Raw genomic sequence first — 115,343 nt, 5'->3', positions numbered from 1 at the left:
CCCGCTCCAGCATTCGGCTGCCGGTCAAGTCTGCCCCTGTGAAATCAGCCTCTTCGAGCTCCGCCTCTGTAAAATCCCCCGCAATTTTCGCATCCCGAAAGCTGGCACGAGTCAGGTTGGCCCGTTGAAACTGTACGCCGTTCAGGCCAAACACAAGGCCATGCGCCTCTATAACCATATCCCGATCGCCCAGTACACGGTCGAACTTCGCATAGGTCAGGTCACAATCGCGAAAATCCGCATCAACTAGAAGACTCTCGGTGAAATCAGCCTGATCGCATACGCAGCGCTCGAAGCGGGTACCCAGCATTCGGCTGCCCGCGAAATGACTTCCTGTCAGCGTCACCTCTTCGAACCTGGCATAATTCAGGTCAATACCTTCGTAATGACCATGAGACAAATCAACTCTGGCAATATGTTCATAGATGTATTCCTGATCTAACCGGTTTTCCAGCCATCCTTTGCACGTAATGGAGGTTCGTTGTCTCTCATTGACGCGATACACCGATTCACTGACCTCATGATCCCGATATTCGCCGACGCGCACTTCAAAATGACTGTCTTTCTCTATGCTTTGGAATGAAACAAGCTGCCGGATCGTATCCATCGCATAACGGACAGCGTGTACCATATAGACGTGAAACGGATACAGCTGCTCTGTCTTCCAGGCTTCGAACGAATGGCGCTGAATGCGGCTCATATAACGCTTGCGTTTCTCCTCGCACGCTTGATCCCAAGCGTCTGCGAATCCATAAATCCATCCCGCGTCATATCGGAAAGGCGTCAGCTGCACGCTGCTGTCCGTGTCCCTGCCGCTGGCCTCCAGCATATAGACGGGCCTTCCTTCGTTCAGGCTCGTCCGCAGCAGGGAAATATGAATGCAGGTACATTTCTGTACATGCCCTTCTTGCTGCAGGAGCTGTACATTCTGGCAGAACCGGTCGAACAGCGGGACGAGCTGGTCTACAATCTGCTTTTTATGCCGGACATAATAGTTATGTAAAGATTTAATCTGCTGATTTCGCTGCGGCATGACATCTTCTTCAATAAAAAGGTTCCATATCTCCATGTCGTGCATCCCCGCGCTCCTCTCTCCGGTGCGTTTTATTGATTCATCAGCACTTCGATGCCTTTAATCACGACCTGCCCCTGATCCATCGTAAGGCCGCCTTTTGCGTCCTTCGTAGACATTTCAATCTGGTTGGCAACCATCATAATGGATTCCGACACCATTTCGATTTGCTTGCTTGCCTGCAGCATAATTTTATTTTCACAATTCAGAATAATCGTGCCGGCGCTCGTTAAAGTAATGGTTGCGCCCCCGACCGCACCGGTAATGGTGATTTTATCTTCCTCGAAAGTGATTTTCTGGCCGGTCGGCGTCAGCAGAAACTTCGTGTTCGGATTGGCCATTAAATCTTCCTTTAAATCCTTGTCGTAATTAATGATGGGCTGCAGCTGTTCTTGCTGAACAACGGTCGTCGTCACATTTTGGCTGTGTCCCCCTGCAGCGCCGGATGTACTGCCCGGACTGGATGCGGGAGCCATCGCTTCTTCCGGCAGCTTCTTCCGCACGGAGCTGAGCGCAATGCCCTCCGCTTCCTTCGCATTTGGAAAATAAATCCGGACACTATCTCCTTTCTCCGGCATGCAGTACCAGCCTGTCTGATCATCCGACGCATACATGGTGGAATACGGGAATGGAATTGCGGTCCCAAGACTCCAGTCCTGATCGTAATCGAGCCGCACCTTGACCTCATCCCGGACCACTTCCATGACTTTGCCTGAAATAGAAGCGCCAACCAGCTTGGAATTGGTTCTCGTTCGCCTGTAAGCTGCCCGTTTCAAACCGAGGGTGTAATGATGAGTAAGCAGACCCTGCTTCATTTCGGTCCGCACCTCGAACACATGAAGCTGCTGGCCTTTGAAGGTAACCTTGTCTCCAAGTTCAAGCACCTGATCGTGCAGCATCACTTCGTAACAAATATAATCCTGTTCGCTAAGCCCGCTCTTTCCGGCAGCCGCCTCTTTCTTGTAGGCCAACATATCCTTATACATCCGGTAGTGTGTAGCTTCGAGCTCGCCTGCGTCCCGGTGATCCGGAATGCCCAAATACACGCGTACGCTATCTTCCGTTGATACAGGAACTAGCACCGCATGATAACGGGAAGCCAACCTCTTTAGAAACTGCCAGTCCGTCTCCTGATATTGCAGCGTATAAGCACCCAGCTGACTATCTTCCTCAAACGTATTAAAGGTTTGCCCTTTCGGGTAGTAACCGCTGATCTTCTGCATTAAGTCGTGGATGAGCATCGATTTATTCTGGAAAGACCGTGTTTCCGGCTTGAGGTCCATCGCATGCGTATGGGATATGGCCTCCGCTTCCAGCCAGTATACGTTGTGCTCCACCTTGACATGGAGCTTGAGAATTGTACCGTGGAACAACCGCTTGCTCTGTCCATTTTCATCGGCATACAGAAGCTCCACAGGCGTATCCTCATCTGCCATTCGTACATAATGATCTTCCTGTTCTTCCGAAATAATGCCCGTGAACGTCAATTTCGCGTGATCATTGATTTTCTTGACCAACATCACATGATGCAATGTCATTTCAAAAGGAAGGATTTGCAAATGTTCATAGCTAACCGCCGATATTGCCATTCAGTCATCTCCTTGTAAATTCATTAATTTACTATATATCGACTTTTTTCAATAATTTTTTAATATAACTCCTTAAATTCAAAATAAAGGAATATGGTCTAATAGAAAAAGCTCATCCCGACTTATCATTCAAGTTGGAATAAGCTTTTAAAAGTTTATCAAGCCGTATATGGCTTCTTTTCACTCAGAACCATTGGTCAGCTCCGCTTATCGAGGCTAGTGTAATGCCTTCGTCCAATTTTCGCTTAAGCCCGGTTTCGGCATTCTGAATCTCAATGGCTTCGAGGCCATACTTCATGGCGTCATTCGGATCGATGACGAACACTCCATCGCCATCGGCTGCAATTAAGTCACCCGGACGCACGGCGACTCCGCATACACTGATCGACGTATTGATCTCTCCCTCAAGCCCCAAAATCCGTGTCGTCAGGGGACTTACGCCAATCGAGAATACGGGGAGCCCCAATTCGAGAATCTCCTGAGCATCATTAACGCAGCCTGCTACGATCACACCGGCGAGCTGCTTGGCCTTGGCGATATAGGAGCAAATCCCTCCCCAACAGGAACGTTCCGTGTCGCCGGACATGTCAATCACCAGCACATCGCCCGGCATGACGATATCCAGCGCTTTATGTACGGCGGAAGAATCCATGTGGGGAATACGAACGGTTACCGCATTGCCTACGAAACGTATGGGCCGAAACAGCGGCTCCAGACCTTTCATAAAACCGAAATCGGTCATATGGCCGATGGTCGAAGGCATCACTTGCTCATAAACGGATAACAGATCAGGGGTGACCCCCTGGACTCTCGGATTTAATCGAAACATGGATTCCGCTCCTTTCAGCCAATGTCATGTACGTTTCCGATCTCGTTGCTTTACGAAGCATTCAGTTGAACCTCGGCCTGCTGTTTTTTCCGCCGTCTTTTTTTATACTGCCAGATATAAATACCGGTAAACATCAGTATGGAAGGCATCAAACCGACGATGGAATACAAGACTTTGGTGATAATTCCTCCATAAGCGCCGACGTGCAGAGGAAATACCCACGTTTGGTAAAACACGTTATTGGTTTTGGGGTCCCATTTTTCCAGCACCTGTCCGTTGTACGGGTCCATCCACACCTTCACATTTCCGGTATGTCCGGCGCCGGGATCATAGGAACGGGTTAGACGGATATCGATGTTCTTTTCCGGCTTGGTAGGCAGAATAATCAAGGTTGCTTTGCTGCTTGGCGTGGTCTGTTCGGCAAGCCGGACCAGCTCGTCCACAGGCAGCCTGCCTTCCGGCTTCACCTGAACGGCAAGCTTTTGAGCCGGCGGGGTCCAGCCTGTGCCGAACCAGCCTAATATCTTCTCGCTAAACGGATAAACGGCTCCGGTAAATGCGATGATCAAGAGCACAGGGATGGAATAAATCCCGATTAGCCGGTGAAGGTCATTCTTTTTAATATACGGATTCGAGGCCTTTCTTCGTTTGAAGCCCTGCGCCATACTTTTGATTCCCGGCCACCACAAGTAAAGACCCGATATGAGAATGAACGTGAACATGAAACCGACGATCCCGACAATCTCAAACCCGTGATACTTTTCCAGCAGTAAATTGCGATGAAACACGCTTAGCTTATTGGGAAAGGCGCTCTCATCCAGCGTTCCGAGTATGTTCCCGGTGGCAGGGTCCACATACACATACTCTCTCTTCCCGTCATTATTGATCCAGAACTGGAATGCGCCGCCTGTAACCGGCTCATCGGGGGTATAAATTCTCAGAAACTGCGCTTCGGGATATTGGGACAAAATGGACTTTTGAGCATCTTGGTAAGAAATCCGCTCCCCTTGGGTCACTTTAAACAGCTCCGGATACATGGCCTGGGTGAGCTCGTTTTTAAAAACGAGAACGCTGCCTGTCAAGGAGAGAACGACAATGAATAGCCCGGCCAATAAGCTTAGAGTCAGATGAATGTTGAGGATTACTTTTCTAAACTGCATATAATCCCTTCCTTCTTCATTTGAGATAGTTGTCATTCGCATTCAATGTGTCCGCCAGAAAATCTTTCACAGGAGACAACAGCTTGATGCCTTCATGGGCGGCACCCGGAACTTCATCATACCGGACGCGAATCCCGCTTGATGTCCAATTATCCCTCAGCGACCGGATTCGTTCCAGCCGCGTATTCCCGGCAATCTCCACGCCCGGAAGCCAAAAGGGATTCTCCTTGCCGCTTGGGAGTATGCTGTTATCTTCGCTTCCAATCACCAATTGGGCTGGAACACGGCGCAGCTCCTCCATCCGGAGCTCCGTGCCGAATTGTTCCTTAAAGTCGCGGGTTCCCGTAAACCAATCCATAGATGGATCAAGCAGCGTGACGTTACCCGGGGCGGCAACCGATACTCCCAGCAGCCGGTCAGGATGAAGGTAAAAGAAACGGTGAACAAATTGTCCGCCGCCGGAAAAGCCAAACAGCAGGAATTGCCGCTCCGAAATTCCATATCGGGCCGTAAACTCTTCAATGATCGCCAGCAATACGCGGTCGAAACGAATATCACGGTATTTAATCATCTTGTATGAGTTCAGTTCTCCCGGTTCTCCGATGCCTGCCGGAAAGAGCGGCGCCAGGACAACGGCGCCGGTGCTGTCGGCAAAATCCTGAAACTCGTCCCTGTACCGCTGAGCGGAACGGTCCGTCCCGTGAATCACGACGAGCAGCGGGCGCCGCTGCGGACCGGTTTCGGTAACTGGGTTTGGAATATAGGCACAGTAAGAAAACCTTTGATCGTATTGGCATGCATATAACGAAGTCGCGCCGGTTACCGGCGTTAACGGTGATCTTCCGTTCACTCTCATGCCCTGTTCTCCTCCGCTTACGTTGATATCGTCCGGTACACTCCGGGCCCGGCTTGTCCGCCTCATTCGACACTTAATTGTACAAATGGCAGGCGACGTAACGCCCATCCACTTGCCTCAGCGCCGGCCTGTCCGTCTTGCAAATCGCCATGCATTCGCTGCATCTCGGGTGGAACGCACAGCCCGCAGGCGGATTGGCCGGACTTGGCACATCCCCTTGCAGCACAATCCGCTCCTTCTTGATTAGCGGGCTCGGGGTCGGGACGGCTGATAATAAGGCCCGGGTATACGGATGCTTCGGGGAATCGAACAGATCCCGCTTATCCGCCAGCTCTACCATTCGTCCCAAATACATCACGCCAATCCGGCTGCTGATATGCTTCACCACACTTAAATCATGGGCGATAAATAAATACGTCAAATGAAATTGCTCCTGCAGATCCTGCATCAGATTGATGACCTGGGACTGGATGGATACGTCCAGGGCGGATACCGGCTCGTCGGCGACAATCAGCATGGGGTTTAGCGCGAGCGCCCGGGCAATCCCGATCCGCTGCCGCTGTCCGCCGCTGAACTCATGCACATACCGCTTGGCATGGTAGCTGCTTAAGCCGACAGTATTCAGCAGTTCCTCGACTCGCCGTATTTTTTCCTTACCTTGGGCAACGTTGTGGATCTCCAGCGGTTCGGCGATAATATCGAAGACCGTGAGGCGTGGATCGAGGGAAGCATACGGGTCCTGGAAGACCATCTGCATATCCTTTCGGACCTTCCTGAGCTCGGCTGGAGGCAGTCCCACGAGATTCTTTCCCTTATAATAGACCTGGCCCTCCGTCGGATGGAGCAGTTGGAGAAGCGTTCTTCCCGTTGTCGATTTTCCGCAGCCGCTTTCCCCTACTAATCCAAGCGTTTCTCCCTTATAAATCGTAAAATCCAGTCCGTCAACCGCTCTGACATGGCCGGCAGTCCGGCCAAAGATTCCTTTTTTTATCGGGAAATACTTTTTTAAATTTCTGATCTCAACCAAAGGCTGCTTCATTGTGATTGCTCCCCTTCCTCGGATGCATGGAGCCAGCATCTTGTGAAATGTCCAGGTCCGATTTCCGTAAGCTGCGGCGCTTGTCTGCGGCAGACATCCATCGCGAATTCACAGCGGGGCGCAAAATAACACCCTTCCCGCAAGCTGCCGGGAACCGGTACGCTTCCCTTGATGGAATATAGCCGCTTCTCTTCCGAGTCCAGCGTCGGCATCGACTTCATCAGCCCTTGCGTATACGGATGCTTCGGTTCGGTAAAGAGCGTAATTACGTCGCTTTCTTCCACAACCTTGCCTCCGTACATGACCACCACGCGGTCGCACATTTCCGCTACAACGCCAAGATCATGCGTAATGAGCAGGATTGCCGTACCATGCGCCGATTTCAGTTCTTTCATTAAATCCAGAATCTGCGCCTGAATCGTTACATCCAGTGCAGTTGTCGGCTCATCGGCAATCAGCAGCTTGGGATTACACGCCATGGCCATCGCAATCATCACCCTCTGCCTCATCCCTCCCGATAAACGATGGGGATACTCGTCGACAATCTGTTCCGGTCTAGGGATGCCGACAAGCTTCAGCATCTCGATGGAACGGGCTCTAGCCTGCTTCTTGCTGTACTTTAAATGAATCCGAACCGCTTCTCCAATCTGCTGCCCGACCGTAAATACCGGATTTAGCGAAGTCATTGGCTCCTGAAAGATCATCGCCATTTCATTGCCCCGGACATCCTGCATTTGCTGCTCGGACAGAGCCAAGAGATCTTTGCCGTCAAATAAAATGGAACCTTCCATCACTTTACCCGGGGTCAATCGCATCGCCGTTAAGGAGGTGACGCTTTTTCCGGAGCCGGACTCTCCGACAACTCCTACGGTCTGCCCTTCCCGGATGGTGATGTCCACACCGTCAACGGCCGGGACAACCCCTTCATCCGTATAAAAATAAGTCTTGAGCCCTTTTATCGCCAGCAGTTCGCGTTCCAAAGCTTACCCTCCCCCTTGTGTACGGCATTTACAGCTTCATTTTCGGATCAAGCGCGTCCCGAATACCGTCACCCAGCATATTAAAGGCTAGGACCATGAACATAATGGCCAAGCCGGGTATCGTGCTGACATGAGGATCGGATCTTAAATAATCCCTTCCCGAGCTCAGCATCGCCCCCAGCTCCGGCGTCGGCGGCTGGGCGCCCATTCCGAGAAAGCTTAGTCCGGAGGCTGTAAGAATGGCAGTCGCTATGCGCATCGTGGATAAGACGATAATCGGCGCAATGCTGTTCGGAATCACATGCTTGAATATGATGCGCACATGGCCGGAGCCCATCGATTTCGCCGCCTCGATATATTCCTTGTTGTTTACGGACATGACGGAGCTGCGGGAAATCCTCGCAAAAGCGGGAATCGAGAAGATGCCGATCGCGATCATCACGTTCACCATGCCCGGGCCGAGTACGCTGACAATAGCGAGCGCAAGCAGGAAGCTTGGAAACGCCATAAACACATCCATAATCCGCATAATCAAGATGTCGGCTTTTCCGCCGAAGTAACCCGAAATTGTGCCGAGAGCCACACCGAATACGATGGAAATCAGCACCCCGACAACTCCAACCATCAAGGAGATTTGCGCTCCGTAAATGACCCGCGATAAAATGTCCCGGCCGTATTCATCCGTACCGAACGGATGGCTTAACGAAGGCGGGTTCAAGATGATCTGCATATTTTGCGCAATCGGATCATACGGCGCTAACCATCTCGCGAAAATCGCGATACATACAAAGATGATAACCATCCATAATCCTACGATGGCGCGTTTATTTTTTTTGAACCTCTGAATCATCAATGTCCACGGCGAGCGCCGATGATATACCGGGTCCTCTGTTTCTCGGCTCATCAGAAGGATTGAGGTCTTACTCATTGCGTACGCTCCCTTCTACTCATACCTGATTCTGGGGTCTACTGCGCTGTAACACAGGTCAACTAAGAGATTAACAACGACGAAGATCGTGGCTACGAACAAAATACAGCCCTGAACAGCCGGATAATCCCGAAACTCGATGGATTGGATAATGAACCGGCCAAGTCCGTTCATTGAGAATACGGTCTCCGTCAGAACGGCGCCGCCGAGCAAAGTGCCGAACTCCAGGCCGATAATCGTAATGATCGGTATGAGCGCATTTTTCAATGTGTGCTTGTAGATAACGAGCCTTTCCTTGACCCCTTTGGCCCGCGCGGTACGGATAAAATCTTGATGAATAACCTCCAGAATGCTGGAGCGGGTTAACCTTGCCAGCACGCCGGAGGACGACAAGCCCAAGACGACGGACGGAAGAATGAAATGCTGGAACCCGCTGCTTCCTCCGGAAGGAAGCAGGGGCAAATAGTAGGAGAATAACAGAATGAGCATCGTTCCGAACCAGAACACCGGCATCGATATGCCGAACAGGGAGAACATCATCGTCACATTATCCCTGATGCTGTTCGGCTTCGTCGCGGAGAGGATGCCCGCAAACAGACCGACGATCACCATAATAACAACGGAGAACACCGTCAGCAGGATCGTTTTAGGGAACCTCGTCATAATTTCCTGCAGAACAGGTCTCTCGGATTGCAGCGACTCGCCCAGATTACCCTGAAGCAAATTGGTCACGTAGCTGAAATACTGCTCGTATAACGGTCGGTCCAGGCCCAGACGTTCCTTGACGCTCTGCACCTGCTCCTCCGTCGCATCGACTCCCGCAATTAAATGCGCCGGGTCCCCCGGAACCGAATGGATGATGATGAAACAGAGGAGAGATACGCCGAACAAGGTCGGAATCATTTGCAGCACACGCTTTACGACATAGCTTAACAAAAGGATTCCTCCTTACGATTGATTTTCGTTCAATTCTTGACCGCCTTGCGCAAATCATAGATATAAGTAGGGAGGAAGGTGATTCCTTCGACCTTCTTGGATATTCCGTAGCGTGCCATATCCTCATGGAGGAAAATCCATGGCGCATCTTCCTTGACCAGCTCCAGCACCTTCGCGTAGCTCTCCAGACGCTGCTTCGGTTCAAATTGCGCTTGCCCAGCGAGTATCAATTTGTCGACCTCCGGATTGTTGTAATGGGCATAATTCGTGGCGCTGGTCGATAATAGGGCATCCCGGAACAGCGGGTCGGCATCGCCGGTGGTCGCAAGCGCGCCTCTGACGAACAAATCGTATTTGCCGGGGGCTTTAAGCGTCTCCAAGTAGGTGCCAAGCTCTAGCGTTTGCAGCTCAATGTTGAATCCCAACTGCTGCAGGCTGTTCTGAACAAATTCGGCGGCCGGTTTGTCCTGAACGACGTTGGCGGCCAGAATTAATCTGAACTTGTAATTTCCCGGCACGACTCCCGCGTCTTTCAGCATTTGCTTCGCTTTGTCCATATCAAAAGGATAAGAGCCTACATTGCTGTACCCGATCGTTCTCGACGCGATGGCGGAGGTGGCCACGGTAACCCGGCCGTCATACAGCTTGTTCACCAGCGTTTCTTTATCAATCGCATAGTTCAGCGCCTGACGCACCGCCGGTTGGTCAAAAGGCTTGACCGTCGTATTGAACCCGATGTACGCGATCCGGTTGGCCTTGATCGGATTGATAACCAACTCACTATTCTGACTCAGCCGTTCGATTTCCGTAATCGGAACGCCTTCCATCAGGTCGGATTCCCCATTTTCAAGCATAATTACGCGGGAGGCGGTTTCGGGAACATTTTTGAAGGTCACACTGCTGATCTTTGGCGCCCCGGCCCAATAATCCTTATTGGCTTCAAGCACGACCGCATCTCCGGTCACAAACTCTTTTAATTTGAACGGGCCGGTTCCAACCGGGTTTTTGGCAATTCCCTCTTCGTTCTCTTTAATGGACTTGGGACTGAGAATACTGCTGGCAACGGAAGCCAGGTTACCCAGGAAGGCTCCCTGCGGGGCTTTCAAATGGAAGACAACCTCGTTCTCGCCGTTCGTGGTTATGTTATCGATAAAGGAGCCTACCAGCGAATGCTGACTCAAGTTTTCCCCTTCGTCGGCAACCCGTTCGAAGCTCGTCTTTACCGCTTCCGCATTAAACGGAGTGCCATCGGTAAAGGTGATCCCCGTGTTAAGCTCGAAGGTCCAGGTTTTGCCATCCTCTGAGGTTGTCCAGCTTTTGGCCAATTGAGGAACAACCTCCATCTTCTCGTTGAAGGTAACCAGCCTGTCGTAGATTTGATAATTGATCAGGCTGGAAATGGTATCGGTCGTATTTTGAGGGTCGAAGCCGACAGGGTCTCCTTTCAAGGTGATCACCATGCCCTTGCCTTCCGTCACTTCGGCCGCTCCCTGATTCGAACCGCATGCGGACAAAATCATAGCCAACACAATCAACATCAATCCTACTGCCTTCCCCGCCTGATTCCATCGCATACTTCATTTCCTCCTTAAGTTTGGTCATATGAACGACAAGACGTCTTTTGAGCCTACATCATGGATAACCTTTCATTGTGCTTCACGCCGCTTAGATGGGCGGTCATTGCCCGGCTGAAGAGGAGCGTATCAATAGGAGGAACTGTGAAAAAATTGGCTCCCCATTTGGAATACTTGTCCACCTCCTCTGCCGTAAAAGCCGGAATGCCGACGCCAAGCCCGACCTCGCTCGCCGTTCTGATAATCTCTTCGATGGCCTTCATGACGATGGGATGATCGAATTGCTCTTGGTATCCAAGCGAGGAAGCCAAATCTGCGGGACCGATAAAGAGCAAATCCAGTCCGGGGACACTGACAATATCGTCCAGATTGGTTAAAGCCGATTCATCTTCAATCATGCCGATCACGGTGACCCGTTCATTTTGCCGCTCTATATGCTGCTGGAAAGGAGTCGTGCCATACTGCGCGGCTCTTGAGGAGCCGTCGAGTCCCCGGGAGCCGATCGGACGGTATTTGGCGGTGCCGACGATTCGCTCGGCTTGTTCCCGCGTGGTGAGATGAGGAACCATGATGGCGTCGGCTCCCGCTTCGAGCACACGCAGCATGGCGCCATAGTCATTCTGGGGGGTACGGACCACTGAGGACACCTGCACGCATTCCGCTGCCCGGATCATATGCTCCACCAGCCCGAAGTCCATCGTCGTATGCTCCATATCAATAATGGCAAAATCATACCCGGCATGTCCCAGCATCTCCACGACGGCAGGGTCCTTCAGCGTTACGATCATCCCGTAAGCGGACTGTTGATTATGCAGCAGATTGCTCAATTTGTTCATTAGAATCAGCTCCTTCCGGGATCAAATCAGGGATGTATACAGCTCAGGTCTTCGCTGTTCATACGATGGCAGCTTGGAACGTACGCTTCCGATTCGGGACAGGTCGATTTCGCAAGGCATCAGCGCCTCCGTCTCCGGACCGGCGGCCATCAGGACGCCCATCGGATCGGCGACAAGGCTTTGTCCGCTGTAGAAATCGCTCACCTGGTTGCAGGCAACCATGAACACCGTATTTTCCAATGCCCGAACCGTGATCAAATGGCTCCAATGCTGCTCCTTCATCGGCCCGCGAACCCAGCCGGAAGGGACAATAATGATTTCCGCCCCCCGGGCCGCCTGATAGCGGGCGATCTCGGGAAAGCGCAGCTCGTAACAGACGAACAATCCGAGCTTGCCGAAAGGGGTCTGAATCGGCTCGAAGAGACGGTCGCCGGGCATAATCGTGTCGGATTCCTTCAGCCCGAACGCGTCATACAGATGGGTCTTTCGGTATGATCCGGCGATCGAGCCGCCGCTATCAACAATGACTACCGTGTTGTACACCCGGTCCGCCTCGCGCTCATCCACCAATTCCTTCATTCCGAATATCAGCCATGTGCCGTACTCAGCCGCCAGCTTCCTCATGCCGGTGACGAAAGGACCATCCAATGTCTCGGCGTCATCCACGATGACAGGCTTTGGAGTATGTGCGGGGAAGAAGCTCATAAAGATTTCGGGGAAAACAACCATCTGGGCCGAGTAGTCACGAACGGCGTCCCGGACTGCCGATACCGCTTTTTCATAGTTCACGTGCTTATCCGAAGTCGATTCCAACTGCGCCATGACTACACGAAATTTCATCGCAATGCCGCCTCCTGTCGTTTCAAGCGTTACAGCTTTCCTTTTTCCAAATGCTCCACCAAATGTTGAACCGCAGCGGGGATATCCTTTTGGATAATCGCGTTCAATATGGTTCTGTGTTCTTCAATAAAGGTCTGCAGCACATCCGGCTGATTTTTGAGCCATTTTCCGGCCCGTACCGTGAACTGCCGTTCCCTCGCCTGGCGGTACATCTTGATGAATTGCGAGTTCCCGACGATTTCCAGCAAGTAATGATGGAACAACGCGTCTTTCTCAACCAGGTCGGCAAAATCTCCGGCGCGGTAAGCTTCTTCCTGCATGCCGATGATGCGGGTAAGCTCCTTAATGTCGTTGTCAGTAATACGATCAGCGGCTTGCTTCAGCGAATACGTCTCAATGGCGATCCTCATATCGATCAGCTCGTTGCGTTCCTCGGCGGACAATTCCGTGAAGACGATGCCCCGATTGGGCAATATTTTCAGGAACCCTTCGTATTGAAGACGGTTTAATGCTTCGCGGATCGGGGTTCGGCTCATGCTTAACTCCTGAACCAGATTATTTTCCGAGGTATATTCCTCATCCCCCCGGATCATTTTTTCTTTGATCTTGTCGTATGCGGTATCTTTTAAAAGAACTTTTTCACTTTTCTCTATCAACTGAACTCACCCTTTGCGGCATGCGCTCTTGCATGCGTTACTTGTATACTAAGTTGTATACAGGTTTAATATAAAATAAATGCCCCTCCTTTTCAATGGGGTATTTAAAATTTTATTTATTCGGCCAATCCGGGCATTCCTTCCAGCTTGGGCATGCGTACACGAACGACCGTCTCTACCGGACAAGGCTTGCAGCATTGGCTCATTTGCACGTCGCCTACCGCGCCCATTAGCAAGTAAGCATCCGTCGGCGTCAGCTCCCAGCGCTGGACGATCATGTTCTGCATGTCTTCGCTCGCTTGCCGGATCGCAGCCAGGACATCGTGATCGCTTGCGATCGAATGCCAGGAATCCTTCGTTTCGACTACAGGAGCGGCAAGCTGCGCGCCCTTCAGGACAGTTAAGCGAACCTCGACTTCTCCGGCGATTTCCACTCCGGTTCCGCATATTTCCCCGTCGCCCATGGAGGCGTGGAGATCGCCAAGCCCGAACAACGCGCCGGGAACGAATACGGGCAGATACACACTCGATCCTTCAGCGATGCAGCTCGAGTCCAGATTCCCGCCATGCCGGCCGGGATGCCCGCAAGCGACCTCGCCTTCCGAAGGAGCCACGCCTATGACACCAACCATCGGGGCGCACTCGAACTCAATCCTGCCTGAGAACTGCACGCGCCTTCCTTCTCTGATCTGCACCAATTTCGACCGGATTTCCGAATGGTGAATTAACGTCCCGATGTCCGGAAGCGTCGTGATAACGCCTTGACCGTCAAGCGAAATGCGGATAATCTCCGCCTTCAATACGTCTCCCGGCAGCGCACCTTCCACGAAGATCGGGCCGGTCGCCGGATTGATTTTTCCATAGTCAATGGAAGTCACAAGATCCTGATCCCCCCGGATTTGTCCCGAGAAGCAGTCGTTCGTCCGTAAAACAACGCGGTCTCCGCTCTGCACGGTCAATACCGGCGCGTGATTGCCTGAGAAACTGAATACGAATTGGTCACGCTCCACCACATGCATGCGACTTCCCCTCCCTTTTTAGAAAAAATTCGTGCCGCTCGTCTGACGCTCCAGCATCCCTTTAAGCATCGTGCCGATATGCGCTGCCGCCTCCAAAGGAGGCGTCCCGCCCCTGTGAATGTTCGAGATGACATTCCGGTCCGATTCGATCGTGCCTTTGCGGGGCTTGTAACACATATAAGCGCTCATGGATTGGGCGGTTACGAGGCCGGGCCGTTCGCCGATCAGGAGCACCAGCGCATCCGGCTGCAGCACCTCCCCAATGTGGTCCATGCAGGCAACTCTCCCCCCTTTCACATAAAATGAGGTTCCCGGGGTCAGATCATTGGCTCTCAAGGAATCGAGCAGGGCCGGATACACATCGAGGATGTTCGCGGTGATCGCATCGGCGCTTAAACCGTCTGACACGACAATCTGGATTTGCGGCTGCTTGACGCATCTTTCGCGAATAACCGCCATGCCCTCGTCTGTAATGATGCGTCCGAGATCCGGGCGTTTCAAATAGGTTACCTTGTTCCCGTAGCAGGTCTCCACTGTAAACAATCCGAGCTGCTGCAGGATCGATTCATCCACTTCCCCGTACACGGCATCCACGGCGGCGGCGTGATCCTTCCGAAGTTGCAGCATCGTATGGGTCAGCGGCCTGGCTCCCGCGCGCCCTACCCCGATGCGTGCCGGAGTACTCTTTTTTAGCTCCTCCAATTTCTCGTGATCTTTCATGCTGCACCTCCGCAAGTGTAATTTATCCCATGAAAAGGGTCGGATCACCGGCCGCATCCGTCAGCTTGCCATCGGCCATAATCCCCATCTTGACCAGCCATTCCTCAAACGCCGGTGCCGGCCGCAAACCAAAGGTTTCCCGCAGCGCGGCGAGATCGTGAAAGCTGAGGGACTGGTAATTGAGCATACAATCGTCCGCCATCGCCACGCCGATGAGAAAGTTAACACCCGCCGATGTCAGCAGCACGCCAAGGTTCTCCATATCGTTCTGCTCCGCCATCATGTGGTTCGTATAGCATACATCCACGCCCATCGGAAGCCCATGCATTTTGCCCATAAAATGGTCTTCCAATCCGGCACGAATGACCTGCTTGCTGTCGTACAGGTATTCCGGTCCGATAAAGCCGACGACCGTGTTGACGAGAAACGGCTTGTATTTTCGGGCCAGCCCGTAGCATCTCGCTTCGAGCGTCACTTGGTCAATCCCGAAATGAGCGTAGGAGGACAGCTCCGAGCCCTGCCCAGTTTCAAAATACCAGTAATTCGGCCCCTGCGAAGCGCCCTTCAACCGCATCAGCCCATCCGCTTCGTCCAGCAGCCGGATATCCACGCCGAAGCCTTTATTGCCCTGCTCCGTTCCGGCCAAGCTTTGGAACAGCAAATCCATCGGAGCCCCTTGCTCGATCGCTCTCATTTGGGTCGTTACATGCGCAAGGACACAATTCTGGGTCGGGATGCTCCACCTGTCCATCACTTCTTTGGTTGCCGACAAAATCGCCCGGACGCTCTCCGCCGAATCAATCACCGGGTTGATCCCGATGACCGCGTCTCCGACGCCGTAGCTGAGCGCTTCGTACGTAGCCGCCAAAATACCGGGAATGCTGTCCGAGGGATGATTCGGCTGCGCCCTTGTGGCCAGCACGCCCCGCTGCCCGATTTCGGTGTTGCACCGGGTAACCGTGCGGATTTTGAAAGCTGCTGTAATCAAATCGAGATTGGACATCACTTTGGCGACGGCGGCAATCATTTCACTGGTCATGCCGGAACCGATTCGCTTCAGATCATCCGGCCCGGCCTTATGGGACAAGATATACTCGCGAAGCTCGGCGATGCTCCAGTTCCGAATCCCGTTATACACCGTCTCGTCGATCGTTTCTTCAATCACCCGCGATACTTCATCTTCTTCGGGCGGCAGCAGCGGATCACTTCTGATTTCACTCAGCGTCAGGTCGGCCAGCACAAACTTGGCGGCGATCCGTTCGCGGGCATCCGCTGCTCCAATTCCGGCCAACTGGTCGCCTGACTTCTCCTCATTCGCTTTGGCCAGAATTTCTTTGAGACTGTTAAAATGGTAGGTCTGCCCGAGCATGTTCATGCTCTTGATCATCCATTCGCCTCCTTTCCGCATCGGTTATGGATTATGAGTTATGAAAAGGCCAGTGTCTTGATCACAACAGGAACGAGAAAGCCGGGCAGCGGTTCCCCGATATCGATGTAGTCGCCGCGCTCCACCCGAATTTGATCGATACTGACGATGTTCAGGCGCTTCCCGCAGCGGATCGATAAAGCCTGACCCAGCGCCTTGGCCATGTCATGCTCGCAGACAACCGTCATTATTTTCGCATCGGGAAAATGTCTGGTGAATGTATCAAGCAGCGCCCCGGCCACCGTCTGCAGTGTAGAGTACGAATGGATAACGGCTCCGCTTAAAGCGATGGCGCAAGGAGCTTCGGCTTCCGGCAGAGCATACCTTGCGGCCTCAAGCATCGCATCATCGGCCTCCCGGGTCCAGTCCTCGGGCCTTCCCCCCGTGTACTCCAGATGGAGGACCGGGAGATTTCGGAGCGGCAGCACCGCCGGATCGATATGTACGGTGGAGCCGCTGATTTCGACGCTTTGCATACCTGCGCCGATGACGGTCGCCCGTACGGTTTGAGCGGAGGTGACGATCCGGAACGGCCACCGGTCTTCTTGCTGCCGCAGCGAGCTGGCCAGAAGCGGGCCAATGTCTCCGTACCTGGCAATGGCGGCCATGGATTCCGGGACTTCCCGATTCTCCATTAAGGTGCTGATCCCGCCGGAAATCATGAGCTCGTCAATCTCCGGCAAAGGTCCGGCGGGCGGCGACCCGGCGATCAGATGCCGAAAAGAAGGATCAACCGCTTCCTTGGCCAAATAAGCCAACATTCCGCTGCACATCGCAGAAGCAATCGCTCTGAGCTGCTCTGGAGTCGTCTTCCTGCCTGCCGCAAGCGGAATCCGGCGTTCTTGCAGCCATTTCAGCATATGCGGAGAAACCGAATGAACATTACCCTGCTCATCCAGTCTGATCAACCGCCCCCCGACATGGAAGGTGATAGTGCCGATCGCTCTCCCCTGCCGAAAATAAGCGACATTCGCTGTACCGCCCCCAATATCGATATTCGCCACAACTCCCGGAAAGTCCCTGGACCGTTGTTCGGCGCCGGAACCTTTACCGGCGAGCAGGCCTTCCAGATCCGCTCCGGCGGCAGCTACGACGAAATCCCCGGAACGCTCCGCCAGGTAATGCACGACCCGCCGGGCATTCGTCTTGGTTGCCGTTTCCCCGGTGATAATGACGGCCCCCGATTTGACCTCGGACAGGCTCAAACCGATATGATCGTATTCATTCCGCAAAATCCGGGCAACTTCATCCATATCGATTTCATCCTGGGACAGCAGCGGCGTGGAGTAAATCGGGCTGGCATACTGCAGTTCCCGTTCTACAATTTCATAGCGGGGCAAATGGAAGGCCCCCGACACCCGCCCGAGCCGAAGCCTGCTGACAATCAGTTTCGTCGTGCTGGTTCCAATGTCGATGCCGACACTTGTAAACGACAGCTCATCCATCCATTGCCCCGTCCCTCCCTATAACTTACAGCAAAATTGAGCATGCGGATCTCGAATCCCAACCTGTATACAAGTTCTATGACGTCATTATAAAGCAGGGATTGCTATTATTCAATCAAATTTTAATTAATTTTCAGAAAAAATTTCAGCCCCTATGATCAGATTTTTATGAGCGTGAAGCTTATAAATAGCCTTATATTTTAAACAAAGTATGGTAATCTTAAACTGTGAAATACTTTTATTCCTGGGGGGTCCATAACAATGAAACCATTTGCTTTTCTCTCCGACTTTGACGGCACGCTTTCGCAGCGCGATTTTTACCACTTGATGATTGACCGTTTTTTCCCGGAATGGGGACATCAATTTTACCAGGACTGGAAGAAAACAAAGAAGATTGATGTGGAGTTCCTTAACCATATTTTCGGCAAGCTTAATCTTACGGAAGAGCAGCTGCTCGACGAGATCCGCAAAATCCCGCTCACTCCGGGGGCGATTGATTTTGTTCATGAGGTTCAGGCGCGCGGTGGAGACTTTTATATCGTAAGTGCGGGTACGTCATGGTATATCGAACGGCTTATGCAGGCGCTGGAAATCCCGAATGTAACGGTCATTTCTATGCCGGCCGTACACGAGAACGGCGCGCTGCGGATTGTTCCAGACACCGCAAACCCTTTTTTCTCGAAGGTTTTCGGGCTGGATAAACGTAAGGTGCTTGAGGATATCCGGGGACGCTACCGGACGGTTCTATTTGCCGGGGACAGCGAGCCGGACCTGGAAGCGGCCAAAGCGGCCGACATCGCCTTCGCCCGTGGCGAACTCCGCGATCTGCTGACGCGGGACGGAGTCAGTTGTGTGCCGGTTGAAGATTATCATGCCATTTCCGGCTATCTGAATGAGAACGGGTGGCCGACATGAAGCGGCAGGCCCACGAAGTAGCAATCCCTGCGCTTCTGGAGGTTGGCGACCAGGTACTTTCCCATTTTGGGGAACTGCTTGGCAAGGCCGGGTTCTCGCGCATTGTGCTCTGCTTTGGCGAAGGCATTCGCCCTTTATGCGAGCCGCAAATTGTGCAATCGTTGATCGAGCAACCGCAGATTGAAGTTCTGGACAACCGGGATGTTCTGGACAACAGCCTCGAATCTATTGCCAGTATTGCCTTTACGCTTCCTGCCCGTACAGAAGCCATTGTCGGTATCGGGGGAGGAAAGGGGCTGGATATTGCGAAATATATCGCGTTTTTAAACGGTCTGCCGTTTATCAGCGTACCGACTTCGGTCGCCCACGACGGCTTTGCCAGCTCCGGCTGTTCCCTTTATGTGGGGGGCCGCCGCACGTCGGTTCCCGCCCGGATGCCTTACGGCATTTTGGTCGATCTTGGACTTGTCCGGAATTCGCCGGTTCAGTTCCTTTACAGCGGACTGGGCGATATCCTCTCTAAAATCCCGGCGATTTTCGACTGGCGGTTTGAGGAATCGCTTGGCGCTACCCGTGTGAACGACTTCGCGGTGATGATGGCCAAAAAATCGGTGAACAGCATTGTGCGCATGCCCTATACCGATATTCGCGAGTTCTTTTTTATTAAAGAGATTGTGGATTCCCTTACGCTTTCCGGGATTGCCATGGAGATTGCCGGCAGCAGCGCCCCCGCAAGCGGCAGCGAGCACCTGATTTCTCATGCCCTGGACCAGATTGTAGAGCGGCCGCAGCTTCACGGGATTCAGGTCGGAGTGGCCTCTTACCTGATGTGTCTCGTGCAGGAGCATCGGGTGGAGCGGGTTCGTAAATTCCTCGGTGAAACCGGATTCTTCGATTTCGTCGCGACGCTCGGGATGAAGCGCGAGGATTTTGCACGGGCGATCGACCTGGCCCCATCCATTAAGCCGTCCCGCCGGACGTATCTGCATCTGCCGGAGATGCGCGAGAAGGCGCTGCAAATGCTTCGCAGTGATGAGACGCTGGGGCGGATTTTGAGTTGATTGGGCAATCCGACGCAGCAGTCGTTCCTTTTTGAACGGATCTGATGCAAAAAGACGCTGGGCTAAACGGCTCCGAGCGTCTTCTTTTTTTGAATTATCACTATTTACCTGCGTCTAAGCCAAACTCGACCGCATCTTCATAGCTGTTAACTTTCTTCACCGTAAAATACTTCATGAATTCTTTCGTCCACATATCCATTTCTTCTTCTATTTCGTTTACTTCATTCATGATGAATACAACATTTTTACAATCTGTATTTGCCATAGCTGGAAGCAAGACAGAAAATCCCCATTCTATATCTTCTGGTTCATCTTCAAATCCGTTTCTCGCATCTACAACAAAATTACTGTTTGGGTATTTCTTAAGCAGTTCCAGAGCAAATGTTGTTGGGGTTCTATAGTCATCATTACAGCAGAACTTTTTCCATGTAAGAAATACTATATTGTCTTCCGACATATATTTCACATGACTAAATTCTGAATCAAACTCATTTTTCTCTATAGCCATACTCATAAATCTCCCCCTGCTGATTGGATTAATTCCTATCATACCTAACCAGCGTCATCATGTATATGAATGTTAACGGAGCCCGGCTTAAAGTATCCTCTATCATCAAAGCCTCCAGTTCACGCCCCATTGAAATTTGTACTGTGACATTATCAAGGACATACTTCAACATAATTGTGAAATACTTCACAAACAATTAGAGTTAATGCTATACTTAATGTGATGAACTAAAGAGGATAACGATGGAGACCGGGGACGTAACCGCGAAAACAGATTTGAAGTTCCGAGAGTAAGGCCACACTCGTACTCCTTCACTTCCAATTTCGTCTGTTACTCTCTTCTTTTTTTGTTTGGTTCTTTCTTTCATCTTAATTAAAGAGATTTAAAACTGGGGGGTTACACAATGAAAAAGAAAGTATTACCGGCTCTTACTCTCGTTCTCTCGCTCCTGCTCGTTATCGCGGGATGCGGCGGCGGGAATGCGGGCAACAACACGGGGAACAAAGAAGCGGCTGGAGCAACTGCGGGACCGACAGCGGGAGCAACTGCGGAAGCCACTTCGGGAGCGTCTACAGTTGAGTACACGCCGATCGATCAACTGAAAGATAAATACGATATCATCATTGTCGGCGCAGGCGGTGCCGGTATGTCTGCCGCACTTGAGGCCAAAGCAAATGGCAAAAACCCGGTAATTTTTGAAAAAATGCCGGTTGCCGGCGGGAATACAACCAAATCCTCTTCGGGGATGAACGCTTCGCAGACGAAATTCCAAAAAGAGCAAGGCATTCAAGACAGCAATGATTTATTTTATGAAGAGACATTAAAAGGCGGCCATGGCACCAACGACAAAGAGATGCTTCGTTTCTTCGTTGACAATTCCGCAAGTGCGATCGATTGGCTGGACTCCATCGGCATCAGATTGAACAATCTCACGATTACCGGCGGAATGAACGAAAAGCGCACACACCGTCCTGAAGACGGCTCCGCGATCGGAGGTTACCTGGTCAAAGGATTGGTGAAGAATGTAAGAGAACAAGGCATTCCGCTTTTTGTTAACGCCGACGTGAAGGAGCTTACGCAAGCAAACGGCAAAGTTAACGGCGTGAAGGTCCTCTTCAACCAAGCCGACGAAAAAACCATTACTGCCGATGCTGTCATTGTGACGACAGGCGGATTCGGGGCCAACAAGGAAATGATTGAAGAAGTTAGACCGGATCTCAAAGGTTATGTGACCACGAACCAAGTAGGCAGCACCGGCGACGGCATTAAGATGATTCTTAACGTTGGCGGCACAACCGTGGATATGGATCAAATCCAGGTTCACCCGACCGTGCAGCAGGAAAAATCCTATCTCATCGGGGAAGCGGTTCGCGGCGAAGGGTCCATCCTCGTTGCCCAAGACGGCAAACGTTTCGTTAACGAGCTGGACACCCGTGACAATGTTACGGCAGCCATCAATGCCCTTACCGAAAAATCCGCTTATCTGGTATTTGATTCCGGCGTGAAATCCCGCGCTAAAGCGATTCAGCAGTATGAAAAAATGGGCTTTGTGAAAACAGCCGATACCATCGAGGCTCTGGCCAAAGAAATCGGCGTTCCGGCGGATCAACTGAAAGCGACACTGGATACATGGAACAGCAGTGTGAAAAATAAAAAGGATGCCGAATTCGGCAGAACTACAGGAATGGACAACGATCTGTCCGCAGCGCCATACTACGCGATTAAGATCGGCCCTGGCGTTCACTACACCATGGGCGGCGTGAAGATCAACACGAACACCGAAGTGCTCAATAAAGAAGGCAAACCGATTCCGGGCCTTTTTGCAGCAGGCGAAGTCACCGGCGGCCTGCACGGCCAAAACCGGATCGGCGGTAACTCCGTAGCCGAAATCATTATTTTCGGCCGCCAAGCGGGGATTAAAGCGGCTGAGTTCGTAAAAGGGAAATAAGATATTCGCTTTCTCTATTTTACTGAGAAAACAACAAACGCTTGGGCCATCATGGTCCAAGCGTTTTGTTTTGTTATTTGGTTCGGAGACTCCGGGTAGAGTGAGCTCCCGCCTTATATTGCTTGATGCTTGCGGGACCGCTCATGATCATACTCTCGGCGATATTAAACTTAGAGCACAGCAGGCCGCTGCTTTGAATCAGCGGCCTGCTGCTTTAAAGTCCATCCGTAATAATTTCACAACAGTTTCCACGTACCTTGAGCAGCTATCACGGATGGGGATTCTATTAAATCCTGATAGATTTATCGTATGGTAACCCGATACATGTTCTATTATTTCTACAACGACTGGTCCATACCTGGATGAGACTCCGGCGCAGACCTCTTCAATTCCGGAAAGAAATAATCAACCAGCGCCTCGTAGCGATCTTGTGCGGACAGACAGGTATCCATTAAGTACCCTTTTTCTAAACAGAATTCCTTAAGGCCGCGATAATAAAGTTCCATATGTCGCTCGATTTCCATAATGGTTCTTGCCCTGCCCTTCTAGTAAGTACCGATTCAATGTTCGTGTTCAACGTCTGGACAAATACTTCTTTATTCTCATACATCCGATTGAATACTCGGACAAACGAATACTACAAACCTACTCATTTTCTTTCCGGATCGGGTCGTTCAGCATTTACGTTAAACATTTTTTCTCCCCTCGGGATGAAGTCTTTTTAAGTGAGTTTGCACAAAACTATTGACAGACCCATTTTTATAGCAGTCATCGTTTTGTTGCCTTCTTGAATTGGAGCTCAATAGCACTTATCTCTCTAGAGCCTTGGATATGTTGTTATTGCTCTACATCCTTGGGAGTACTCATCTTCATATGGTTTATTCCCCATAGGTTCATAGAGTCCAAAACGGGTTTTAGCGTTTCTCCAAGCTCCGTAAGGGAATATTCGACTTTAGGCGGAACCTCGGGATACACTTTTCGAATAATTAATCCATCAATCTCCATTTGGCGAAGCTGTTGTGTTAGCATCTTCTGACTTATGCCTCGGATTTCTTTACTAAGGTCGCCAAATCGTTGCGTTCCCATGTTGTGTAAATTCCTCAGAATAAGCACCTTCCATTTATGACCTATTAGATTAACTGTATGTTCAATAGGACATGAATCTCCACATGGCATTGTACTCTCTCCCGTCTATATTCAATTCTTACCATTCGGTTCGTATCTTACAAAATAGTGCTTACTTGCGGAAAACTTGTAATGGTTTTATGGTAATGGAAATCAATTTGATTAGCAATTCAAGCTGAAGGGAGAGTCTGTAATTGATTAAAAAGTCTACGAATATATTGTTTGGCTTAATGATGGGTGGGTTTACCTCGTTTGTAGTGTCATTCGTCTTGACAATGGTAAATAATGGTTTGACTGATTTTATATCTCACTGGATTAAGAGCTGGATGATTGCTTTTTGTTTAGCAGTGCCCATTGTTATTTTCATAGCGCCATTGATAAAAAACGCAGCCGTTAAATTAACAGAAATCACAATAAACACCGAGTGATCCAATAGTATTAAAATCAGGCACTTTAAACAGATAGGGAGAAGGTATAAGCGAATGCGAACCATGATAAGCAAAGAGAAGCAGCTTACTCACGAGGAAGCAATTGAAATATTGGCTGGCTCACAAATGGGGCTGCTAGCAACTGCCGATAAAGATGGGCAGCCTTACGGAACGCCTATAAATTATATATACAGCGATAATTCCATTTATTTTCACTGCGCATTGGAAGGACATAAGCTGAATAATATTGCCGAGAATACTCGCGTTTGTTTTACGGTGATCGGCAAATCTGAAGTAGTGGCTAAATCTTTTACATCGCATTATGAAAGTGTAATCGTCTTCGGTAAAGCCGTTGTAGTTGTTGGGCTGAAAAAACTACATGTTATGAGGAAATTTGTGGAAAAATACAGCCCGGACTACCTCGCTCAGGGGGACAAGGTAATAGAGATGTTTATAGACAAGTGTCATGTCGTGCAAATTGTCATATCACATGTAGCAGGAAAAAAGAACGGTTAAGCAACTCCGTATATTGTTCCAAAATGGACTTGAGTCGAAAGAGCAGAAAAAAACGACACCCCTCCCTTTCAATACTGAAAGGAAATGCGTCATTTTTATCCATTCGATTTCATCTCATAACAACTCCATAACCCTCAGCAGCTCTTCTTCCGTCAAATGAACGTTCAGGGTTTGGATATTGTGCTCAATCTGTTCCGGGCGCTTGGCTTCGGGGACGATAACGTCAACCATGATGGTATCGTCTTCGTATATTTACCTGTAAACAAGCCGACTCTTAGTCAGGCGCAAATTGTTCCTTTTCTATTTATCCCATTCCAAATAAATCGTAAATAGGGGTACGTTATATTCCGCATGTACGCGATAGCCCATTTGCTGCATCAATCCCTTCACAACCGCCAACCCCAATCCGGTGTTGTGCTCCGTCCGCGCCCGGTCCGCAGTGAAGCTTCGTTCAAACAAATTCGGGAGATCCTCTTCCTGCAAGGATGACGTTTCATTGGAAAGGATCGTTACACATTTGCCCTCTTTCACTCCTTGAAACAGGTGCAAGGAACGATGGCCGTGCTTCAGAACATTTTGCAGCAAGTTCATATAAATTCGCATCACGATCTCTTCATCCGCTATCACGGAGCAATTCCCTTCCGAAAGGTCAAGGGTGACTTGAAAACCCGCAGCAGTAATTTCCGGGTAAAAATCGAACAAAGCCCGTTTCAGCAAAACTTGCAGATTGACTTTATGCAAAAGGACAGGATAGTCGCCTGCTTCAATTCGGGATAAATCATAAAAACCGCCGATTAGCGACCGCAAGGCCTTGGCGCGGTTCTCCACAACAGTTAAATATTCCTGAGCCTCTTCGGCAGAAATGTTATCCTCCTGCAACAGCTCGATATATCCGAGCATCGAAGTTAGCGGGGTGCGCAAGTCATGAGTTATGTTGGCAATCTGCTTGCGAATTTGCCGTTCCTTTCTTTCATGGAGGATCCGCTCGGCCTGCCTGGCGGAAAGAAGACGGTTAACTTCAACCAACAGCGCTTCCAGTTGCTTGTCCGGCGAACGAAAGTGGATAAGCCGGTTCGTACGTAGATCGAACTGAATGTGTCGGATTTGCTCTGCCGCCAGTTTAACGGATCTGCGGAGCAATAAATAGAGCGCGGCAAAAAGGATAGCCGCACCTGCGAACACGACGGACCCCATCTCTGTTACGCTCCTTCGGTTTATTTGAATTCTTTCGTCTCCACCCGTATGGAGCTGACCATGAACGCAACGAGTACATACGCCATTCCGATTGTCCAGCAGAGGATCAATCCGTTCGGCTTCAGCCAGGCGAAGTCATGGGCTGCGGCATAGGGGAACAGCGGCACGGTGTTCACAACCTCTCTTAATGCGGATACTCCATTGGCAAACATGTAATACATCTCGGGCAGGACAATGATAATGACGGCATAAGACACCAGGTGGGTCAAAAGCTTACCGGTCAGAAAACAAAGACAATGGGAAACAGCCAAAGCGGCCAGAGTCAACGGCAGCACACCAGCGATGGAAGATGTAAATCCAATAAAGCTGGACGTTCCGTTGTTGGGCAAAAGCAGAAACACACCTAACGCAAGTACAATATAGGTCACTGCCCAGGCGATTGCCCAAAACAGAAGCTCCATGATCCATTTTCCGTAAAAAACAGTGCTTCGGGTAATGCCGTAAGTCACCGTGTTTTTTAGCGTTCCATCCGTAAAATCATCCGCTACGATCAAGCTGACCATAAGCGGAACAATAAAAAACAACAAGCCCCACATATTCGAAGCGGACTTGAACACAAACTCCGTGTTGGCATAGCGTTCCGTTCCCGTAGCCGCCGTAAGCAACGTCATGAAGAGAGGCACAAGTACGCAGGCTGCCAAAAAAACATACAGCGCCTTTTTGTGAGCCAGCCGGTACAACTCGCTTTTCAAATAATTAGTCATCTGTTTCCCTCCCCACTAAAGAAACAAAGTAATCCTCCAAATTCATTCCTCTCGGTTCCAGTGAGAAGAGCCGGATGTCGTTTCCCAGCAATACCCGGGCCACTTCATCCGCCTTGCCATGCAAATTATAAATGTGGATCGACTTGTCCGGCTGTACGCTGTAACGAATGTCCTGGAAATGTTTTTCGAGAAGGGCAGCCGCTCTAGTTTCGCTATCGACCACCAGCCTAAGAAATTGATTGCAATTTTCTTTGAGCTGCTGCGCCGTCATCGTTTTTACGATTTTACCGCGGTCAATAAAAGCATAAGCCGTTGCCAGATTTTGCATTTCCGCCAGCATATGACAGGAAATGAGCATCGTAATCTGTTTTTCCCGGTTCAATTTCAACAGCATTTCGCGGATCTCTACAATACCCAGCGGATCAAGACCGTTGATCGGTTCATCCAGCACAAGAAAATCGGGATGATTCATAAGCGCAAGGGCAAGTCCCAGCCGCTGCTTCATCCCCAGCGAGAAATCTTTGAATTTCTTGCAGCCGGTATCTGTCAAACCCACTTCATGCAGAGCGGCCTCCACCGTCCCCTTGCCGGGAATTCCTCTCTGAATCCGATAATACTCCAGATTTTGCCGGGCCGTCATGTCACGGTAAAAGGCGGGCGTCTCCACGATGGCCCCCATCCGTTGCCTCGCCTGCCGCAGCCCTTCCGGGGTGGCCGCCGAAAACAGCTCCAGTTCCCCGCCCGTGGGCAGAGACTGTCCCGTGATTAATTTTAACAGGGTTGTCTTGCCGGCTCCGTTTTTGCCAACCAACCCCAGAATTTCTCCCTTAGTTATAGACAGGGTAGTGGGAAAGAGGGCGGTTAAGGACCCGTACGTTTTAGACAATGATTTTGCAGCCATAATTTTGTTCTTTGGCATTGTTAGATCACCTCGTACCTTCACTTTACCGGATCGGCAAGCAGCAAGTCCTTAACAAAGCGTAAAGAAACGTAAAGAAAGTATAAAGTCAGGCCATTTTAAAACCGATGCCCCACACCGTTTCAATGTAGGTCTGGCCCGGGGCGTTTTTGGAAAGCTTGCTGCGCAGGTTGCTAATATGCACGTTAATGGTGTTATCTTCTACGGCATGCCTTTCATGCCACACCGCTTGGTACAAATCTTCCCGGGTGAACACTTTGCCGGGAGACCGTACCAGAATAACCAGCAGCTCAAATTCTTTGGATGTAAGCGTCATTGGCTTATCCGCTACTTTAGCGGTTCTTGAAGCTATGTCCAGAACAAGGTCTTGATAAACCAACGGCTTTACTATCTGCTCCGCTGCACTGAAATCTTTATAACGCCGCAGCTGCGCTTCAATCCGGGCCAGAACCTCTTCCTTGTCAAAAGGCTTCGTTATATAGTCATCCGCACCGTTTTTGAGTGTTTCGATTTTCCCTTTCGTTGCCGTCTTGGCCGAGATGACGATGACCGGCACAAAGGAGTGGCTGCGGATATCTTTAATTAATTCTTCCCCGGACATTCCAGGAAGCATCAAATCCAGCACGACCAAATCATACCCCTGCATGGATAAAAGCAGCTTCGCCTCACTACCGGAAAACGCCGACTCCGTCCGGTATCCCTGTTTGTTCAATAGAGTGCATAGCAAACGGTTAATATCCGCATCATCTTCAACCACCAATATGCTGAATCGCATGGATTCCCTTCCCTCCGGTTTTATTCACAAGGCACACCTCCATTTAGTATGACCCTGAATATGTTAAGCAAGGACAATTTTAACACAAGCCTTTGGGTCTTCTTATCCAAGAGACAACAAAAAGCCGCTGCTCCGGAAGAGCCTGCGGCCTGCCACTTTAAAAACTACATCTGTGTTAACCACGCAACGCTCTCTACATGAACCGTATACGACAGCATATTGGAGTTGTTTGGAATCTGTGTTAGTTGGTTAAAACCCTTGATTTATAAGGGTTTTAACCATGACATATTGTTCTATTTGGTTAAGTTTGATTGTTTGTTGACGCTTAATGATGGTCTGTTTAAATCTAATTTATTTCGGGTTAAGTACCCTTTATCATGTTTATCAAACACACAAGGTTATCCCAATTATATGTTAAATCCGGGCGTTTGCTTTTCGGTAATATGTGTTCGATATCACCATGGCTTGGTTCGCACCGCTTTATTTCCGCAGGCGATATCGTATCCAACGCCGGAAGGGGAGATTTGCCTGTCATAAACAACAACCCCTCCGATCGGCTGACTGTATCCTTTATGATGATCCGCCATCAGCAGAGTTTGGACCACATTCCCTGTTTCTGCGCACATTTTCGCTTGAGTAAGAGCCCCCGCGTCGGGGGTGCCCCAGACAAGCACGCCGTTTATATTCTGATAAGCCATTACATTAGTTCACTCCTGTTATAGAGACTGTCTTTCGAATCGTACTCACCTTTTTCCCCAAACTTCTTTCAACGCCGATCTGAACAAACCGTCAAGCCGCTGATCCTGGTTACCATCGCCGGGCCGTAACCCCGGTGCCGTCCGCTCGTAATACGCTATTTTTTCTTCCAAATAATCATTGATCGGGTTGATCCTCGGTTCGTAATCCATTTCGTCGCCTGCTTTTTTACGGGCCAGCAAATCGAGAATCACCGCCTTATCGCTTCCCTTTGGCACAACATAATCGACCAGCCGATCAAATTCAATAGGCGGCATAGTGTTGTGCTTCTCGATCCATTCACAGGCCAAGATCGGGCGGAGGACATAGAAATACTTTTTGATTTCGACCTGTTCCCCCTGGAGGTAGTCGCGGTAGTTTCCCTTGGCCATATGCAGATAGTGATAGATACATGATCTTGGAGAAAAGGTTAAGGGCGAGATCCGGCGAATTTGGTCTGCAATCGTATGATTCTCCCTATATACAATCGGAGATTGGAGCCACTCCAGCAGAGGCGGGTTCGACTTGCGGAACAGGTTCAAGGCCTTTCTCAGATCCCACCCGTTGATATCCAGCATATCGCTGATGGGCCGTTCAATCACATCCCGCTTCTCAAAAATCGATAAATACCAATCTACCGGTCTTATATAAATAAATCTTACGTCGTAGTCGCTATCCTTTGAAGGGAACCCCCCTGCACGGCTGCCCGATTCGCAAGCGTACAGGATCTGAACATTTTCTTCGCGCTCGATGCGCTCAAGCACAGTCAAGATTTGTTGATGGTAACTGCTCATATGAAACCCTCCTCGTATAGGGCACGGTTCGTTATTTGCCTGCTGCCTTTTTCTCACCAATAAGAGAGCTCAACCGTTCCAACAGATCTCCGCCGCCCGTTAAAGAGATGGACCCGATTTTCTCGCAAATTTTCTCAAGGAATTCCAGCTCTTTAAGACGGAATAACGTCTGATTCTCGTCCATCAGCTTCGCGGTATTAAGCAAACTTCGGGTCGATGCCGTTTCTTCCCGACGAGTGATTAGATTCGCCTGTGCCTTCTTCTCCGCCAGCAGGACGGTGTTTAGGATATCTTTCATTTCACCCGGTAAAATAACATCCTTAACCCCTGCACTAAGGAATTGTACTCCGAACTCTTCACCCTTCTCACGTAAACGGGACAGGATGAATGACGCAACGTCCTCTTTCCGTTTCAAAAGATCGTCTAATTTAAGAGTTCCGACATATTCCCGAAGCATGAGCTGAAGCTGGATATGAATTTGCTCGTCGAACGATTTCATTTCCAACGCACGTAATGGATTTACGATCTTGTATTGGCAGACGAAGTTCAACCGCAGCGTAACTTTGTCTTCCGTCATGATTTCTTGGCCGATGAGGTCCATTTGTTGTTGTCTTAGATCAATCGTCTTTACCATAACCGAAACGGGACCTCTCCAGAAGTAGTACTTGCCAGGAGAAAGCTCTCGTTGTAAGACGTGATCATAAAACAAAAATCCGGATTCATAACTCGCGATCTCATAGGACTGCACATTGGCTGTGAGCTTCGGTAAGATCGACCGGTCTACCTCGGCAGGCAATTCAGGTTTTCTGATATCCATATGTAAAAAAGTATGTTTCTTGAGTATGCTCCAATAGGCGTAGACACCAGGCTTAAGCAGCTGTACGAATTGCCCGTCCTCGTAATGCAGAACGTATTCGTGGTCTTGCACTCGTACGATATCGAGCTCTCGCAAGAGGTCTTCATCCTGAAGGAACAACTGCAAATCTTTACCCTCTACAACGAACGGTTTCGCGATATTCAACACCACAACTGTGGGTTGTGACCATAATAAATAGTGATAGGTCCCCGGAATCAGCTTTTTTACATAACTTCCTTTATGAAAGAGCAAACCACGCTGGTCAGCTTGAATCGTTACTTTTTTAAACATATTCGTTACCCCCTTAATGGTTCGACCATTGGATTTAGAATCCCACTGCGGTTCCGGCGGAATCTCGTTTTAGATAAGCGATCTGCCAGTGATTTTTTAGGACATTTAATTCAGGAGAGTGACCCTGCTTCAGCCAACCTTCTTCCTCTTCCATCCTAAAAAGCCTCCCGGAGTTTCGCACTATCGGTATCCACGGATTGCAAAGCCTTACTGCAGTGCGCTCAAACTAGCCGCCAGGGATTCTATCCTTTGGTCTTAGTACAAGTTCTCGCTCGATTGAAAGTCGAGTATTCTGCCAGAATCGCGTCACAGGCGATTGGGGAATCGAACCCCAAATAGTGGTTTCCTACCGATCCGATCGTCCAGGATACCGAAGCATACCATGCACGGCACTGCGGGATAACCTGATATCCCCGCCTCGTTACGATCGTCCGAATAAGAACCGATGTATGATGAATACAGGTTCTATAATCGCTCATTTCAACCAGAACGAACATGGTAAAAGTATTACGACCGAACATAAACTTTTCCATTTGACCCAAATCCCACCCCTGTTACAATGAATGAAGAGGTCTCATTTGAACGGGGGATTATTTTGGCTAAAGAGAGCTTTGATAAAGAGATCCAATTCCTGCGTATGCTTGTGCTGACAAGCGGCGCATTTAGCAGACAGCAATTCGCAGAACGACTGGGCATTTCCGTACATACCTTTGATAAAACGATCCGGCGGCTCAAGGACGTGATAAGTTCCATGCACCAGCATTTGCCGCAGGAACAGAGCGCCGAATTATCCGAGACGATTCGCTTCAGCTATTACGACTCCACCGATCCACTGCTGCTGTTTCTGTTTCGGGCCAAATCGGTCAAAGAATCCGAAAGCCAGAGAATTTCGCTGCTGTTAGGCGCGATGAATGAACAGGCGAGATCCGCCATGGAGCTGCTGGATATGTGCTGCGACAGTCTGTCACCTGGCCTTCCGCTGCCTGACGAGAAGACCATTCGGTCGGACCTGAAATACCTGGAAGAGGTTGGCGTCATCCTTAAAGAGCCGGGCCCCCGCCCCTACCGGTATCGCATACAAGATGACCTGGTCCGGAGCTTGTCGAATGACGAGCTTATTGATTTGTATGATTTTGTGGATGTGATGGCGAACACGCAGGTGCCTTCCGTTCAAGGCTATCTGCTGCGGGACGGACTGAAGAAACACCTTCTGCGGGGTCAATTCGAGCAGCACGCGATCGAGCCATTTTTATATAAGTATCACTATTACTCCCGGATTTTGGATGAAGCGCATCTATTCACGCTCCTTCATGCCATCCGTCACCGCCGCAGAGTCCGGTTTCTCTATTTCTCGCCTAAGTCCGAAAAAAGCTACGCCTCCAAAAACACCAATCCCTTATTTGAACGGGATACGGCGGGTAAAGCTCATAAGACGCTTCCGCTGAAGATTGTGTATGATCATCAATACGGAAGATGGTATCTGCTTTCCCATAGCAGAGAGGGAATCCGGAAATACCGGATGGAAGGGATCACTCAAATTGAAGAGGATGAATCTGTGGACGAGGTTTGGCATGAGGAGAAGAAGAACGAGCTGCAAGAAAAGCTGCGGTACAGTTGGCTGATCGATACGGGCAAGCCGGTGACGGTGCGGGTGAGATTTTACAATCCCGGAGATTCCGAGCCCAATTTCGTAAAAGAACGTGTCCTGCTGCAGGGACAGTGGGGCCAGATTGTATCTGAGGACGAGTATTCTTTTATTTATGAAATTACGATAAACGGGACGACCGAGATCAAGCCGTGGCTGCGAAGTTTCGGGTCCAGCTGCGAGGTCCTTGAGCCCATTCGATTCCGCCGGGAAATGATAGCCGAATGGAAGGAGATCCAGTCTTACTATGAATCTGTTTGAGAAAATCTTTAATCACCAGATCATCTCCCGCCTGGAAGATTCCGGCACCTTCATGGTCACCTCGCACGAGCGGGCCTGGCTGAAGACCATGCTGGAGCATCCGGCCGCAGCCGAGGCTTTCACCCCGGACACCTTGAACAAGCTGCATACGATCTTAGGGCCCGACCCGCTGATGGACATCTCTAGCCATTTGATTGAAAAAGCCCGCAGTATGGAGAAGCAGGTCTATCACCCGCTCCTGCGAACGCTGCGCCGGCACATTTTAAATAAGACCGGGGTTCGTTTAACCTACGTAATTAAGAGCGGGCGCGTGAACAGCGATCAATCGGGCGTTCCTTACAAACTGGAATATTCCATGGTTAAAAGAGAATGGTACCTGCTCTGGTATCATCTCCGGCATCGCGCCGTCATGACCACCAGACTGAAGAACATCCACTCCGTCACGGCGGAGCCTATTGAACCTTCGATGGCCGACAGCATTTTTCGAAAGATTGGAAGGATGCTGGATTCCCGCAAATCCGAAGCGGTTATCGAAATTGTCCGCGATTATAATGAAGAGCTGTCCCGCATCCTGTATGCCTTCTCCAGCTTCGAAAAAGATGTGGAGTATGATTCGGAGAAGGATACTTACAAAGTCAGAGTCTACTTGCTGGGAGATGATTTCGAGTATCTGCTCTCCAAAATCCGTTTCCTAGGCAAACGGGTACGGGTAGTCGAGGGCGATTATTTAAAAAGACGCATGCTGGAAGCCTCGACGAAGGCTTTGGAGCGATATGGGGTTATTTCGGAGGGTGAGGAGTTATCCTCATAATCCGGGTTGACCGGCATTACCGTCACCGCCGCAATTCAGATTCACGAGGCAGCGGTGACTTTTTTTCAAATTGGAGTGTGCCGCCGCCACAGCTGGCGTTACTCGCCGACCCGCAGACGATACAGCCGCAGCGAGACATCATCCAGGCGGTCTTTGATCAAAATAGCCTTCGAATAGGCCGAGGGAATCGCCTGATAACCGGAATAAATACCCGCAAGGCCTCCGGCAATCGCTCCTATGGTGTCGGAATCTCCGCCTAAATTGGCGGCTTGCTGCACAACCTCGCTAAAATCCGCAGCATGAAGCAGCAGGTACAGTACCCACCTGAAGGTATGTACGACATAACCGCTCGGTTCGCAATCCGGCTTCTCCCGGATATAACCTTCATATTCCGTCCCCGAGACTTCAGTTCGGACAGCGCTTCGGATTTCCTCACCGCGAAGAAGCCGGTCAGCGATTCGATTATAAATTACGCATGCTTCACTGCATCTCTCGTCGTAGTGAGTCATGTCAGACTGCATTCGGGTTACCCGCTCTATCTCGGACAAATTGGAGTAAGCTAACGCAGCGGGAAGACATCTCATTAAAGACCCGTTCCCTCCGCTCCGGCCCAAATCTCGATCGGTTCGAAGAGCCGCTTCAAACCAGTCCTCCTTGTAATACTCAAATACGTGGCGAATAATGTTGCCGATGTCTTTGGGCTTAGTCTCATACCATTCCATAAACTTCCGTCCGATCGGCTCCATCGGAGCTGCCGGGTTCTCCAGAATGCCTTCCGCTACACCAAGGGTCATCATCGTATCATCCGTTACTTCCCCAGGCTCCAGCTGCCATACTCCGCCGCCAATGATTTCTTTCAAATAGCCGTATTTTACCCGGATTTCCGTCGGAGTCATAAATTCCGTCGTTCCTCCCAAAGCATCTCCTACAGCAACCCCGTACAATCCGCCTTTGATTCGATCATATAATCGGTCATCTTTCATTTGAATTCCTCTTCTCTTCTCCATTGATTCGAGCGTTCCTGTTGCTTAGACTCCATCACCGAGCAGCTCTCAGCCGGCACACGATCAGCCAACCACACTTCGTTACCCGCATAGTAAAAGCTAACCCCCGACTGCTTGGCACGCAGCGTATCGATCTTCAAAATCACCAGTTCTCCCCTGCGGCTCCCCGCCATCGTTGCGAAATGGATGCCTTCTGACAAATGAACATACTGCCGGCTCATCGGACTTAGCCCTTCCTTCAGGATCGATTGGAGGGCTTTCTTGTTCGTGCCATGGTAGAGGATGGCCGGGGGCTCGCCCAGAGCATACCCGACTTTATCATGACTGTGACCGTATCTTGCTCTAATGCAGCCGTCCCCGATTTCAAAACGCTGCTTATCCGAGTTGCGAACCACCTGCTCGATATCTTCCTGCTTCACCCACGACCACTTGGATTGGGCCTGGATGGCTTCCAATAGAACACTTACCGGACATGAACCGTCCCCAGGGTCCAGGACAACCCCAAACTCCTCGGGTGTGTGCCGGAGAAGCTTGGTCATCATTTTGCTTAAGCTTTTTTCCGCCGCTTGATTTAACATTACTTTCACTTCCTAATCCTGATCTTGATCTTCCATTCATTGCCTATAACCCATTATCCTCGAAAAAAGGTGCCCGAATCCACAGTAAGATTCAGACACCTGATCTAATGGCTACAGCCGCGGATCGATTTCCCGCTCTTTCGCTACCTCAAACAACAGATTGGCCGCAATCTCTTTATAAGCGTCGTGCTCCGCCGTAATTTCATCAAACGGAACCGCCAGCATCCGCATCCCAAGCTGATATTCGCTCAGCGAGGTGCGAAGCTTCGGACCCACGTTCTTTTGCTTGAGCAGCTTCCGGTATTTGTGCGGGAACTTGTAATCATAGCCGTAGATGATGGACAAATAATCCGGATTGCGCACCTTCATATAAGGCACAGTTGTTCCGTTCCAGACTTCCGGCTTGATCACGATCCCTTCCATACCGTTCTCCAGCGTCAGCTTGGAAAAATACTGCTCGGCCTTCTCCAGGCAGTCCGGCTCGGACAGATCCAGCGCAAGCGCCTCGTCCTCCGACAGGAAAGCATACATTTCAGAGGTCTTCCAGTCCGGGATTTCCTCATGTCCGTCCTCATATACGATCTTCAGCACGGCGAACGGCTTATACTCCATGAGCTCATCTTCTGCGTATAGCTCCAGTTGTCTTTTGTACGTTTGATAAGCAGCCAGGTGATCGAATAAAGGCATATAGGCTTCCCGCACGTCGTGAAGATGCTTGTAGTTCTGGTACAGACTTGAACCATACTTGTCGCTTAGTACCGATTTGGACAGATGATACTGGTCCTGTTCAAACCCGCTCGCCTCATAATCAGCAATGAGTTTCCTAAAGGCATCTTCAAAGCCATTGTCCTTCAGGAATGACAGTTCCGTCTCCAGCGCTTTCTCAATGGGCTTGAACTGTTTGTCGATCAGCCCCTCACCCAGCACCTTCCAAGGGAGGAGTTCTCCATCCAGGATCAGCAGTGTAATCTCCCGATCCGCCATATACCCGCCAAACTTGGCCAAGAGCTTCCCGTAAATTTCCGATAAATCCACATGGTTGATCTTGTAGCCGTTACGGCTGACCGCAAAGCACTGCTCGGGGTCCTGGTGCAGATAAACATTGCATCTCGATCCCATATATTTGGGCTGAAGGACAACCTGCAAGACGCCCTGTTCCTTGAAATAACCGAGACCGCGCTTCAAAGATTCCAGCTCCTGAGTCTCTTCATTCTTGTCAGCCGGAGACATGGTGCCTGAGATAAAATTGATTTTATGCCGGGAACAATAATGAAGCCTGCGCACCTCATCTTCTCCAAGATCCCGAACCGATACTTTCCGCTCTTGTTTGAACAGGGTCGGCAGCTCCTCGGCAATCATCGCCCGGCTTGACTTGTGCGCTTTGAAGTACGGTCTGTTCAAAATACTAACCGAAGTTAGCGCATTGCCGCCCACGCAGCCGGTATCGATATGGATTTTGTTGCCGATTCGAAACGCCTGACTGGCCGCAACGTGTCCGAACACATGGTACGGGTGATTGTTGACCGCTTCCTCCTTCAGAAAAGCCAACTGTTTCTCCACGGGAGCTTCCCGGTCTATCCTGAAAATACGCTGGTGCCGGGCCGAATTCTTATCCAGCTTGCCAATGTACTTATTCCGGCATGGCGCATGTGTGACATAGAACGACGGACCTGTCATCCCCATGCAGCGGTAAAAAGGCTTCGACTTTGACACGAGAGCTTGAAACTTCTCCAGCAGCTCCGAGTCATTCTTCAACACTTGCGTGGAGTCGAAATAGGAATGCAGGAGTTCCGGATCGACGCCGTCCACTTCGCCCTTCATGTACTTGTCGACGAAGTTCTCATGATTGCCCAGCACGAAGTAGAAATGCTCCTGATTGGCGTACAGAAATTCGATGATTTCCTTCGTCCGTCTGCCCTTATCAATCCAGTCCCCCGCCAGCACCAGCTTCGTCTGCTTGAGCTTATCCCCCGCAACCAGCCTGCCTGCTTCGATCTTATAACCATAGTCCATCAGTAGGCCTTTCAGATCGTCAACACATTCATGAACGTCGCCAATCATGAGATACCGTTGGTCCTGCGGAAGGATGGTCGCCAAGTAAGCATCCAAGTCCTCTATGACGATGTGATATTCGGGGTTGGCTGTTCCTTCTTCGGGCAGATAGAAGTCTTTGGCCCGCACCTTATGGACCTTGGCATATCCTTCGCGGGATAGCGAGCCGAGCACCTCTTTTTTTAACCGGTTAATATGGTTCGAGATCAGCTTCTTGGAGCGTTCCGATGCATAATAATCCTCCCTCTTCCGGTAATCGAAGACAATAACCTCGAGGTTATAGTTATTCTGAAACGCAGTCTCCTTCACCTCGGCCCGGAAATCTTCGGATAACCCGGTTGTATCCACGACCACAAACTCCGCATTGATTGGAAAAGAGGTCGCCATCTTCAAACGTTCAAACAGCAGGTGAAAGGCCTGCTCGCTGGCTTCCAGCATTACCCGGTCATACTTGTCGTACTCATAGCCCAGCACTTCCTGGCGGATCTGGTCGGAAGACAGATATTGAATATTGGCCCTTATATTCTGTTCAGGCGCTTCAAAACGCAGCCCGGGAATGAGCACTTCCTTCGCAAAAGTCGTCTTGCCGCATTCCGTAGACCCGATCAGCATAAAAATGGTGTGTATTTTGGTTTGGATATCCATGGATCAGGCCCCCTTTTTTCCAAGAATGACGCCTTGTGTGGTTTGGATGTGATTGACGCCGTCCCCGACGGCTATAAATTCGGCATGCAGATTGGCTTCCTTGATCACATCATGCATCCACTGCCGGAAAGAGGCTTCGCCCATCTCCCACTTGTGGTCGTCATGGCGAAACTCGTTCAGCTCGTAGTAGCGGTTAAAATCGGCGTTCGGCGTTGTAATAATGAATTTGTCAAAATCGACGCGCTCGCAGATTTGGCGGATCAGCTGCTTGGCCTCATCCTCGGGCATGTGTTCAATGACCTCGGTTAAAATGACATCGACCCGTTCCCCGTTGTAGCTCTCCAAGAACTGATCGATTGAGCCCAAAGCAACGATGTTGTCGAGCTCTTTGGCCTCCGCTTTTCGTCTTACCTTTTCCAGCAGTTCCTCATTGATATCGACCGCATAGTAGCTGCCCTCGATTTTGCCGGCAAAAGGAATCGCATAAAATCCCTCGCCGCAGCCCACATCCAGGATCGACTTGTCAAAAGCCAGCGCGCTCCCGATATGGTTTCTCCGCTGGAGTGCCGTACCGCCGTAGGCGAATTGAATGTCATAGCGATCTGTTTTTTCAAGCTCCGCCTTGTACTTCCGAAACCGGTCCCTGGATGATAAAAAGTTCCGCACAAACAAGCTGCGAATATAGAACGGCGCGTCGATCACATTCATGCTCTTGATGTACTTATCCAGCACATTGTCCGAAATATCGATATACTCGTTGCCGAACATGGAGAGGAATAAACATAATACGCTCACGGTGTGGAGAAGGTGGTACAGACTCTTCCTCGTCTTGATGGAAAGCGAATAGCTCTTATGAGTCTGATGCACCGTTTCAAAGGAGAAATCCTTCAAATGCTTCTCGAAAACCTCGATGTACCGAACCAGCTCGATATGAATCATGTTGATAAAAAAGGTATGCTCGCAGCCTTCCAAGTCCCGCTCATCCTGTACTTTAAGGGGAGCGGAGAAGAATTCGTTAATCGCATTCAGCGGAAACAAAGGCGTGTTGTACCTCGATACATTCAAATACTCGAAATTCTCCTGCTCATGCTGCTTATAGGAGATTTCATTGTCCGCATCCTTAAAATACACGTTATAGGTCTGTTCACCCGTATACCAGCCGTAGGCCATGCCCTTGCGAATCGAGCGAAGCATCATGCCGGAATTCGGATTTTTCTTGATCAAAAAAGAGAACTGCGGATTGGTGGAACTCACCTGGACAATCGCCATATCCATCTACTCCTAAACTCTAAATTGCAAATCATCATTTCTGTCTGTATTATCGGTAAAGTTAGGACTTCCGAACAGGGCGAAAGTATTACGAGTCCCGAAAATAATCCAAATGCCTCACACATCTATGGTATTATTTCTTTAACGTTAATTTATGGAAGGAATCGATGCATGAATTTATCTGCTTCTGTTACGTCTAAGCAATTGATGGATGTGCTGCTCAACATCGCGGTGGTACGTCCGGTTTTTATTTGGGGCCCTCCGGGAATCGGAAAATCGTCGCTCGTGCAGCAGTTCGCCGATCTGGTGGGATTACCCTGCGTCTCCCTGCTGGGCAGCCAGCTGGCTCCGGAAGACCTCATCGGGGTCCCGCAGATTATTGATGGAACAAGCCGGTTCTGTCCTCCCAGCATGATTGCCCGCAATGAACCCTACTGTCTGTTCCTGGATGAACTGAATGCTTGTACGCATGAGGTGCAGAAGGCCTTCTACAGCCTGATCCTCGAAAAACGCATAGGGGAATACGTCCTGCCCGAAGGCTCTGTCGTTATCGGCGCAGGGAACCGGGCGCAGGACAGCGCCATTGTGAAGCCCATGTCATCCGCACTGATTAACCGCATGTTCCATGTCCAGTTGAGGGTATCCCACCGGGAGTGGCTGGAGTGGGCTTACGAGAATGATATCCACCCCTTAGTCATCTCCTACATCGAAACCCGCCCGGACCATCTCTGGGTGCAGCCTCCGAAGCATGAGGAGTCTTTCTCTACTCCCCGCTCTTGGCACATGCTAAGCGATGCCTTAAAGGAATACGGCGACCGGCTTCAGCCCGAAACGCTGGATGTTCTGGCGACAGGGTGTCTGTCTCCCCATCATGCCGGGCAGCTCAAAGCCTTTTATAAACAAACCAGCAACAAATATAAGCTAAAAGCCATTCTGGAGGGTGAAACGGGATGGCCTCATGAGCCGGAGGACCGGGATGTGCTGTACTTTATGGCGCAGTCCTTCCGCGCGCAGCTGATAAAAGAACTGCCGGAAACCAAAGACAATCTGACGGAGCATCATAAAAGGCTGGCCCACCGCGCCAAGGCGCTGATCAAAAGCTTAAGCACCATCAGTCTTGAAATCGCCCAGCTCTCCGTTGCGAAGAGCGAGACCGGCGAAAGTCTTCCCGACTGGTTCCTCGTGGAGATTGTCCGTGATCTGCCGAGACTAGTACAGAAGAAGGAAGCCTGATTATGGCCAAACCTAAATCGAGAGAACTTGATCCAGCCACCAAAGCCTATTCAGAAGGTCTTCAATACATCTGTAAACATCCGATGTTTGCTCCCCTCGCCTATCATGCGCGGTTTGTAAGGCAAGAGGGGAATCTGTGTCCGGAGAAAGGCTGGGCCGTCACCACAAGCCATGGACATATTCATGTTCACCCCAAACGAAGAGGACTGCCGGAGGAATGGATCTATATTTTGGCTCATGGTCTGCTTCATCTCGGATTCGGCCATTTCCGGGCAGTGGAGCGGCAGGATCTGTGGAATGCGGCATGCGACTCTTTTATTGCCAAATTTCTGTATGATATGAAGCTTGGACAGCCTCCTGCGGAAATGGATGGCCGCGTGGAGATTGCCGCCAAAAGCGAAGAGGAACTATACCGGAGCTTTATGGAGAGAGGGCTCCCGGCTTCGTTTCATAACCTGGGCACAGCCGGACACGGCTTTCAGGATATGATCTTGAACCCCCGGTCATCGGGCCCTTCCTACTGGAACAACACCGATGTGAATTGGCAGGACTGCCTGGGCAAGGGGCTGACCTTGGCTGTAACCAGCGCAGTGAATGTTACAGCGGGCTATGAAGAGTACCTGGGGGCTAACCCGGACGTCCTGACGCCGGCAATGAAAGCCCGCAACTGGTTTATCAGCAGCTATCCTCTTATGGGGGCGATGGCAGCCGACTTCAAAATCATCGAGGACCCTGCGCTGTGCAACCGGCTCTCGATTTCGGTAGCCGCCGTCGACGCGGAGGCCAAAGAGATCTACATGAATCCGGCAGCCGGCCTCGACGAGCAGGAATGCCGATTCGTGCTCGCTCACGAATTTCTGCATGTGGGCTTAAGGCATCATGCCCGCGCCGAGGGACGTGACCCTTACCTTTGGAATGTCGCTTGCGATTATGTCATCAATCAGTGGTTAATGGAAATGGGACTGGGGGCTTTCCCGAGAATAGGAGGGCTCCACGATCCCGACATGAAGGGGTTGTCGGCGGAATCGATCTATGACCGTATCGTCACCGATATGCGGCTGTATCGTAAGGTTGCCACATTCCGGGGAGTCGGGCTGGGAGATATTCTGCCCCCGCGCGTTCCCGATTGGTGGGACCGGAATGACGGCCTGACACTCGATGAATTTTACCGGAACTGCTTAAGTCAGGGACTGGATTACCACTACGAGCAAAATCGCGGCCTGCTTCCCGCAGGCCTGGTTGAAGAAATCCGTGCTCTGTCCCAGCCGCCGATTCTCTGGGATGTGGAGCTGGCGAAATGGTTCGATCACTACTTCTCGCCTGTGGAGAAGGTCCGCACCTATTCCAGAATCAGCCGCAGACAATCTTCTACCCCCGATATCCCGAGACCCCGATGGGTGCCAGATTCCGGCGACGAAGACGGGCGAACCTTCGGCGTCGTATTGGACACTTCCGGTTCCATGGATACCAAGCTGTTGGGCAAAGCGCTTGGGGCCATTGCAAGCTACAGCATGTCCAGAGATGTCCCGCTTGTACGCGTGATCTTCTGCGATGCGGCCATTTACGATCAAGGCTACCTCGCACCGGAAGTCATCGCGGACCGCGTGTCCGTCAAAGGCCGAGGCGGCACCATCCTCCAGCCGGCCATCGATCTGCTGGAGCATGCCGAGGATTTCCCGAAGAGCGGACCGTTATTGATTATAACGGACGGCGACTGCGACCGGTTAAGAATCCACCGGGAGCACGCGTTCCTGATCCCCAAGGGCCAGCACCTGCCGTTTGTGCCTAAGGGGAAGGTGTTTAGGATGGATTAAGAGCGGGTTTGAGGAAACCCGCTCTTATCTCATTTACATACCCGCCTTCAACTGCGCCAGAATGTGGGGGTCTTTGATTTTGGTATCCTACGCCAGCATTACGATTTTGGCACCCTGACTTGTGCAGATATCTATAGGCTCACTCACCTTGAGTATATTGAACCTCCACCACCTTGCCTAAATCCACAAACTGCGCATGATCTAATTTCACTTTCACTTTGCCTCTTCTGCGCTTTTCACGCCATTCGCGAAGGTTTTCCTCCGTTTCTAGGCGAAGCTCAGCGATTTCAAGTGCTCGATCTAGAATATATTTACTCGTAAACAAGACCGTGTATACCCTTTGTCCTCCTAGCGCAATGGGGGTCTCTCTCCTCATCCATTTCTCAACCGTAAATCTCACATAAAGTTTATCTTCCTTATCGGGCTTAGATGGGATTTCCCTTATCTCTTTACGCCGCAGCACCTTCCAATCCGCTATTTTACCTACCCAGTGAATTCCCGTTTTTGCAGGATCATTAAACTTTTTTCTGGATTGGCACATGGCTACATATTCAATTTGGGTTAGTATCTTTTCGTCAGAAAGATTCTCTAATGGTACATGATAGAAGGAGTGCTCCAAAGCAGTCTTCACTTGCTCGGGTCCTCGGACAGAACCAACTAAAACATTTTTACCTGTGAGCTTGTTAGCATAGTACTCTTTAGTTCCGCGCGGCCGGGTTGAGCGTTCAAAGGCTTTTTCCGGACTATCTTGGATAATTTCATCTAAGAATTGCTCAACCAAGTTTGTAGAATTAGGCAAAAATGGCAAAGCTCCAATATTCAAAAGTTCGATGCTTTTATATAATCGGTGGCTCTTAAACCGCTCTTCGTCAGGATAAGGAAATAACACGTAGGCCCCAAACATGCTTCGTTCATATTCCCCTGAGCCTTTCTCCTGATAGACAATGGCGTCTCGGTACCTGTGCATCGTATTAATATCGTCTTCTTCAGGTCCAGGCTGACCGTAAACTTTGTGGTATGGGGTTCCCTCATACGCTGGATTCAGTCGGTATTTCGCATCGAACACATACTTGTATTCTTTGACTTTGCCAGCATCCTTCTTCTTCAGAGTAAGGACATTATCCGGGCGCTGACTCAGAGTCGGGGTCTGTTCCGAGCTAGGAATCGCGTTATAGTACAAAATAAACTGTTCTCCGTTCGCAGGATTCTCATAGACCATCTGAGCACTCCGCGAGCGATCCAAAGTCACGAAAATTCCATTGCGATTCACCTTGATGATGTCCTGCTTTACCAGCTTATACTTCTGTCCTAACAATTGATTCAGCTTCAAAAAGCACCAATACTCATAGAGCTGAGCCACATCCTTCATGGATAAGCGGAATAAATCACTTTGGATAGATAAGCCCTTTAAGAGCATCAAATAACACCGATACACTTCCCGATATCCCGGTGCCATTTGGAGAACAAGCGTGACGGACATCTGTTTGAGTGCCCCAACTTCTTGCAAAAAATCCACTTTCATTAACCGCTCCAACTGGGCGATCATCGTGTCTATCCTCTTCATCAGCAGTGGGTCTTGAGTGCGGCTTTTCTCCTTCCAGCGGGCCCTCAGTTCCTTCAGCTTCCCATGAATTCGTTCCAGCATCCAGCGGATGAACCGGTTCTCATTCGTATCATAGGAGAGACGTCTACGCGTCTCCATTAAATGAGTAGCTGTGTATTTTCGATCCCCAATAGACAGGAATCCATAAGTCATGTCTTCTCTTAAGCGTTCAGGATGCCTCGCTAATTCTCGGACATTCTCTCTTCCTGCTTTCTTCACCCGATTGGCATCAACTAGACGGCGATCCTGAAGAAGCGCATGATTGGGATTGTTTTTAATTCGCTCAACTGCATCTAAGAGCTGCCTAAATACATGCTGCAAAATGGTAAAAAACTCCGTCAAACTCTGATGCTGCGTCTCCCGAAGCCCTGTCATTTGGTAGGTTTTACGCAAAAAATCAAACGCTAAATTGTATATCTGCTCATTCACTTCATTCAAAATATTCTGATAATCCTGCTTATAATCCATCTTCGAGGGGAAAATTTCCATTTCAACCCGTAGCAAAGTCTGCCCCTCGCTTCTTATTTCCCATTCTGTTAGGCCGACCTCATTCCCAAAATTCAGGACACCCGCAAGAATAGATTCGCCTAAAGGCTTGATGGCTTGCCGAAGCAATACATTTTCATGATAAAAAGAAAGATTGCCAGGCGCCTTCTTCTGAATAACCAACTCATACGATTGGGTCTCATAAAAACATGGAAAGGTAGACTCTCCCGGCTGCCAATCCACCATCCCTCCTACGTTAGGCGAAAAGACTTTAATCTGAGCTTCGCCAACTTTTTCGGAACTAAAGAGACCAAGCTGAGCGTTCACCCACTCCTGATCAGAAGAACGATGCAGCTGTAGCGTCTCCACTGTAGGATGATAAGGGCGACCTTGAAGGTATAGTGTGAAAAGCTCCGTGTCTACACGGAGCAATTCAACGGCCTGATTAAGAGAGCCAGTATGAGGTGAATCCATCTTCCTCCAGCCTCCTAAGCATAAAAGCCAATTTACGTGCACTTTGCGGATGCTTAGCCATGGGTGGTGTTTGACCTGCGTTCCATCTCGAGTAAAGTGGGGAGGCGTCCTCCATCAACTCTTGAATATTTACCGTAACGCCACTTCCATTGCCTAGCGCTCCTTTAATCAAGTTCAACAAAACTCGACGAACCGAGGAGTGGCTCCCTTGGATTCGCGGCAAAATCTTTTGAAGCAGTTGCCAATCAAAGGCCTCTTCTTCACTCATAAGCTTGTACCGTTCGTTATAGATCATATAGAAGCAAATCGCATCGCGTACCCGAAAGCCCACATGAGCGTGGATATCCTCAAGTAATGCGTTGATCTTAACCAATCTTTCCGTTGTCCGGATAATCAGCTTTTTATTAGCATCGTAAGCGTCAATCAACTGCAAATAATCCGATCGTAGAAAAAGGTGGTTCAGTTCAGAGAGATCGTTGCTTTCACTCAGATTCTCCGGCTCATTGAACTCCGGATACTGTTGTAAATTAATATAGTTGAACTCTAATGTATTGGCTCGATCCAGTACTTTTTTGCTAAAAGGATGCGTCGTTTCATCCATGTTAACCGTTCCAATCAAGAAGACATTCTCCGGTATAGAAAGGTTCCCGTACTTGGCTTGATCCTCAAGAGTATCGAGCATTGTAGGAGATAAGAGGCCTTGCGTTCGAATCTTTCCCTCCTGCCAATCTTGCGTTTCCAACACGCTTAACAAGTCGCTAAAATAATGCTCCACTCGAGCCAAGTTCATTTCATCTAGACAGATAAAATAAGGCCTATGCTGATTCTCTGGCTTCCGTGCCTCCACTAACACCTCGGTAAGAGGGCCGGGTTTGAACCTGCCCGAAAGGTCTTTGTACCCGAGCAGATCAGAAGGGTCGCTCCAATCGGGCCGGACCGGAATTAAAGTAAACTGACCATTGTCCCCTGTTGCCCCAAGGGCCTCAGCAAAAAGCTTAACCAGACGAGTCTTCCCCGTACCCGAAATCCCTGCCAAGATTACAAAGGGCTTGGTTTTGAGGGAGAGGTAAAAGTTCTCAATGAGGTGTTCAGGGAAGAAGAAGCCTTTTTGGATGATGTAGGATTGGATTTGGTGAAGGAATGTTGAAATACTAGAATCTGGCGGCGGTAGAATAGGAATCACCTCATATGAGCTCTCCGAAGAGGAAGTAGACTCATCTTGATCTAGGATTGTGAAATCAGGCCAATTAACGTCTGGTGTGAGGGCCTGAAGAACTTGAAGACCTTGTCTTGAAAAACGAAACAAATATCCTTGATTAACCCCGCCTCCAGAATGAAGTGGACCTTGGATAATATTTAGTCGCATAATTTGCTGATTAAACTGCTGAAGCATAATAGGGGGAACAAGCTCCTCGTACTTGGTCCGAACTAATCGGCCTTCTTCTTGCCAGTTCGTATTTGCCATGGACCCTGGCTTCGGTGCGTCTATCGCGGCATCCGTTACCTGACTTATGTAGCGGATGGCTTTATTCGAATAATGAAGAATGATATCTCCTTGCTTGACTTCCTTCATGGTTTCCCAATGATACAGCTTTCGGCCTTGTGAATTTACTAAAGGCGCCCATAAGATTCCCTCTTCCTTCTCTGCCTGAATGGTTGACCCTTGGTTGACCCACCAGACATTAGGCTTCGCTTGATAGGTTAAGAATTCTAAACGGTATTCGTAAGGTACCTCAGTCGCAAAGAAATCTATGTACTCCGCTTGATCCTCCGGTACGACAACCTGTGGCTTTTTCGCATCCCCTGCTTGTTGATTCGTTCTTTCTTGCATTATGTAGGAATAGGAACGAGAGAATGTTTGAGCTAAAAAATCCTTCAACGTTTGATTTCCATTATAGCGAAGCTGAAGAGCCTCCCTCCCTGCAGATACTTGATCTATCTTGACTAAGGTAGCTTCAAAGCTATGATCTTTATAGATCAACTTAACCTTCCGACTTTCACCTAAGTTCGGTAATTGCCCTTGATTTGCATCCAAAAAATCCGAGTGGAACTCTACTGGGATATGGGTACCATCACGAAAGACAGAAAAGTCAACTTTCTTCCGACCGATTAGATCTGGTATCTCTGTGTCCTTCCACCAACTTCTAAGTTGTTTGATCATTTCAGATAACTCCTTTAGTGCAAATAATATTAATTATTTCGTCGCTGTTTTCCCTTTGTTTGCTGTGATCTTCTCTACATGAAGTTTGCGAATCTCTGGATCGGTGATATTAGCCTGAAGCAGTTGGTCATAGATTCCTTGGACCTGTTCCTGAGTAAATAGGGGCTCGGGATTTTCTGTCTTCAATCGTAGCAGCTTTCTGGAAATGAACTCGCTTAGTTCCACATCATAGACGATAAGCTCGTCCGAATGAATTTTGCGAAGTTCTGGATCTATACTAAATCGGCATCTCATCGTGAACGAAATCATCGAAATGAACCTCACTGTAGGGACATCCTTCAGCAAATTCTCAATCGCCTTAATATGACCGTAGTTTTGCTTGAGTGGATTATACATTTTATAACGGTTGCTCACCGTCCATTGTTTATCGGAACGCCCACCTTTGATTTCACCGTTGTAGTTTTTGGTTTCGATGACAAACAGGCAATATGGAGAGATAACGAGATGATCGATTTGGGAGTAGCCGGTACGAGACTTGGGGTTCAGGACCAATAGATCGCTTAAAGATTTGCATTCCTTGGGTAGTTGGTCGAGTTGGATATTGATCTTATGCTCTCCTAATTCCCCAATACGAGCGGGCTCTACCTTTGGGCGAGTCTTGGATGGTTGAGGCTTACTCACCTTTTGGAGCGGATTTGAGGTAGCGTTTTTCTTGAGAAATGAAAATAAGTTCTTAATCATGTCGGGACTCCATTCTGATCATTTTGACAATTAATAAGTTAATTCGACAGAGTGGAAAAAGCTTCCTCCCCTTATACAAAAAAGCGACCAAACTCCGGTGGGAGCCGGGGAACAAGCCCGTCAAAAACTACAAAATTATTTGTTTTGGGTAAGTTTGCATAAGAAAAAGTAGAAACACAGGATCAGAAGAGGGGGAAGAGCGGCAAAAATGCAATTAAGAGGAGGAGAAAAAAGCTGAGGGAAACAAGAGGACACTCTTGATTCTCGCTCAGCTTTTGGTGAATTTTAGCTTTTTAGCTCTGATATTACTTTAATTGCTTTTTTACTACTAAGACCTCACCAACAAAGCCACGCACTCCACATGTGTCGAGACGGTGAAAAGGATATATGCCTCCTCCTCCCTTGTCGATTCCGCAAATTATACTCACCTTCCAAAAATACACATTGAAAATCCCTCAATTAGTGGGTCATTTTGTAAACTGAAGCTCTGTTTTAACCGATATATGCATATACTGGATTTTCCAAACCGGTAGTACAGATAAACCTTTAAATAAGGAGACAGATCCCCATGAAAGACACCATAACTTACGGTCATATCGAAATCATGCCCTATGAATTTACTCATCTTCAGGAGCTTAAAATTGTGAAAACCGTAAACGACCACGCCCGCATGATCTGTACGGGAATTATTTCCGATGAAAGACGCGAGAGCTACATACGAGCTTCGGATGAAGAGACTCAGGTCAAAGCCTTTGTCACGGACAACTCCGGCAACCGCCATCCCCTCTTTCGGGGCATTGTCTTGGATGTGGAGGAGAACGTGGTTCACGGCGTCCATTACCTGACCTTTGAAGCAATATCTCATACATACGAGCTTGACATCAAGCGGCATAAGCGGTCTTTTCAAAATCCCAAGCTTACCTATAACGGCCTTATTGAGAGCCTTTTGTCTGCTTACCCCAAAGCGGAAGCGCTGGATGTCGTAACCCACAATACACCCATAGGCACGTTTATTATGCAATACGATGAAACTGACTGGCAATTTCTAAAACGGATGGCTTCCCACTTCTATTCTCCGCTCATTCCTGCGGTGGGTTATGGAGTGCCCAAGTTTTATGTTGGCCTGCCCATGGGTCTGAGCAAAGGAGAAATCACAGCGGCCCAATATAAGATGTCCAAACGGATTGCGGATTTCCAGACCGCCTCGGACAATCATATTCCCGGCGTGCGGGATGAGGATTTTATCCAGTATGAGGTGAAGACGGAAGCTTTGCTGGAACCCGGCTATGAAGTTACCTTTAAGGGTCATCACCTGCTGGTGGCCGAAGTGTTGATGGAAATGAAGGACAGTGTATTGACGCATACGTGCAAGCTGTCCCCGCGAAGCGGAATACGTCCCATTAAAGAGTATAACCGCTCGATCATCGGGGCTTCCATTCAAGGCAAGGTACTCAGCGTTCACCGGGATAAAATCCGCGCCAAGCTGGACATGGACGATCAGCAGGACCCGAACACCGACTATTGGTTCCCCTACTCTACTATCTATGCGTCTGCAGATAACACGGGCTGGTACTGCATGCCAGAGGAAAACGACAGTATCCGCATCTATTTCCCCAGCTACAAGGAGGAAGAAGGCTACGCCATCAGCTCAGTCAAAAGGGAACCGCAGCATTCGTCAGGAGAATCGGCTCCGACTTCTGGACATCGAACAACAATCTCAGCGCATCCGACTGCATCTGCTTCGACTGACGGATCAAACTCTTCTTCATCTCTGCCGGCAGCAGCTCCTGCGCCAGATCGAATGGCTGACCCTGCCATTAAGACGCTGCGGACCAAATATGGTAAGGAAATTATGCTGGCTCCGGATAAAATCGTGATTTCCGCTAGTGATATGTCCATTACGATCAGCGACCAAAGTGGAATTGATATTGTAAGTGGAAAAAATATCAATATCAGCGCAACCTCCCAGCTCTCGATGTCATCAGGCACTCTTCAGCTGTCTGCCGGGAAAATCGAGCTTTCCGGCAATGGCAACAGCATTACGCTGGATAAAACGACAACCTTCTCCGGGACTGAAATCAAAATGAACTAATTGGAGGAGGGATCAGCCATATGGATAAACAACAAGCGCTTCAGCATTTTTACGAGCATCATTACATGCCCTTGCTGGAAATACAAATGGAGACATTGGAGGCAGAGTTTCACCATGGCAAGGCTCAATTTATTTCGAATTTTACGGCATCCTTTCAGAAGCTATGCTCTCATATTCTGAGGATGCAGCAGCAAGGGGAAACAGAACCCATTGCCTATATACACTATTCTTTTTTGCGAACTCAGATCCTGGAGCAATCCTGCTTGTACATGGTTGAGGCTTATTCTGGCAAATGGTATGAAGATCAAGCCGACTGTCGGTTATCCTATGACGCCTCCTGGGTCTATACCCATTTTACGACCATGCTGGAAGCCCTTGAACAAGATCGGAAGAAATACATGGGTGTACTCCATGCGGCCGATATCGAACGACTGATGCTGAAAGCCACACCCTTTTTCCACCAATTTGTGAGTTCCATCATTCACTTGGCGATTACAGAAGCCGTGCAGCTCCCAGAGTACAAGGCCATTCATAAGGCGAAACGTTTGTTCATTCGTACTGGCGAATATAAGGATATCAGCGAATGTGTATATGTTGAGGATCAAGAAATGCCCAATACGGACGAAGTAAGAGAACTACTGATGCAGACGAATGAAGAGCCATATATCTATGAAAATTTAAGAAATCTTTTTCTTCCTCATCTGCGCGTCGTTGAAAAAGACCTGAGATATAACGATTTCAGCCAAAGTGATTTGCGGGGAAGCCAATTTCTTTCCTGCGTATTGATGGGAAGCCAGTGGCAAGAAGCACATATCGAAGGGGGCAGCTTTCGCGGCTCTCTGCTCAGCGATGCCGATTTTAGGTACAGTCATTTGCAGGGAGCCGATTTCAGAGAAGCCAGCGGACAAGCTTATCGGGAACAAGGTCACCGTGTACCCGGCCTGTGTGGCATACGCTTTGACTTCGCCAATCTGGACGAGGCGGATTTCACGGATGTGCATGGTTTTGAGTACGTCTCCTTTGAGGGAGCCTCAATGTACGGAACCAAAGTCCCGCGAAAATACCAACAGCTATGGAATCTCAGTGATGAACAGCGTAAGTCCATCGTGTGGACGGAGTAAGGAGGAATGTGCATGCGCCATTATTATGTGCTGCTCGATGACAGCCGTATTTCCCGTAACATTGCACCTGTGAATACCGACCTTTTAAAAACACCATTTGTTCGCATGGTCCCGGCTCAGGTTTTGGATGTTCATGCGAAGGCAGAGGCCGAGTATACGGATTGGCTGCCTTTTTCAGCCTCACAACTACTGCTTTCCGATCCCATGAAACGGATTTTAGAGCTCTACAATACACAAGCACGTTTTAAACAGTTGTATATCGTGAACCGGGAACAAAGCCGTCAGGAGCTATATTGGATTCCGCATGTCCCTGATATAGACGTAATTTCGGGGCATACCGAGTTTTATCCGCACGATCAAACCCTGAAACACCTTGTGCTGGATAGTCAAAAGGTCAGAGGACACCATTTTTTTCGGCTATCCAACGTAAGGGAACCTTATTACATTGTTAGCCTGGATGCTGCCGAAAGCTTGCTTCGCCGTGGTTTGAGCGGCTTCCGGTTGCAAAAGGTAGAACTTTCCTAAGGAGGCTGGGCATTGACAGAGTATTGGGATGAATTTTTTTTGAAGCTGCATAATCAACAAGCCTTGAAAGAGCAGCTAGACGCGGCTGAGAGTGATGAGGACTGGATGATGATATCCATTGAAGAAGCGATAGAGAAAATTCCTACAGGCTGTTTGACACTGCCAGATGAAAAGGAAATACAATTCCAAACCCTTCATCTCTACGACCATCAGCTTACGATGTCCCTGCCGAGTTCTTGGATTCCAGAACCTCGGGCTGAGCAGACGAAAGATCAACGGGGAAGCTACGTCGTTCAGGACAAGCCTAACGGAATCCTGTTTGGTCTTCACCAAAGCAAGCACGAACTGGAGCCTGCGCAAGTGGAAATCTATCAACAACAGATGATAGAGCAAATGAGTCGTGTTCAACCGAGTATGAAGCTGGTAGATGAAAAAGCTCTTTCCATTCAGGACGCTATCATCGGCTGTTATGAATCTATTTTTCTAGTCTCCCCCTCTCCCTATTACCAGATTGCCTTTGTGCGTTCCTGGCGTGGCAAGGCTTTGATCGGGAGTTGTCAATTTAAATTGGAGGATGCTCCCCTATGGGTTCCCTTAACCTATGCCATGCTGTACACCGCGACATGGTCGGAGCATTCTTGATTGTATACCTTTATCTAAGGAGGAAATCACATGCTGCTGCCCATACTGCTCCGCGCGTTGGTACTTGGTGTACTTGGCGAAGAATATTCCTATGTGGTGAGAGGAGCCACTTTACAATGCAGTCAAGGTACAGACCCAGGGGTGCTGAATGCCATGTACAGCCATGGAATTTACATCAAGGATAAACCGGTCCTAAACGTTGCCGATGCCATACCCGGAGCGCATATCAGTAAGGAATACGCCTTTGGCTTATGTGAGCGGAAGTATGGTCTTCCCTGTAAACCCGAAATTGCTTTTGGGACCAAATGGACTCAGGGCAAAGAAAATGTGCTGATCGAGGGGGAACACGCCTTACTCAGCAAGTCCACTTTAATATGTTCTTGTCCAGGAGGCGGCGGCATCATCTCGATTCTGGATGACGGACAAGATAGTTAGTTTACGAAGCGAGGAGTCCAAGGTATGAACGTATCACCAACAGCTCTCTTAACCTATCAGCATCTGAACTTTGTCTGGCCCTACGGCGACGTGCGCTTAAATCAGATTGAAATGACCCACGAGCTTGGAGAACACGCCAAATTGTGGATTACAGGCCGCATTCAGCCCGATCAGGAAGAGGCAATAATCTCCAGGGCGAGCAGTACAGATGAAATTGAACTCTGGTATACAGACACCCGCGGTCAGCATCCCTTATTCCTGGGGCAGTTGTACAGTGTAGAAATCGAGCATCTTCATCAGGAAATACAAGTCACGATCCAGGTCATCTCCCATAGCTTCAAGCTGGATACCGAACTCAAGAACAGGTCCTTTCAGCAAGTGAACCAACAATACGTTGATATCATTGATGCGATGCTGGCCGATTATTCCGGCTCGGATAAGTTGGATGAAGCGTTTGGAAACCAAACGACGAACCAATTCATCATGCAGTATCAGGAGACGGACTGGAGCTTTCTACAACGTCTGGCTTCCCATGCCGGAGCTATGCTTCTGCCCAATATCACCGCTCACCGGATTCAAATCTGGATCGGGATTCCGGAAGCACGGCGCCAGATCGCTTTAGAGGATGCGCCGTTTCGGATGTGGCGGCGGATTTCATCCTATTTCAACCATGCGGCTAACGGAAGGACCCCTACCTCGGCCAGCGACTATACAGGGTATACCTTCGAATGGCCTGAAATCTTGCAGCCGGGCGATGAAATCAAGCGCTCTAACCTCACCTACGTCATTACTAAACGGACCGGCACGATGACAAGCGGCGTCATGACCTGGTTGTATGAATGCGCCTTGCCTCAAGGCGTGACCGTTGCCAAAACCTATAATCAGACCCTCATTGGAGCGGCGATTGAAGGCAAAATACTGGAAGTGAGCCGCAATCAGGTTCGGCTGCATTTGGATATGGATGACCAGCAGGACCCTACAGATGCCCAGTGGTTCCCCTACTCCGCCGAAGGCAATCAGGTGTGGTATCTTATGCCGGAAAAAGGCGCGCAGGTGAAGCTGTATTTTCCCACCGCGGACGAAGACGATGCCATGGTTATTCAATCGGTACGCACAACACCGTCACATGCTGCTGCTCTCCCTTCCCCTCCTTCCCACACGATCCAAGGAGCAGCGACGGAAACGCCTGCCAAACGGCACAACCGTAAAATGGCCGATCCCGGAGTCAAATCCTTTGCGAATCCGCAGGGTAAAGAAGTGTCCTTAGGGAACTCGGAGCTGAACATAAGCGCTCAGGAAGGTTCGCTGTACATATCTATGAATACCGGTCACGGCGTGACTCTTCAGAGCACACAGAATATGTTGATTCAAGCGACAGGCAGCCTGAGTCTCTCCGCCGGAAGCATCTTGCTCAAGGGGACCGACAGCTTGCATCTAAATACAACAACCGACGCGCTGGACCTTGAAGAAGGCGTGAACAACCTTAGCTCGGAAATTTTGCTTAAGGCCTCGATGCATCAGTACTATCCGGAGCCGCTCTTATCTGATTTTGAGAAGCAGGTGGCTGAAAAGGGAATCCAAGCGGTTATGGCAAGTATTGTTGTTGGTAATGTAGGTCAAACGCTGAAGGGAGAATGGGATGCATCTGTCGATTTTGTGAAAGGAGTCTGGAACTCGGCTGTCGATGCAGCAGACATCGGGGTCATGGTCATGACTCCCTTGGTTATGCCTGGTAACGTCACAGGCAAAGGTTTTCTGGAACGTAACGAGACAGTAGAAGGGATTAAGCAGGGGATTGAGAAAGGCGTTGAGAAAGGTGCTCGGTATGTCGAAATCATTAAGAACGCACCTGACGTAAAACAAGGATTTATCAACGTTGGAAATGAAGCTAAAAATGACGCTAATTATGTATGGGATAGCGTGACAGAGCCTTTCGCAAAAAAATGGGATAACTTCATCCCCAACCCGTTGACCGATACCAAACAGGAAAGTTACGATGCGGGATATGACAGTGTAAAAGCTGTAGAACGTGCAGTAGATATATTTACGGTTGCTAAGGGAGGAGCTAAACTCGCTAGGAATCTAGGAAAGCTGGGCAAAGAAGAAGCCTCTCTGTCTAAAGGACACAAGGATGTGGAGGAACAAAGCGGCGGAAAAAGCGGCCCCGCTGCATTACTCGGGGACACAGCGAAAGCAGACTCCGCTCTAGCCAAGGCCGGAGATGGAAAATTGAAAACCCATGCCATCAGCATCCCGAACAGTCCCGCATCCTTGGAACGCTTTCTACAAAGCATAGCCCAAAAGATGAACCTGGGGTTTGGCTCCTTTACTCCTGCAACAGCCGGTGGACATTGGTCTTTCCACGGTCAGGGTCCTGACCCTCATCCGACCTCCAAGGGTTCGGGTGATCTCTCACCGGAAAGACAAAAGCAAAAAAATGCGCTAGAATCAGGGGAGTATACGGGTAGAAGTTCTGGGGGAGCGGGTAATACTTACACACCTGTCGAATACCAAGGTAAAACAAAGGTCGATGGACAGACGAAAGATATAAGTAGGCGTGTTTATCAGAGGAGCGATATTGATTGGAATCAAGTTGACCCAGAAACTGGGCTAACTAACCTTGAATTAATGAAAAAAGGCAGACCGCCGTATTGGAAAGATGGTACTAAAGTAGAACTTCACCATACCATCCAATTAGAACCAGGACCAATGGTAGAATTACCTGCTAGTTTACACGATGAATATAGTAAAATATTACATGGGTTAGTTGAAAATGGTGGTAGTTTCAGGAATAATCCTGCATTAGAAAAACAGTACAACAATTTCAGATCAAAGTACTGGAGATGGAGAGCCAAGCAACTTGAAGGGAAAGAGTAAGATAATTTCTTTTTCAGGAGGGATAAAAATTGGAACTTGACGAACTGATAGCTTTTATTCATGAACACTCTGACGATACTGATTTTACTGGTGGAATCCCCGATGCGGACATCGAAAAAATCGAACGGGAACTAAAGGTTGAGTTTCCGCAAAGCTATAAATGGTTCTTGAACAACTATGGCTCGGGTGGCTTGTTCGGTGTAGATATACTAGGTTATGGGAAATCTTCAATTCCTTCTGTAGTTTCAAATACTGAAAGGCTTCGTAATCTCGGACTACCACCTGAATACATTGTCATTGAAAACTGTGAAGAATTCTTTTATTGCATTGATGCAGGGACTTTATTGGATGGTGATTGTCCAATTATATCATGGGATAGAGTGGCAGGATTCAGTGGGAAACGAGCAGATAACTTTTATGATTTCTTATCCAATAGACTCAGTGAAGCTAAAGAGAACTGGGATGAAGACTTTTAAGGGTGAATAGGTGGACTGCCCAGTGCCGAATGAACTCTACCTCATCATTACCAATGCAACCTTTATTCTACCTGTAAGAAGTTTTCGCGAATTATGATGTACGTACAAAAGCTACAAAAATGTACCCTATTTAACGTATAACGTTACATTGAACAGGTCGATTATGGTCAGATACCACCATAATCGACCTGTTTTTTGTTATCCTTATTACTTAAATAGGATATTTTTCAATTTTTATATTTACATATAAACCCAATTTTCTTAATGAATAATATTTTTTTAAGATAATTTAACAGCTCACTACACAAAAACAATAACTTGCCATCCCTCCCCATCAGAGTTAACATGCACACATTCCAACCACGGGAGGGGGAGTACAATATGTCAAATTGGCCGAATTGGTTTCTGGAAGCGTTACGCCAGCGATTAAAATTGACCTTAGATTATGTTCATTATAATTTTCCTTCAAAAAGATAGCATTATATAATGGGCGGAATATAATGCTACATAGAATCTAGACAGCAAAAAAGGAGATTCTTAGTTGTGCCAACATCAAGACGAACATTCACGCCGGAAGAAAAAGCACGAATTGTACTGGAGATTCTAAGAGAAGAAAAGTCCATTTCGCAGCTGGCTTCGGAAGAAGGAATCCATCCCAATGTGTTAAATCGCTGGAAGAATGAAGCGACTCAAAATCTGGCTCAGCTCTTTGTAGACGACCGGAAAGGGATCACGAAGATGAAAAAAGAATACGAGCAGCAGATCGAAGACCTCTACGCCGAAGTGGGTAAACTGACCACCCAATTGTCGTGGCTCAAAAAAAAATCTGGCCGATAATCTCAGCCGTGCCGAACGGTTGCTCCTCGTCGAGTATGGGAACGCTGAACTTTCCATTCAAACGCAGGCGGACTTGCTCAGCCTGAATCGTTCCAGCCTGTATTACAAGCCGGTCCCTCCCTCCCCGGAGGAAATTCGCCTCAAGCACCGGATTGACGAGCTTTACACCCGCCATTCGTTTATGGGTTACCGGACGATTGCGGCCATCATGAACCGGGAAGGGGATGCTATTCATCCCAACACCGTACGGCGGTATATGCGGGAAATGGGGATCATGGCGATCTTCCCCGGTCCTAACCTGAGTAAGCGAGACCTACAGCACCGGATCTACCCGTACCTGCTGCGTAAGCTGCCGATTACAGCGCCGGATCAGGTCTGGAGTGTCGATATTACCTATATCCGCATGAAACAGGGCTGGATGTATCTGTATGCCGTCATGGACTGGTATTCGCGCTTCATTGTGGACTGGCAACTGGATCAAAGTCTGGAAATTGACTTTGTCCTGGAAACCATGAAACGCGCCTTGGCCCGTCGTGTTCCGTCCATCGTGAACAGCGACCAGGGCAGCCACTTCACCAGTCCCAAGTACATTGATCTGCTCAAGGAAAAGGAGATTCGGATCAGCATGGACGGGAAGGGCCGAGCGACAGACAATATTGTCATTGAGCGCTTTTGGCGCAGCCTAAAGTACAACGAAATTTACATCAACGAGTATGGCAGTCCAAGAGAGACCCGGCAGGGTGTAGGAGGATATATCCATTTGCATAATCACTACCTGCCTCATCAGTCCCTGCAAAACCATACGCCGGCTGCTGTGTATAACCAGGAGGTCATGCTTTCATCCACATAGGAATAAGGTGAAGGGAACTTTGTTCCCCTCCCGCGCCTTCGCTTGGGCCTTGTCCTCCACCTACAACAGCTCTACTTTTCACTTTGCACTTTTTTTCACACCTTAAATATATTCAAATCTCTGTCTTGACATCTTGTAGCACCATAGAAAGTAGTTTCTTTACTTTTCACCGAAGCGCCAATTTTTTTTAATATGGCCAATCTTTCATCTTCATTTTTTTCATTCCAATTATATAAAGACGAGGCAGAATCTATATCAGATGTTGTAAACAAAATCAATCGTTTAACATCATTTAGTCTTTCAAACTCCTTCAGCCAATTTTTCAGCGTTTTCCAGAAATCAATATTCCGATCTATGAGTCTTGATTTATTTACGTGATGCTTTACTTCCATTTGAAAAGAATTATTTTAACTCTCTGTACTGGTTAACCCTAAACTGAATATTTTTTATTGTCCTCTATTTAAGTTTAATCACCTCGGAATTCTCTCTAATATACATTCGCTAATTAAGAATTACTTTTTCTATTAGCTGACTTAGCTCTTTTTTCTTATCTTCTATTTTCTTTTCAATCTCTCTCTGAGCATCTATTTGCTTTTCAATACTATTTACAATTTCGATTTGTATATCATGCTGAGGGATTGGTAATAAAAAATTTGATAGTTCACTTGAAGAAATCTTTACCATAGTTTGATTCTTACCTTTTGAAACGTATTTAAAATAAAGTCGCCCTATAAAAGAGTTAAATACCAGCGCCAAATACTTTTTATTTATCAATTTTTCGTTTAATTCTACCTTAATATATAAATCCGGGTAAATAATATCCTGGTTTACTTCAGATTCAACTATACTTGCGAGAGCAACTAAATCAACAGTATTTCCTCTACTTACAAAAAAATCCCCTTGACGAATAAAGAAACTGTCAATATTTTTTTTTGTCTCTATCGTTGATTTTGTTGGGTCAATATTCAATCTACCCTCAAAACTAAAATGTTCTTGACCTAGTACTGGAATACCTTCCCCACCTTCAATTGATTCAGGACTCCATCCATTATTCGTATTTATGATATAGTTCCCAAGCAAATCAATACAATTAATGTTTTTATAAAGATTTCTTTGTATATTCTGCATTTTATTCCATCTAAAACTAACACGTAGGTTATCATTATTAATACAAATGTTGCTTAGATTCACATTTAATTTTTTACCACTATCTATTGATAACTGTTCCTCAGTGTTAAGATTAAACTTTGTTGAAAAAACTTTATTTATCACTTCGTATTTGCTGCACTTAGTAGATTTTAATTGGTTTATAGAATACTCTAAAGATTCAATGAACTTCAATAATTTATCTTGAAGATTTGGATTTAAATCAGGTAGCACAATTTTTGTTAGATGGTCTGTGTTCAATCCTGGTTGACCCTTCTTACGGTATGCGAGATCCTTTATTTGAAGCTGGACAAATTGACTTCTGATTAGATGAAAAAGTATTTTTTGATTTAGTCGTCCATTCCCCCTAAAGATATAAACATGTTCGTTAACCATTACCTCTTTTACTGGAAATACATCGGTAACAAAACAAGACTTCCCTGTTAAAGCTCCATCTTTACAGATCAAGATATCCCTAGTTAATACTTTTCCTTTATCTGAATTTTCATAAAAATGAAGTGGAACCAAAGGCATCCTCGATAAATCAACACTCCCATCGATACCAATTTGCTCACCACCCAGACTCAGTGCACAGTCTTCGTCCTCTAGATAAACTATACCTCCTTCAGGTCTACTACCTGATTCAAAAGACTCAAGGCAATCCATCAACTTAACTAGTGGGTGCTTTGTTACAGGTAATTCCTCTGTGTAACAAAGACGTAAGCTGTCACTGTTCGCTAACGAAAATAAGTTTACTATTGCTTTCTTCACTTCCAAACTACCTCCTGCCTTATGGCATCTAAGATAGTTTGAACAGTAGTTTTTCGAAGTAATATGTCATCACTTCTATAACGAGAAAGCAAACCATTTTTGAATTGACTTATTAATTCCATATCTGTCCGTTCTTCATATTCTTCTTTCAATAAATCATTAGCATAAAAAGTAGTTAGTATATTTTCAACTTCTTCTTTTTCAGCTGCAATAGTTTCTAATAGTGAATTTAATGCATTTACAGCTTCCGTCAGTTTATCAGTTTTCTTCTGAGTGACTACATTTTGTTTTTCCCTATCTTCTAAGTCCTTCTTTTCAGCTTCTAATTGTTCCAAATTTCCCGTTAAATCATTAATTTCTCCAACATAACTATTTATCACATCACTATATTTAAGCTCATTAGGTGCATACTCAAGATCATATAGATCATTGGGCATTAGTGATTCGCCCCTTTTTGTTCGTTTGTATCCAATATTTTCAGCTTCAGCCATAAATATAGTGTAGTTTAATTCTTTTGATACCTCTCCAAATACCCACCAAGCATTATAAAATCCAAAAACATTAGTTTCTTTTTCGTACTTAGATAAATTTATAATTTCCATTTTGAATTTAGTCAGAAGCTCTTTAATACTAAGTTCCTCATCTTCTTTTGAAATGTAGTCTTTCAAAAAACGTTTGATATTTTTAGTGATATTTCCTATATTACCTTCCTCAATGTCGGTTATAACATCTTTAGCCCACTTTTTATTGAGTTCTTTACCTTCAACAAAGTACGAATTGTAGTCATTAATTCTTGTTAGCAATAAACTCCATTCTTTTCCGTACTTTTCCCAGAGTTCATTCCATTTTTCAACTTCTTTCTTATTTTTTTTCTGTGCAAAAAGCAGGCTTGTTTTTGTAGAAGTAAAAGGTTCAAAAGTTGAATTTGGCAAACTAATCACAGCTTTGATATTGAAATATTTGAATAAGAAAAGTCGAATATATTTGTTTTCAGTTGTATCAAATATACTTTCTGGTAAAACTACCCCCAAACGTCCACCTTCTTTAAGAAGCTGATAGTATCGTTCAATAAAAAGGTTTTCAGAGTTTTTCTTGTTACCAAAAAGGAAAGTATTCTTTATTTGTCTTTGAGTTTGCGTGTCCAAATCAACACTAAATGGTGGGTTACTTACAACAACATCAAATTTACCATTTACATCTTTATCGTTGTAAATAGATTCTGCATACGCTGTTTCCAAATAGTTTGGTGAAGTTTCTTTAATGTAATTTCGGAAAGGTAACAACCCATCCTTCACAAAAATATTTGTAGAACCGTCCCCGTGTAAGATCATATTCACTTTGGATGCGGTTCCTAAATCGAAATTGATCTCAGAACCATATAAATATTCCCTCGCCCATTTATTCTCGTTATTGTCAGGAGCAAACAGCTCTTCAAAGCGTTGTTTAATTTGACGGCTCGATTTCACTTTATTCTTTTGCTTGTATTTTATTTCTTTAGTGATAAGTTTCATAGCTTCTACCAAATATGTTCCGCTTCCAGCAGAAGGGTCAATGATTAATGGTAATTCTCTTGCATTATTTAACCTTTCAATTGCAAGGTTATCGAGTTGTAAAGCATAAAGTATGAATTTAACAATTGGAGTTGGTGTAAAAAACTGTCCTTTATTTTGTTTAAATCCATCTCTGGTAATACTTTCGAAAAAATCACCTAAAACATCTTTTCCATCTAGGGAACTTCGCCCTTCCAAAAAGGAAAATGACTCCAAAGACTGAACAGTATAAACCAGCTTATTTAATGGGAACTTGTTGCGATTAATAACGTTATCGTCATCAATCTTTTGTTGCTCTGATACATTAAGTTGTTGCTTTAAAGCTCTTTTATAAAGGGCATTTATACGTTCATAAATTTTATTTTGACTTTCAATGTTATTACCATATTGATATACCTGAAAATCATATTCTTTTGCATCTTCTTTCTCGTATTCATCTTGAATTTTAGCTAGAATAATATTTACAAGTGAATAAAATATTTCACTATCGTTAGTTCCTCCCCCACCCCATAGAACATTATGCAAGTTTTTTCCGAGAGCTGCAATTTCTTCACGATTTATTCTAACCCTCAAGTCGTTTTTTTCATCACCTTTAGTCAGTGGTTGCTTCTTAGGCTCTCCATAACCAGCAGTTAACTCCGTTCCTATAGATATAAAGCCGTCATTTTCCCAATCCACATAGGTCTTATATTTTTCAAAATCAATAATTATTGATCTATCTACAACTTCCTCATCTAGTAATTCGGTTGTGTAATAAACCAAATACTTCACCTTTGTCTTAAAATCACGTTCTTCTGCTTGAGCAAGTGCGAATAGTTGCCCTTCAATTTCCGATTTATCCTTCTCATACTTGTTTGGTGCTTTTACTTCAATAAAAAAGAAAGGGTTACCACTTTCATCTTTAACCAACACATCAACTCTTGGATTAATCTTGCTGTGCCCACCCTTTATTGTGTACTCTTTTTCAACTTCAAGATTTTCAGGTTTATAGTCAAGTTCGTTAACCAAACGATCAATTACAAATGCTCTTACAACTTCCTCATCGCCTGTCAGTATTCTAAGGTTCCTGTTATGTTTAATTTCTTCCGCATAGCTAACACTTTCTTTTTCTATATTTATGCTTGCTACACTATTTTTCTCTTTTTTGAGTTTATTTTCTACCATCAATTTCCAGTTTTCCATAAAAATTTAGTCCTTTCTGCAATCAATATTTAGGAATGATACAGTAGATTATTTAAGAATGCATTTCATATTCCAGCAATTTAGCTCTTAAAATTATTCTACAACCCAACAGGAAACCCCTTTATTCGACAGTTAATCATAATATAAAATCAAAAACAGAAGACGAGAACTCCTTTGATCAAGATTGAACTGTGACCCATAAGAGGGTCACTTTTTTCAAAGTGTCCTTCTTATGGGTCACAGTTAATGTTTTTGAAACCATTATTTATGATAACTAGGGATCCCGGAATGACCTCTTTTTTACTTTGTGCTCTTACTACAGCTGTTGTCCAGATATTGTGCAAGATATTCGCCAATTAGTCGGCCGACTGTATGCCTGGCTATTTAGATAATAGCCCCTGGGGGCACCCTTACCAGGTTTGGGTACGTCGCCTGTATAAACCACGTCGTTTAGTACTCGGTCGATAACTAGCATGGCCGATAAGGGCGCTGCGTAAGTGCTTCGTGCTGGTCTGCTGACCTATCGGACCTACCAGTTCGCCTTCCAGGTTCGCAGCTTCTAGCAGTACAAGCTGTACCGCGAAAGGGCTCCGCTTACCGTTCCGTCTTGCAACTCTATCTTAGCGTCCTGACCGCCTACTTGGCCTGCGACTGTATATCTCATTTCGAAGCACCTTGGATAACGGCCTGTATAAGTAAAGAGGTCTTTACAATTATATATGCAATTCTCTATACCGTCATATTGCTATCTCTAGGTAATAGATGTTACCTAGAGATAAATCTAGCGCCTTACGTTGGCTTGCTGTACTCTTATTAAAAAGGTGTTGTAGACAATGGATAACTACGAATTGTTCAAAAGAAACAACGGAATTGAAATAAGCAGGGAAGACTTCGAAGCTGGGGTATCGTACAAGAACGGTAAGATAGAAGGACACCCCGCTTTAATCATAGTTGTAGAAGAACTCATTGGGTCGGTTGTAGCGCCATATAACAAGAGAACCGTCGAAAGGCACCTTATCCAAAGCCATATTGCCGCCGCCAAAAAGACCGTAGAGTAGGATAAATAAACAAAATCCGTGTAGGACTGGATACACCCAGCTGCGCGGCTTTCTCTTGTTATAGCTTCAAATAAGTTGTCTGCTTTGAAGCTTCAACAAAAAAACCTTTATATCAAAGCTTATCAGTTCTCTGTTTCATTCCATACTAATAAAGCAACTGATTCCACATGCACCGTCCACGGAAACATATCCACCGGCTGCACCTCGACGGTCCGATACCCACCATCCTCCAACACCCGCAAATCCCTTGCCAGGGTGGACGGATTACAGGACACATACACCACCCGCTCGGGCTTCATTTCCAGGATCGTCTCCAGCAGGCGGGGATCGCAGCCTTTGCGTGGGGGATCGACGACGATGACATCGGCAGTGATGCCCTGCTCTTTCCAGTTTGGAATGACGTCTTCGGATGCGCCGACCTCGAACACTACATTGTTCATGTTGTTAAGCTTTGCGTTCGACCGCGCATCCTCGATGGCTTCGCGGACGATTTCGACACCGTATACCTTGTCCGCATGCTGCGCGAGGAACAGGGAAATCGTGCCGATGCCGCAGTAAGCGTCGATGACGGTTTCGCGGCCGGTCAGTCCGGCGTATTCGACCGTTTTGCCGTACAACACTTCGGTCTGCGCCGGGTTCACCTGGTAAAAAGACCGCGCCGAAATGGCGAACTGCACATCGCCGATATAATCATAGATGACGTCTCTGCCCCACAATACGCGGGTCTCGCCGCCAAAAATAACGTTCGTCCGCTGCGTATTGACGTTCTGGCAGATGCTCACGACATCCGGGAGTTCCTCCCGGATGCTGCCGATCCAGGCGTCAAAATGCGGGATATCCCGTCCGTTCGTCACCAGCACCAGCATCATCTCTCCGGTACGGAACGCCTTCTTGACGATGACATGCCGCAGCAGGCCGCGGCCGGTTTCTTCATTATATGCGGAGATGCCGAGCTCCTGGCCGATTCGCTTGACGGCCGATACGACGGCGTCGTTATGCTCATGCTGAATCAGACAGGTCTCCATGTCGATAATCCGGTGGCTGCCGCGCGCGTAAAAGCCGCCGACTAGTCCACCGTCGGTAACGCCGATCGGCACCTGCGCTTTATTGCGGTAGCGCCAGGGCTCGTCCATACCGAGCGTCGGCCGCACCACAATTCCGCCGCTCCGGAGGGGCTCGCCGGAGTTGGCGATCGCTTCATCGCCTTCCAGCGAATTCCCTCCCTGCGGCGCTCCCGCCTGAGCTTCACCATCACGCTCACCCGGCTCCCCGCTCGGCTCCCGTTCGCCCCGCGGCTCTCCGTTCGCTTCATCCCCCGCCACATCCAACTTCCCAATCCGCTCCAGGTTGTCCACTACAAGCTGCCGCTTCCACTTGAGCTGCGCAGCATAGTCCATATGCTGCAGCTGGCAGCCGCCGCATTGGTCATAGATCGGGCAGGGCGGCGCGATGCGGGAAGCGCTTGCCTCTACAAGCTCAAGCAGCTTGGCGTATCCGTACTGCTTCTTCGTCTTGAGCACCTTGGCCTGGACTTTCTCTCCGGGAAGCGCCCCCTGCACAAAAAGGGTATAGCCCTCTACCCGGCCTACCCCTTCGCCTTCATGCGTCATGCCGATGATATCCAGCACGACCTCATCGTTTTTATTTACAGGCAGCCCGGCGGCGACTCCCGCCGCCTTACTGTCCAGGCGGCCTTGACGGCGGCCGCTGCGGTTATTATTCATTCGCTTGGTTTCACTTCTTTCATGATCTTCATTATTCATGGTGTGTATCGCATTTCGCCTTCATACTGCTTACGAATTCTGCGCGAATATCCGCAAATGCTGTGGCAGGATACGAAAATGGCCCGGAAGGGTCCCGCCCAGCTCTCCGTCCAGATTGAGCTGGACATAACCGGGAGAGGTGACTTCCATTTCATTCGTACGGAAATACACAACTTTTTTATCCTGCAGATGCTCGCCGCGCAGCGCCAGGGTAACCAGGCGGATTAACTCGGCGAGGTTGCATTTTTTCAGGGCGATCACATCGAACAGCCCATCGTCAATCCGCGCATCAGGAGCGAGCTTCTCGAACCCTCCGACGGAATTCGTGTTGGCAATCAGGAACAGCATGAATTCGTCATGGATCAACTCCTGTCCGCTTGCGCGGATCACCAGCTCTGTCGGAGACAGGCTGGCCATTTTCTCGATTCCTTTTAAATAATAGGCGAGCTGCCCCATCATCGTCTTCAGCCTGCTGGGTACTTCGTATGTCAGCTCGGTCAGCGTGCCGCCGCCGGCAATATTGATAAAATAGCGGTCATTGGCTTTGCCAAGGTCAATAAGACGCGATTGCTGCTGAATAATCAGATCGCAGGATTCTTCCCAGTGCTTCGGAATACCCATAGCGCGCGCAAAATCATTTGTGGTTCCCAGCGGGAGCACCCCAAGAGGAGGAAGATTCGGCTTCTCCGCCATCCCGTTAACTACCTCATTCAGCGTACCGTCGCCGCCGGCCGCAATAATGAGATCGTATCCGCGATTCACCGCATCGGCCGCCGCCGCTGTCGCATCGCCTTCTCCCGTCGTCGCATGAGTGGTAGCCTCAATGCCGCCCTGGTCGAGACGGTCCAGAATATCGGCAAGCCTTCTCCTCATTTCTTCCCGTCCAGAAGTTGGATTATATATTAATCTCGCAGTTTTCATTACCGGAACTCCACCCGTTTCTTTATTGAACAACTTAACTGATTATACCCAATTCTGAAGGGCACAATCAATATATGTGGGTAATAGAGGAAAAAGCACATGAGGATTGCGGTTATACCCGCAGCACGATTTACGGATCAGGTACGGATTACCGGCCCGCTTCACTTTCTCCTGCGCGCAGCCTTTTCAGCATCTCCACCACTTGAGCCGCGATAAAGTGCGGCAGCAGCGGGTGTGGCAGCAGTGTTTTTCCGGTATATTTATAGATTAATCCTTGGAGCCTCCCCGGAATGACATTCTTGGTAAAGTAGCCTTCACTTAAAAAAATCGGCGCGACCAGCACCTCATGTCCCTGTTCCCGCCAGTACCGTACCTTATCGCCTACACTGTCCGGACTCAGCAGCGCATAATCCGCCGCCGCAATGCCGCTGACCCTGCGGACGCATTCCGCCAGCGACGACATTCCGCGCTCCCAGCGCTGCCGGAAGCCGGCATGCACACTCCCGTGGCCGACCAGCAGAATAGTCTCCCTGGCGGGATTAACCGACAGCTCCCGGATCTTATCCCAGACCATGACCGCGATATCCGGATCGTCGTCAACGGGGTCGCCATAGTGAACGCGGGCTGTTACTCTAAACGGCTGAAGATCGGTCTCTTTTTCCGGTTCATCCTTGGCTCCGAGCGCATAGGCTATCTCATCAACATGGGTGCTGCCCGACGAGACGAACAGCGGAATGACCAGAATATCTGTAACGCCCTGCCCTTCCAATGCATCGATCCCGTCCTGAATGGAACGCCCTTCCACCAGCTCCAAAAAAGAAACCGCCACGGGAAGATCTTCCCGCAGCGATAATTCACTTACCCCTTCATCGACGATAGCCACCCAGGACGTATCGCGCGAACCGTGACTGATGATGAGCACGCCCGGGTTCATCGGTGTCAGCGCCCCAAGCGTTCCAGCGTCAGCTTATAGCCGTCATTACCATAGTTAAGGCACCGTTTAACCCGCGAGATGGTCGCCGTGCTCGCACCGGTCTCCGCTTCAATCTGGTTATAAGTGCAGCCTTTGCCCAGCATACGCGCAACTTCAAGGCGCTGCGAAAGCGACTGAATCTCGTTCACCGTGCACAGGTCGTCAAAAAACACATAGCATTCTTCCATATTTTTTAAAGTTAAAATGGCCTCAAACAGTTGATCGATACTTTTATCGTTCAGCTTCTTCAGCTGCATAATATAATCATCCCCTAATGTGGCTTACTGCCTTTACTATATTGCACCAGAGCGCTTTTTTCAAGCATTAACGATTTCACGCTGTAAAGAATGAAAATCACGGACAACTGTCCACTCCATATGTACAAAACGTTAATATCTGCTGCTCCCTGTTCCGCTCTCCCATCTATCAGCACCATTCCTATCTTACTGCATCAGGGCATCAAAAACAAAGCCGGACAAGGATTATTCAAGATTTCCCCGGCTGTTGGGCGTCTGCCCTTTTCCGCTTTTATCCCTGTAACCCCGGGCATCCGTCCATACCTTATGTTCGCCCATGACATACAGTATAGCAAAAATAACCGACAAAGGAATGTGATATCATGCCTCAGCATTACTATAATCATTCCCATCGCAGCAGCCGCGCGCTGGCTGACCCGTTCAATTCGTCCCCCTACCCCGGCATCAATACTTACGTGCAGGTGCCGGGACCTGGAGGAGCAGGCGCACTCTCTTCTTTGGGAGCGGAAGCAGCCGAAACCGCGCTTGCGGCTCCGGCAGCAGCAGAGACGGCTGCTAAAAGCGGCGGACTGCTCGGAAACCTCGGCGGACTCGCCAACCTGGGGAATATGGAGCAGATCAAGGGCATTATCGACCGCATGGGGGGAATCGACGGGATCGTTAGTTCCGTAGGCAAAGTACAGAAGGTCATGCAGGGCTTTCAGCAGATGGCTCCAATGTTCAAGCTCGTTATGGGCAGCATAGGAAAAGGTAAAGGGGCGGGTGCGCTAGGCGCTGCGACCGGCCTGCTCGCGGCGGAAGAAGATTCCGCAGCCTACAAGCCTCGCCGGCGCAGCAAAAGAAGCGCCCCAAAGCGCCGCAGTTCAGGCTCTTCGGGGCGGCGGCGTTCCGGTTCGTCCTCAGGCAGACGGCGCCGCAAGTAAGCGGCGCCACCTTAAGCTCTGGCGGCAGGGATCGTTATTCTGACCGCAGCCGCCAGAACCCCATATGTAATTGAAGAGAAGGCGCTAATGAAGGAGTCGGCGGCGTCTTCGAAAGGGCACCAAGCGTTGCTTTTCTTACGAGCGCCTGTCCCCTACTACCCCGCTTACTTAAACCAGCCCCGTCTTTGAAACCACAGCACCATACTTCCCCCGAGCAGCAGCATGATGAGCAAGACAAGGGGGTATCCGTAGGCAAAGTTCAGTTCAGGCATTACATCGAAATTCATGCCGTAAATGCCGGCAATCAGCGTCAAGGGCATAAAGATGGTTGTGATTACCGTCAGCGTCTTCATAATCGAGTTCATCCGGTTGGAATTCAGCGATATGTAGCTGTCGCGCAGGTCCGCCGTCATTTCCCTGTCGGCCTCGATCATATCCGTCAGTTTGAGCAGGTGATCGTAAATATCGCCGAAATACCTGCGTTCTTCCGCATTGCTCTGGATGTGCTGGGAATTGAGAATCCGGTACATCAAATCGCGCATCGGCACAATCGTCCGGCGCAGCTTCAAGAGACGCCCGCGAACGTCGAATACTTGAGACATCAGATCCTCCACCGATTCGCTGCTCCCTCTGCTATCCAGCTCCGCCAGCTCGTCCTCAATCATATATAGGCTTGGAAAATAGTTGTCCACCAGCTTGTCCATCACCGTATAAGCCGCCAGGATCGGACCGCCGGACCAACCCTTCCGGCTGTGTATTTCCTTTACAACCCGATCCCAGGCTTCTTCCATCCCCGCCTGCTCTTGAAGATGATAGGTCACGAACAACGATTTGCCGACAAACAAATCCACCTCTTCCGCTTTCAGCGTCGTCTCATTCAGCGCATGCAGCACAAAAAAATGCACATCCTCGTAGTAATCAAGCTTCGGCCGCTGAAGCACATGCATACAATCCTCAATCGCCAGCGGATGAAAGTGAAAATAGGTATCCAGAAGCAGCGTCTCGTCCGAAGTCGGTTCCGAAAAATCCGCCCATATCCATTTGTAATCCTCCAAGTTGATTTCAAAGAGCGGCTTATCCATCAGCACTTCCCCCTGATGGGAAACCGCCAGTGTCCGTATCATAATCCTCCTGTCCTCCTTAAGGTGCCCTGCTTTCATCATTGTACAGCAGGAATAGCCCCTGCCCAAATTCGGGAGGGGATCTTAGCGCCCCAGTCCTTCCTGAAGCTCCAGAGCCATAACCTGCAAAAATTTGCGGATATTCACTTTGGCCTTGCCGGATTCCCGGCCCTGGTCAATTTCCTTCATCTTAGCGCGCACGTCTTCGAAATCGAAGTAAAGCGGCGCGTAGTATTCGAATTTGGGATGGCTGTAATCGGTCAGACCGATGGAGGCCAGATGCGTCAGCCCGGTCGCCAGCGCCCGCCGCAGCCGCTGCTCGATGGCCTTCGTTTCTTTGGCGATGTCGCTTGTGCCCTCTTTGTAACGGGCGGCCACTGACTCGTACAGTTCCTTAAGTGGAGGCAGCGTTCCCGCATCCTCCCGTTCCATCAGAATTTCCATGATCGCTGTAATATCGCGGCTGCCGCTCTCGCCGATCATGCCCATGTTCATCAGTATCGGCTGAACGGCATCCTTGACCGTGCGCCGGGCCGGAATAACAGGAGCCCCTCCAAACTGAAGCCCTTCCAGCTTCTCCAGACTCGATTTGATTTCGTCCAGATAGCGGCTCATGGCATAACGCTCGTTCACCCTGCGCAGCACGGTCTCCACCTCAATCCGGTTAATCGGCTTGCGGATGAAGAATTCGATGCCGCTCTCATACGCCCTTCCGACCATATCCTGATTCTCGATCTGCGAAATCATGACGAACTTGGACTTGCAGCCCTGCGCCTGCAGGGAGCGGATCGTCTCGATCCCGTCCTGGTCGGGCATGAGCAGATCCATCAGCACAATGTCGGGCGACTCTTCCAGAATAAGCCTGACGCCTTCCTGGCCGCCTTCGGCTGTCCCCGTCACTTCGCCAAGCCCGCTGTCCTCGATAATATGCTGCAGCATTCTTCTGGCGCTCCGGTCATCGTCAACAATACAGAAAGATAGCGGCATGCTCTACTCCTCCTTTCGCAGATTCTTCGTGGGAATGGCGATCTTGAACATAGCCCCGCCCGCATAGGGGGCGTTACTGACCGTAATCTTGCCCTCGAATAACCTGACGATATCCTGCACATGCGAAAGTCCGATTCCTGTCGCCGCCACGCCCTCATCATCGAATTTGGTTGTGAAACCCGGCTCGAACAGCAGCTCGCGGTCGCGGTCGTTCACACCGCCGCCGCTGTCGGTGACCGTGAACACGGTCATATCCTCTTTTTCATAGATGTTCAGATAAATGATTCCCGTATCCTTGATCGCCTCGACGGCATTAGCTGTAAGGTTATTGAGCAGCGTGAGCAGAGGGATGTAGCTTGCGGTGGCATAATCGGAGGTGGTCTGCTGAATGATCGTGATATTCTTGCCAAGCATGTCGGCATACTTCTGGTTGCTCTTCACGGTAAAACGCAGAAGGCCAGACAGCGGCATATCGCCGGTTACTTCGCGGTCCACCAGCTTCGTCAGACCCGCCAGAATCCGCTGCGAATCCTTCTTCACCTCATGAATCTGCTGCGTGATATGGAGCACCTGGCGGCTGTTAGCCAGCTCTCCGCCGTCTTTGAGACTGCGATACAAATCATAACTGTCCAGCGTAGCCTGTTCCAACGTGCCGATTGATTTTTGCAGATAGAACACTTCCCCGTACAGGCCCGATCCGAAACCGAGCATCTGCTCCATCCGGCGGTTCTGTTCCTTCTGCACCAGCCGAAGCTGACTGACGGATATGCTGCTGTACAGCCCGGTTGTAAAATAGGTCCTCAGCATGGCAATCGCCATCAGATACGTCCATTCATTCAGGCGGAACGAGGTCGTTCCCAGCACAAGCAGCCGGGTCAGCAGTTCCATCTCGTTGGAGAGCAGATCGATGACCGCCGCCACAGCCCCCAGCACCAGCGGATGAAAACCGTCCATCCGTTCTTTGATTACACGCATCAGCACGGCAAAAACTATGTAATACACCATCGCGGAGCAATGTCTGGTCACAATCTCAAGTATGGTAAAATCCGTTCCCGCCAGATCGAGGCCTGTCCGGAACAGCAGCACGGATACGCCCGTAACCACGCCGGTGAGTATAAACGGAAGATGCCGAAACAAAAGCAAAAACAGCAGAAATGCACTGCTGCCTAAGCCGATTCTGAAGATGTCGCCAGCGTAGGGATTGATCTTGAACTCCCCGGCAATCGCCGTTACGACCGCGACCAGCAGAATCTGAATATATGGATGTCGGTTAAGCGGCTGCCCCATTAGCCAATACTCCCGCGTGCTAGTATTAGCCATTATAGTACCATAAACCGCTGTGAATTCCTATAAAATACTACGAAAAACGACTTCATCATGACGTTAGGCATTCTTCGTCTCCAGGCGTTTGGACAGCCGGGACAGCAGGTAGTTGACTGTAAAATAGATCAGCGCTACGAGCAGCAGCGTCGGAATCGTATAGTTATAGCCGTGTCCGATAATGATTCCGGCGTTATGCATCAGTTCGGGCAGAGAAATTATCACCGCCAGCGACGTATCCTTCAGCAGCGAGATAAACTGGCTCACTAACGGCGGAACCATCCGCCGGAGACCTTGGGGAAGCACGATATGCCACAGCGTCTGCATTCCCGTAAGTCCCGATGAGCGTCCCGCCTCAATCTGCCCTTTGTCAACCGAGGACAGTCCGCCGCGCACAATCTCCGAAATCATGGCCCCCTCAAAAATCGTCAGCGCCGCAACCGCCGCCGTGATCAGACCAAGCTTGATACCGACCTCCGGCAGCGCAAAGCGCATGAAGAAGATGATGAGCAGCAGCGGCAAATTGCGGAACAGTTCTACAAACACGAAGGTGATCTGTGACAACACCGGAATGTTCGTGTAGCGGATCACACCAAGGATGCAACCAAGCAGGAAGCTGAGAGCAATCGCCGAAAAAGCGACAATCAGTGTGACATACAGACCATCCAACAAGAACTTGAGATTATCCGCCGAATAAGCGCCGACAAAATCCATCGTTAATCCTCCTTTCAATCCCGCAAAGTACTCGGAATTCGCTTCGGAGCGTCCTCCTCACTTTGTGGGGATCGTCTTCTTTTCCGGGGTCCCCGCAAAGTACTCGGAATTCGCTTCGGAGCGTTATCATCACTTTGTGGGGTTTTTCAGTATTTGCGCTGTAGCCGGCGTTCCCACACCCGCATGCCGTAGCTGAGCGGCAGAGTCAGCACCAGATAGAACAGCGCTACGAATACATAAGTATCGAACGTACGGAACGTATCGGTGTTGACGATATCCGCAAAATACATCAGATCAAGACCGGCCACGACCGTCAGCACCGACGAGTTCTTGATCAGATTGATGAACTGGTTGCCAAGCGGCGGAATAACCAGCTTGATTGCCTGCGGCAGCACGACATGGAACATCGTCTGAACATAGGTCAGGCCCGATGAGCGCGCCGCTTCGGTCTGTCCTTTTGGAACGGCCGCAATGCCCGCCCGGATGGCTTCGGCAATAAAGGCCGATGTGTATACCGTCAAGCCGATAGTGCCGGCCGTAAATCCATCCAGAGACGAGCCGAATGCCGATGGGCCGTAGTAAAAAATATATACGACGAGCAGCAGCGGGATATTGCGGATAAACTCGGTGTATCCCGTCCCGAACCATCTCAGCGCTCTTACAGTAGAAATACGGAATACCGCGATTAGGGTACCCAGCAGAAAGCTCCCTGCCAGCGCCAGCAAGCTGGAAAGAATCGTACCGCGGAATCCTTCCATATAAGTGCCGAAATAGTCCGTCAAAATGGAAAACTGCATCTTGATCACCTGCCTTTTATTCTCTAATAGCGATTGGCATAATCATGCACTTCTAACTCTCTATATTTATTTTGTCCCCTGTGCTCTCTTCATGGTCGTCCTCTGACAAGCACGAAAGGATGGCCAGCGGAAATCGCCCGTCCCATCCTTTCGCTGATGCCGACTTTTAGCCGATTTTTCTTTATTCCCCTCTTTGTGCATCCCCATGCACATTAAGCAATGAACCTGCCGCTTATTTAAACTTACTTGGCCGGCGCTTTGCCGATCCATTTTTCATAGATTTTGTCGTACTCGCCGCTCGATTTCAGCTCGGCCAGCGTATCGTTGATCGCTTTTACCACTGCGCTGTTACCTTTTTGTACGGCAATGCCGTAAGGCTCATCGGTGAACGGTTCGCCTACCACTTCATAGTTCGGGTCCTGAGCTGCCATACCGTACAGAATCGCGTCGTCCGTTGTCAGCGCGTCGCCCTTGCCGGTTTTCAGTGCAGTGAAAGCATCCTGGTAGTTGTCGAATTCGAGCACGGTTACGCCCGGAACTTTTTCTTTGATATTTTTAACCGAAGTGGAGCCTTTGGAGCCGAGCACTGTGGAGTCTTTCGTAATGTCCGCGATGCCTTTAACCGGGCTTCCTTTCTTAACGAGCAGCGATTGTCCGGCTTGGAAGTAGACGTCGGAGAAATCGACTTCTTTCTTGCGCTCTTCCGTAATCGTCATCGTCGCTACGACCATATCGATTTCGCCGTTGTTCAGCATCGGAATCCGCGTCTTGGAGGTTACTTCCTTCAGCTCGATCGCATTTTCGTCGCCAAGGATATGCTTCGCGATCGCTTTGGAAATATCGATGTCAAAGCCTTCAACCTGGCCGCTCGCAGGGTCCTTCAGACCGAACAGCTTCGTGTCGAATTTTACGCCGACCAGCAGCTTGCCGCGCTCTTTGATCGTCGCAATTCCGTCCGATCCGCTCTCTCCCTTAGCGGCGTTGCCTCCACCCTCATTGTTGCTGCCGCATCCTGCCAGAATGAGCAGCATGGCGATCATCAATACGCTTAACAGCTTCCAATTCTTTTTCATATTTGCTTCTCCCCAATTCTTATATATTTTTTAGTGGCTTAATACCCTGCTGAGAAAAGTTCGTGTGCGCTCCTCGCGCGGATTTGCGAAGAATTGCTCCGGAGCGGCTTCCTCCACGATCTGCCCCTGGTCCATGAAGATTACGCGATCCGCCACCTCGCGGGCAAAGCCCATCTCGTGGGTAACGACGACCATCGTCATTCCTTCTTTGGCCAGTGTCCGCATAACGTCAAGCACCTCGCCGACCATTTCCGGGTCCAGCGCCGACGTCGGTTCGTCGAACAGCATGATTTTGGGCTTCATCGCAAGTCCTCTGGCGATCGCCACACGCTGCTGCTGCCCGCCGGAGAGCTGACTCGGATAGGCCTGCGCCTTGCCGGCGATGCCGACCTTCTCCAGATAATACATCGCCGTCTGTTCGGCCTCCGCCTTCGATACTCCCAGCACCTTGACAGGCGCCAGCGTGATGTTATCGATCACTTTTTTATGCGGATACAGGTTGAAATGCTGAAACACCATGCCGATATCCCGCCGGACTTTGTTGATATCCGTCTTCTTGTCATTAATGGCGACGCCGTTTACGGCAAGCTGCCCGCTCGTGATCGTCTCCAGACGATTGATGCAGCGTAGCATCGTACTCTTGCCCGAGCCGGACGGACCGACCACAACGACCACTTCCCCCTCCTCAACATGCAGATTGATGCTCTTGAGTACATGGAAATGTCCGTAATGTTTATCTACCTGCTGAAAATCGATCAACGACTGTCCCCCCTCGCTCTATATTTGCCCTGACATTCTAAATCTTCTAAAAATGCTCTCCTGTCAGCTATGGTAACACTTGAGAACAACCTTACTTTAACCACTATACAAAACTACATTTTCCTACAAGGGTTTTCATATTAAAACCGCAATTTCCCTCGCGAATTGTGAGGTATTTTATTTTCTTTTCCCATTGATTAATGTTTTTTATCGTTTTGCTGTAACTTTTTGTGACATAAATCTCTTGCCTTCACTAATACTATTAAACAAAAAAACGCCTGCTGCGTTTCCCGTATCCCCTATTATGAAAAAAAAGAAGCCGAATCGACGTTGTCGATCCGGCCCCGCGCATTACCGCTTCAGAGCTAAAATAGAATTTTAAAAATAATGCCTGCCAGCGCAGCGCTGATCGGTATCGTAATAAACCAGGTGACGACAATCCGGCCCGCTACGCCCCATTTGACTGCGGAGAAGCGCTTCGCCGAGCCGACGCCGAGAATGGCTGACGTGATCGCATGGGTCGTACTCACCGGCAAATGCAGCAGCGTCGCCGAAAAAATAACGGAAGCTGCCGAAACGTCGGCGGCAAACCCGTTGATCGGTTCGATTTTGAATATTTTCGTACCCATCGTCTTGATAATCTTCCAGCCGCCGATTGAGGTGCCGAGCGCCATAGCGGTCGCGGCCGAAATTTTAACCCAAATCGGAACCTCCATCGTATCCAGATGGCCGGAGGTGACAAGCGCAAACGTAATGATCCCCATCGCTTTCTGCGCGTCATTCGTTCCGTGAGTGAACGACTGGAAAGCGGCCGTTATGATCTGCATCGTGCGGAAACCTTTGTTGACCGTATGCGGACTTTGCTTCGCAAATATCCATTTGAGTATGGTCATGACAATATAACCGATGACGAAAGCGATAATCGGAGAGAAAATAAGCCCTTCTACAATGTCTCTGAATCCGCTCCATTTGATATGATCCGAACCCGCCCCCACGTAGACCGCTCCGGCGAGCGCTCCGATCAGCGCATGGGATGAAGAAGAAGGAATCCCGAACCACCAGGTGATCAGGTTCCAGATAATCGCCGCCAGAAGCGTAGCAATAACGACTTCGATTCCGTTGTCCAGCTTCGTCGGATCGGCTATACTGTCGCCGATGGTCTTGGCTACGCCGGTAAACAGCATCGCTCCGATAAAGTTCATGCACGCGGCCATAATAATTGCCGTACGCGGTGACAGCGCCCGGGTCGATACGGAAGTCGCAATCGCATTCGCCGTATCGTGGAAGCCGTTGATGAAGTCAAAGCCGAGTGCGAGTATGATGACGATGCCTAGAACCAATAAAGATGATGTATCCATAGTTACTTGCCCCTTATGAGTTACGCATAATAATTGATTCAAGTATGTTGGCTACGTCTTCGCATTTGTCCGTCGTCGTCTCCAAACGCTCGTACAGCTCCTTGCGCTTAATCAGTTCAATCGGATCCTTGACCTGCGCGAACAATGCCTTAGTACAGTTGCGCAGCACTTCATCGCCCTGATTCTCCAGGTCGTTCAGCCGAATCGTATGTTCGCGGACAGCCAGAAGCTTCTTCTGCGACACCAGATGAACCGCCTTCTGAATCTCATAAGAAGACTGGCGGAGAATTTCGGCAAATTGGCCGATGTATTCGTCTGTCTGGGTCATGTTGTACATATAGAAACGGGTAGCGGAAGCCTCAAGTCCGTCGATGACATCGTCCATGCTTGTGATCAGCGCCATGATATCGTCGCGCTCCAGCGGGGTAATGAACGTCTTGTTCAGCTCTTTAATAACCGTGTGCGTATATGTATCACACAGGGATTCATATTTCTTCATTTCTCCGGCAAACACTTCCAGATCGCTCAAATCGGAAAGGTGCTGGGCGAAATAATCCGCAGCCTGGACGATCGCATCGGCCATATTTTCAAGCGTCTCGAAGAAAATGTCCTTTTTTCTCAGCCTCATTATTGTAAACTCCTTTGCATAATGTTCCTTGGAACGGCGGAAGCATCCAATTGTAATGACAGTATAAAATTAAATGACGACCTTTGTTATCTTAACATACCGCCTTGAAAGATAGAAAGTAAAAACAACCGAACTTTTTACAATGAAATCACAATTTGTCGAATGAGAAGAAAGAATCCGCCATCTTAGTAATTTATGTAATTATATGGACATTATATACTGTTCGCATCCGGTAACCAATTTATCGTCCTTTTGCCACGGCTTTACGAAGGCGTAACGGCTACATGGCTTGCAAAAGAGGGCGTGTTCGGCACAATCAAAAAATGGGTGACTCCCGGGTACAGCGCCGCCTCCTTACCGTCCTGGACGAACCTTATGATGTCGCCGGGTTTGCGGACCCATCTGCCTCGCGTGACCTCTCCCCGCTGGAACAGCATAGCTTCTCCTCCAAGCTCCAGGTTGACGGACAATCTGCCTGCCTCGTCAAGCACCTTGTGGTCTGCCCCCATGACGATTATGTTGGCTGCTTCGACCGGCTCGCCGCTGTCCTTGTCCAGATGCTGCTTACCATTAACCCATCTTGCATAGGTGCGCGAAGCGGAATCATACTTGTAATCGACTGTATAGCTTTGGAGCAAGAAGCGGACCTTGAACTCGCTCGCGGGTTCCCCGCCCGCCGGGACATCATCCGGATTGGTAAAAGAATATCCCTGCACTTCCACCGCCCCGCCGTATCCGAGCTTCTCCGCTCCGGCCCGAAGCTTATCTTCGCTTGTATATAAATTGTGGGGCGCTTTGCGGCTCTTATCCCGCCAGAAGTAGGCCCCGGCCCTTCCGATTTCGTCCATGTCCTCTTTATGCTGTCTCTGCAAAATGGCATAGGCCGCGGGACTTCCGCCCGCATGCACGGTAACACCGCCATAAGACTCGCCGATGTCGATCAGGTACGGACGAATGCTGCGGACCGGCCCGATTTTGGGGATGCCGGGTTGGCTCTGGTAAATCGCGATCAGCCGCGTAATCCCCCCTTCGGCCAGCACCTCGTATAGAAGATCGGCCTTAGTCAGTCCCGACTGGGGACGGGCGGCCGGCGCGTTGTTGATCATCACGGCAAGCGGCCGGGGAAGCAGCGTTTCCGTGACAGGGAGCCCGGTTAGTCCGGACACGGACACCGGGGACGGGGCGGGCGACGGCGCTGGAACGGGCGTCGCAAGCGCCGGGGCAGCCGAGGATAGCGGCGGTGCGCTGGAAACGGCGGGGGGTTCCGCAGGTTGCGGACCGCAGGCGGAAAGAGCAAGCGAGGACAGCAGTATTCCTGCCGCCAGCCTGGAACTGGAACGGATTGGCATCATAAGGGTAAACGTCCTCCTTAACGGTTCTTGAACTATCCTTCCATTTAAGCACAGCCGGACCTTTTTGTCTTGCCGCCAGCAAACAGGCACTGCCGTCATCCTCCCGCGATGCCTGAATGGCATCGTCTGCGGGCGGCACGGCAGTGCCTGTACAAGTGTGCGATATTTCCCTAATCAAGCAATGCCCGGGCGAACCGGTCCGGCCATTCCATTTTCGGGTGAAAATTGTAGGGGATTGCCTGTGTAAACAAAATCGCATTCGCATGGAGCGACTTGAACATAAGCGGCTTGCGCTCCAGATAAAGCAGCGGATCGACCGGATCGGAGAAGTTGATATACGACTCATAGGAGCCTTCGTATCCCCGAGGCCAAAAGCGCTTCAGCGGGTGCTCCGGCAGACGTCCGCCCGCCTTTACATGCTCGTACGTTTGCCGCATCCAATCCTGCATACTCATGTTCTTCATCGGAATGTCGATGTTTTCCCAGCCATTTAGCAGCGATCCGTGCTTCCCCCACTCGATTCGGACGAGAGGCCGTTCCCCATTCTCCCTGGCTTCCCGAACAGCATCCTCCGAGGAGATCACCGAGCTGTGGAAGAACGTCATGACCCGGGTGACCGTCTCCTTGTCAGGATCGTACTCCACCCATATCTCCTCATGGTCGCAGGGCTCGTAATCGTCCGGAAAGTCGAAGTCGTCCTCCCAGAACAGATGATAGCCAATGAGCGGCAGCGTCGGATGATGGACGGCTGCGATATCCTTCAGGGGAAAGCATTCCGTCTCGGTTGTGAGCAGCAACGGGCAATGTCGGCGGATCGCGGCGGCTTCCCGTTCCGTAAGCGCAAGCGGAGGGTCAAGCTCCAGCGCCCTCTGGTAAGCCTGTCCCGCCCGGCGGAGCTGCCCGTCCAGATGGTAGTACTCTCCCTGCCTTGCCGGGAATTCGGCGTCATCCGGAAATACGCTGCGCAGCAGATCGAGCACGGGGATAATGGCTGCGCATGTTTCCTCTACGGACACTTTTCCGTCCCGCATCGCTTCGGCCAATTTCACTCCAACCGTCTTCCATTCATGCGTATAGATTTCAATCATGGCCTGGCCGTCTCTTCTTTCACCATTGTACGGATGTAGAAGAACCCGAGCACCGAGCACAGCAGGAACGTAAAGAAGGAAATCGCCGCAGCCTGCTCGCGCTCCTGGAAGACGCTGAACACCTGCTCCATCGACACGCCGAGCATTTGGGGCGCATTCGGACCGACCAGAAACGGAGCGGTAAATGAACCGATGACACCCATGAACACGAAGGTAACCGCGACGAGAAATGTTTTGTAGGATAGCGGCAGGATGATACGGAAAAAGATGCGCAACCGGCTGGCTCCGATATCTTTGGCGCTCTCAATGACCGCGTTCGGGATTCCCGCCAGTGCCGAGCTGAGCAGCATCGTCGTAAACGGGATATTGAACCAGAGATTCGCAATGATAATGCCCTTTTGATCAAAAATAATGCGCGGAAGCGTTCCCCCGAACAACAGCAGCCAGCGGGACAGCCAGCCGTGGTTCCCCAGCAGGTTGATCAGGCCGTAGGTCGCGATCACCCCGGGAATAAAGATCGGAATCATATACGTTTTGCGGATTAAATCTACCAGCCTGCCGGTGCTGAAGCGCATGTATACCGCAAGTGCGTAGCTGACAGCGAGCACAATCACACAGGAAACAATCGTCACCTGAAGAGTAAACACGATATTCGCGCGCATCCCCTCATCCGTAAACAAATACACATAACGGCTGAGGTCGTACCCGCCGGTTTCGTTACGAAGACTTTCAAAAAAAGACAATATAATCGGAATGATTACGATCACAGACAACAAGAGAAAGGAGGGGATAACCAGACCAAGTCCGAATATCCCCATTTTCACTTCCTTCCTCATTGGGCCGCCACGTCGCTCTGCCAGCGTTTGTTGATCTCTTTGCTCAGTTCGCCGACATTGAAATTACGGAAGCCTTCCGACACGCCTTTAAACGAATCCTGAATGTCCTGCGGCATGTTCGTCAGCTGAATTCCCGGGAAGCCATGCATCGTCTTCACCATGACAGCCTGCGCTTCCGGCGACAGGACGAAGTCCAGGAATTTATAGACGGCTTCTTTCTTCTCGGACAGCTTCGGTACCATCAGATAAGTCGGTCCGCCGTTGAAGCCCGGTGTAATTTGCTGCATTTTGATCGTGGCCGGAAGCTGGCCTTTATCGAGCTGTTCAAGCACCATGTCCGACCAGGACGGAATCATGTCGACCTCTCCGCTCGTTAGCAGATCAAGCGTGCCTTGATTCTTTTTCGGATAAATGCCTTTGCCGTACAGGTAAGGTCCCAGTTCCTTCAGCGTCGCAAAGCCTTTGGCCCAGTCCTTCTCGATGGCCGGATCGTCGCTGTGAATCGCCTCTTCAGGCAAATCTTTATAGAGAGTCGTCGTTACGAAAGAGCTGCCGGAGCCGCCGGTGGACGGGTCGTTATAAGCAAAACGTTCAGGATTCTTCTTAATCCAGTCGAACACCTCGTCCAGCGTACGCGGAGGCTGTGTCACCTTCTCACTGTTATACGCGAGCACGACGGCGGACGAACGGTAAGGCACCGCCAGATTGGCGACATCCTGCATCGTTTTAGCATCGACTTTGGCGAGATTCGGTACGGAGCTTGTGCTCAGCGAATCCCAGACATCGTCTTTTTGACCTTGGGTGACAACGGGCAGACCATCTTCATAAAGGTCAATACCGCCAGAGCCCTTGCCCGCTTGCTTGGCGGCCAAAATACGGTCATAGGTCGGTTGAGCGCCGGTGCCGGAAGGAATATACACGAGTTTCACTTTGACGTCCGGATTTTTTTCTTCAAACATGGGCGTAAGCTGATCCCACAAGTTCTTTACGTTCTGGGAGCCTGTAAAATAAAACTGAATTTCGACCGGTGCGCTGGAAGAGGCGGAATTGCTTGCTGCCGGGGATGCGGAACCGCCTGCGGCGGCGGAGCCTGCTGAATTGTTATTCGCTGTACCGCAGCCAGCCAGAATCGAGAAAGACAACGCCAGAGCTGTCAGTACAGTAAAACGTTTTTTCATACGAAACATGTAAAATTTCCTCCTTGTTTGTCCCTACTTGTTCGGATAAGCAATCACTTTGGCAAAAGCGACGGTTACACGCTGACCCAACGAAAGTTCCTTCACGGTATCTCTCGGCTGAAACGCCCGAATCGGGCCGTACCCGTCAAGTTCAACCGATACCTCGGCATAATGGCCGAGCACCATCACTTGCTTGATTGTTCCATACAAGCCGTCTTTTTCTCCGGAATCCGGACCGATCATGACATCCTCCGGCCTGACGGCGACGACGATTGACCCCGCAAGACGCTTCGTATTCGGAAACACCAGACCTCCCACACGCAGCTTGTCCTCTTCCACCACCCCCTCCAAAAAGTTCATTTTGCCGATAAACTGGGCGACAAACAGCGTATCCGGCGAATCGTATATATCCTGTGGCGCCGCGATTTGCTCGATATTCCCCTGGTTCATCACGATGATCCGGTCCGACAAGGAAAGGGCTTCCTCCTGATCATGGGTGACGAACACCATGGTCAGGCCAGTCTCCGTCTGAATCTCGCGCAGCTCCTCCCTCATCTCGTGGCGAAGCTTGGCGTCAAGCGCGGAGAAAGGCTCGTCCAGCAGCAATACCTCCGGCTTCAGCAAAAGGGATCTGGCGACGGCGATTCGCTGCTGCTGTCCGCCAGACAGCTGGCTGGGGAACTTCTTCTCCACGCCTGGGAGCCGCACAAGCCGAAGCGCATCCTCGACGGCTTTCTTGATTTCTGCCTTCGGCGTCTTGCGAATCTTGAGCCCGAAGGCCAGATTGTCATAGATGGACATATGCGGCCACAGATTGTACCCTTGAAAGACCATCGAGGTCGGCCGTTTCTCCGGCGGAAGCTTAACCACGCTCCGGCTCGCGATCATAATCTCGCCCGAATCCGGCTCAAGAAAGCCGCCGATGCTTCGGAGCACCGTCGTTTTGCCGCAGCCGGAAGGGCCAAGCAGGGTGACCAATTCACCTTTTTTCACATCGAGCGAAATATCGGTTACGCCTTCTCCCGTCTTGTAACGTTTGGTCAAATTGCGAATCGAAAGCTGTACACTCATGAAATTCCTCCGTGATCCGGAAATGATCCGGTTAATGTCCCGGGACTACGTTATTTAACTTGGAAACCGCTGGCCATAATATCCGCGCTGACCAGACGCTGGGCGGCTAACAGCAGAATAATGGTCGGAGCAGTAAGAATGATTGAGAATACGGCGCCGGCGTTGCTCGGAAAATCAGCGATAATCGAGTACATCACGATCGGCATCGTCTTGAAATCGGGAATTCCGACCAGAAAAGTGCCCTGGGCCTCGTCCAAAGAGTTCAGAAAGGTGAAGATGGAAGCGACCAGAATACCCGGCATCGCCATCGGCAGCGTAATGCTGCGGAATACGCGGAACGGCGTTGCGCCCACATCCCTCGCCGATTCCTCCTGCGCCGTGTGAACATTGCGGAAGGCGGCCGTCGGAATCCAGGTCATAAACATCAGGACGTTGATCATATGAACCAGGACCACGCCGAGCAGCGTATTCATCAGCCCCAGTTTATAAAAGAGGACGGCAATCGAGACATACAGCCCCATTTTTGGAAAAGCGTGCGTAAGCAGAAAAGAGAATAGAAAGAAACGGCTCAGCGGAAATCGTATCCGGGCAAAGGCATAAGCGGCCGGGATGCAAATGACGATGGACAATACCGTGACTAACGCGGCGATCAGAAACGAAAGCCCAATGGATTTGGCGATATCCTCCTCCTTGAGCACGAAATGCCACCACTGCAAGGACCACTGACGGGGCAGCAGGTCGGGATAACTCCATTTGCTGCTGAAAGCAAGCACGGCAAGATTCAAGAGCGGGCCGACAAAGAACACGACAAAGGCGACAAGCAGCAGGAACTCGAATATTTTCCGAAAACCGATGGCTCTGAAATACCAACTCATGCGCCTGTAAAGCTCCTTTCCGGGATAAATGCCTCAACTATGAGACCGTTCCCACATCATTATTTTTATTTTAATATCTTAATATTTGAACAGTATTATCTGAGATTACATGAATCGTAAAAAGGATACTTTAGGTAGACTGGCGAATAATCAGTTCGCTCGCGTACTCGTTCAGCTTGGGGAGGCTGTCTTCTTTCCGGATTAACCGGTCCAGCATCCAAACCGCATCATGTCCCATTTTCTCCTTCTCTACCCTCACGGTTGTAAGCGAAGGGGAGTACATGGAGGCGAAATCGATATCGTCAAAGCCCATAACGGCGACTTGTTCAGGTACACGAACCGACCTCTCGGCCAGAAGCTTCATTGCTCCGAGAGCGAGCATGTCATTCGTTGCGAACAAAGACGTGAAAGCTCCCTGCATGAAAAGATCCCAATTCTCCAGCATGACCCGGTATCCCATATCAGAGCTGGATTCCGGCGAGGAAACTACGGACAGCCCTTCTTCGTTGCCCAGTCTTTCCATACTGCTGCAAAAGCCTTTCAGGCGTAAATTATGGCTTCTGTGCTCCTGCGGACCGGCGATAATGAAGATTTTGCGATGCCCGAGCTGGTACAGGTAAGACGCGGCCCGTTCCCCGCCTTCTTCGTCCTTGCTTACGATCTGAACGACTTCCGGATCGTCGGTCGATCCATTGACCATCAAATATGGAATATTAAATGATTTTACGTAATCGATGACATTTTGCCGAAGCCGGCTGATCAGAATTAATCCGTCCACCCTTTTTTCCAGCATAAAATCAGTGGAACGCAGCGACATCTCACGGTCCGTAGTCAGAAATACGGAATAACCTTTAGCCCCGGCCGCCATCAGGATGGCGTCAACAATTTTGCCGTACAGCGGATGGGACACGATTGGCTGCTGCTCACGAAAAATGATGACGCCGATATTGTACGTCCGCTGCGCTACCATCGCTCTCGCCACCGCGCTCGGCTTGTATTGAAGCGTTTCAATAACCTTCATCACGCGTTCACGCGCTTCTTGACTGGCGTAGCCGGAGCCCGAGATTACTCTGGACACTGTCGATTTAGAGACGCCTGCCAATGAGGCGATTTCTTTAATGTTATAGCCCACCGCTCAACTTCCTTCCGCCAACATTTCCTTTTTAATCCGAACGAGGTCGGCAACATTTCTTGTAGTGATGGAATGCACGCCCATACCCGCGTATAATCTCATTTCCTTTTCCTCGTCAACGGTCCAAATGTAGATTTGAAACCCGGATTCAGCCGCCTGCTCCAGCAGATACGGTTCGACTAAACGGTAAGGCACATTAATTCCGAAACAGCCGGCGCTTCCAGCATCTTGAAGTGTCTGCAGGACGGCTTCCGCATAGCTGCTGGCAAGAAACAGACTGGCATTCACATTGAGAAGCTTACGCAATCCAGGGCTGCTATGCTTGGCTTTACGGGCCCTGTCCGCCTCGCAGCCCGACAGAAATACGCGGCCCAGCATGTCGAGCTTCTTGGCCAATTCGGATACCGGCTCAATACATTCATCCGCCTTGAGGTCGAGATTCATCGTCTTGCCTGAATTCCGCACCAGATGCAGTGCCTGCTCCAGCTTAACGATCGGAATGGACAGACCTTCATTTAATTCCGAAATCGTCATTTGCGATAGCCTGCCCATAGACCCGTCCGCCAGGCGGACCGCATCATCATGGCTGAGGACGGGGATGCCGTCACGGGTAACCCGAATGTCGTCTTCAATAATATCCGCCCCGTTCGCAAGGCCCGTTTCGATCGAGAGCAGGGAGTTATCGGGCGTATTCATACATCCGGTATGCGCGGTAATAAGTGGAACTGCGTTCACTATTTTTCCTCCTTATTCATCGGCGAGGGCGAAATATATAGGATGAACTTGTAAAATGGCATCAGGGTAAGGAGTAACGAAGGGGAAGTTTGGAACTGTAGGAGCGACAGCGATCGCCTTTGTCTCCGGATTTCACCCGCTGATAGCGGTTTAATTAAGAAATCTGGGGACAACAGCGGCGGAAAGTCCAAACATTCCTCGTAATTACGACTGATATCTGATGGGAAAAATCTCAAGTTCAGCTTATATAGATGGCATTCGTAAAAGCGACCATCGTTCGCATGCCTTTTACAATTCCCCATAATTCGGCCCTCGCCCAGATCAATCCGTCTGCCGGGATGCTGAATCTGTGGATCTGGTCGGCCGATCGGGCGGCAAACTGTGCAAGAGTTCCCGAATTACCTGTAATTTTTAACGCAAAATCCTGAGCCGGCAGTTCCCACAGCGTCTGCCTAACGGAAAAGTCGATCTTCACATGGAGATTGATCAAGTCTGCTCCATTTTCCACAGGGACGGATTCGCCGATGCCGTACCATGTGCCGTCGGCCTCTGCCTCCATCGTTACCAGCGGACCGGTCGTTACCGCGGCCCGCCCCTGCGCAAGCGCCCGAACCGCTTGTTGCGAAATCGTTCCCGGCCCGTCATCCAGCCCCAGATAAGTGACCGAGACCGGATCATCCGTAGCCGTCTGTTCATGCCAATCCCGTCCGGACGTGGCCGCGATGCGGATGCCGGCGTTCAGCCGGTCCGTCCATAAGGCGAAGGCCCGCCGATTCTCTGGCTTGACGGGTGCGAACGTTCCCGACCACACTTCGATGTAATCAAGGTCATTCCAGTCCCTGATTTCATATTCCCAGAAACATCCGGTACAGACGGGACTTCCGATCCGAAAAGGATGCGCCATTCCGGCAAGCCCGCCCTGCCCATGCACCATGGAGATTCCTTCGTGAATGTCAGATTGTCCCGCTTTGCGCCAATCCACAAAATTTTGCAATCCAATCGTCACCATATGCCCATGGAAGGTCGTCCACTCCATGCCCGGAATAATGACGACGCCCGTTTCCTGCTGGACTTGCTCACAATCCCCAAGTCCCGACATCGTATTATGATCGGTAAGCGCGATGCAGTCGAAGCCCAGCTTCGCCGCACCTGCGGCCAGTTCCCGCAGAGACTGCCTGCCATCGCTGTGAAAGGTATGCGTATGCAGTTCGGAAGCTAGCCATCGCATGCGGTTTCCGCCCCTTCCGTCCATATGGACAACTCATAAGAACACCGCTCCGTTATGACAGAGTGAGCGCTGATTGTTACATTCCACTCTCCTAAAGCCAGCTTACCGGGCATCAGCCCTTCGGACGCTTCCTGTTCCGACAGGAACAGGCTTTGCTCCGCATCGTGCCTATGGCATGCTCCCCTATATCCGATAGGGTCGTCCATTGACAAGGTAAGGAGATTTTTGAGCGGTAAATACCGCCTCCAGCCTTCCCGGACCGGACTCTGATGCTCCGGGGCAACATAGGAATCGATGGATTTCATAATTAAACCCATCGCCTGCCCCTCGTCTTCCAGCAGCTTGGGCCAGTAGGTGAACCTGAGCCGGATAACTGCGGCAGGCTTGTCTAACTGAAATCCGTATGTGATATGGCGTTTGGAATCAGAAGGGGCAAGCTGTCCTGTGACGTTCAACAGCAGCATCCTATGCCTCCTCTCACTTAAGGGATTCTGGGATCGGTCCCACAAGCTTTACTTTACAGTCCGATTGTTTAGCGTAAATTAACTGGGGGTTCAAGCTTTGTAAAGCGCGGAAGTAAAAAATTCCAGCAAGGGGAGGCTCTAAAGTGCGCCTGCAAATGACCTTTAAAGGCCGCCATTTCAACTTAAAAAAAGGCTGACCTTTAAAGGTCAACCCTTCTGTCATCTATTAAATTATTCGAATTTCCAGCAGTTCAGGCTGAGCGTTCCGTATTGGTACGCCTGGAACATCCGCTGCGCCTTCGTCCCTTTGGCTGCCGTTCCCATCGCATAGAACAGCGGGACAAAATGCTCTTTCCCGTAGGAAGGAACGGCGTCGCGGGCATGAGGAGCCTGTTTGTCATAGGCGAACAGCGCCTCAAGCTCTCCGGCCTCCAGCTTCTCCGCAATCCAACTATCGAAGTCCACCGCCCATTCCGCCGGGTTGCCGCCGTCTTCGAGCATCCTTAAATTGTGGACCAGGCCCCCGCTGCCAATGAAGAGTATACCTTCATCCCTCAGCGGCGAGAGCATGCGTCCGATTGCATACTGCTCCGCCGGGGACCTAAGCGAATCGACGGACAGCGCCACGACCGGAATATCGGCATCCGGAAACATTCGCCGCAGAATAACCCAGACGCCATGATCGATACCCCGGCCCCGAGAAGGCTGATAGGAAAGGTTGCCTGCGGCGAACAGCTCGCCGATCCGGCGGCTGAGGCTGGCATCTCCGGGAGCCGGATAGGTAAGCCGGTACATCTCTTCAGGGAATCCGTAGAAATCATGCAGCGTCTCATGGCGTTCATCTACCGTAACCAGCTGCTCCGGGCTGTCCCAATGCGCCGAGAAGACGGCGATACCGCGCGGGCGCGGCAGTTCCCGGCCAAGCTTTTCCAGAAAAGCGGTGTAGTCATTATCCTCAATCGCAAGCAGAGGGGAGCCGTGTGCGATAAAAAATGCCGGAATTTTCATTGATGCAACCTCCAAACGCTTGGTTTTTGGTGTGCATCTATATTTTAACGTTTCCAGCCTGGTATTGCGAGTAAAGCAGTCCTCCTAGATCATCCAATTTTGCCATTCTTCCTGCACACGCTCCTGTTCGTTCATCCACTCTTTGGTCCGCTTCAGCAGCTGCTGCTGGGCCGGGCCCGAAGAGAAGGTATGATCGGCCTGAAAAATAATCTCCTTATCGCAGCGTCCGTCGGGGCGCGTCCAGAACAGCTTTTGATATAAAAAAGCGTAGTCTACCGGAATCACATCATCCGAGGTTCCATGAATCACGAGCACGTCGCCGCCAAATTTGCCCGCCTCCTGAAAGGGCTGAAAATCGGCCAGCGAGTTAAAATACACCGGTGTGAAGCTGTATCCGGCATGATCGGCAGAACCGGTCTGCACCGCCTGATCGTACGCCTCCCGTCCGACGATTTTCACGATATCATTAAAGGGATAGCCGACGGCCGCCCATAACACGAGATTCTTCACCCGGCGGTCTCTTACCGCTGTAAGCAGGGCAACGGCTCCCCCCAGACTGTGGCCGATCAGCGTTACCTGGGTGGGATCGACATCGGCGCAGCTCAGACCGTAATCAAGCACCGTCCGCGTCTGGGCGATCATCGATTCCACATCCTGAGCTCCGTAATTGCCGCTGCTCTCGCCGCAGCCGATATAGTCGAAACGGATGACCATGTATCCGTCGCCGGCCAGTTCGCGGGCGGCCTTGACGAACAGACGGTCCACGCCGATTCGGCTTCCGATAAACCCGTGGCAGATGACCACGAGCGGCACCCGGTTTTTGCAGCGGCCGGACTTCCCTTCCTTTCCCGGATAATGTATGCTGGCTGTCAGTTCCTCTCCTCTATGCCGGATGGTGATCGCCCGTTCCATGTCTGTACCTCCTGTCATTAATCGCTAATTCAAATATATTATTATTCCGATTAAATTACTATGATTTATATCTTTATAATATCCCTCCTCAATCATTTTGTCAATCATAACGCCGCTTTATCATCATAACGCCGCTTTACACCGGGGCATCGGCTGCGGATGAATTGGCGGAAAGTTTTACGGGATAAGCATGCTGTCGATCTCAAAAAGCTCCAACGTAAAGGGGCGAGGTCAAGCCGGTGATGGTTGTTCGTTCAGCGCCTTGCAAAACAGCTCAGATGCAGGTTTTTAAATCGAAAATGTCTGTTAGCAGGGAAGACCTGAAATTGTACAGGAATTTGACGGTGTGCCAGCTGAAACTGAGGTTGAACGGGTAAAAAACTGCATTTTGGTAGGCATGTTATACCGCAGGGCTTCTATAGCGATGAAAAGATGCACAATTTCAGGCTTTCTGCATCATTTGGCTCATCTCACCTCGTTGTAGTAACAAACTTTCTAAAAAAGAACAATGACCCGCCGAAGGTATGGTTATCCTGCCTGCAGGTCATTGAATTTGTCATATTGCAGCTATGCAGCCGCCGGTGAAGTTAACGCAGTTATTGAAAAGTTTCGCCCGTTTCCTCTCGATCTTCCAGGTCTTTCATCCATTCCTTAGGAGTTTCCGCGGCGCTGTCCGAAAGACTGAAGCCGTCCGAGCCGCCCCAGTCGCAAACCCCGCTGCCGGAAACGCGGGATGTGCCGCCTTCCGCTGAATATTCCGTTTCCCGTTCGTCTTTGCGTCCCATAGAGCGCTGCCCCTTTCTTTTTCAAAATAAAAGCCGGAAATTTCCTTACCGGAAATTACCTTATAAATATTTACCTTCGGGAAAAATATTATGCGGCGGCAGCGCCCGGACGCTTATCCTTGCACGGAACGGCCGGGCAAACGTATACTCTTCGTAGAGAATATCCGCTTGCGGTTACTGGAGGGCAATGCTTACAAGATGAATGTCAGGGACATGATCAAGGAAAACAACCGCCTCAGGGAAAAGATGACGCCGGGCAATCGCTCTTTCTTTGAGGATATGATATTAGCGCTACGGGCCAGCCGGGTGGACGCCGTGCGAACGGAGGAGCTGCTGTTAGAGGCAGCCGACAAGCTGCTGCGCGAGCAGGCCAAAGGCAGGACCGCCCAGCAAATCTTCGGCAGCGATCCGGAAGAATATTTCCGGGAAGCCATCGAGCGCGCGCCGGCCCGTCCCGAGCGCGGCAAGGCCCGCCACTACGCCATGATCTCGTGGACGGCGCTCATCCTGTTGTTCGGCATGCAGGGGATTGCCGGACTTATCACTATATGGAGCCAGGGGACGGCCGGACCGTTCGGCCGCATCAGCCTGTTCACAATGATCGCCGTAGGCCTGGGCTCCATTGCCGGCATCGAGCTGCTGATGAAATGGCTCTCGTCCCTGTCCGAGGACGATGTTCCCAGAATAGGCGGGTTCAACTTAAAAGCGCTGGGCGTATACATTGGCGCCGTAGTCGCCGTTGTGTTCGCCGGACTGTATTTCAGACAGCTGTTCCCGGTATTTACGCTGTCTCCCTGGCACTGTCTGCTGATCTTCGCCTGCGGACTTATCGGCCTAAAGTTTATCTTCTTTCGCAAATAATAGCCAGGGAGGTCCAATCCATGAACAAAACCGCCATTATCGCCGCAACGGCCGCGCTGCTCCTCGTCTTGCCGGCGCTGTGGACGCGTCCGGCTTCCGCGCAGAAGGCTGCCGCTGCCGGACGCGCATCGGCCTCATCAGCCAGTTCCAGCCACGCCGAGGCGGTCTATAGAGCCTATCTGCCGCTGTTGTCCTCTTCCGCCAAGCTGCCGCAGGCAATCGGCTATTTGAACGCCAATATTTACGCCGTCGGATCATACCGCGCCACGATTATGACGCTAAGGCTTGAAAATGTCCAAAAGGCGGCGCTGCCCGCATGGCAGGATAGATTCTATGCAGATGGATTTCAGCGCGAACTGACGGACCTTTACGAGCATGGAGATAGCCTCGCGAAGCTCGCGGACAAGACAGATAACGCAAATTTGCGCTTGCTGCTGCGGGGAGCTGCGGGGAACGGATACAAACTGGAGACGGCCGAAGGATCGTTCTTCCCGGTGATTGATTATGCCGCTTACCGAAAATACAAGATGTATGTAATGAGCGACATCCGCGACTATATTTCCATCATGGCCGTGGAATCGGACCTCCCCTCAAGCAAGGACAACGGCCTTACGATCGCTTGGGCGGAGGTTGCGTCCCGTGCGCTGGCCCAGGAATCCTTCATCGCTGCCTACCCGCGTTCGAACCGGATCGAGACGGTAAAATCGTTATACCGGATGTATGAAATCGACACGTTCTACGGTCTGAACAATACGCCGCTGTTCCATTACGACAACCTGGAGATGGATCTGGAAGCGAGCAAAGCCTATACCGCAGTTCTGGCCAAAAATAACGGCGATAGCCCGTACCTGGAGAAGCTGGACGGCTTCATGAAGCTGCTGAAAGAGCATGATTACAAGCTTACCGATGAAATCGAGGAATACCGCAAGCAGGCGGCGCCTCCAGACATCCCCGCCTCATCGCAGCCGCTCGCCGCTTCGAAGAGAGAACAATAAAAGGCTGGCGCAGGGTTAATGCCTGCGCCAGCCTTATTTATGCCGTCCGGGTCAGATCAGCATATTGAACAGATTCAAGTCCTTGTTCAGTTCGACATAGTCCAGGCCTTTAAGCTTCATCCGCTCAACGAGCGGTTCATAGGCATCCTTGGACAGCAGCTCGATACCGACAAGGGCCGGGCCGTCCTCCTTGTTGTTCTTCTTCGTATATTCGAACCGGGTAATATCGTCGTCAGGACCAAGCACCTCCGACACAAATTCGCGCAGCGCGCCCGCCCGCTGCGGAAAATTAATCATGAAGTAATACTTCAGCCCTTCATAAATCAGCGAGCGTTCTTTAATCTCCTGCATCCGGTCGATATCATTGTTGCCGCCGCTCACGATGCAGACGACCGTCTTGCCGCGAATCTGCTCGCGGTACAGGTCCAGTGCCGCGATCGGCAGCGAACCCGCCGGTTCCACCACGATAGCGTTCTCGTTGTACAGTTCCAATATAGCCGTACAGGCTTTGCCCTCCGGTACCTTAACGATGTCATCAAGCGTGCGGGCGCAAATATCGTAGGTAAGTCCGCCCACCCGCTTTACCGCTGCACCATCGACGAACTTGTCGATCTCCGAAAGCGTAACGACCTTGCCCAGCTTGAACGCTTCGCTCATGGAAGCCGCACCGAGCGGTTCCACGCCGATGACCTTGGTCGACGGGCTGACCGTCTTCACATAACTTCCCACGCCCGCCGCAAGCCCGCCGCCGCCGATAGTCACAAATACAAAATCGGCAGGATCGGCCAGGCTCTCCATAACCTCCATCGCAATCGTTCCGTTGCCTGCGATGATCTTCGGCTCGTCGAACGGATGAATGAGTGTCATTCCGTACTCAACGCAGGCCTGCATCGCTTCTTCGTAAGCGTCGTCGAACGTATCTCCCTTGAGCACTACCTCAACATAATCTCCGCCGAAACGCCGAACCTGCTTCACCTTCTGGCTGGGAGTGGTGCTTGGCATATAGACTTTGCCGTGAATCCCGAGCGCACGGCAGGAGAAAGCGACGCCCTGCGCATGATTGCCCGCGCTGGCGCAGACGATTCCCCGGTTTCTCTCCTCCTCAGAGAGACTGCGGATCATATTATAAGCTCCACGGATCTTAAAAGAGCGCACGACCTGAAGGTCCTCGCGCTTTAGATATACATTGCAATCGTATTTGGCCGACAGCACCTCGTCGCGCTGCAGCGGAGTCCGAACAATGACTTCCCGCAGCATATGATGCGCTCGCACGATGTCTTCCAAACCCACGATCCGGTTGTCGCTTTCTTTCATGAATTCTCCTCGCTTCACTGTCTTGATAGCGTTTCGTATCCGAAACTTGCCGTTTTTGAAATGAACAAAAAGCCGCTTCTTGTAACATACTCCCCCAGCGGCTTTTTTTCAAGCACTGCGGGTTGCAGCAACCGGCAAAACCGGCAAATTTTCGCCAAAATAGGGCTTCCCATCATGAACGTCCAGGGTTCGCTTCAGGTCATTTATGCCGTCAACAAAACGGCCCCTGCGATTAGTAATGAACCGTAGGGGCCGTGACTTATGACTAAGGCCTAAGCCGGCTTACGCCTTGAAACGGGACACCGTTTCCAGCAGCGCCGACGCGCTGGTCCGGATCTCTTCCATCTCCGTCACAATGCTGCCGGATTTCTCGATAATCTGCTCCGTTCTTTCAGCAATACTGCCCGCGCCTTCAGCGCCTTCATTCGTGGCAATGGCCGTTTCGCTGATGGCATGCAGCATACTCTGGATGGATGCGAGCAGTTCTTCCGTAGTCGCGCTGAAATCCGTCACCAGGTCTTCTACATACTTGGCGTCTTCGCTATACTGGGAGCCTGTCTTCTGCATAGCGTCGTAATCCTGCAGGACATGCTTATCCATAAATTGCAGGATATCCTCCGCTCCTTCAACGAGGCTGCCCACAGCCGTAACAACCAATCCGGTTACCTGCATAATTTCATTTACAGCGAGGCGCGAATTCTCCGCCAGCTTGCGGATTTCCTCGGCGACTACGGCAAATCCTCTACCCGCCTCGCCAGCCCGCGCCGCCTCGATCGAGGCGTTCAGGGACAGCAGATTCGTCTGCGAAGCAATCTCCATGATGGAAGTTGTCAGCACCTTGATCTGTTCAATCGACCGGGACTGCTCGATCGCGCTGCGAAGCTTCTCCTCGCTTTGGCCATAGATCTGTTCGGCAGCCCGCCGGGACTCGATGGCCGACTGCTTGAGCCGCTCGGCGCGCTCATTGATTTCCTTGGCCGACCCAGCGCCGCCCTGCGCCTTCAAGGCGATATTGTTGATCGCGCCTTCAATCTCCAGCGTGCTGGCGTTCATCTCTTCCATTGCGGCGGCGGTCTGCTGCATTCCCGCCGACAGCTCCTCGGTTGTGGCGGACACATCGGCAATGTTCTCGTCCAGAGCGAATACATTTTTCTCCGTATTTTCGACATGGTTCGAAATGCTGCGCGAGGTGCGCATGATTTCCCTAATCATGTTCTGCTGGGAGGAAATCATCTCATTGAAGCCTTTGGCCAAAATGCCGATTTCACCTTTAGCCTTGACGTTGGCGCGGACCGACAGGTCCCCGGCCATCGCGGTTCGGAAAGCTTCCGTCAGCACCGGAATCGGTCTCAGGATACTCGCAGCGACGAAATACAGCACTAAGCCTATGATGATGATCGCCGCTACGGTGGACAGGATGAAAATTAACTGGAAGGAGCGCAGGGCGCCCTCCGCAGCTTTTGCCGGAACGACGAGCGCTTCCGCCCATTGATTGTCGACGGCAGGCGCATAGGAGACGTAGCTGGACTGACCGTCAATATTTGCCTTGACGACACCTGAGTCCCACTTCAGCATTTTATCGCCGACCGTCTTCCATTCCTCACCGAGCTCGCCGATCTTCTTAAGCAAAATATAGTCGCTGTTCGGGTGGTAAATGAAAGTGCCGTCCTTATTGACCAGCAGCGCAAATCCGCTGCCCTTGTAGTTGAAGCCCTTCAGCGCCTGCGTAATTTGCTCCGTCGAAATGTCCGCACCCGCCACGCCGATCAGCTTGCCGCTGTCGTCCAGAATCGGAGCGCTGAGCGTAACAACCATTTTGCCGGAGTCGGCGTCAATATAAGGGTCGGTCACAGTAAGCCGGTTATTCTTAACCGCTGCGGCATACCAAGCGCGTTCCTTCATGTTGTAGTCGGCCGGGGGTTCGAACTCACCCTGGGTAATGATTTTGTTAACAGAATCCAGGCCGATATATACGTTCTGCAGATTTTTATTGTTGTCCTTGGTCAGATTAAGTGTGCGAATGAGTTCGCTGTATCCATCCGTCATCTTAATAGCATCCGGAGAGGATACGCTTGTAATGAAGTCCCTTACAAAAGCGTTTGCATCTAACTGCTCCACACTGCCGCCAGCCGGCATGAGCAGTTCGTTCACTTCCGAAGAAATCTGCCGTTTCTCATAATCGAGCGCCTGACGCAAATCATCGACGATAAGCTTCTTAGTATTACTGTAAATGACACCGGCCATGATGGAAAAAATAATAACAATGGACACGATGACAAACAGAAACAGCTTGCCCTTGATTCCCATATCCGAGAGGCGGTGCAGCAATTTCCCGGCAAAGCTCGTTAAACTTGTCTTTACTTCCGCACCTTCGCCCCCCTGTACGGTCTCCGCCTCGAATTCTTCATTAGGTGTCAACTTCTGTACCATGATGATCCCGCCTTCAATATGAATATACCTTTAATCATGCTATCGGATTTCAGCTTGGAGTTCTTTAGGGAATGTAAGGTTTCATGTCGTAAAAACAGATTTTTTTATTTATAGTGTCGAAATTTGACCGTTTTTGCAGCAAAAAAGCCCTTATTCCCCTGTTTTCGAGGAATAAAGGCTTTGACTTAAATCTTAGGCACACCCTACTGCTTAAGCATCCACTTCAGCAGTTCCGGCACACTCGCCCACAGCCGCGAGTGCATGATGACGTACTCGATCGCCTCATTGGCATCGCCCATGCCGATATAATCGGGCAGATTGTGCGGAAGCATTTTGGCGCCCAGCAGATAATCCGGCACATGCTTGTTCACGCCCTTGGCTACGCGATACAGCATTTTCAGGCGGGAGGTAACGCCATGCCGTTTGAATTCCAGCACCATCCGGTCATAGGCAAACGAAGCGGTGCCGTCTTCCTCACCATATGCTTTCAACAGCTTATCCGCATCCGTCAGCCGGTCTATGTACAGATAGACGCCAAGCAGCAGATAACGCGCGCCTGTATTATCATTTGGATTGAGCTCCAGAATATGCTCCAGGACTCCGGCAGCTTCGTCCGCCTCCCCGGCGAACCAGCATGAATTCGCATAGCCTGTACACAGCCGCATATAAGGACGGGTCTCGGGAATCAGCCAGAAGTGCCCTTTATTCTCGGTGAAGAAGGCACTGCCCAGCTCCCGCCTGCCGGCTTCCATCCCCGCCTTTAACAGAGCTCTCGCCTCATCCTCATCTTCCGCCTCATTGGCCAGTACAAGATACGCGCCTGCGCTGTCCGGATCAAATTCAAGCGCGGCTTTGGCCAACTGCGATCTTGACTTAGGCGAACCGGCCGCCATCGCTCTGAATACCAGTTCTTCCGCCTTCTCCTTATCGCTGCCCTTGAGCGACCCGATGATAACTTCGAGCGGAAGCATTTCCCCCGTTCCTCCGGCCGCATGCTCATCGAAATAGGCGCATAGCTCCTTGTATCTGCGGGCAATCGTGGCTTGGGTTACTTCATATTTCCCGGCAAGCTCTCCCTGGGTCAGCATGAAGCCGTATTCCTCGGATAAAAAATATTCTATCGCCGCGCAGAAGGCTCCTTCTTTCTTCACCGTCGGCTTCATCGTCCGTGAAAAGCCATTCCACAGCACCAGCGCTTCCGCGATCAGCTCCTTGTCGAATTCGTATCTCATCCGCTCGATCAGCGTTAGGCCGAGCTGCTCATGCACCGGGCTCTCCCACTGCAAGTCGCGCGTGACTAATTTTCTCAGCTTGGGAAGCGTCAGCTTGCTTCCTTTGGAAGCCGGTTTCTCCTCGGAGGCGGCATGATTCTCCGTAGAGGACTGCACAATCGTTCCGGGCACCGTTGTTCCAGTTAACGAACCCACCAGGCTAAGCGCGGGAGCCTCAGCTCCGCGTTCTTTTCCGATACAACACTTTTTATATTTTTTGCCGCTCCCGCATGGGCACAAGTCATTTCTTCCGATCTTGATCAAAACCTATTCCTCCTTAAATCTGCAGCACACCCATAGTAAACAGCCTGTCCGCATACGGGCAGTATGCACCGCCAGACTGTCCATGTCGGTATTATAGCATTTTTCAACATTTAAAAAGGGCCTTTCCACTATTGGAAAGACCCTTTTATTCTGTCTATATCCGTACATGTTCCCCCGTACGAGTTGTATTATAGCACTTCTTTCACAGCCTGTCAGTCCTTTTTTAGGACATTTAACATAAAAATTTGTGAATTATCCCGAACGAAAGTCTGATTCCAGCTTATTGCAGCGCTTTGGCCGCGATGTCGGTGCGGTTCTGCTTGCCGTCAAAGGAAATCCGATTCGCATTCACGTAAGCGGCATTCCGTGCTTCAGCAATTCCTGCACCGAGCCCGACAACGCCAAGCACCCGGCCGCCGCTGGTCACGATGCTCCCATCAGATCCAAACGCCGTACCGGCATGAAAAATGAGCCCCTCTTCATCGGCCTCGGCCAGCCCGCCGATCGGCACGCCTTTGGGGTAAGAGCCCGGGTATCCCTGTGAAGCCAGCACAACGCATACCGCAGCCTCGGCGCTCCATTCAATATCGATCCCGGCAAGTTGGCCTTCCACCGCCGCAAGGAAGATCTCCAGCAGATCGCTCTTCAGCCTTGGCAGCACGACTTGAGTCTCCGGGTCGCCGAAACGGGCGTTGAATTCGACAGTTTTGGGTGTGCCGTCCGGTGAAATCATCAGTCCTGCGAACAGGACCCCACGGAAAGGCCGGCCCTCGGCAACCATCGCTTTAGCCGTTGGCTCGACAATCGTCTCAATCGCTTGGCGGATGATGGCGTCGTCGATATGCGGCAGCGGGGAATAGGTGCCCATCCCGCCGGTATTAGGGCCTTTATCGCCGTCAAAGACTGGCTTATGGTCCTGCGCCGCAGGCATCGGACGCACCGTCTCGCCGTCCACGAAGGCCAGAATCGACATTTCCTGTCCCGCCAGAAATTCCTCGATCACAACCTGGCTGCCGGACTCGCCGAATATGCGGGACACCATCATGTCCTCCAGCGCCTTCTCCGCTTCCTCGCGGGAGTAGGCCACGGTTACGCCCTTGCCCGCCGCAAGACCATCCGCCTTGATGACGATCGGCAGCGCCTGCTCCTTCAAATAAGCTGAAGCTTCGGCGTAGTCGGTAAACTTCCGGTAAGCCGCCGTCGGAATATTGTATTTATGCAGCAGGTCTTTCATGAACGCTTTGCTGCCCTCGATCTCGGCCGCGTTCTTGCGCGGTCCGAACACCTTGAGGCCTTCTGCCTCAAGAACGTCTACAATGCCCGCAGCCAGCGGATCGTCCGGTCCCACGACGACGAGCCCGACCTCTTTTTCCTTGGCGAACGCAGCCAGCTTGTCGAACTCGAACACGCCGATCGGCACGCACTCCGCCACCTGCGCGATCCCGGCGTTGCCGGGCGCGCAGTAAATTTTATCCGCTTTGGGGCTTTTGGACAGGCTCCAGCATATTGCATGCTCCCGTCCTCCGCCGCCGATTACCAATATATCCATTCCTAATAAAACCTCCGGTCGGTTCTAGTGTTTGAAATGACGGACGCCAGTGAAGACCATGGCGATTCCGTGCTCATTCGCGACCTTGATCGATTCCTCGTCCCGTACGGAGCCGCCCGGTTGAATGACCGCCGTAATGCCCGCTTTAGCTGCGATCTCCAGCGTATCGCCCATCGGGAAGAACGCATCGGACGCCAGCACCGCACCTTTAGCTTTCTCTCCGGCCTGTTCGATGGCGATCTTCGCAGCGCCTACGCGGTTCATTTGTCCCGCGCCCACGCCGACTGTCATGTCATCCGCCGCAAGCACGATAGCGTTCGACTTCACATGCTTGACGACCTTCCAGCCGAACAGCAGCTGCTTCAGCTCTTCCTCGGTCGGCTTACGGTCCGTTACGACTTTGAGTTCATCCGGATCAATGGAGTGAACGTCACTTTCCTGCACGACCATGCCGCCTTCAACCGTCGTGACGACAAAGCTGCTCTTCCGAGCTGCGGCCGCGCCAAGCCCTCCGATTTTGAGCAGGCGGATGTTCTTCTTCTTCGTGAGGATCTCCAGCGCTTCATCCGTAAAGCCCGGAGCGAGAATAATTTCCAGGAAAACTTCCTTCAGCAGATTCGCTGTATCGGAATCAATATACCGGTTCGCCGCCACGATGCCGCCGAAGATGGAGACCGGATCGGCGTTGTAGGCTTTTTGATAAGCCTCAAAGATGCTCTCGCCGACGCCGACGCCGCACGGATTCATATGCTTCACCGCTACAACCGCCGGTTCATCGAATTCCTTGACGATTTGCAGCGCTGCGTTGGCGTCGTTGATATTGTTGTAGGACAATTCCTTGCCGTGCAGCTGCTCGGCGCCTGTCAGCGTGTCCTGAGCCGCCAGCGGTGTGCGGTAGAAAGCCGCCTTCTGATGCGGGTTCTCGCCGTAGCGCAGATCCTGAATCTTCTCGTAAGTTACCGTGTAGCGCTCCGGCAGCGGTTCACCGGTCACATTGGACAGATAGTCGGAAATCAGAGCGTCGTAAGCCGCCGTATGGCGGAATACTTTTGCCGCAAGCCGTTTGCGGGTTTCAAGCGTCGTGTCACCGCCCGCGCGCACTTCTTCAAGCACCTTGGCGTAATCGTCGGCATCCACCACTACGCTCACAAACGCATGGTTCTTCGCCGCCGAACGCAGCATGGTCGGTCCGCCGATATCGATGTTCTCAATCGCTTCCTCGTAACTCACATCGGGCTTGGCGATTGTCTCCGCGAACGGATACAGATTCACGACCACCAGGTCGATGTAATCCAGGCCCAGCTCGGTCATCTGGCGCGTATGCTCTTCGTTGTCCCGGACCGCCAGCAGGCCGCTGTGAACAGCAGGATGCAGCGTTTTAACGCGTCCGTCCATGATTTCGGGAAAGCCCGTCACGTCGGAGATTCCGATCACCGGCACGCCTTCTTTGGCCAAAAGGGTGCTCGTTCCGCCTGTGGAGATGATTTCTACGCCCAATGCCGACAGCTCGCGGCAAAAATCCACGATGCCCCGTTTATCCGATACGCTGACCAGCGCTCTTTTGATACTCACTTTGTATAGTCCTCCTCCGTGTTGTCTTGTAGTTTAATGGGTGAAACATTGACTGCATAAATAGTTAAGGGGGTTGCCCGGACGCTCTTGCAATATCCGCAAAAGCCACTCGAATCGACCGATTTCCGTATACCCAGATGGTACATACTATTTTCACGGCTCATCCGCCCGTTTATTCAACACTTCTCGCCGCTTGTGCATTATTTCCCGAGAAATATCAAATCCCTGGAACCGCTTGTCGAATGAGTAAATAGAACCGGTGTACTGCTATTTGCGAACCTTCACTATTCTTCCATCCAGTTCGATTTTTCCGGCTGCAAAAGCGGCAACGACCTCGGGATACAGCTCGTACTCCACCTGGTGAATGCGTTCCGCCAGAGTATCAGCCGTATCGCCGTCTTCCACCGCGAGCGCACGCTGGGCAATGACAGGACCGGTATCCATGCCTCCATCGACAAAATGCACCGTGACTCCCGTCAGCTTCACGCCGTAAGCCAGCGCCTGTCCGATCGCATCCTTGCCGGCGAAGGCCGGCAGAAGCGACGGATGAATATTAATGATGCGTCCCTCATAAGGCGACAGCAGCACCGGTGTAATGAGCCGCATATATCCGGCCAGCACAATGAGCCCGATCTCGCGCCGCTGAAGCTCCTCTATAATCCGCTTCTCGTACTGCTCACGGCTGTCAAAATCCTTGGGCCGCAGCAGCAGGGAAGGAATCCCGGCCTCCTGAGCCCGCTGCGCCACAGGCGCTTCCGGTCTGTCGGACACCAATAGCTCGATGGCGCCGCCGCCCAGCCGTCCTTCCCGCTGCGCCTGCACCAGCGCGGCAAAATTACTGCCCTGCCCCGAGGCAAACACGGCGATCCGGCTGTAATCCATCATACATCCGCTCCCGTAAAGGTAACCTTACGCTCTCCCTCTGTCACCTTGCCAATCACATAGGCTTCCTCGCCGCTGTCCTTCAGCAACTGCAGCGCTTTGGCCGCGTCGTCCGCGCTTACCACAAGCACCAGGCCGATTCCCATATTGAAGGTGGTAAACATGTCACGGTTGGTCACATTGCCTTTTTGCTGAAGAAGTTCAAAAATCGGCAAAATCGGCCACGAGCCGTAATTGATGTCCACATTGACGCCATCCGGCAGCACACGCGGAATGTTCTCGATGAAGCCGCCGCCTGTAATATGCGCCATGCCCTTCACCGGAAGCTGCTCCAGCAGCCCAAGAAGCGGCTTGACGTAAATTTTGGTCGGCGCCAGCAGTACATCCGCAAGCGGCGCTCCCAGTTCCGGCAGTACTTCATCAAGGCTATAACCGCCTTCTCCGTCCAGTAAAAGCTTCCGCACCAGCGAGAATCCGTTGCTGTGCACACCGCTCGAAGCTAGTCCGATCACCGTATCGCCAGGCGCGATCTGCTCTCCGGTTACCAGCTTGGCCTTATCGGCAACGCCTACTGTAAACCCAGCGATATCGTACTCGCCTTCCGCGTACATACCCGGCATTTCCGCAGTCTCTCCGCCGATCAGCGCACAGCCCGCCTGATGGCAGCCTTCCGCGATCCCCGAAACGATGGCTTCGATCTTCTCCGGAACGACCTTGTCGCAGGCCAGATAATCGAGGAAAAAGAGCGGCTCCGCCCCCTGCACGACAATATCGTTCACGCACATGGCAACCGCGTCGATACCGATCGTGTCATGACGGTCCGCCGCGAAGGCGATTTTCAGCTTCGTACCGACACCGTCCGTTCCGGATACCAGCACAGGCTCCTCGTATTTATCTTTATTCAAGCCAAACAGCGCACCGAATCCGCCGAGCTCCGTCATAACCTCGGGGCGAAACGTGCGCTTCACATGTTTCTTCATTCGTTCTACCGCTTCATTGCCCGCCGCAATATCGACACCGGCGTTTTTGTAAGCTTCGGACACTTGGACACCTCTTTTCATGTAGTTGAAACCCTGGGGATTGGGACCGGCTGTCATTACGATAAACATTTGGGCTTCCGATCGCTGTTATGCTCAGATTTCCTGATTGAACCGCTTAGCGGTTGAAATCCGAGCATAAAGGCGAACGCTGTCGCTTCTCCAGCTCCAAATTTTCTCTTCATGACAGCCTCCCCAATCGCAGGGTAGGGGAGCAGTAAGGGCCGGGCGCCTATAGAATCGGCGCCCGTGCCCGGGGCGAGACCAGCCGCGACTTCGCGAAGCGAACAGCACGGGGCGGTCGAGCCCTTGGGACCGCCGGGCGTAGCGGCGGTCAGCCTCGCCTGCGGCGAGTCCAGCCAGCGCATTCGCGAAGCGAACAGGCTGGGGCTGGACAAGCCCTAACACCGCTATGCGAAGCAGCGGTGCTCCTGCGCCCCGGCGGCGGCTGCAGGCCGGATGCCGGGAGCCGCAGGGACGTAAAGCGTGTCCCGCTAGTCCGCGCAAGCGGAAGGGACGATAAGCGGCTGCCTGCGCCAACCCCCGCTTAGCAAGTTCACACTAAACTCCGTTACGCCGAGCTTTCGGGTGGCCGGAGGGCGGCGCCCTCCGGGGTCCCCCTTGGCAAGGGGGATTTAGGGGGATCGAAAACGCTAGCAGCCGCACCCTTCCTTCTCCGCCCCGCCAAAGTCAACCTCCGTCGGATAATCGTTATCGAAGCAGGACAGGCACAGCCCGCCTTTGTATTCCCCTCCGCTCAGACCGCCGATGGACTGAATCAGTCCTTCCGGCGACAGGAACGCCAGCGAATCCGCATTGATCTCGCGGCGGATTTCTTCAATCGACTGATGCGAAGCGATCAGTTCGCGGCGGTCCGGCGTGTCGATGCCGTAGAAGCATGGATTCTTGAAAGGCGGCGAAGTGATGCGCACATGCACCTCGGTCGCTCCCGCTTCGCGGAGCAGATTGACGATCCGGCGCGAGGTCGTGCCCCGCACGATGGAGTCGTCGATCATGACGACGCGCTGGCCTTCCACTACGCGGCGGACGGCGCTGAGCTTCATTTTGACGCCCTGCTCGCGCAGTTCCTGGCTCGGCTGGATGAATGTCCGGCCAGTGTACTTATTCTTGATCAGCCCAAGCTCGTAAGGGATGCCGGTCTGCTCCGCGTAGCCGATCGCGGCGGAGATACTGGAATCCGGCACACCCGTCACGATGTCGGCGTCGACAAAGCCTTCAAGCGCGAGCCGGCTGCCCATCCGCTTGCGGGCGGCGTGCAGGTTCGCGCCGTTCATGTCGCTGTCGGGCCGGGCGAAATAAATATACTCCATCGCGCACAGCGCCTTGCGCTGCGGCTCGGCGAACCGGTCCTCGGTCAGCCCGTCCTTATCAAGAATCAGCAGCTCGCCCGGCTGGATATCGCGGACAAGCTCCGCGCCGATTGTCTCCAGCGCGCAGGATTCCGAAGCGAAAATATACGCTTCCCCGACGCGTCCCATCACAAGCGGCCGCAGGCCGTTCGGATCGGAAGCAACAAGCATCTTGTCATTGGTCATCAGCAGAAAAGCGAATCCGCCAACGAGCTTCTGCAGGGCTTCCTTAGCCGCGTCCACAAAATCCTTCGGCGAACGCGCGATCAGATGCGCCAGCACCTCGGTATCGCTTGTCGTCTGGAAGATCGAACCGCTGCTCTCCAGCTCCCGCCGGATCAGCGGCTCATTCACGATGTTGCCGTTCGTCGCAATCGCCAGATCGCCGTCCCGGTACTTGAAGACGAGCGGCTGAGCGTTCGTCAGCCGGCTGTCGCCGCTGGTGGAATAACGAACATGCCCGATGGACATGTCGCCGACCAGCGACTGGATTTTATCCTTGTCAAATACTTCCTTGACCAGTCCCATACCGCGATGGTAATTGAAGTTCCGGCCGTTCGCCACGCAGATGCCCGCGCTTTCCTCGCCGCGGTGCTGAAGCGCGTGAAGGCCGTAATAAGACATGGAAGCGGCTTCTGGGTGTCCGAAGACCCCGAAAACGCCGCATTCTTCTTTTAATGTATCAAATATATCTCCCGAGCCCGTTCCTTCGTTGTAAAAGTCGCCGGTCCACAGGAGGGGTTCCGCCTGCTTGTTCCCGGTCTTTATTTCATAAGACATGGAATAGCATCCTCCCAAATGGTTGTAAGCTCCGCCACCGGTTCGTCCAGGGCGGAAGAACCGTCAAGATTTACACGCAGACGTTCGCCGCCTACGCTGCCGATGACCTGAACGGGCACACCGGCCGCAGCGATATACGCGCTCAGTTCCTCAGCCTTGTCACTCGAAGCGGTAAGCAGAATGCGCGACTGGCTCTCGCTGAACAGCGCCACATCGCGGCGCAGTCCGTTCGAAGCCAGCTCGACGTTCGCGCCGATCCGGCCGCTGATACAGCTCTCGGCCAGCGCGGCCGCCAGGCCGCCTTCGGACAGGTCATGGGCCGAGCGGACAAGGCCGCTGCGAATGGCGCCGAGCACGGCGTCAAGCAGCTTGCGCTCTACCGCAAGGTCTAGCTGCGGCGGACGTCCTTCCGTTACGCCGTGCACGGCGTACTGGAACTCGCTGCCGCCAAGCTCCGCACGCGTCTCGCCGAGCAGCAGAATGGCGTCGCCTTCACTCTTGAACGCTTGCGTTGTAATATGATCCGTATCTTCCACCAGTCCCACCATGCCGACTACCGGAGTCGGATAGATGGCGCCTGTGGCATTCTCGTTGTACAAGCTGACATTACCGCCGATAACCGGCGTGTCCAGCACGCGGCAGGCTTCCGCCATGCCGTCAACGGCGCGCTCCATCTGCCAGAAAATATCCGGCTTCTCCGGACTGCCGAAGTTCAGGTTGTCCGTAATCGCCAGCGGCTGCGCGCCGGAGCAGACGATGTTCCGCGCCGCTTCACCGACCGCGATTTTGCCGCCGACCTCAGGGTCCAGGTACACGTAACGGCCATTGCAATCCGTCGTCATCGCAAGTCCTTTGCGCGTGCCGTGAATCGTCACGACCGCGGCATCCGAGCCAGGGCGAACCGCCGTACTGGTGCGGACCATATAGTCATATTGGTTGTAGACCCATGCCTTGCTTGCCACCGTCGGGGAAGCCAGCACCTTCTTCAGCGCGCCGCCAAGGTCGGTCACTTCTTCATAGCGTAGCGTGTCAACCGCCGCGTTCTCCTCGTAATAAGCCGGTACGGAAGACGGCTTGTCATATACCGGACACTCATCCACCAGCGCGGTTACCGGCATATCGCCGACGATTTCGCCGTGATGGAACAGCTTCAGGCGGCCGTCGTCCGTTACTTTGCCGACTTTGCAGCAAATAACGCCCCAGCGGTCGAAAATCTCCTGCGCCTGCGCCTCATCCTTCGGCTCAACAACGAACAGCATCCGCTCCTGCGATTCCGACAGCATCATTTCGTAAGGCGTCATGCCTTCCTCGCGCTGCGGCACTTGGTCGAGATACAGCTCCAGACCGTTGCCCGCCTTGCTCGCCATTTCCGAGCTGGAGCAGGTCAGGCCCGCTGCGCCCATGTCCTGAATACCGAGGACGATGCCGGTATCGATCAGCTCAAGGCAGGCTTCCATAACCAGCTTCTCCATGAACGGATCACCGACCTGCACCGCCGTCTTCTTCGCTTCCGACTCCTCGCTCAGCTCCACCGACGCGAAGGTCGCGCCGTGGATGCCGTCGCGTCCCGTAGGCGGTCCGACGTAGAATACCGGGTTGCCGACGCCTTTGGCGACGCCGCGCTGGATTTTGTCGTGGTCAATGAGACCGACGCACATGGCGTTGACGAGCGGATTGCCGTCATAGCTGTTGTCGAACATCACTTCGCCGCCAACAGTCGGGATGCCGATACAGTTGCCATAGCCGGCGATCCCGGACACGACATGCTCGAATAGATATTTGACCCGGTCGCTTCCGAGCTTGCCGAAACGAAGGGAGTTCAGTACGGCTACCGGTCTTGCGCCCATCGAGAAAATATCGCGGATAATCCCGCCCACGCCCGTAGCCGCGCCTTGATAAGGCTCTACCGCCGACGGATGGTTATGGCTTTCGATTTTGAACACAACGGCCTGGTTGTCGCCGATGTCCACGATCCCTGCGCCTTCACCCGGTCCCATCAGAACGCGGGGGCCGCTTACCGGGAAGCGCCGCAGCAGCGGCTTCGAATTCTTGTACGCGCAGTGTTCGGACCACATCACGCTGAACACGCCGATTTCGGTATAATTGGGAAGGCGTCCCATGAACGAGCAGATCAGCTCGTATTCGCTGTCCGACACGCCGAACTGGCTGTAAATTTTCTGATCCTTAATTTGCTCCGCGGTCGGTTCCTTAGCGGACACTTGCTGTGCCATGAGTATCCCTCCATGTCTTCAAAATGGAACTGAACATCCGTTTACCGTCTTCCGAGCCAAGCAGTGAATTAACCGCCCGCTCCGGATGCGGCATCATGCCGACCACATTGCCCCGCTCATTGCAGATGCCCGCAATATCGGCGACAGAGCCGTTCGGATTGTCCGTATAAGTGAATACGATCTGGTTATTCGCTTTAAGCGCAGCCAGCGTCTCTTCATCGCAGTAATAATTGCCTTCGCCGTGGGCGATCGGAATGATGATTTCTTCGCCTGCAGCGTAGTCCGTTGTGAACGGCGTTGTATTATTAACGACCTTAAGCGTCGTGTCATGACATCGGAATTTCATCGACATATTCCGGCGCAGCGCGCCCGGCAGCAGTCCTGCTTCAGTAAGAATCTGGAATCCGTTGCAAATACCGAGCACGAACTTGCCCTGCTCAGCCGCCTTGGCCACCTCGTTCATCACCGGGGCAAAACGGGAAATCGCGCCGCAGCGCAAGTAATCGCCGTAAGAGAAACCGCCCGGAACGAGAATGCAGTCATAAGCCGACAGGTCGGTCGCCGTATGCCACACATAATCGACAGGCTCGCCAACCGTATCCTCCACCGCCTTGTAGCAGTCGATATCGCAATTGGAGCCGGGAAAGACAAGTACAGCAAATTTCATGACTTTAAGCCTCCAATTCGTAGCGGTAATCCTCGATCACCGTATTCGCGAGCAGCTTCTCGCACATTTCCTTAAGACGCTTGCCGGCCTCTTCGCGGTCGTTCGTATCCAGAGTCAGTTCCATATACTTGCCGATGCGCAGGCTTTCGACTTCTTGGAAGCCTACGGAATGCAGAGCCCCTTGTACAGCTACTCCCTGAGGATCAAGCACACTCTTTTTAATGGTGACATATACCTTCGCTTTTAACATAGCTTTGTCGTTCCTCCTAAATATTCATGCCCGAAAGGCCTCCGAATAAATAATGAAAGGCAGGCGGACAATACATTTTTATATAAATCGGACTTCAACCGTTGAAAAAAAATCAGTTCAGCGAATGACCGGTAATCCGGTGGTAAATATCCAGGTAGCGGCGGCTCGTCTCATTGACGACCTCCTCCGGAAGCGGGTCAGGGGTACTGTTCTTGTCCCAGGAAGAGGAAGCGAGATAAGCCCGCACCGGCTCTTTGTCCATGCTGTCGATTTCAATATCCAGAGCGTACTTGTCTTTCGCCCAGAAACGGGAAGCATCCGGCGTAAAAATTTCGTCGATCAGGATGACCTTGCCGTCCAGAATACCGAACTCGAATTTGCAGTCGGCCAGCAAAATGCCGCGCTCCGCGCAGTAATCGCGTGCGAAAGCATACAGCTTCAGACTCTTCTTTTTAAGCTCGTTCGCGAGCTCCTCGCCGATCAATTCCTGCATTTTGGCAAAAGGAATGTCCTCGTCGTGCCCGACGTCATTTTTAGCAGCCGGGGTGAAGATCGGTTCCGCCAGCTTCGCATTTTTGCGCAGACCCTTAGGCAGCTCGATGCCGTTCACCTTGCCGGTCTCCTTATACTGCCGCCAGCCGCCGCCGGTAATGTATCCGCGCACCACGCATTCCATGTCGATCCGCTGAGCCTTGCGTACAACCATGATGCGGTTTCTCAGCAGCTCAGGGTCCTTGACGATACCGCCCAGACGGTCCACATCGATATGGACGACATGATTGTCCAACTGCTCTTTCGTCTGCCCGAACCAGAATGCGCTTAGGCGGTTCAGCACATTGCCTTTGTCCGGCACCGCCGGTTCCAGCACATAGTCGAACGCGGAAATCCGGTCCGTCACGACGATCAGCATATTTTCTCCCAAATCGTACAGCTCGCGCACTTTGCCTTTGTACAGCAGCGGAGCGTCGATCAGATCCACCGCAGTCGATACGGCAGGATGTGTCATGGCCTTTCCTCCCTTGCAGAAATGAGTTTAGATCAAGCCCAGCTTCCGGAAAATCGTATCCACATTCTTGAGATGCCAAGAAGGATTGAACGCGTCTGCAATCTCTTCCGGGCTGAGAACTGCCGTGATTTCCGGTGTATTCTCAACAATCTCGCGGAAATGCTGCTGCGTCTCCCAAGCCTGCATAGCGCGCGGCTGCACCGTATCGTAAGCCTGCTCGCGGCTGAAGCCCTTGTCGATCAGCTTCGTCATAACGCGGCCGGAGAACGGTACGCCGAAGGTACGCTCCATGTTGCGCTTCATATTTTCCGGGAATACGGTCAGGTTCTTCACAATGTTGCCGAAGCGGTTCAGCATATAGTTCAGCAGCATCGTCGCATCCGGGAGGATTACCCGTTCCACCGAGGAATGCGAGATATCGCGTTCATGCCAGAGCGGCACGTTCTCGTAGGCGGTGATCATATGTCCGCGGATAACCCGGGACAGGCCGGAAATATTCTCGCAGCCGATCGGGTTGCGCTTGTGCGGCATCGCCGACGAGCCTTTTTGTCCTTTGGCAAAAGCTTCCTCAACCTCGCGTACCTCGCTCTTTTGCAGCGCGCGGATTTCGGTCGCGAACTTGTCAAGCGAAGTGGCGATCAGCGCCAGCGTTGCCATGTACTCGGCATGACGGTCGCGCTGAAGCGTCTGCGTCGAGATCGGCGCGGGGCTAGTGCCCAGCTTGCGGCAGACGAACTCCTCCACGAACGGGTCGATGTTGGCGTAGGTACCGACCGCGCCGGAGATTTTGCCGAACTGCACGCCGTTTGCGGCATGGCGGAACCGCTCCAGATTGCGCTTCATTTCCTCATACCACAGCGCCATCTTCAGTCCGAACGTAGTCGGCTCGGCGTGTACGCCGTGCGTACGGCCCATCATCGGCGTATCTTTGTAGGCAATCGCCTTGTCTTTTAAAATTTCAATGAAATTCACGATGTCCTTCTCCAAAATCTCGTTGGCCTGGCGCAGCAGGTAACCAAGCGCCGTATCAACGACATCGGTGGAGGTCAGGCCGTAATGCACCCATTTGCGCTCCGCCCCAAGGCTCTCCGATACCGCGCGCGTAAACGCGATAACGTCATGGCGCGTCTCCTGCTCGATTTCGTAGATGCGGTCAATATTGAACTCTGCGTTCTCCCGCAGCTTGACCGTATCCTCTTTCGGGATGACGCCAAGCTCCGCCCACGCCTCGCAGGCGCACAGCTCCACTTCGAGCCAGGCTTTGAATTTATTCTCTTCGGTCCAGATAGCACGCATTTCCGGTCTGCTGTAACGTTCGATCATGTGATTTCAGTTCCTCCAAAGGTTAGTTTGCTCCACCCAGGCGAGCGCATCCGCCGTATCCTTGCAGAGCAGATTGATATGGCCCATTTTGCGGCCCGTCTTGCTTTCGGTCTTGCCATATATATGAAGCTTGGGGATTACTCCAAGCCGATTGGCCTCTTCATCGTCCTCACAAAAGCGGCCGACCGCCCCTTCCAAATGCTGACCCAGCACATTGACCATAACGGCCGGGGTCAGCAGGTCCGTACTTCCAAGCGGCAGGTTGCATACCGCGCGCACATGCTGCTCGAACTGCGAGGTGGCGCAGGCGTCCATCGTGTAATGGCCAGAATTGTGCGGGCGGGGCGCCAGCTCGTTAACGAACAGTTCGCCATCCTCCGTCACGAACATCTCCACCGCCAGCAGCCCGACGGCGTTAAGCCCCGCAATCAGCTGCTCCGCCAGTTCGCAGGCTCTTTGCCGGATCTCCTCCGGCACCCTGGCAGGAACGATGGACAGGTGGAGAATGTTATCTACATGAATATTCTCCGCCGCTGGAAAGCTTTTCACCTCACCCCGCGAGCTGCGGGCGGCAATAACCGAGATTTCGCACCGGAACGGCACGAATTTCTCCAACACCAGCGGGGCGTCCTCCACCGCGGGAGCCTGCGCCGAGGCGGTTTCGGCCGCCGGAGCAGTTTCTCCCGGCACCGTTCCTGCTGGGAACGCGCCTTCCGGCGCGAGCCGCCGGAACGCTTCCTCCAGCTCGTCCTCCCGGCGGAGGACGGCCTGTCCCTTACCGTCATATCCGCCGGTGACGGTCTTCAGCACCGCCGGCAGGCCGAGCTCCGCAGCCGCCGCCGTAAGGTCCGCAAGGCTCGCCACCTTGCGGTACGGGGCCACCGGGACGCCCGCAGCTTCGATGGCGGCCTTCTCGCGCAGCCGGTGCTGCGTCGTGTACAGCAGCGCGCTGCCCTGGGGCACGTACGATTCCTCCGCCAGCAGCGCGGCTACGCCCGCGTCGACGTTCTCGAACTCGTACGTGATCACATCCGCGCGGCGCGCAAGCTCACGCGCCGCGTTGATGTCGTCGTACGCCGCGACGATCTGCGGCGATACCTGCCCGCAGGGCGCATCCGGCGCGGGGTCGAGCGCCACGAAACGGTAGCCCATGGCGCTGCCGGCCAGCGCCATCATGCGCCCGAGCTGGCCGCCGCCGAGCACGCCGACGGTCGCTCCCGGGCGCAGCATCCGCGGCTGCGTCTTACAATCCGGCATATCCGCTCCGCCGCCGATTCCGCCGCCGCTCATAGATCGTCGCTGCCTTCCAGCACTTCGTCACGAATCGCATCCCGGCGATTCTGCGCCCTGCGCTGCACCTCGGGATCGAACGCGCCGATGATCTGGGCGGCCAGCAGCCCGGCGTTCACCGCGCCCGCCTTGCCGATCGCTACCGTCGCAACCGGTATGCCTCCCGGCATCTGCACGATCGAGAGCAGCGAATCGAGTCCATTCAGCGCCTTCGATTGCACCGGCACACCGATAACGGGCAGGATCGTCTTCGCGGCTACCATGCCCGGCAGATGCGCCGCGCCTCCGGCGCCCGCGATAATGACGCGAATGCCCCGCTCCGCAGCCTCCTCCGCAAATTGGAACATGAGATCCGGCGTGCGGTGTGCGGATACGACCTTTTTCTCATAAGGGATCTCCAGTTCCTCCAGCACCTCGCATGCATGCTTCATTGTTTCCCAGTCCGATTTGCTGCCCATAATAACAGCTACCTGCACCGACATGATTCAACCTGCCTTCCGTTCAATGGAATGATATTTCAGCTCCAGTTCCTATCTTGACCCATTTCGCTATAGTTTTCCATAATTCGCACAAAAAAAGCCCGATTCCCTTACAAATTTTGCGGGAAATTCGGACTACCACACGGGAACCAAGAACATTTCCAGGCACTCGCCTCGGGGCGAGACAGGAAAAAGGACAGCATCGATTCTTACGGACAAGCCGCAAGCGATGTCGCCTTATGTCTTTCAATTCCCCGTAGTCCGGAAATTTACGGTTTCCAGGTAGAAACTTCCGGACCTTATTTCCGGATTTATACGAGCTGTCGATGCCTTCAGTTTAACAACCCCCTACACCGTATGTCAACTTAAACACGAACATTATCATACCGTCTCGTTCAAATGTTCGTTTTTTGACAATCCTCTCCATCCTTATAGGAATTCCTTATCTCCGAAGTTTGTCCATATCCCGAAAAATAAATTATAGAAATTTCCTTATTAAAATTACAGCAAGTCTTTGGTCGTTTCCTATACAGACTCTTGAATAATTATCAGATTATCTGAATTATCACATTGGAATTTGCATTATTTTTTACATTATTGTGTCGGTTGCAACTTATCACTTCTGGTGTTCGGGTTTGCTGATATAATTCATACCTAAATATATCTAAATATATTTATATATCTTTAATAATAAAGTTATGGAAGGAAAGAACCTTATGCGAATATTGGTGAGCATTGACGATACGGATAGTTTTACGACCAAAGGAATAAAGGGGACCGGCGATTTGGCAAAAAATATATCACGAGCCATTAAGTCGAACGGCTGGGGCACATCAAGCAGAATTACCCGGCATCAGCTCCTGCTCCATGAGGACATTCCTTATACCTCACACAACAGCTCCATGTGTTTTGAAGCGGATATCGATCCTCAGTATCTTCAGGCTGTCATTGATTTCAGCGGCCGGCATTTGGAAACGGAGAGCGAACCGGAAGCTGATCCCGGCCTTTGCGTCGTCGTCCCGGATCTGCTTGCAGACCCTGTGCGGTTAATCGACTATAGTTATCTCGCCAAGCGGGAGGTGCTGGACAAGAATAGTGCTTACACCTTAGCGTCTGAGCTTGGCATTCACTTGTCGGAACACGGCGGAACCGGGCAAGGCGTAATCGGGGCGATGGCCGGAGCGGGACTGCGTCTCGGGGGCAACGACGGGTCGTTCAAAGATAAGCATAAGGTCGGAGAGCCGGGAACCATCCTTACAGCAGCCGAGCTTTGCGCGCTTGCCAAAGTAGACCGGATCATCAGCCTTGGCGGTACGGTTCTGGGCGGGGAAGAAACGGTGGTCCTTGGAAATATGGTGAAATCCATTTTATCCGAAGGCAAAGCGGTCATTCCTGTTCAGCCGCTGGAAACTGAGGACCAAGCGCTCGTCTGGAGAACATGCTCCAAAGAGCAGGTTCACCTGCTTCAGAGGACAGGCCAATGACCGGGAGCGAGCGTGACCCCTTTTTATCCGTAAAGCTTCAGGCTGTGGAACAAGCATCGCGCTGCGGCTCCTTCCGCCCCGATGTGGAAGAGGAATGGGTGACCGACGATCCCGTATCCTGCCTAAACTGTTATTTTCGGCGCTGGACAAGCGATTCTTATCATTGTATGGCGGGCAAGGCGGAAGCAACCAATTAGCTCACGGAAGGAGGAATGACCCTTGTTCGATATCATCATCATAGGCGCTGGAATTGTAGGAACCGCGGTTGCCAGAGAACTGTCCAAATATAAGCTTCGCATCGCCGTGCTTGAGAAAAATAATGAGATTGCCTGCGGGGCGACGAAGGCCAACAGCGGCATCGTCTACAATGGGCACACCGCCCGTCCGGACAAGCTGAAGGGTCGTCTGACCCTTCAGGGCAGGCAAATGTTCGAGGCGCTGTGCCGGGAGCTTGATGTTACGTTCAAGCCCGTCGACATGCTGATTGCCGGTTTCGACGAGGAAGACGATGCCGCCATCGAGGAGCTTCGCAAAAGGGCTGCTGCCAACGGCATTGACGGCGTTCGCATCCTCGGCGGAGAAGAAGCCTTGCAGCGCGAGCCCTCCCTGAATGAAGAAGTAAGGTCGGCTCTACTTAATCCGGGATGCGGAATCGTTGATCCGTGGGAGCTGTGCTTCGCTCTTGCGGAGAACGCCGCCGCGAACGGTGTAGAATTTAAGCTGAATACGGAAGTAACCGGACTTGCGCCGCTGCAGAGCGGAATCGCGGTTGAAACTGCGGGCGGCACGCTGGAAGCGAAGGCTGTCATCAATTGTGCCGGAATCAATACGGACCTTATTAACCGCATGGCGGGTTCAGAGTCTTTCTCCATCCTGCCGAAGCGCGGACAATACGCCGTGCTTGACCGCAGCGCCAAGCTTCAGATCAGCCACATCGTAGCCCACTGCAAGTCCGAGAAAGAAAAAAGCGTCTTCCTCATCCCCACTCAGCACGGCAACGTGATGATCGGGCCAAGCATGGAGCCAGCCGAAGACCGCACGAGCAAAAAAACGACGGCCGAACAAATGGACAAGCTGATGAAATCGGCTCATAAAATCTCTCGGCGCATTCCGGAGCACTTGGTTATCCGTTCTTTTGCGGGACTAAAGGCCAAATGCAGCGCAGGCGATTTCCTGATCCAGGAATCGGAACAGTTGAACGGGCTGATCCATGCCGCCGGCATCAATAACCCCGGCCTGACCTGTTCTCCGGCAATCGCTGTCCACATCGCGGACATGATCGCTTCCATATACGGCAGAATGGGGCTTTCCCTGGAACGCAACCCCGCCTTTGTTCCGAGTCGCGGCAGCATCGTTTCATTTAAGTCCATACCGGACGGCGAGAGGAACCAATGGATTGGGCAGCATCCCGGCTACGGACGTATCGTATGCAGATGCGAGCAGGTCACTGAAGGGGAAATCCGCGAATCCATCAGCCGTGTACCGGGAGCATGTTCCGTTAATGGCGTTAAGCTCCGGACGAGAGCCGGGATGGGCAGATGTCAGGGCGGCTTCTGCGGTCCGAAGGTTACAAGCTTGTTGTCTGAGGAGCTGGGACGGCGCATGGAACAAGTATTATACGAAAATAACGGGTCGGAGCTTTTGTCTGATTCAATGCCTTGACAGGCGGACAGGAGGCAATAGATGGAACGGTTTGAGCTTGCGGTCATCGGCGGCGGCCCTGCGGGATTGGCTGCCGCGCTGGAAGCGAGAAAGAGTGGAATAGGGCGCATTATCCTGTTGGAACGAGAACGGGAATTAGGCGGAATTCTGCAGCAATGCGTCCACAGCGGATTCGGCCTGCATCTCTTCAAGGAGGAACTCACAGGGCCCGAATATGCCGAACGCTTTATCGAATCCATTCGGCAGTCGGATATTGTGTGCAAGACCGATACAACCGTGCTTGAAATATCGGAGAAGCGAAGCGTCAAAGCAGTTAATGCCGTCGACGGGTTCATGGAAATTGGGGCGGAGGCGCTCGTTATTGCAACCGGCTGCCGGGAGCGGACGCGGGAGGCCATTGGCATTCCGGGCGACCGCCCGGCCGGGATTTTCACAGCGGGCAGCGCCCAGCGTTTCATGAATCTGGAAGGCTATCGCATCGGCAAGCGCGTCGTCATCCTCGGATCGGGCGATGTCGGGCTGATTATGGCCCGCCGGCTGACGCTTGAAGGAAGCGAAGTTATAGCTGTTGTCGAAGCTATGCCTGCTCCTTCCGGTCTGGGCCGCAATGTAATACAATGCCTGGATGACTTCGGCATCCCTCTCCTTCTCGGCCATACCGTCACTTCCACGATCGGGAAGGACCGGCTGGAGGGTGTCCAGCTTGCGCAAGTGGACAGCCGAATGCAGCCAATTGCGGGGACGGAGACATTTGTCCAGTGCGACGCGCTGCTCGTCTCCGTAGGCCTCATTCCGGAGAATGAGCTGGCTCTTCAAGCCGGGATTGCCATTAACGAAGACAATTACGGACTGGCCGTTGACGAGCGAATGCTCACAAGCGCTGAGGGAATCTTTGCTTGCGGGAACGCAGTGTCCATCCACAGTCTGGCCGATTATGTCACCATCCAGGGAAGATTGGCAGGGCGTTCCGCAGCCAGCTTCATCCTTGACGAGTGCCGCCGGACGGGGATTGATTCAGATCATCAAGACGGGAGGCATATCGCCAGATGATGAATCAGAGCACTCTTACATGCATTGTCTGCCCCAAGGAATGCACCCTGGACGTCTATACGCTGGATGAGGTCATAACCTACATCTCCGGGTATTCCTGCGAGCGGGGAAGGCAGTATGCACATGATGAAATCCTCTGCCCCTCCCGCATTGTGACAACTACGGTTCCAATCGAGGGCGGTGTCTGTAAACGCCTTCCCATTCGCTCCAGCGGGCCGCTGCCGAAGGAGCGGATAAGCGAATGG

At 51.1% G+C, this 115,343-nt stretch carries 105 protein-coding genes, 1 pseudogene and 1 riboswitch (2 of these 107 running past the window's edge); of the genes and pseudogenes, 26 read left to right on the top strand and 80 right to left on the bottom strand.

The genetic code is table 11. The features are described from left to right. The 17 genes from PDUR_RS03950 to PDUR_RS03870 all read right to left on the bottom strand — a co-directional run. Nucleotides 1–1,069, bottom strand: partial view of a pentapeptide repeat-containing protein gene (locus PDUR_RS03950; RefSeq protein ID WP_169744885.1) — the 5' portion only. Its footprint begins 74 nt before the window's first position; the window shows 1,069 of its 1,143 coding nt (coding positions 1–1,069); its start codon is at nt 1,067–1,069; its stop codon lies beyond the left edge, outside the window. A gap of 35 nt (nt 1,070–1,104) precedes the next feature. Continuing rightward, a complete protein-coding gene (locus tag PDUR_RS03945; RefSeq protein ID WP_052410002.1) occupies nt 1,105–2,661 on the bottom strand; it encodes a contractile injection system protein, VgrG/Pvc8 family in 1,557 nt (518 codons plus the stop codon). A 184-nt stretch (nt 2,662–2,845) separates the two neighbouring features. After that, entirely contained in the window at nt 2,846–3,490 is a 645-nt protein-coding gene (locus PDUR_RS03940; protein WP_042205195.1) for an RraA family protein, read from the bottom strand. A gap of 50 nt (nt 3,491–3,540) precedes the next feature. Continuing rightward, complete coding sequence (locus tag PDUR_RS03935; protein WP_042205194.1) at nt 3,541–4,650, bottom strand: PepSY-associated TM helix domain-containing protein; 1,110 nt, start codon at nt 4,648–4,650, stop codon at nt 3,541–3,543. 16 nt (nt 4,651–4,666) lie between these two features. Beyond that, nucleotides 4,667–5,506: an alpha/beta hydrolase family protein gene (locus PDUR_RS03930; protein ID WP_042205193.1), complete on the bottom strand. Its 840-nt coding sequence runs from the start codon at nt 5,504–5,506 to the stop codon at nt 4,667–4,669. A gap of 73 nt (nt 5,507–5,579) precedes the next feature. After that, nucleotides 5,580–6,545 carry an ABC transporter ATP-binding protein gene (locus PDUR_RS03925; protein ID WP_042205192.1) on the bottom strand — a complete coding sequence of 322 codons (966 nt, stop codon included), beginning with the start codon at nt 6,543–6,545 and terminating at the stop codon, nt 5,580–5,582. Beyond that, nucleotides 6,542–7,525, bottom strand: coding sequence for an ABC transporter ATP-binding protein (locus PDUR_RS03920; protein ID WP_042205191.1), 984 nt, complete (start codon nt 7,523–7,525; stop codon nt 6,542–6,544). The genes PDUR_RS03925 and PDUR_RS03920 overlap by 4 nt, the downstream gene beginning before the upstream one ends. A 28-nt stretch (nt 7,526–7,553) precedes the next feature. Beyond that, the gene (gene nikC, locus PDUR_RS03915; RefSeq protein WP_052410001.1) at nt 7,554–8,453 is read right to left on the bottom strand and encodes a nickel transporter permease; all 900 of its coding nucleotides are present in this window, start codon (nt 8,451–8,453) and stop codon (nt 7,554–7,556) included. 15 nt (nt 8,454–8,468) lie between these two features. Next, nucleotides 8,469–9,389 carry a nickel ABC transporter permease gene (gene nikB / locus PDUR_RS03910; protein WP_156130274.1) on the bottom strand — a complete coding sequence of 307 codons (921 nt, stop codon included), beginning with the start codon at nt 9,387–9,389 and terminating at the stop codon, nt 8,469–8,471. 29 nt (nt 9,390–9,418) lie between these two features. Continuing rightward, nucleotides 9,419–10,963 (bottom strand): ABC transporter substrate-binding protein, encoded by a 1,545-nt coding sequence (locus tag PDUR_RS03905; RefSeq protein WP_042205190.1) that lies wholly within the window; start codon nt 10,961–10,963, stop codon nt 9,419–9,421. Between the two features lie 53 nt (nt 10,964–11,016). After that, the gene (locus tag PDUR_RS03900) at nt 11,017–11,799 is read right to left on the bottom strand and encodes an HpcH/HpaI aldolase family protein (RefSeq protein ID WP_052409998.1); all 783 of its coding nucleotides are present in this window, start codon (nt 11,797–11,799) and stop codon (nt 11,017–11,019) included. 21 nt (nt 11,800–11,820) lie between these two features. Then, complete coding sequence (locus PDUR_RS03895; protein ID WP_042205189.1) at nt 11,821–12,639, bottom strand: carbon-nitrogen hydrolase family protein; 819 nt, start codon at nt 12,637–12,639, stop codon at nt 11,821–11,823. A 29-nt stretch (nt 12,640–12,668) separates the two neighbouring features. Continuing rightward, on the bottom strand, nt 12,669–13,295 hold the full coding sequence (locus PDUR_RS03890) for a GntR family transcriptional regulator (RefSeq protein ID WP_052409996.1): 627 nt from the start codon (nt 13,293–13,295) through the stop codon (nt 12,669–12,671). A gap of 116 nt (nt 13,296–13,411) precedes the next feature. Continuing rightward, nucleotides 13,412–14,314 carry an acetamidase/formamidase family protein gene (locus PDUR_RS03885; RefSeq protein ID WP_042205188.1) on the bottom strand — a complete coding sequence of 301 codons (903 nt, stop codon included), beginning with the start codon at nt 14,312–14,314 and terminating at the stop codon, nt 13,412–13,414. A gap of 18 nt (nt 14,315–14,332) precedes the next feature. Further along, a complete protein-coding gene (gene eutC / locus PDUR_RS03880; protein WP_042205187.1) occupies nt 14,333–15,034 on the bottom strand; it encodes an ethanolamine ammonia-lyase subunit EutC in 702 nt (233 codons plus the stop codon). A gap of 22 nt (nt 15,035–15,056) precedes the next feature. Continuing rightward, nucleotides 15,057–16,421, bottom strand: a complete 1,365-nt coding sequence (locus PDUR_RS03875) for an ethanolamine ammonia-lyase subunit EutB (RefSeq protein ID WP_042205186.1) — start codon at nt 16,419–16,421, stop codon at nt 15,057–15,059. A 38-nt stretch (nt 16,422–16,459) separates the two neighbouring features. Continuing rightward, nucleotides 16,460–17,905 carry an ethanolamine ammonia-lyase reactivating factor EutA gene (locus PDUR_RS03870; RefSeq protein WP_042205185.1) on the bottom strand — a complete coding sequence of 482 codons (1,446 nt, stop codon included), beginning with the start codon at nt 17,903–17,905 and terminating at the stop codon, nt 16,460–16,462. Between the two features lie 261 nt (nt 17,906–18,166). Between PDUR_RS03870 and PDUR_RS03865 the strand changes: the two genes are divergently transcribed. Next, nucleotides 18,167–18,820, top strand: a complete 654-nt coding sequence (locus PDUR_RS03865) for an MtnX-like HAD-IB family phosphatase (RefSeq protein ID WP_042205184.1) — start codon at nt 18,167–18,169, stop codon at nt 18,818–18,820. Then, nucleotides 18,817–19,881: an iron-containing alcohol dehydrogenase family protein gene (locus PDUR_RS03860; protein WP_042205183.1), complete on the top strand. Its 1,065-nt coding sequence runs from the start codon at nt 18,817–18,819 to the stop codon at nt 19,879–19,881. The genes PDUR_RS03865 and PDUR_RS03860 overlap by 4 nt, the downstream gene beginning before the upstream one ends. Before the next feature lie 100 nt (nt 19,882–19,981). Here PDUR_RS03860 and PDUR_RS03855 read toward each other — a convergent pair whose 3' ends face one another. Continuing rightward, complete coding sequence (locus PDUR_RS03855; RefSeq protein ID WP_218918436.1) at nt 19,982–20,389, bottom strand: hypothetical protein; 408 nt, start codon at nt 20,387–20,389, stop codon at nt 19,982–19,984. Between the two features lie 403 nt (nt 20,390–20,792). On the opposite strand from PDUR_RS03855, the gene PDUR_RS03850 reads away from it, so the two are divergent. Beyond that, on the top strand, nt 20,793–22,337 hold the full coding sequence (locus PDUR_RS03850) for a flavocytochrome c (RefSeq protein WP_042205181.1): 1,545 nt from the start codon (nt 20,793–20,795) through the stop codon (nt 22,335–22,337). 338 nt (nt 22,338–22,675) lie between these two features. Here the strand turns inward: PDUR_RS03850 and PDUR_RS03845 are convergent, their stop codons facing one another. Both PDUR_RS03845 and PDUR_RS03840 read right to left on the bottom strand, forming a co-directional pair. Beyond that, nucleotides 22,676–22,861, bottom strand: a complete 186-nt coding sequence (locus PDUR_RS03845) for a hypothetical protein (RefSeq protein ID WP_042205180.1) — start codon at nt 22,859–22,861, stop codon at nt 22,676–22,678. Between the two features lie 313 nt (nt 22,862–23,174). Beyond that, entirely contained in the window at nt 23,175–23,513 is a 339-nt protein-coding gene (locus PDUR_RS03840) for a winged helix-turn-helix transcriptional regulator (RefSeq protein WP_042205179.1), read from the bottom strand. Between the two features lie 179 nt (nt 23,514–23,692). On the opposite strand from PDUR_RS03840, the gene PDUR_RS30260 reads away from it, so the two are divergent. Next, entirely contained in the window at nt 23,693–23,890 is a 198-nt protein-coding gene (locus PDUR_RS30260; RefSeq protein ID WP_042209032.1) for a DUF2798 domain-containing protein, read from the top strand. Nucleotides 23,891–23,944: 54 nt separating this feature from the next. After that, nucleotides 23,945–24,406 (top strand): pyridoxamine 5'-phosphate oxidase family protein, encoded by a 462-nt coding sequence (locus PDUR_RS03830; protein WP_042205178.1) that lies wholly within the window; start codon nt 23,945–23,947, stop codon nt 24,404–24,406. A gap of 300 nt (nt 24,407–24,706) precedes the next feature. On the opposite strand, the gene PDUR_RS03825 is transcribed toward PDUR_RS03830, so the two are convergent. From PDUR_RS03825 to PDUR_RS28505, 8 genes and pseudogenes are all read right to left on the bottom strand, one after another. After that, nucleotides 24,707–25,600, bottom strand: a complete 894-nt coding sequence (locus tag PDUR_RS03825; RefSeq protein WP_042205177.1) for a sensor histidine kinase — start codon at nt 25,598–25,600, stop codon at nt 24,707–24,709. A gap of 20 nt (nt 25,601–25,620) precedes the next feature. Beyond that, entirely contained in the window at nt 25,621–26,364 is a 744-nt protein-coding gene (locus PDUR_RS27060) for an ABC transporter permease (RefSeq protein WP_052409992.1), read from the bottom strand. Continuing rightward, entirely contained in the window at nt 26,357–27,283 is a 927-nt protein-coding gene (locus PDUR_RS03815; RefSeq protein WP_042205176.1) for an ABC transporter ATP-binding protein, read from the bottom strand. The genes PDUR_RS27060 and PDUR_RS03815 overlap by 8 nt, the downstream gene beginning before the upstream one ends. Before the next feature lie 88 nt (nt 27,284–27,371). Then, nucleotides 27,372–28,058: a response regulator transcription factor gene (locus PDUR_RS03810; protein WP_042205175.1), complete on the bottom strand. Its 687-nt coding sequence runs from the start codon at nt 28,056–28,058 to the stop codon at nt 27,372–27,374. Nucleotides 28,059–28,525: 467 nt separating this feature from the next. Next, nucleotides 28,526–28,756: pseudogene (locus tag PDUR_RS03805) on the bottom strand (RtcB family protein); the annotation flags it as partial. A gap of 45 nt (nt 28,757–28,801) precedes the next feature. Further along, nucleotides 28,802–29,587, bottom strand: coding sequence for a nucleotidyltransferase domain-containing protein (locus PDUR_RS03800; protein WP_042205172.1), 786 nt, complete (start codon nt 29,585–29,587; stop codon nt 28,802–28,804). 31 nt (nt 29,588–29,618) lie between these two features. Continuing rightward, the gene (locus tag PDUR_RS03795; RefSeq protein WP_042205171.1) at nt 29,619–30,734 is read right to left on the bottom strand and encodes a slipin family protein; all 1,116 of its coding nucleotides are present in this window, start codon (nt 30,732–30,734) and stop codon (nt 29,619–29,621) included. Between the two features lie 242 nt (nt 30,735–30,976). Next, nucleotides 30,977–31,267 carry a hypothetical protein gene (locus PDUR_RS28505; RefSeq protein ID WP_156130272.1) on the bottom strand — a complete coding sequence of 97 codons (291 nt, stop codon included), beginning with the start codon at nt 31,265–31,267 and terminating at the stop codon, nt 30,977–30,979. A 62-nt stretch (nt 31,268–31,329) separates the two neighbouring features. Here PDUR_RS28505 and PDUR_RS03790 point away from each other — a divergent pair, with 62 nt between their 5' ends. Continuing rightward, complete coding sequence (locus PDUR_RS03790; protein ID WP_042205170.1) at nt 31,330–32,640, top strand: helix-turn-helix transcriptional regulator; 1,311 nt, start codon at nt 31,330–31,332, stop codon at nt 32,638–32,640. Then, on the top strand, nt 32,627–33,451 hold the full coding sequence (locus tag PDUR_RS03785; protein WP_042205169.1) for a WYL domain-containing protein: 825 nt from the start codon (nt 32,627–32,629) through the stop codon (nt 33,449–33,451). Before PDUR_RS03790 ends, PDUR_RS03785 begins: the two co-directional genes overlap by 14 nt. A 98-nt stretch (nt 33,452–33,549) precedes the next feature. Here the strand turns inward: PDUR_RS03785 and PDUR_RS03780 are convergent, their stop codons facing one another. From PDUR_RS03780 to PDUR_RS03765, 4 genes are all read right to left on the bottom strand, one after another. Further along, nucleotides 33,550–34,434 carry an ADP-ribosylglycohydrolase family protein gene (locus tag PDUR_RS03780; protein ID WP_042205168.1) on the bottom strand — a complete coding sequence of 295 codons (885 nt, stop codon included), beginning with the start codon at nt 34,432–34,434 and terminating at the stop codon, nt 33,550–33,552. After that, nucleotides 34,431–35,033, bottom strand: coding sequence for an RNA 2'-phosphotransferase (locus tag PDUR_RS03775; protein WP_042205167.1), 603 nt, complete (start codon nt 35,031–35,033; stop codon nt 34,431–34,433). The genes PDUR_RS03780 and PDUR_RS03775 overlap by 4 nt, the downstream gene beginning before the upstream one ends. Nucleotides 35,034–35,144: 111 nt before the next feature. Then, nucleotides 35,145–37,730, bottom strand: a complete 2,586-nt coding sequence (locus PDUR_RS03770) for a metallophosphoesterase (protein WP_042205166.1) — start codon at nt 37,728–37,730, stop codon at nt 35,145–35,147. 3 nt (nt 37,731–37,733) lie between these two features. After that, nucleotides 37,734–38,999 carry a class I SAM-dependent methyltransferase gene (locus PDUR_RS03765; protein WP_042205165.1) on the bottom strand — a complete coding sequence of 422 codons (1,266 nt, stop codon included), beginning with the start codon at nt 38,997–38,999 and terminating at the stop codon, nt 37,734–37,736. A 171-nt stretch (nt 39,000–39,170) separates the two neighbouring features. Here PDUR_RS03765 and PDUR_RS03760 point away from each other — a divergent pair, with 171 nt between their 5' ends. Then, on the top strand, nt 39,171–40,232 hold the full coding sequence (locus PDUR_RS03760; protein ID WP_042205164.1) for an AAA family ATPase: 1,062 nt from the start codon (nt 39,171–39,173) through the stop codon (nt 40,230–40,232). 2 nt (nt 40,233–40,234) lie between these two features. Then, on the top strand, nt 40,235–42,046 hold the full coding sequence (locus PDUR_RS03755; protein ID WP_042205163.1) for a vWA domain-containing protein: 1,812 nt from the start codon (nt 40,235–40,237) through the stop codon (nt 42,044–42,046). Nucleotides 42,047–42,185: 139 nt separating this feature from the next. Here PDUR_RS03755 and PDUR_RS03750 read toward each other — a convergent pair whose 3' ends face one another. Genes PDUR_RS03750 through PDUR_RS03740 form a run of 3 tightly spaced genes read right to left on the bottom strand, consistent with a single transcriptional unit; the run spans nt 42,186 to nt 47,511 of the window. Continuing rightward, entirely contained in the window at nt 42,186–44,609 is a 2,424-nt protein-coding gene (locus PDUR_RS03750) for a restriction endonuclease-like protein (RefSeq protein ID WP_042205162.1), read from the bottom strand. After that, nucleotides 44,581–46,770, bottom strand: a complete 2,190-nt coding sequence (locus PDUR_RS03745) for an McrB family protein (protein WP_042205161.1) — start codon at nt 46,768–46,770, stop codon at nt 44,581–44,583. The genes PDUR_RS03750 and PDUR_RS03745 overlap by 29 nt, the downstream gene beginning before the upstream one ends. A gap of 33 nt (nt 46,771–46,803) precedes the next feature. Then, the gene (locus tag PDUR_RS03740) at nt 46,804–47,511 is read right to left on the bottom strand and encodes a nuclease-related domain-containing protein (protein ID WP_042205160.1); all 708 of its coding nucleotides are present in this window, start codon (nt 47,509–47,511) and stop codon (nt 46,804–46,806) included. Between the two features lie 568 nt (nt 47,512–48,079). On the opposite strand from PDUR_RS03740, the gene PDUR_RS03735 reads away from it, so the two are divergent. The 8 genes from PDUR_RS03735 to PDUR_RS03695 all read left to right on the top strand — a co-directional run bounded on the left by PDUR_RS03735 (nt 48,080) and on the right by PDUR_RS03695 (nt 57,366). Further along, complete coding sequence (locus PDUR_RS03735; protein WP_042205159.1) at nt 48,080–49,603, top strand: hypothetical protein; 1,524 nt, start codon at nt 48,080–48,082, stop codon at nt 49,601–49,603. Between the two features lie 20 nt (nt 49,604–49,623). Beyond that, nucleotides 49,624–50,724 carry a pentapeptide repeat-containing protein gene (locus tag PDUR_RS03730; RefSeq protein WP_042205158.1) on the top strand — a complete coding sequence of 367 codons (1,101 nt, stop codon included), beginning with the start codon at nt 49,624–49,626 and terminating at the stop codon, nt 50,722–50,724. Nucleotides 50,725–50,736: 12 nt separating this feature from the next. Then, nucleotides 50,737–51,249 (top strand): imm11 family protein, encoded by a 513-nt coding sequence (locus PDUR_RS03725; RefSeq protein ID WP_042205157.1) that lies wholly within the window; start codon nt 50,737–50,739, stop codon nt 51,247–51,249. Between the two features lie 12 nt (nt 51,250–51,261). Next, nucleotides 51,262–51,891 carry a hypothetical protein gene (locus PDUR_RS03720; protein WP_042205156.1) on the top strand — a complete coding sequence of 210 codons (630 nt, stop codon included), beginning with the start codon at nt 51,262–51,264 and terminating at the stop codon, nt 51,889–51,891. Nucleotides 51,892–51,921: 30 nt separating this feature from the next. Continuing rightward, nucleotides 51,922–52,326: a DUF4280 domain-containing protein gene (locus tag PDUR_RS03715; protein ID WP_179945179.1), complete on the top strand. Its 405-nt coding sequence runs from the start codon at nt 51,922–51,924 to the stop codon at nt 52,324–52,326. A gap of 24 nt (nt 52,327–52,350) precedes the next feature. Continuing rightward, nucleotides 52,351–55,203: an HNH/ENDO VII family nuclease gene (locus tag PDUR_RS03710; protein ID WP_052409990.1), complete on the top strand. Its 2,853-nt coding sequence runs from the start codon at nt 52,351–52,353 to the stop codon at nt 55,201–55,203. A 29-nt stretch (nt 55,204–55,232) separates the two neighbouring features. Then, nucleotides 55,233–55,679 carry an SMI1/KNR4 family protein gene (locus PDUR_RS03705; RefSeq protein ID WP_042205155.1) on the top strand — a complete coding sequence of 149 codons (447 nt, stop codon included), beginning with the start codon at nt 55,233–55,235 and terminating at the stop codon, nt 55,677–55,679. A gap of 543 nt (nt 55,680–56,222) precedes the next feature. Further along, nucleotides 56,223–57,366 (top strand): IS3 family transposase gene (locus tag PDUR_RS03695; RefSeq protein WP_218918414.1). Its coding sequence is split into 2 segments (ribosomal slippage): nt 56,223–56,497 and nt 56,496–57,366, totalling 1,146 coding nucleotides; the frame shifts between segments, so codons are not numbered across the junction. A 95-nt stretch (nt 57,367–57,461) separates the two neighbouring features. Here PDUR_RS03695 and PDUR_RS03690 read toward each other — a convergent pair. The 3 genes from PDUR_RS03690 to PDUR_RS03675 all read right to left on the bottom strand — a co-directional run bounded on the left by PDUR_RS03690 (nt 57,462) and on the right by PDUR_RS03675 (nt 62,015). Then, entirely contained in the window at nt 57,462–57,758 is a 297-nt protein-coding gene (locus PDUR_RS03690; protein ID WP_042205152.1) for a hypothetical protein, read from the bottom strand. Between the two features lie 109 nt (nt 57,759–57,867). Continuing rightward, a complete protein-coding gene (locus tag PDUR_RS03685; protein WP_042205151.1) occupies nt 57,868–59,283 on the bottom strand; it encodes a restriction endonuclease subunit S domain-containing protein in 1,416 nt (471 codons plus the stop codon). Next, the gene (locus PDUR_RS03675; RefSeq protein WP_052409986.1) at nt 59,280–62,015 is read right to left on the bottom strand and encodes an N-6 DNA methylase; all 2,736 of its coding nucleotides are present in this window, start codon (nt 62,013–62,015) and stop codon (nt 59,280–59,282) included. The genes PDUR_RS03685 and PDUR_RS03675 overlap by 4 nt, the downstream gene beginning before the upstream one ends. Nucleotides 62,016–62,848: 833 nt before the next feature. Here PDUR_RS03675 and PDUR_RS03670 point away from each other — a divergent pair. Continuing rightward, entirely contained in the window at nt 62,849–63,073 is a 225-nt protein-coding gene (locus tag PDUR_RS03670) for a hypothetical protein (RefSeq protein ID WP_042205150.1), read from the top strand. Nucleotides 63,074–63,195: 122 nt separating this feature from the next. On the opposite strand, the gene rlmD is transcribed toward PDUR_RS03670, so the two are convergent. The 4 genes from rlmD to PDUR_RS03650 form a co-directional block, all read right to left on the bottom strand. Beyond that, the gene (gene rlmD / locus PDUR_RS03665; RefSeq protein ID WP_042209026.1) at nt 63,196–64,797 is read right to left on the bottom strand and encodes a 23S rRNA (uracil(1939)-C(5))-methyltransferase RlmD; all 1,602 of its coding nucleotides are present in this window, start codon (nt 64,795–64,797) and stop codon (nt 63,196–63,198) included. Between the two features lie 69 nt (nt 64,798–64,866). Next, nucleotides 64,867–65,757 carry a diacylglycerol kinase gene (locus tag PDUR_RS03660; protein WP_042205149.1) on the bottom strand — a complete coding sequence of 297 codons (891 nt, stop codon included), beginning with the start codon at nt 65,755–65,757 and terminating at the stop codon, nt 64,867–64,869. A gap of 148 nt (nt 65,758–65,905) precedes the next feature. After that, a complete protein-coding gene (locus tag PDUR_RS03655) occupies nt 65,906–66,691 on the bottom strand; it encodes a sirohydrochlorin chelatase (RefSeq protein WP_042205148.1) in 786 nt (261 codons plus the stop codon). Nucleotides 66,692–66,696: 5 nt separating this feature from the next. After that, nucleotides 66,697–66,987: a YerC/YecD family TrpR-related protein gene (locus PDUR_RS03650; RefSeq protein ID WP_025333183.1), complete on the bottom strand. Its 291-nt coding sequence runs from the start codon at nt 66,985–66,987 to the stop codon at nt 66,697–66,699. A gap of 362 nt (nt 66,988–67,349) precedes the next feature. Between PDUR_RS03650 and PDUR_RS03645 the strand changes: the two genes are divergently transcribed. Continuing rightward, on the top strand, nt 67,350–67,910 hold the full coding sequence (locus PDUR_RS03645) for a hypothetical protein (protein ID WP_042205147.1): 561 nt from the start codon (nt 67,350–67,352) through the stop codon (nt 67,908–67,910). Between the two features lie 164 nt (nt 67,911–68,074). Here the strand turns inward: PDUR_RS03645 and corA are convergent, their stop codons facing one another. From corA to PDUR_RS03535, 22 genes are all read right to left on the bottom strand, one after another. Continuing rightward, a complete protein-coding gene (gene corA / locus PDUR_RS03640; RefSeq protein ID WP_042205146.1) occupies nt 68,075–69,034 on the bottom strand; it encodes a magnesium/cobalt transporter CorA in 960 nt (319 codons plus the stop codon). Between the two features lie 81 nt (nt 69,035–69,115). Next, nucleotides 69,116–70,018, bottom strand: a complete 903-nt coding sequence (locus PDUR_RS03635) for a response regulator (protein ID WP_042205145.1) — start codon at nt 70,016–70,018, stop codon at nt 69,116–69,118. A gap of 3 nt (nt 70,019–70,021) precedes the next feature. Next, on the bottom strand, nt 70,022–71,305 hold the full coding sequence (locus PDUR_RS03630) for an ATP-binding protein (protein WP_042205144.1): 1,284 nt from the start codon (nt 71,303–71,305) through the stop codon (nt 70,022–70,024). Between the two features lie 96 nt (nt 71,306–71,401). Beyond that, a complete protein-coding gene (locus PDUR_RS03625; RefSeq protein WP_042205143.1) occupies nt 71,402–72,052 on the bottom strand; it encodes an amino acid ABC transporter permease in 651 nt (216 codons plus the stop codon). A gap of 146 nt (nt 72,053–72,198) precedes the next feature. Further along, nucleotides 72,199–72,849, bottom strand: coding sequence for an amino acid ABC transporter permease (locus tag PDUR_RS03620; RefSeq protein WP_042205142.1), 651 nt, complete (start codon nt 72,847–72,849; stop codon nt 72,199–72,201). A gap of 242 nt (nt 72,850–73,091) precedes the next feature. Further along, the gene (locus tag PDUR_RS03615; RefSeq protein WP_042205141.1) at nt 73,092–73,922 is read right to left on the bottom strand and encodes a transporter substrate-binding domain-containing protein; all 831 of its coding nucleotides are present in this window, start codon (nt 73,920–73,922) and stop codon (nt 73,092–73,094) included. 30 nt (nt 73,923–73,952) lie between these two features. Continuing rightward, entirely contained in the window at nt 73,953–74,681 is a 729-nt protein-coding gene (locus tag PDUR_RS03610; protein WP_042205140.1) for an amino acid ABC transporter ATP-binding protein, read from the bottom strand. 365 nt (nt 74,682–75,046) lie between these two features. After that, a complete protein-coding gene (locus tag PDUR_RS03605) occupies nt 75,047–76,039 on the bottom strand; it encodes an inorganic phosphate transporter (protein ID WP_042205139.1) in 993 nt (330 codons plus the stop codon). A gap of 13 nt (nt 76,040–76,052) precedes the next feature. Then, nucleotides 76,053–76,667 (bottom strand): DUF47 domain-containing protein, encoded by a 615-nt coding sequence (locus tag PDUR_RS03600; RefSeq protein WP_042205138.1) that lies wholly within the window; start codon nt 76,665–76,667, stop codon nt 76,053–76,055. A gap of 263 nt (nt 76,668–76,930) precedes the next feature. Then, complete coding sequence (locus PDUR_RS03595) at nt 76,931–78,019, bottom strand: DUF3048 domain-containing protein (protein WP_081949376.1); 1,089 nt, start codon at nt 78,017–78,019, stop codon at nt 76,931–76,933. Between the two features lie 170 nt (nt 78,020–78,189). Then, entirely contained in the window at nt 78,190–79,107 is a 918-nt protein-coding gene (locus PDUR_RS03590; RefSeq protein ID WP_042205137.1) for a hypothetical protein, read from the bottom strand. Then, nucleotides 79,104–79,943, bottom strand: coding sequence for an ABC transporter permease (locus PDUR_RS03585; protein WP_042205136.1), 840 nt, complete (start codon nt 79,941–79,943; stop codon nt 79,104–79,106). Before PDUR_RS03585 ends, PDUR_RS03590 begins: the two co-directional genes overlap by 4 nt. Next, nucleotides 79,940–81,130 carry an extracellular solute-binding protein gene (locus tag PDUR_RS03580; RefSeq protein ID WP_042205135.1) on the bottom strand — a complete coding sequence of 397 codons (1,191 nt, stop codon included), beginning with the start codon at nt 81,128–81,130 and terminating at the stop codon, nt 79,940–79,942. The genes PDUR_RS03585 and PDUR_RS03580 overlap by 4 nt, the downstream gene beginning before the upstream one ends. Nucleotides 81,131–81,154: 24 nt before the next feature. Then, a complete protein-coding gene (locus tag PDUR_RS03575; protein ID WP_042205134.1) occupies nt 81,155–82,192 on the bottom strand; it encodes an ABC transporter ATP-binding protein in 1,038 nt (345 codons plus the stop codon). Between the two features lie 50 nt (nt 82,193–82,242). Then, on the bottom strand, nt 82,243–83,067 hold the full coding sequence (locus PDUR_RS03570; protein ID WP_042205133.1) for an ABC transporter permease: 825 nt from the start codon (nt 83,065–83,067) through the stop codon (nt 82,243–82,245). A gap of 130 nt (nt 83,068–83,197) precedes the next feature. Beyond that, a complete protein-coding gene (locus tag PDUR_RS03565; protein WP_042205131.1) occupies nt 83,198–84,199 on the bottom strand; it encodes a LacI family DNA-binding transcriptional regulator in 1,002 nt (333 codons plus the stop codon). 3 nt (nt 84,200–84,202) lie between these two features. Continuing rightward, nucleotides 84,203–84,934 (bottom strand): glycerophosphodiester phosphodiesterase, encoded by a 732-nt coding sequence (locus PDUR_RS03560; RefSeq protein WP_156130268.1) that lies wholly within the window; start codon nt 84,932–84,934, stop codon nt 84,203–84,205. 238 nt (nt 84,935–85,172) lie between these two features. Continuing rightward, nucleotides 85,173–86,162: a CehA/McbA family metallohydrolase gene (locus PDUR_RS03555; RefSeq protein ID WP_042205130.1), complete on the bottom strand. Its 990-nt coding sequence runs from the start codon at nt 86,160–86,162 to the stop codon at nt 85,173–85,175. Further along, the gene (locus tag PDUR_RS03550; protein WP_042205128.1) at nt 86,150–86,626 is read right to left on the bottom strand and encodes a hypothetical protein; all 477 of its coding nucleotides are present in this window, start codon (nt 86,624–86,626) and stop codon (nt 86,150–86,152) included. Before PDUR_RS03550 ends, PDUR_RS03555 begins: the two co-directional genes overlap by 13 nt. A 231-nt stretch (nt 86,627–86,857) precedes the next feature. Then, nucleotides 86,858–87,634, bottom strand: coding sequence for a DODA-type extradiol aromatic ring-opening family dioxygenase (locus PDUR_RS03545; RefSeq protein WP_042205127.1), 777 nt, complete (start codon nt 87,632–87,634; stop codon nt 86,858–86,860). An 84-nt stretch (nt 87,635–87,718) separates the two neighbouring features. Then, on the bottom strand, nt 87,719–88,546 hold the full coding sequence (locus tag PDUR_RS03540) for an alpha/beta hydrolase family protein (protein WP_042205125.1): 828 nt from the start codon (nt 88,544–88,546) through the stop codon (nt 87,719–87,721). A 596-nt stretch (nt 88,547–89,142) separates the two neighbouring features. Then, a complete protein-coding gene (locus PDUR_RS03535) occupies nt 89,143–89,331 on the bottom strand; it encodes a hypothetical protein (protein WP_042205123.1) in 189 nt (62 codons plus the stop codon). Nucleotides 89,332–89,421: 90 nt separating this feature from the next. Between PDUR_RS03535 and PDUR_RS03530 the strand changes: the two genes are divergently transcribed. After that, the gene (locus tag PDUR_RS03530) at nt 89,422–90,192 is read left to right on the top strand and encodes a DUF1129 family protein (protein WP_042205122.1); all 771 of its coding nucleotides are present in this window, start codon (nt 89,422–89,424) and stop codon (nt 90,190–90,192) included. A 20-nt stretch (nt 90,193–90,212) separates the two neighbouring features. Beyond that, on the top strand, nt 90,213–91,187 hold the full coding sequence (locus PDUR_RS03525; protein WP_052409984.1) for a hypothetical protein: 975 nt from the start codon (nt 90,213–90,215) through the stop codon (nt 91,185–91,187). Between the two features lie 51 nt (nt 91,188–91,238). On the opposite strand, the gene ilvA is transcribed toward PDUR_RS03525, so the two are convergent. From ilvA to purE, 16 genes are all read right to left on the bottom strand, one after another. Then, entirely contained in the window at nt 91,239–92,501 is a 1,263-nt protein-coding gene (gene ilvA / locus PDUR_RS03520; RefSeq protein WP_042205121.1) for a threonine ammonia-lyase IlvA, read from the bottom strand. A 282-nt stretch (nt 92,502–92,783) separates the two neighbouring features. After that, nucleotides 92,784–94,931, bottom strand: a complete 2,148-nt coding sequence (locus PDUR_RS03515; RefSeq protein WP_042205120.1) for a methyl-accepting chemotaxis protein — start codon at nt 94,929–94,931, stop codon at nt 92,784–92,786. Between the two features lie 203 nt (nt 94,932–95,134). Next, nucleotides 95,135–96,466 (bottom strand): tetratricopeptide repeat protein, encoded by a 1,332-nt coding sequence (locus PDUR_RS03510; RefSeq protein WP_042205119.1) that lies wholly within the window; start codon nt 96,464–96,466, stop codon nt 95,135–95,137. Between the two features lie 280 nt (nt 96,467–96,746). Beyond that, entirely contained in the window at nt 96,747–98,015 is a 1,269-nt protein-coding gene (gene purD, locus PDUR_RS03505) for a phosphoribosylamine--glycine ligase (protein WP_042205118.1), read from the bottom strand. Nucleotides 98,016–98,039: 24 nt separating this feature from the next. After that, nucleotides 98,040–99,587: a bifunctional phosphoribosylaminoimidazolecarboxamide formyltransferase/IMP cyclohydrolase gene (purH, locus tag PDUR_RS03500; RefSeq protein ID WP_042205117.1), complete on the bottom strand. Its 1,548-nt coding sequence runs from the start codon at nt 99,585–99,587 to the stop codon at nt 98,040–98,042. Nucleotides 99,588–99,854: 267 nt separating this feature from the next. Next, nucleotides 99,855–100,469 (bottom strand): phosphoribosylglycinamide formyltransferase, encoded by a 615-nt coding sequence (gene purN, locus PDUR_RS03495; RefSeq protein WP_042205116.1) that lies wholly within the window; start codon nt 100,467–100,469, stop codon nt 99,855–99,857. Continuing rightward, nucleotides 100,469–101,512 carry a phosphoribosylformylglycinamidine cyclo-ligase gene (gene purM / locus PDUR_RS03490; RefSeq protein WP_042209022.1) on the bottom strand — a complete coding sequence of 348 codons (1,044 nt, stop codon included), beginning with the start codon at nt 101,510–101,512 and terminating at the stop codon, nt 100,469–100,471. Before purM ends, purN begins: the two co-directional genes overlap by 1 nt. 53 nt (nt 101,513–101,565) lie before the next feature. After that, the gene (locus PDUR_RS03485) at nt 101,566–101,904 is read right to left on the bottom strand and encodes a hypothetical protein (protein ID WP_042205115.1); all 339 of its coding nucleotides are present in this window, start codon (nt 101,902–101,904) and stop codon (nt 101,566–101,568) included. Nucleotides 101,905–102,159: 255 nt separating this feature from the next. After that, a complete protein-coding gene (gene purF, locus PDUR_RS03480; protein ID WP_042205114.1) occupies nt 102,160–103,656 on the bottom strand; it encodes an amidophosphoribosyltransferase in 1,497 nt (498 codons plus the stop codon). Then, nucleotides 103,641–105,887 (bottom strand): phosphoribosylformylglycinamidine synthase subunit PurL, encoded by a 2,247-nt coding sequence (purL, locus tag PDUR_RS03475; RefSeq protein ID WP_042205113.1) that lies wholly within the window; start codon nt 105,885–105,887, stop codon nt 103,641–103,643. The genes purF and purL overlap by 16 nt, the downstream gene beginning before the upstream one ends. Next, the gene (purQ, locus tag PDUR_RS03470) at nt 105,865–106,554 is read right to left on the bottom strand and encodes a phosphoribosylformylglycinamidine synthase subunit PurQ (protein WP_042205112.1); all 690 of its coding nucleotides are present in this window, start codon (nt 106,552–106,554) and stop codon (nt 105,865–105,867) included. Before purQ ends, purL begins: the two co-directional genes overlap by 23 nt. A gap of 4 nt (nt 106,555–106,558) precedes the next feature. After that, nucleotides 106,559–106,804 carry a phosphoribosylformylglycinamidine synthase subunit PurS gene (gene purS, locus PDUR_RS03465; RefSeq protein WP_042205111.1) on the bottom strand — a complete coding sequence of 82 codons (246 nt, stop codon included), beginning with the start codon at nt 106,802–106,804 and terminating at the stop codon, nt 106,559–106,561. 112 nt (nt 106,805–106,916) lie between these two features. Beyond that, entirely contained in the window at nt 106,917–107,810 is an 894-nt protein-coding gene (locus PDUR_RS03460; protein ID WP_042205110.1) for a phosphoribosylaminoimidazolesuccinocarboxamide synthase, read from the bottom strand. Between the two features lie 27 nt (nt 107,811–107,837). Then, entirely contained in the window at nt 107,838–109,133 is a 1,296-nt protein-coding gene (gene purB, locus PDUR_RS03455; protein ID WP_042205109.1) for an adenylosuccinate lyase, read from the bottom strand. Nucleotides 109,134–109,139: 6 nt separating this feature from the next. Next, nucleotides 109,140–110,423 carry a 5-(carboxyamino)imidazole ribonucleotide synthase gene (locus PDUR_RS03450; protein WP_407944278.1) on the bottom strand — a complete coding sequence of 428 codons (1,284 nt, stop codon included), beginning with the start codon at nt 110,421–110,423 and terminating at the stop codon, nt 109,140–109,142. Further along, nucleotides 110,420–110,905, bottom strand: a complete 486-nt coding sequence (purE, locus tag PDUR_RS03445) for a 5-(carboxyamino)imidazole ribonucleotide mutase (protein ID WP_042205107.1) — start codon at nt 110,903–110,905, stop codon at nt 110,420–110,422. The genes PDUR_RS03450 and purE overlap by 4 nt, the downstream gene beginning before the upstream one ends. Nucleotides 110,906–111,139: 234 nt before the next feature. Continuing rightward, nucleotides 111,140–111,241: riboswitch (purine riboswitch) on the bottom strand. A 377-nt stretch (nt 111,242–111,618) separates the two neighbouring features. On the opposite strand from purE, the gene PDUR_RS03440 reads away from it, so the two are divergent. The 5 genes in view from PDUR_RS03440 to PDUR_RS03420 are tightly spaced (at most 22 nt apart) and all read left to right on the top strand, a layout consistent with a single transcriptional unit that may run on beyond the window. Next, complete coding sequence (locus PDUR_RS03440; protein ID WP_042205106.1) at nt 111,619–112,386, top strand: hypothetical protein; 768 nt, start codon at nt 111,619–111,621, stop codon at nt 112,384–112,386. Further along, nucleotides 112,383–112,583, top strand: a complete 201-nt coding sequence (locus tag PDUR_RS03435) for a hypothetical protein (RefSeq protein WP_042205105.1) — start codon at nt 112,383–112,385, stop codon at nt 112,581–112,583. Before PDUR_RS03440 ends, PDUR_RS03435 begins: the two co-directional genes overlap by 4 nt. 22 nt (nt 112,584–112,605) lie before the next feature. After that, complete coding sequence (locus PDUR_RS03430; protein ID WP_042205104.1) at nt 112,606–114,048, top strand: NAD(P)/FAD-dependent oxidoreductase; 1,443 nt, start codon at nt 112,606–112,608, stop codon at nt 114,046–114,048. Between the two features lie 21 nt (nt 114,049–114,069). After that, the gene (locus PDUR_RS03425) at nt 114,070–115,098 is read left to right on the top strand and encodes an NAD(P)/FAD-dependent oxidoreductase (protein WP_052409983.1); all 1,029 of its coding nucleotides are present in this window, start codon (nt 114,070–114,072) and stop codon (nt 115,096–115,098) included. After that, on the top strand, nt 115,095–115,343 hold the 5' portion of the coding sequence (locus tag PDUR_RS03420; protein ID WP_052409981.1) for a DUF1667 domain-containing protein. The gene runs 162 nt beyond the window's last position; 249 of the gene's 411 nt are visible here — the first part of the coding sequence; the start codon lies at nt 115,095–115,097; its stop codon lies beyond the right edge, outside the window. Before PDUR_RS03425 ends, PDUR_RS03420 begins: the two co-directional genes overlap by 4 nt.

This window comes from Paenibacillus durus (assembly GCF_000756615.1).
GTDB classification, from domain to species: domain Bacteria; phylum Bacillota; class Bacilli; order Paenibacillales; family Paenibacillaceae; genus Paenibacillus_AQ; species Paenibacillus_AQ durus.
Note: the sequence above shows the minus strand (reverse complement) of the source record. Positions and strands in the feature narration are given on the sequence as shown.

Coding starts and splice junctions, on each gene's coding strand:
- PDUR_RS03900 (WP_052409998.1), bottom strand. CDS start 11,799: ATGAACAAATTGAGCAATCTGCTGCATAATCAACAGTCCGCTTACGGG.
- PDUR_RS03600 (WP_042205138.1), bottom strand. CDS start 76,667: ATGAGGCTGAGAAAAAAGGACATTTTCTTCGAGACGCTTGAAAATATG.
- PDUR_RS03925 (WP_042205192.1), bottom strand. CDS start 6,545: ATGAAGCAGCCTTTGGTTGAGATCAGAAATTTAAAAAAGTATTTCCCG.
- PDUR_RS03535 (WP_042205123.1), bottom strand. CDS start 89,331: ATGGGACGCAAAGACGAACGGGAAACGGAATATTCAGCGGAAGGCGGC.
- PDUR_RS03710 (WP_052409990.1), top strand. CDS start 52,351: ATGAACGTATCACCAACAGCTCTCTTAACCTATCAGCATCTGAACTTT.
- PDUR_RS03930 (WP_042205193.1), bottom strand. CDS start 5,506: ATGAGAGTGAACGGAAGATCACCGTTAACGCCGGTAACCGGCGCGACT.
- PDUR_RS03575 (WP_042205134.1), bottom strand. CDS start 82,192: ATGAGTGTACAGCTTTCGATTCGCAATTTGACCAAACGTTACAAGACG.
- PDUR_RS03770 (WP_042205166.1), bottom strand. CDS start 37,730: ATGGATATCCAAACCAAAATACACACCATTTTTATGCTGATCGGGTCT.
- PDUR_RS03555 (WP_042205130.1), bottom strand. CDS start 86,162: ATGCGATGGCTAGCTTCCGAACTGCATACGCATACCTTTCACAGCGAT.
- PDUR_RS03760 (WP_042205164.1), top strand. CDS start 39,171: ATGAATTTATCTGCTTCTGTTACGTCTAAGCAATTGATGGATGTGCTG.
- PDUR_RS03800 (WP_042205172.1), bottom strand. CDS start 29,587: ATGAGCAGTTACCATCAACAAATCTTGACTGTGCTTGAGCGCATCGAG.
- PDUR_RS03825 (WP_042205177.1), bottom strand. CDS start 25,600: ATGGGGTCCGTCGTGTTCGCAGGTGCGGCTATCCTTTTTGCCGCGCTC.
- PDUR_RS03785 (WP_042205169.1), top strand. CDS start 32,627: ATGAATCTGTTTGAGAAAATCTTTAATCACCAGATCATCTCCCGCCTG.
- PDUR_RS03625 (WP_042205143.1), bottom strand. CDS start 72,052: ATGGATTTTGTCGGCGCTTATTCGGCGGATAATCTCAAGTTCTTGTTG.
- PDUR_RS03730 (WP_042205158.1), top strand. CDS start 49,624: ATGGATAAACAACAAGCGCTTCAGCATTTTTACGAGCATCATTACATG.
- PDUR_RS03765 (WP_042205165.1), bottom strand. CDS start 38,999: ATGGCGATTGTCCAGGTGAGTTCCACCAATCCGCAGTTCTCTTTTTTG.
- PDUR_RS03745 (WP_042205161.1), bottom strand. CDS start 46,770: ATGATCAAACAACTTAGAAGTTGGTGGAAGGACACAGAGATACCAGAT.
- purN (WP_042205116.1), bottom strand. CDS start 100,469: ATGGATTACAGCCGGATCGCCGTGTTTGCCTCGGGGCAGGGCAGTAAT.
- PDUR_RS03735 (WP_042205159.1), top strand. CDS start 48,080: ATGAAAGACACCATAACTTACGGTCATATCGAAATCATGCCCTATGAA.
- PDUR_RS03870 (WP_042205185.1), bottom strand. CDS start 17,905: ATGGATGAGCTGTCGTTTACAAGTGTCGGCATCGACATTGGAACCAGC.
- PDUR_RS03895 (WP_042205189.1), bottom strand. CDS start 12,639: ATGAAATTTCGTGTAGTCATGGCGCAGTTGGAATCGACTTCGGATAAG.
- PDUR_RS03525 (WP_052409984.1), top strand. CDS start 90,213: ATGAACAAAACCGCCATTATCGCCGCAACGGCCGCGCTGCTCCTCGTC.
- purE (WP_042205107.1), bottom strand. CDS start 110,905: ATGTCGGTGCAGGTAGCTGTTATTATGGGCAGCAAATCGGACTGGGAA.
- PDUR_RS03570 (WP_042205133.1), bottom strand. CDS start 83,067: ATGAGTTGGTATTTCAGAGCCATCGGTTTTCGGAAAATATTCGAGTTC.
- purF (WP_042205114.1), bottom strand. CDS start 103,656: ATGTCTTATGAAATAAAGACCGGGAACAAGCAGGCGGAACCCCTCCTG.
- PDUR_RS03850 (WP_042205181.1), top strand. CDS start 20,793: ATGAAAAAGAAAGTATTACCGGCTCTTACTCTCGTTCTCTCGCTCCTG.
- PDUR_RS03940 (WP_042205195.1), bottom strand. CDS start 3,490: ATGTTTCGATTAAATCCGAGAGTCCAGGGGGTCACCCCTGATCTGTTA.
- PDUR_RS30260 (WP_042209032.1), top strand. CDS start 23,693: ATGATGGGTGGGTTTACCTCGTTTGTAGTGTCATTCGTCTTGACAATG.
- PDUR_RS03755 (WP_042205163.1), top strand. CDS start 40,235: ATGGCCAAACCTAAATCGAGAGAACTTGATCCAGCCACCAAAGCCTAT.
- PDUR_RS03425 (WP_052409983.1), top strand. CDS start 114,070: ATGGAACGGTTTGAGCTTGCGGTCATCGGCGGCGGCCCTGCGGGATTG.
- purS (WP_042205111.1), bottom strand. CDS start 106,804: ATGTTAAAAGCGAAGGTATATGTCACCATTAAAAAGAGTGTGCTTGAT.
- PDUR_RS03690 (WP_042205152.1), bottom strand. CDS start 57,758: ATGGAAGTAAAGCATCACGTAAATAAATCAAGACTCATAGATCGGAAT.
- purD (WP_042205118.1), bottom strand. CDS start 98,015: ATGGATATATTGGTAATCGGCGGCGGAGGACGGGAGCATGCAATATGC.
- PDUR_RS03865 (WP_042205184.1), top strand. CDS start 18,167: ATGAAACCATTTGCTTTTCTCTCCGACTTTGACGGCACGCTTTCGCAG.
- PDUR_RS03440 (WP_042205106.1), top strand. CDS start 111,619: ATGCGAATATTGGTGAGCATTGACGATACGGATAGTTTTACGACCAAA.
- PDUR_RS03595 (WP_081949376.1), bottom strand. CDS start 78,019: ATGATGCCAATCCGTTCCAGTTCCAGGCTGGCGGCAGGAATACTGCTG.
- PDUR_RS03645 (WP_042205147.1), top strand. CDS start 67,350: ATGCCTCAGCATTACTATAATCATTCCCATCGCAGCAGCCGCGCGCTG.
- PDUR_RS27060 (WP_052409992.1), bottom strand. CDS start 26,364: ATGACTAATTATTTGAAAAGCGAGTTGTACCGGCTGGCTCACAAAAAG.
- purL (WP_042205113.1), bottom strand. CDS start 105,887: ATGGCACAGCAAGTGTCCGCTAAGGAACCGACCGCGGAGCAAATTAAG.
- PDUR_RS03630 (WP_042205144.1), bottom strand. CDS start 71,305: ATGGGGCAGCCGCTTAACCGACATCCATATATTCAGATTCTGCTGGTC.
- PDUR_RS03515 (WP_042205120.1), bottom strand. CDS start 94,931: ATGGTACAGAAGTTGACACCTAATGAAGAATTCGAGGCGGAGACCGTA.
- PDUR_RS03530 (WP_042205122.1), top strand. CDS start 89,422: ATGCGGCGGCAGCGCCCGGACGCTTATCCTTGCACGGAACGGCCGGGC.
- PDUR_RS03875 (WP_042205186.1), bottom strand. CDS start 16,421: ATGATCAAGAGCATGAACATGCTCGGGCAGACCTACCATTTTAACAGT.
- PDUR_RS03830 (WP_042205178.1), top strand. CDS start 23,945: ATGCGAACCATGATAAGCAAAGAGAAGCAGCTTACTCACGAGGAAGCA.
- PDUR_RS03750 (WP_042205162.1), bottom strand. CDS start 44,609: ATGGATTCACCTCATACTGGCTCTCTTAATCAGGCCGTTGAATTGCTC.
- PDUR_RS28505 (WP_156130272.1), bottom strand. CDS start 31,267: ATGGAAAAGTTTATGTTCGGTCGTAATACTTTTACCATGTTCGTTCTG.
- PDUR_RS03635 (WP_042205145.1), bottom strand. CDS start 70,018: ATGCCGCTATCTTTCTGTATTGTTGACGATGACCGGAGCGCCAGAAGA.
- PDUR_RS03670 (WP_042205150.1), top strand. CDS start 62,849: ATGGATAACTACGAATTGTTCAAAAGAAACAACGGAATTGAAATAAGC.
- PDUR_RS03840 (WP_042205179.1), bottom strand. CDS start 23,513: ATGCCATGTGGAGATTCATGTCCTATTGAACATACAGTTAATCTAATA.
- PDUR_RS03655 (WP_042205148.1), bottom strand. CDS start 66,691: ATGAACCCGGGCGTGCTCATCATCAGTCACGGTTCGCGCGATACGTCC.
- PDUR_RS03620 (WP_042205142.1), bottom strand. CDS start 72,849: ATGCAGTTTTCCATTTTGACGGACTATTTCGGCACTTATATGGAAGGA.
- PDUR_RS03460 (WP_042205110.1), bottom strand. CDS start 107,810: ATGACACATCCTGCCGTATCGACTGCGGTGGATCTGATCGACGCTCCG.
- PDUR_RS03845 (WP_042205180.1), bottom strand. CDS start 22,861: ATGGAAATCGAGCGACATATGGAACTTTATTATCGCGGCCTTAAGGAA.
- PDUR_RS03775 (WP_042205167.1), bottom strand. CDS start 35,033: ATGTTAAATCAAGCGGCGGAAAAAAGCTTAAGCAAAATGATGACCAAG.
- PDUR_RS03650 (WP_025333183.1), bottom strand. CDS start 66,987: ATGCAGCTGAAGAAGCTGAACGATAAAAGTATCGATCAACTGTTTGAG.
- PDUR_RS03945 (WP_052410002.1), bottom strand. CDS start 2,661: ATGGCAATATCGGCGGTTAGCTATGAACATTTGCAAATCCTTCCTTTT.
- nikC (WP_052410001.1), bottom strand. CDS start 8,453: ATGAGTAAGACCTCAATCCTTCTGATGAGCCGAGAAACAGAGGACCCG.
- PDUR_RS03815 (WP_042205176.1), bottom strand. CDS start 27,283: ATGCCAAAGAACAAAATTATGGCTGCAAAATCATTGTCTAAAACGTAC.
- PDUR_RS03590 (WP_042205137.1), bottom strand. CDS start 79,107: ATGATTGAAATCTATACGCATGAATGGAAGACGGTTGGAGTGAAATTG.
- PDUR_RS03885 (WP_042205188.1), bottom strand. CDS start 14,314: ATGCATGTGGTGGAGCGTGACCAATTCGTATTCAGTTTCTCAGGCAAT.
- eutC (WP_042205187.1), bottom strand. CDS start 15,034: ATGAAAGATCACGAGAAATTGGAGGAGCTAAAAAAGAGTACTCCGGCA.
- PDUR_RS03660 (WP_042205149.1), bottom strand. CDS start 65,757: ATGAAAACTGCGAGATTAATATATAATCCAACTTCTGGACGGGAAGAA.
- PDUR_RS03605 (WP_042205139.1), bottom strand. CDS start 76,039: ATGGATACATCATCTTTATTGGTTCTAGGCATCGTCATCATACTCGCA.
- PDUR_RS03740 (WP_042205160.1), bottom strand. CDS start 47,511: ATGATTAAGAACTTATTTTCATTTCTCAAGAAAAACGCTACCTCAAAT.
- PDUR_RS03580 (WP_042205135.1), bottom strand. CDS start 81,130: ATGTTTCGTATGAAAAAACGTTTTACTGTACTGACAGCTCTGGCGTTG.
- PDUR_RS03450 (WP_407944278.1), bottom strand. CDS start 110,423: ATGAGCGGCGGCGGAATCGGCGGCGGAGCGGATATGCCGGATTGTAAG.
- PDUR_RS03935 (WP_042205194.1), bottom strand. CDS start 4,650: ATGCAGTTTAGAAAAGTAATCCTCAACATTCATCTGACTCTAAGCTTA.
- PDUR_RS03810 (WP_042205175.1), bottom strand. CDS start 28,058: ATGCGATTCAGCATATTGGTGGTTGAAGATGATGCGGATATTAACCGT.
- PDUR_RS03545 (WP_042205127.1), bottom strand. CDS start 87,634: ATGAAAATTCCGGCATTTTTTATCGCACACGGCTCCCCTCTGCTTGCG.
- PDUR_RS03725 (WP_042205157.1), top strand. CDS start 50,737: ATGCGCCATTATTATGTGCTGCTCGATGACAGCCGTATTTCCCGTAAC.
- PDUR_RS03675 (WP_052409986.1), bottom strand. CDS start 62,015: ATGGAAAACTGGAAATTGATGGTAGAAAATAAACTCAAAAAAGAGAAA.
- PDUR_RS03615 (WP_042205141.1), bottom strand. CDS start 73,922: ATGAAAAAGAATTGGAAGCTGTTAAGCGTATTGATGATCGCCATGCTG.
- corA (WP_042205146.1), bottom strand. CDS start 69,034: ATGATACGGACACTGGCGGTTTCCCATCAGGGGGAAGTGCTGATGGAT.
- PDUR_RS03860 (WP_042205183.1), top strand. CDS start 18,817: ATGAAGCGGCAGGCCCACGAAGTAGCAATCCCTGCGCTTCTGGAGGTT.
- PDUR_RS03795 (WP_042205171.1), bottom strand. CDS start 30,734: ATGTTTAAAAAAGTAACGATTCAAGCTGACCAGCGTGGTTTGCTCTTT.
- PDUR_RS03435 (WP_042205105.1), top strand. CDS start 112,383: ATGACCGGGAGCGAGCGTGACCCCTTTTTATCCGTAAAGCTTCAGGCT.
- ilvA (WP_042205121.1), bottom strand. CDS start 92,501: ATGAAAGAAAGCGACAACCGGATCGTGGGTTTGGAAGACATCGTGCGA.
- PDUR_RS03905 (WP_042205190.1), bottom strand. CDS start 10,963: ATGCGATGGAATCAGGCGGGGAAGGCAGTAGGATTGATGTTGATTGTG.
- PDUR_RS03540 (WP_042205125.1), bottom strand. CDS start 88,546: ATGGAACGGGCGATCACCATCCGGCATAGAGGAGAGGAACTGACAGCC.
- PDUR_RS03715 (WP_179945179.1), top strand. CDS start 51,922: ATGCTGCTGCCCATACTGCTCCGCGCGTTGGTACTTGGTGTACTTGGC.
- PDUR_RS03855 (WP_218918436.1), bottom strand. CDS start 20,389: ATGGCTATAGAGAAAAATGAGTTTGATTCAGAATTTAGTCATGTGAAA.
- PDUR_RS03585 (WP_042205136.1), bottom strand. CDS start 79,943: ATGAGGAAGGAAGTGAAAATGGGGATATTCGGACTTGGTCTGGTTATC.
- rlmD (WP_042209026.1), bottom strand. CDS start 64,797: ATGAATAATAACCGCAGCGGCCGCCGTCAAGGCCGCCTGGACAGTAAG.
- purB (WP_042205109.1), bottom strand. CDS start 109,133: ATGATCGAACGTTACAGCAGACCGGAAATGCGTGCTATCTGGACCGAA.
- PDUR_RS03550 (WP_042205128.1), bottom strand. CDS start 86,626: ATGCTGCTGTTGAACGTCACAGGACAGCTTGCCCCTTCTGATTCCAAA.
- PDUR_RS03780 (WP_042205168.1), bottom strand. CDS start 34,434: ATGAAAGATGACCGATTATATGATCGAATCAAAGGCGGATTGTACGGG.
- purQ (WP_042205112.1), bottom strand. CDS start 106,554: ATGAAATTTGCTGTACTTGTCTTTCCCGGCTCCAATTGCGATATCGAC.